Annotated in this window: 105 protein-coding genes, 1 tRNA gene and 3 pseudogenes (2 of these 109 cut by a window edge); 42 read left to right on the forward strand and 67 right to left on the reverse strand. The window is 61.7% G+C overall.

Annotated elements, in window-relative coordinates; all coding sequences use genetic code 11:
- On the reverse strand, positions 1 to 605 hold the 5' portion of the coding sequence (locus tag VDQ28_RS06000; RefSeq protein ID WP_323035065.1) for a hypothetical protein. 100 nt of this gene lie to the left of the window's left edge; the window shows 605 of its 705 coding nt (coding positions 1-605); the start codon lies at positions 603 to 605; its stop codon lies beyond the left edge, outside the window.
- Positions 577 to 870, reverse strand: coding sequence for a hypothetical protein (locus tag VDQ28_RS06005; RefSeq protein ID WP_323035066.1), 294 nt, complete (start codon positions 868 to 870; stop codon positions 577 to 579). Before VDQ28_RS06005 ends, VDQ28_RS06000 begins: the two co-directional genes overlap by 29 nt.
- A 249-nt stretch (positions 871 to 1119) precedes the next feature.
- Between VDQ28_RS06005 and VDQ28_RS06010 the strand changes: the two genes are divergently transcribed.
- The 3 genes from VDQ28_RS06010 (at position 1120) to VDQ28_RS06020 (ending at position 3808) form a co-directional block, all read left to right on the forward strand.
- Positions 1120 to 1740: a hypothetical protein gene (locus tag VDQ28_RS06010; RefSeq protein ID WP_323035067.1), complete on the forward strand. Its 621-nt coding sequence runs from the start codon at positions 1120 to 1122 to the stop codon at positions 1738 to 1740.
- A gap of 215 nt (positions 1741 to 1955) precedes the next feature.
- Positions 1956 to 2582 carry a ribonuclease HII gene (locus VDQ28_RS06015; RefSeq protein WP_323035068.1) on the forward strand — a complete coding sequence of 209 codons (627 nt, stop codon included), beginning with the start codon at positions 1956 to 1958 and terminating at the stop codon, positions 2580 to 2582.
- A 116-nt stretch (positions 2583 to 2698) separates the two neighbouring features.
- Positions 2699 to 3808 carry a site-specific DNA-methyltransferase gene (locus tag VDQ28_RS06020; protein WP_323035069.1) on the forward strand — a complete coding sequence of 370 codons (1110 nt, stop codon included), beginning with the start codon at positions 2699 to 2701 and terminating at the stop codon, positions 3806 to 3808.
- Between the two features lie 95 nt (positions 3809 to 3903).
- On the opposite strand, the gene VDQ28_RS06025 is transcribed toward VDQ28_RS06020, so the two are convergent.
- The 7 genes from VDQ28_RS06025 to VDQ28_RS06055 all read right to left on the reverse strand — a co-directional run bounded on the left by VDQ28_RS06025 (position 3904) and on the right by VDQ28_RS06055 (position 11684).
- Positions 3904 to 4605, reverse strand: a complete 702-nt coding sequence (locus VDQ28_RS06025; RefSeq protein WP_323035070.1) for an SDR family oxidoreductase — start codon at positions 4603 to 4605, stop codon at positions 3904 to 3906.
- Positions 4606 to 4692: 87 nt separating this feature from the next.
- The gene (locus VDQ28_RS06030; RefSeq protein WP_323035071.1) at positions 4693 to 4836 is read right to left on the reverse strand and encodes a hypothetical protein; all 144 of its coding nucleotides are present in this window, start codon (positions 4834 to 4836) and stop codon (positions 4693 to 4695) included.
- Between the two features lie 4 nt (positions 4837 to 4840).
- Positions 4841 to 5677 carry an NAD(P)-dependent oxidoreductase gene (locus VDQ28_RS06035; protein WP_323035072.1) on the reverse strand — a complete coding sequence of 279 codons (837 nt, stop codon included), beginning with the start codon at positions 5675 to 5677 and terminating at the stop codon, positions 4841 to 4843.
- A 34-nt stretch (positions 5678 to 5711) separates the two neighbouring features.
- Positions 5712 to 6911 (reverse strand): FAD-binding oxidoreductase, encoded by a 1200-nt coding sequence (locus VDQ28_RS06040; protein WP_323035073.1) that lies wholly within the window; start codon positions 6909 to 6911, stop codon positions 5712 to 5714.
- Positions 6911 to 8611 carry a hydantoinase B/oxoprolinase family protein gene (locus tag VDQ28_RS06045; protein WP_323035074.1) on the reverse strand — a complete coding sequence of 567 codons (1701 nt, stop codon included), beginning with the start codon at positions 8609 to 8611 and terminating at the stop codon, positions 6911 to 6913. The genes VDQ28_RS06040 and VDQ28_RS06045 overlap by 1 nt, the downstream gene beginning before the upstream one ends.
- On the reverse strand, positions 8604 to 10694 hold the full coding sequence (locus VDQ28_RS06050) for a hydantoinase/oxoprolinase family protein (protein ID WP_323035075.1): 2091 nt from the start codon (positions 10692 to 10694) through the stop codon (positions 8604 to 8606). Before VDQ28_RS06050 ends, VDQ28_RS06045 begins: the two co-directional genes overlap by 8 nt.
- Before the next feature lie 84 nt (positions 10695 to 10778).
- Positions 10779 to 11684 (reverse strand): LysR family transcriptional regulator, encoded by a 906-nt coding sequence (locus VDQ28_RS06055; protein WP_323035076.1) that lies wholly within the window; start codon positions 11682 to 11684, stop codon positions 10779 to 10781.
- Between the two features lie 148 nt (positions 11685 to 11832).
- Between VDQ28_RS06055 and hutI the strand changes: the two genes are divergently transcribed.
- Genes hutI through hutU form a run of 3 tightly spaced genes read left to right on the forward strand, consistent with a single transcriptional unit; the run spans position 11833 to position 15487 of the window.
- Positions 11833 to 13035 carry an imidazolonepropionase gene (gene hutI, locus VDQ28_RS06060; RefSeq protein WP_323035077.1) on the forward strand — a complete coding sequence of 401 codons (1203 nt, stop codon included), beginning with the start codon at positions 11833 to 11835 and terminating at the stop codon, positions 13033 to 13035.
- Complete coding sequence (hutG, locus tag VDQ28_RS06065) at positions 13032 to 13817, forward strand: N-formylglutamate deformylase (RefSeq protein WP_323035078.1); 786 nt, start codon at positions 13032 to 13034, stop codon at positions 13815 to 13817. The genes hutI and hutG overlap by 4 nt, the downstream gene beginning before the upstream one ends.
- Positions 13814 to 15487 carry a urocanate hydratase gene (hutU, locus tag VDQ28_RS06070; RefSeq protein WP_323035079.1) on the forward strand — a complete coding sequence of 558 codons (1674 nt, stop codon included), beginning with the start codon at positions 13814 to 13816 and terminating at the stop codon, positions 15485 to 15487. The genes hutG and hutU overlap by 4 nt, the downstream gene beginning before the upstream one ends.
- A gap of 141 nt (positions 15488 to 15628) precedes the next feature.
- Here hutU and VDQ28_RS06075 read toward each other — a convergent pair.
- The 3 genes from VDQ28_RS06075 to VDQ28_RS06085 all read right to left on the reverse strand — a co-directional run bounded on the left by VDQ28_RS06075 (position 15629) and on the right by VDQ28_RS06085 (position 17043).
- Positions 15629 to 15703: transfer RNA gene (locus VDQ28_RS06075), tRNA-Lys, on the reverse strand.
- A gap of 123 nt (positions 15704 to 15826) precedes the next feature.
- Positions 15827 to 16546, reverse strand: coding sequence for a response regulator (locus VDQ28_RS06080; RefSeq protein WP_323035080.1), 720 nt, complete (start codon positions 16544 to 16546; stop codon positions 15827 to 15829).
- The gene (locus VDQ28_RS06085) at positions 16543 to 17043 is read right to left on the reverse strand and encodes a MarR family winged helix-turn-helix transcriptional regulator (RefSeq protein WP_323035081.1); all 501 of its coding nucleotides are present in this window, start codon (positions 17041 to 17043) and stop codon (positions 16543 to 16545) included. The genes VDQ28_RS06080 and VDQ28_RS06085 overlap by 4 nt, the downstream gene beginning before the upstream one ends.
- 166 nt (positions 17044 to 17209) lie before the next feature.
- On the opposite strand from VDQ28_RS06085, the gene VDQ28_RS06090 reads away from it, so the two are divergent.
- Entirely contained in the window at positions 17210 to 18079 is an 870-nt protein-coding gene (locus VDQ28_RS06090) for a branched-chain amino acid aminotransferase (RefSeq protein WP_323035082.1), read from the forward strand.
- A 262-nt stretch (positions 18080 to 18341) separates the two neighbouring features.
- A complete protein-coding gene (locus tag VDQ28_RS06095; RefSeq protein ID WP_323035083.1) occupies positions 18342 to 19349 on the forward strand; it encodes a TAXI family TRAP transporter solute-binding subunit in 1008 nt (335 codons plus the stop codon).
- 333 nt (positions 19350 to 19682) lie between these two features.
- Here the strand turns inward: VDQ28_RS06095 and VDQ28_RS06100 are convergent, their stop codons facing one another.
- Both VDQ28_RS06100 and VDQ28_RS06105 read right to left on the reverse strand, forming a co-directional pair.
- Entirely contained in the window at positions 19683 to 20672 is a 990-nt protein-coding gene (locus tag VDQ28_RS06100) for an MDR family oxidoreductase (protein WP_323035084.1), read from the reverse strand.
- A gap of 121 nt (positions 20673 to 20793) precedes the next feature.
- Positions 20794 to 21999, reverse strand: a complete 1206-nt coding sequence (locus VDQ28_RS06105) for a TsoY family (seleno)protein (protein ID WP_323035085.1) — start codon at positions 21997 to 21999, stop codon at positions 20794 to 20796.
- Between the two features lie 206 nt (positions 22000 to 22205).
- On the opposite strand from VDQ28_RS06105, the gene smc reads away from it, so the two are divergent.
- Positions 22206 to 25655, forward strand: coding sequence for a chromosome segregation protein SMC (smc, locus tag VDQ28_RS06110; RefSeq protein ID WP_323035086.1), 3450 nt, complete (start codon positions 22206 to 22208; stop codon positions 25653 to 25655).
- Here smc and VDQ28_RS06115 read toward each other — a convergent pair.
- Entirely contained in the window at positions 25652 to 27232 is a 1581-nt protein-coding gene (locus tag VDQ28_RS06115) for a GMC family oxidoreductase (RefSeq protein ID WP_323035087.1), read from the reverse strand. The genes smc and VDQ28_RS06115 overlap by 4 nt on opposite strands.
- A gap of 200 nt (positions 27233 to 27432) precedes the next feature.
- On the opposite strand from VDQ28_RS06115, the gene VDQ28_RS06120 reads away from it, so the two are divergent.
- A complete protein-coding gene (locus VDQ28_RS06120; protein ID WP_323035088.1) occupies positions 27433 to 27741 on the forward strand; it encodes a hypothetical protein in 309 nt (102 codons plus the stop codon).
- Here VDQ28_RS06120 and VDQ28_RS06125 read toward each other — a convergent pair.
- On the reverse strand, positions 27738 to 28613 hold the full coding sequence (locus VDQ28_RS06125; RefSeq protein WP_323035089.1) for a DMT family transporter: 876 nt from the start codon (positions 28611 to 28613) through the stop codon (positions 27738 to 27740). The two genes, VDQ28_RS06120 and VDQ28_RS06125, sit on opposite strands and share 4 nt — an antisense overlap.
- Positions 28610 to 29275, reverse strand: a complete 666-nt coding sequence (mnmD, locus tag VDQ28_RS06130) for a tRNA (5-methylaminomethyl-2-thiouridine)(34)-methyltransferase MnmD (RefSeq protein ID WP_323035090.1) — start codon at positions 29273 to 29275, stop codon at positions 28610 to 28612. Before mnmD ends, VDQ28_RS06125 begins: the two co-directional genes overlap by 4 nt.
- Positions 29276 to 29331: 56 nt before the next feature.
- Here mnmD and VDQ28_RS06135 point away from each other — a divergent pair, with 56 nt between their 5' ends.
- Positions 29332 to 30411, forward strand: a complete 1080-nt coding sequence (locus tag VDQ28_RS06135; RefSeq protein ID WP_323035091.1) for an FAD-binding oxidoreductase — start codon at positions 29332 to 29334, stop codon at positions 30409 to 30411.
- Between the two features lie 33 nt (positions 30412 to 30444).
- Here the strand turns inward: VDQ28_RS06135 and VDQ28_RS06140 are convergent, their stop codons facing one another.
- The 5 genes from VDQ28_RS06140 to VDQ28_RS06160 form a co-directional block, all read right to left on the reverse strand.
- The gene (locus VDQ28_RS06140) at positions 30445 to 31002 is read right to left on the reverse strand and encodes a F0F1 ATP synthase subunit B (protein ID WP_323035092.1); all 558 of its coding nucleotides are present in this window, start codon (positions 31000 to 31002) and stop codon (positions 30445 to 30447) included.
- A complete protein-coding gene (locus VDQ28_RS06145) occupies positions 30999 to 31544 on the reverse strand; it encodes a F0F1 ATP synthase subunit B' (RefSeq protein ID WP_323035093.1) in 546 nt (181 codons plus the stop codon). Before VDQ28_RS06145 ends, VDQ28_RS06140 begins: the two co-directional genes overlap by 4 nt.
- An 80-nt stretch (positions 31545 to 31624) precedes the next feature.
- Positions 31625 to 31861 (reverse strand): F0F1 ATP synthase subunit C, encoded by a 237-nt coding sequence (locus tag VDQ28_RS06150; RefSeq protein ID WP_009157477.1) that lies wholly within the window; start codon positions 31859 to 31861, stop codon positions 31625 to 31627.
- A 46-nt stretch (positions 31862 to 31907) separates the two neighbouring features.
- On the reverse strand, positions 31908 to 32678 hold the full coding sequence (locus VDQ28_RS06155; RefSeq protein WP_323035094.1) for a F0F1 ATP synthase subunit A: 771 nt from the start codon (positions 32676 to 32678) through the stop codon (positions 31908 to 31910).
- Between the two features lie 2 nt (positions 32679 to 32680).
- Positions 32681 to 33016: an AtpZ/AtpI family protein gene (locus tag VDQ28_RS06160; RefSeq protein ID WP_323035095.1), complete on the reverse strand. Its 336-nt coding sequence runs from the start codon at positions 33014 to 33016 to the stop codon at positions 32681 to 32683.
- Between the two features lie 207 nt (positions 33017 to 33223).
- Here VDQ28_RS06160 and VDQ28_RS06165 point away from each other — a divergent pair, with 207 nt between their 5' ends.
- Positions 33224 to 33574 (forward strand): metalloregulator ArsR/SmtB family transcription factor, encoded by a 351-nt coding sequence (locus VDQ28_RS06165; protein ID WP_323035096.1) that lies wholly within the window; start codon positions 33224 to 33226, stop codon positions 33572 to 33574.
- Positions 33575 to 33628: 54 nt separating this feature from the next.
- Here the strand turns inward: VDQ28_RS06165 and VDQ28_RS06170 are convergent, their stop codons facing one another.
- Both VDQ28_RS06170 and VDQ28_RS06175 read right to left on the reverse strand, forming a co-directional pair.
- Positions 33629 to 35005, reverse strand: a complete 1377-nt coding sequence (locus VDQ28_RS06170) for a lytic murein transglycosylase (protein ID WP_323035097.1) — start codon at positions 35003 to 35005, stop codon at positions 33629 to 33631.
- A 73-nt stretch (positions 35006 to 35078) separates the two neighbouring features.
- Positions 35079 to 36167: an ABC transporter ATP-binding protein gene (locus VDQ28_RS06175; RefSeq protein ID WP_323035098.1), complete on the reverse strand. Its 1089-nt coding sequence runs from the start codon at positions 36165 to 36167 to the stop codon at positions 35079 to 35081.
- A gap of 219 nt (positions 36168 to 36386) precedes the next feature.
- Between VDQ28_RS06175 and deoC the strand changes: the two genes are divergently transcribed.
- The gene (deoC, locus tag VDQ28_RS06180; RefSeq protein WP_323035099.1) at positions 36387 to 37337 is read left to right on the forward strand and encodes a deoxyribose-phosphate aldolase; all 951 of its coding nucleotides are present in this window, start codon (positions 36387 to 36389) and stop codon (positions 37335 to 37337) included.
- A 7-nt stretch (positions 37338 to 37344) separates the two neighbouring features.
- Positions 37345 to 39651 carry an aldehyde dehydrogenase family protein gene (locus tag VDQ28_RS06185; protein WP_323035100.1) on the forward strand — a complete coding sequence of 769 codons (2307 nt, stop codon included), beginning with the start codon at positions 37345 to 37347 and terminating at the stop codon, positions 39649 to 39651.
- Between the two features lie 151 nt (positions 39652 to 39802).
- Here VDQ28_RS06185 and infB read toward each other — a convergent pair.
- The 5 genes and pseudogenes from infB to rimP form a co-directional block, all read right to left on the reverse strand.
- Positions 39803 to 41708: pseudogene (gene infB, locus VDQ28_RS06190) on the reverse strand (translation initiation factor IF-2); the annotation flags it as partial.
- Between the two features lie 209 nt (positions 41709 to 41917).
- Positions 41918 to 42317, reverse strand: a pseudogene (locus VDQ28_RS22565) (IF-2-associated domain-containing protein); the annotation flags it as partial.
- Positions 42318 to 42325: 8 nt separating this feature from the next.
- Complete coding sequence (locus VDQ28_RS06195) at positions 42326 to 42946, reverse strand: RNA-binding protein (protein WP_323035101.1); 621 nt, start codon at positions 42944 to 42946, stop codon at positions 42326 to 42328.
- Positions 42947 to 42956: 10 nt separating this feature from the next.
- A complete protein-coding gene (nusA, locus tag VDQ28_RS06200; RefSeq protein WP_323035102.1) occupies positions 42957 to 44573 on the reverse strand; it encodes a transcription termination factor NusA in 1617 nt (538 codons plus the stop codon).
- 3 nt (positions 44574 to 44576) lie between these two features.
- The gene (gene rimP / locus VDQ28_RS06205) at positions 44577 to 45179 is read right to left on the reverse strand and encodes a ribosome maturation factor RimP (protein ID WP_323035103.1); all 603 of its coding nucleotides are present in this window, start codon (positions 45177 to 45179) and stop codon (positions 44577 to 44579) included.
- A gap of 203 nt (positions 45180 to 45382) precedes the next feature.
- On the opposite strand from rimP, the gene VDQ28_RS06210 reads away from it, so the two are divergent.
- A complete protein-coding gene (locus VDQ28_RS06210) occupies positions 45383 to 46276 on the forward strand; it encodes an esterase-like activity of phytase family protein (protein WP_323035104.1) in 894 nt (297 codons plus the stop codon).
- Positions 46277 to 46283: 7 nt separating this feature from the next.
- Here VDQ28_RS06210 and pip read toward each other — a convergent pair whose 3' ends face one another.
- Entirely contained in the window at positions 46284 to 47273 is a 990-nt protein-coding gene (gene pip, locus VDQ28_RS06215) for a prolyl aminopeptidase (protein ID WP_323035105.1), read from the reverse strand.
- Between the two features lie 72 nt (positions 47274 to 47345).
- Between pip and ubiG the strand changes: the two genes are divergently transcribed.
- Positions 47346 to 48083, forward strand: coding sequence for a bifunctional 2-polyprenyl-6-hydroxyphenol methylase/3-demethylubiquinol 3-O-methyltransferase UbiG (gene ubiG, locus VDQ28_RS06220; protein WP_323035106.1), 738 nt, complete (start codon positions 47346 to 47348; stop codon positions 48081 to 48083).
- Here the strand turns inward: ubiG and VDQ28_RS06225 are convergent.
- The 4 genes from VDQ28_RS06225 to VDQ28_RS06240 all read right to left on the reverse strand — a co-directional run bounded on the left by VDQ28_RS06225 (position 48073) and on the right by VDQ28_RS06240 (position 50550).
- Positions 48073 to 48675: an HD family hydrolase gene (locus VDQ28_RS06225; RefSeq protein ID WP_323035107.1), complete on the reverse strand. Its 603-nt coding sequence runs from the start codon at positions 48673 to 48675 to the stop codon at positions 48073 to 48075. The genes ubiG and VDQ28_RS06225 overlap by 11 nt on opposite strands.
- Before the next feature lie 100 nt (positions 48676 to 48775).
- Positions 48776 to 49297, reverse strand: coding sequence for a hypothetical protein (locus tag VDQ28_RS06230; RefSeq protein WP_323035108.1), 522 nt, complete (start codon positions 49295 to 49297; stop codon positions 48776 to 48778).
- A 211-nt stretch (positions 49298 to 49508) separates the two neighbouring features.
- A complete protein-coding gene (secB, locus tag VDQ28_RS06235; protein ID WP_323035109.1) occupies positions 49509 to 50033 on the reverse strand; it encodes a protein-export chaperone SecB in 525 nt (174 codons plus the stop codon).
- 58 nt (positions 50034 to 50091) lie between these two features.
- Positions 50092 to 50550, reverse strand: a complete 459-nt coding sequence (locus VDQ28_RS06240; protein WP_323035110.1) for an FxsA family protein — start codon at positions 50548 to 50550, stop codon at positions 50092 to 50094.
- Between the two features lie 105 nt (positions 50551 to 50655).
- Between VDQ28_RS06240 and VDQ28_RS06245 the strand changes: the two genes are divergently transcribed.
- Positions 50656 to 51315 (forward strand): Tim44/TimA family putative adaptor protein, encoded by a 660-nt coding sequence (locus tag VDQ28_RS06245; RefSeq protein WP_323035111.1) that lies wholly within the window; start codon positions 50656 to 50658, stop codon positions 51313 to 51315.
- A 36-nt stretch (positions 51316 to 51351) separates the two neighbouring features.
- Positions 51352 to 51975, forward strand: a complete 624-nt coding sequence (locus VDQ28_RS06250; RefSeq protein ID WP_323035112.1) for a Smr/MutS family protein — start codon at positions 51352 to 51354, stop codon at positions 51973 to 51975.
- A 1-nt stretch (position 51976) separates the two neighbouring features.
- Here VDQ28_RS06250 and VDQ28_RS06255 read toward each other — a convergent pair whose 3' ends face one another.
- Positions 51977 to 53200 (reverse strand): alpha/beta hydrolase, encoded by a 1224-nt coding sequence (locus VDQ28_RS06255; RefSeq protein ID WP_323035113.1) that lies wholly within the window; start codon positions 53198 to 53200, stop codon positions 51977 to 51979.
- 52 nt (positions 53201 to 53252) lie between these two features.
- Here VDQ28_RS06255 and ilvA point away from each other — a divergent pair, with 52 nt between their 5' ends.
- Positions 53253 to 54500 carry a threonine ammonia-lyase IlvA gene (gene ilvA / locus VDQ28_RS06260; RefSeq protein ID WP_323035114.1) on the forward strand — a complete coding sequence of 416 codons (1248 nt, stop codon included), beginning with the start codon at positions 53253 to 53255 and terminating at the stop codon, positions 54498 to 54500.
- 11 nt (positions 54501 to 54511) lie between these two features.
- On the opposite strand, the gene VDQ28_RS06265 is transcribed toward ilvA, so the two are convergent.
- On the reverse strand, positions 54512 to 54838 hold the full coding sequence (locus VDQ28_RS06265; protein ID WP_323035115.1) for an Hpt domain-containing protein: 327 nt from the start codon (positions 54836 to 54838) through the stop codon (positions 54512 to 54514).
- A 189-nt stretch (positions 54839 to 55027) separates the two neighbouring features.
- On the opposite strand from VDQ28_RS06265, the gene VDQ28_RS06270 reads away from it, so the two are divergent.
- Positions 55028 to 56278 (forward strand): fused response regulator/phosphatase, encoded by a 1251-nt coding sequence (locus tag VDQ28_RS06270; protein ID WP_323035116.1) that lies wholly within the window; start codon positions 55028 to 55030, stop codon positions 56276 to 56278.
- Positions 56279 to 56357: 79 nt separating this feature from the next.
- On the opposite strand, the gene VDQ28_RS06275 is transcribed toward VDQ28_RS06270, so the two are convergent.
- The 7 genes from VDQ28_RS06275 to VDQ28_RS06305 form a co-directional block, all read right to left on the reverse strand.
- On the reverse strand, positions 56358 to 57134 hold the full coding sequence (locus VDQ28_RS06275) for an ion transporter (protein ID WP_323035117.1): 777 nt from the start codon (positions 57132 to 57134) through the stop codon (positions 56358 to 56360).
- A gap of 15 nt (positions 57135 to 57149) precedes the next feature.
- Entirely contained in the window at positions 57150 to 58367 is a 1218-nt protein-coding gene (locus tag VDQ28_RS06280; protein ID WP_323035118.1) for a class I SAM-dependent RNA methyltransferase, read from the reverse strand.
- A 103-nt stretch (positions 58368 to 58470) separates the two neighbouring features.
- The gene (locus VDQ28_RS06285) at positions 58471 to 60312 is read right to left on the reverse strand and encodes an ABC transporter ATP-binding protein (protein WP_323035119.1); all 1842 of its coding nucleotides are present in this window, start codon (positions 60310 to 60312) and stop codon (positions 58471 to 58473) included.
- Positions 60309 to 62153, reverse strand: coding sequence for an ABC transporter ATP-binding protein (locus tag VDQ28_RS06290; RefSeq protein ID WP_323035120.1), 1845 nt, complete (start codon positions 62151 to 62153; stop codon positions 60309 to 60311). The genes VDQ28_RS06285 and VDQ28_RS06290 overlap by 4 nt, the downstream gene beginning before the upstream one ends.
- Positions 62154 to 62200: 47 nt before the next feature.
- Positions 62201 to 63358 carry a CCA tRNA nucleotidyltransferase gene (locus VDQ28_RS06295; RefSeq protein WP_323035121.1) on the reverse strand — a complete coding sequence of 386 codons (1158 nt, stop codon included), beginning with the start codon at positions 63356 to 63358 and terminating at the stop codon, positions 62201 to 62203.
- Entirely contained in the window at positions 63355 to 63951 is a 597-nt protein-coding gene (locus VDQ28_RS06300; RefSeq protein WP_323035122.1) for a CoA pyrophosphatase, read from the reverse strand. The genes VDQ28_RS06295 and VDQ28_RS06300 overlap by 4 nt, the downstream gene beginning before the upstream one ends.
- Positions 63938 to 64930 carry an Hsp33 family molecular chaperone HslO gene (locus VDQ28_RS06305; protein ID WP_323035123.1) on the reverse strand — a complete coding sequence of 331 codons (993 nt, stop codon included), beginning with the start codon at positions 64928 to 64930 and terminating at the stop codon, positions 63938 to 63940. The genes VDQ28_RS06300 and VDQ28_RS06305 overlap by 14 nt, the downstream gene beginning before the upstream one ends.
- Before the next feature lie 105 nt (positions 64931 to 65035).
- Between VDQ28_RS06305 and VDQ28_RS06310 the strand changes: the two genes are divergently transcribed.
- Both VDQ28_RS06310 and VDQ28_RS06315 read left to right on the forward strand, forming a co-directional pair.
- Positions 65036 to 65482 (forward strand): NUDIX hydrolase, encoded by a 447-nt coding sequence (locus tag VDQ28_RS06310; protein WP_323035124.1) that lies wholly within the window; start codon positions 65036 to 65038, stop codon positions 65480 to 65482.
- Positions 65470 to 65967 (forward strand): L,D-transpeptidase family protein, encoded by a 498-nt coding sequence (locus tag VDQ28_RS06315; RefSeq protein WP_323035125.1) that lies wholly within the window; start codon positions 65470 to 65472, stop codon positions 65965 to 65967. Before VDQ28_RS06310 ends, VDQ28_RS06315 begins: the two co-directional genes overlap by 13 nt.
- Here the strand turns inward: VDQ28_RS06315 and VDQ28_RS06320 are convergent.
- A complete protein-coding gene (locus tag VDQ28_RS06320) occupies positions 65964 to 66491 on the reverse strand; it encodes a CAP domain-containing protein (protein ID WP_323035126.1) in 528 nt (175 codons plus the stop codon). The genes VDQ28_RS06315 and VDQ28_RS06320 overlap by 4 nt on opposite strands.
- A gap of 149 nt (positions 66492 to 66640) precedes the next feature.
- On the opposite strand from VDQ28_RS06320, the gene VDQ28_RS06325 reads away from it, so the two are divergent.
- Together VDQ28_RS06325 and VDQ28_RS06330 are read left to right on the forward strand one after the other, a co-directional pair.
- Positions 66641 to 67270 (forward strand): L,D-transpeptidase, encoded by a 630-nt coding sequence (locus VDQ28_RS06325; RefSeq protein WP_323035127.1) that lies wholly within the window; start codon positions 66641 to 66643, stop codon positions 67268 to 67270.
- Positions 67271 to 67422: 152 nt separating this feature from the next.
- On the forward strand, positions 67423 to 67599 hold the full coding sequence (locus tag VDQ28_RS06330) for a hypothetical protein (RefSeq protein WP_323035128.1): 177 nt from the start codon (positions 67423 to 67425) through the stop codon (positions 67597 to 67599).
- Positions 67600 to 67685: 86 nt separating this feature from the next.
- Here VDQ28_RS06330 and hemH read toward each other — a convergent pair whose 3' ends face one another.
- Together hemH and VDQ28_RS06340 are read right to left on the reverse strand one after the other, a co-directional pair.
- Positions 67686 to 68768: a ferrochelatase gene (gene hemH, locus VDQ28_RS06335; RefSeq protein WP_323035129.1), complete on the reverse strand. Its 1083-nt coding sequence runs from the start codon at positions 68766 to 68768 to the stop codon at positions 67686 to 67688.
- A gap of 51 nt (positions 68769 to 68819) precedes the next feature.
- Positions 68820 to 69668 (reverse strand): SAM-dependent methyltransferase, encoded by an 849-nt coding sequence (locus tag VDQ28_RS06340; RefSeq protein ID WP_323038073.1) that lies wholly within the window; start codon positions 69666 to 69668, stop codon positions 68820 to 68822.
- Positions 69669 to 69678: 10 nt separating this feature from the next.
- Between VDQ28_RS06340 and VDQ28_RS06345 the strand changes: the two genes are divergently transcribed.
- The 4 genes from VDQ28_RS06345 (at position 69679) to VDQ28_RS06360 (ending at position 72085) form a co-directional block, all read left to right on the forward strand.
- Positions 69679 to 70467, forward strand: a complete 789-nt coding sequence (locus VDQ28_RS06345; RefSeq protein WP_323035130.1) for a ComF family protein — start codon at positions 69679 to 69681, stop codon at positions 70465 to 70467.
- Between the two features lie 75 nt (positions 70468 to 70542).
- Positions 70543 to 70806 (forward strand): glutaredoxin 3, encoded by a 264-nt coding sequence (grxC, locus tag VDQ28_RS06350; protein ID WP_323035131.1) that lies wholly within the window; start codon positions 70543 to 70545, stop codon positions 70804 to 70806.
- Positions 70807 to 70808: 2 nt separating this feature from the next.
- Entirely contained in the window at positions 70809 to 71651 is an 843-nt protein-coding gene (locus VDQ28_RS06355; RefSeq protein ID WP_323038074.1) for a carbon-nitrogen hydrolase family protein, read from the forward strand.
- Positions 71652 to 71695: 44 nt separating this feature from the next.
- On the forward strand, positions 71696 to 72085 hold the full coding sequence (locus VDQ28_RS06360; RefSeq protein WP_323038075.1) for a MarR family winged helix-turn-helix transcriptional regulator: 390 nt from the start codon (positions 71696 to 71698) through the stop codon (positions 72083 to 72085).
- Here VDQ28_RS06360 and VDQ28_RS06365 read toward each other — a convergent pair.
- Both VDQ28_RS06365 and VDQ28_RS06370 read right to left on the reverse strand, forming a co-directional pair.
- A complete protein-coding gene (locus VDQ28_RS06365; RefSeq protein ID WP_323035132.1) occupies positions 72082 to 72639 on the reverse strand; it encodes an ActR/PrrA/RegA family redox response regulator transcription factor in 558 nt (185 codons plus the stop codon). The genes VDQ28_RS06360 and VDQ28_RS06365 overlap by 4 nt on opposite strands.
- Before the next feature lie 79 nt (positions 72640 to 72718).
- Entirely contained in the window at positions 72719 to 73342 is a 624-nt protein-coding gene (locus VDQ28_RS06370; RefSeq protein ID WP_323035133.1) for an SCO family protein, read from the reverse strand.
- Between the two features lie 97 nt (positions 73343 to 73439).
- On the opposite strand from VDQ28_RS06370, the gene regB reads away from it, so the two are divergent.
- Both regB and VDQ28_RS06380 read left to right on the forward strand, forming a co-directional pair.
- On the forward strand, positions 73440 to 74831 hold the full coding sequence (gene regB / locus VDQ28_RS06375; protein ID WP_323038076.1) for a sensor histidine kinase RegB: 1392 nt from the start codon (positions 73440 to 73442) through the stop codon (positions 74829 to 74831).
- Between the two features lie 74 nt (positions 74832 to 74905).
- Complete coding sequence (locus tag VDQ28_RS06380) at positions 74906 to 76498, forward strand: PAS-domain containing protein (RefSeq protein WP_323035134.1); 1593 nt, start codon at positions 74906 to 74908, stop codon at positions 76496 to 76498.
- A 29-nt stretch (positions 76499 to 76527) separates the two neighbouring features.
- Here VDQ28_RS06380 and trxA read toward each other — a convergent pair whose 3' ends face one another.
- The 4 genes from trxA to tsaE are packed head-to-tail and all read right to left on the reverse strand — an operon-like array spanning position 76528 to position 83611.
- Entirely contained in the window at positions 76528 to 76848 is a 321-nt protein-coding gene (gene trxA / locus VDQ28_RS06385; RefSeq protein ID WP_323035135.1) for a thioredoxin, read from the reverse strand.
- Positions 76849 to 76901: 53 nt separating this feature from the next.
- Positions 76902 to 80237 carry a double-strand break repair helicase AddA gene (addA, locus tag VDQ28_RS06390; protein WP_323035136.1) on the reverse strand — a complete coding sequence of 1112 codons (3336 nt, stop codon included), beginning with the start codon at positions 80235 to 80237 and terminating at the stop codon, positions 76902 to 76904.
- On the reverse strand, positions 80230 to 83154 hold the full coding sequence (gene addB, locus VDQ28_RS06395; protein WP_323035137.1) for a double-strand break repair protein AddB: 2925 nt from the start codon (positions 83152 to 83154) through the stop codon (positions 80230 to 80232). The genes addA and addB overlap by 8 nt, the downstream gene beginning before the upstream one ends.
- Positions 83147 to 83611: a tRNA (adenosine(37)-N6)-threonylcarbamoyltransferase complex ATPase subunit type 1 TsaE gene (gene tsaE / locus VDQ28_RS06400; RefSeq protein WP_323035138.1), complete on the reverse strand. Its 465-nt coding sequence runs from the start codon at positions 83609 to 83611 to the stop codon at positions 83147 to 83149. The genes addB and tsaE overlap by 8 nt, the downstream gene beginning before the upstream one ends.
- Before the next feature lie 101 nt (positions 83612 to 83712).
- On the opposite strand from tsaE, the gene hslV reads away from it, so the two are divergent.
- Positions 83713 to 84270 (forward strand): ATP-dependent protease subunit HslV, encoded by a 558-nt coding sequence (hslV, locus tag VDQ28_RS06405; RefSeq protein WP_323035139.1) that lies wholly within the window; start codon positions 83713 to 83715, stop codon positions 84268 to 84270.
- The gene (gene hslU / locus VDQ28_RS06410; RefSeq protein WP_323035140.1) at positions 84267 to 85565 is read left to right on the forward strand and encodes an ATP-dependent protease ATPase subunit HslU; all 1299 of its coding nucleotides are present in this window, start codon (positions 84267 to 84269) and stop codon (positions 85563 to 85565) included. The genes hslV and hslU overlap by 4 nt, the downstream gene beginning before the upstream one ends.
- Positions 85566 to 85638: 73 nt before the next feature.
- Here the strand turns inward: hslU and VDQ28_RS06415 are convergent, their stop codons facing one another.
- Together VDQ28_RS06415 and VDQ28_RS06420 are read right to left on the reverse strand one after the other, a co-directional pair.
- Complete coding sequence (locus tag VDQ28_RS06415) at positions 85639 to 86073, reverse strand: thioesterase family protein (RefSeq protein WP_323035141.1); 435 nt, start codon at positions 86071 to 86073, stop codon at positions 85639 to 85641.
- Complete coding sequence (locus VDQ28_RS06420; RefSeq protein ID WP_323035142.1) at positions 86066 to 86848, reverse strand: hypothetical protein; 783 nt, start codon at positions 86846 to 86848, stop codon at positions 86066 to 86068. The genes VDQ28_RS06415 and VDQ28_RS06420 overlap by 8 nt, the downstream gene beginning before the upstream one ends.
- Positions 86849 to 86982: 134 nt before the next feature.
- Here VDQ28_RS06420 and VDQ28_RS06425 point away from each other — a divergent pair, with 134 nt between their 5' ends.
- Positions 86983 to 88215: an argininosuccinate synthase gene (locus VDQ28_RS06425; protein WP_323035143.1), complete on the forward strand. Its 1233-nt coding sequence runs from the start codon at positions 86983 to 86985 to the stop codon at positions 88213 to 88215.
- A gap of 53 nt (positions 88216 to 88268) precedes the next feature.
- Here the strand turns inward: VDQ28_RS06425 and VDQ28_RS06430 are convergent, their stop codons facing one another.
- From VDQ28_RS06430 to VDQ28_RS06440, 3 genes are all read right to left on the reverse strand, one after another.
- Entirely contained in the window at positions 88269 to 88415 is a 147-nt protein-coding gene (locus VDQ28_RS06430; RefSeq protein WP_323035144.1) for a hypothetical protein, read from the reverse strand.
- 96 nt (positions 88416 to 88511) lie between these two features.
- Entirely contained in the window at positions 88512 to 89390 is an 879-nt protein-coding gene (locus VDQ28_RS06435; RefSeq protein WP_323035145.1) for a ribokinase, read from the reverse strand.
- Entirely contained in the window at positions 89387 to 89767 is a 381-nt protein-coding gene (locus VDQ28_RS06440; protein ID WP_323035146.1) for a phosphate acyltransferase, read from the reverse strand. The genes VDQ28_RS06435 and VDQ28_RS06440 overlap by 4 nt, the downstream gene beginning before the upstream one ends.
- Positions 89768 to 89917: 150 nt before the next feature.
- On the opposite strand from VDQ28_RS06440, the gene mutS reads away from it, so the two are divergent.
- Entirely contained in the window at positions 89918 to 92548 is a 2631-nt protein-coding gene (mutS, locus tag VDQ28_RS06445) for a DNA mismatch repair protein MutS (RefSeq protein ID WP_323038077.1), read from the forward strand.
- On the opposite strand, the gene VDQ28_RS06450 is transcribed toward mutS, so the two are convergent.
- Together VDQ28_RS06450 and hrcA are read right to left on the reverse strand one after the other, a co-directional pair.
- A complete protein-coding gene (locus tag VDQ28_RS06450) occupies positions 92545 to 93102 on the reverse strand; it encodes a nucleotide exchange factor GrpE (RefSeq protein WP_323035147.1) in 558 nt (185 codons plus the stop codon). The two genes, mutS and VDQ28_RS06450, sit on opposite strands and share 4 nt — an antisense overlap.
- A gap of 12 nt (positions 93103 to 93114) precedes the next feature.
- The gene (gene hrcA / locus VDQ28_RS06455) at positions 93115 to 94188 is read right to left on the reverse strand and encodes a heat-inducible transcriptional repressor HrcA (protein ID WP_323035148.1); all 1074 of its coding nucleotides are present in this window, start codon (positions 94186 to 94188) and stop codon (positions 93115 to 93117) included.
- Positions 94189 to 94279: 91 nt separating this feature from the next.
- Here hrcA and rph point away from each other — a divergent pair, with 91 nt between their 5' ends.
- The 3 genes from rph to hemW are packed head-to-tail and all read left to right on the forward strand — an operon-like array spanning position 94280 to position 96770.
- A complete protein-coding gene (rph, locus tag VDQ28_RS06460) occupies positions 94280 to 94990 on the forward strand; it encodes a ribonuclease PH (protein ID WP_323035149.1) in 711 nt (236 codons plus the stop codon).
- Positions 94987 to 95598: an RdgB/HAM1 family non-canonical purine NTP pyrophosphatase gene (gene rdgB, locus VDQ28_RS06465; RefSeq protein WP_323035150.1), complete on the forward strand. Its 612-nt coding sequence runs from the start codon at positions 94987 to 94989 to the stop codon at positions 95596 to 95598. Before rph ends, rdgB begins: the two co-directional genes overlap by 4 nt.
- Positions 95595 to 96770 (forward strand): radical SAM family heme chaperone HemW, encoded by a 1176-nt coding sequence (gene hemW / locus VDQ28_RS06470; protein ID WP_323035151.1) that lies wholly within the window; start codon positions 95595 to 95597, stop codon positions 96768 to 96770. The genes rdgB and hemW overlap by 4 nt, the downstream gene beginning before the upstream one ends.
- 5 nt (positions 96771 to 96775) lie before the next feature.
- On the opposite strand, the gene VDQ28_RS06475 is transcribed toward hemW, so the two are convergent.
- The 6 genes from VDQ28_RS06475 to rho are packed head-to-tail and all read right to left on the reverse strand — an operon-like array spanning position 96776 to position 103545.
- A complete protein-coding gene (locus tag VDQ28_RS06475; RefSeq protein WP_323035152.1) occupies positions 96776 to 97678 on the reverse strand; it encodes a ParB/RepB/Spo0J family partition protein in 903 nt (300 codons plus the stop codon).
- Positions 97671 to 98468, reverse strand: a complete 798-nt coding sequence (locus tag VDQ28_RS06480) for an AAA family ATPase (protein WP_323035153.1) — start codon at positions 98466 to 98468, stop codon at positions 97671 to 97673. The genes VDQ28_RS06475 and VDQ28_RS06480 overlap by 8 nt, the downstream gene beginning before the upstream one ends.
- Positions 98465 to 99106, reverse strand: coding sequence for a 16S rRNA (guanine(527)-N(7))-methyltransferase RsmG (gene rsmG / locus VDQ28_RS06485; protein ID WP_323035154.1), 642 nt, complete (start codon positions 99104 to 99106; stop codon positions 98465 to 98467). Before rsmG ends, VDQ28_RS06480 begins: the two co-directional genes overlap by 4 nt.
- Positions 99090 to 100961, reverse strand: a complete 1872-nt coding sequence (gene mnmG, locus VDQ28_RS06490) for a tRNA uridine-5-carboxymethylaminomethyl(34) synthesis enzyme MnmG (protein ID WP_323035155.1) — start codon at positions 100959 to 100961, stop codon at positions 99090 to 99092. Before mnmG ends, rsmG begins: the two co-directional genes overlap by 17 nt.
- Positions 100962 to 100973: 12 nt before the next feature.
- The gene (gene mnmE, locus VDQ28_RS06495) at positions 100974 to 102254 is read right to left on the reverse strand and encodes a tRNA uridine-5-carboxymethylaminomethyl(34) synthesis GTPase MnmE (RefSeq protein ID WP_323035156.1); all 1281 of its coding nucleotides are present in this window, start codon (positions 102252 to 102254) and stop codon (positions 100974 to 100976) included.
- A gap of 16 nt (positions 102255 to 102270) precedes the next feature.
- Positions 102271 to 103545, reverse strand: a complete 1275-nt coding sequence (gene rho, locus VDQ28_RS06500; RefSeq protein ID WP_323035157.1) for a transcription termination factor Rho — start codon at positions 103543 to 103545, stop codon at positions 102271 to 102273.
- 491 nt (positions 103546 to 104036) lie between these two features.
- On the opposite strand from rho, the gene VDQ28_RS06505 reads away from it, so the two are divergent.
- From VDQ28_RS06505 to VDQ28_RS06525, 5 genes are read left to right on the forward strand one after another with little or no spacing between them, the layout of a single operon-like run.
- Positions 104037 to 104633, forward strand: coding sequence for a nucleoside triphosphate pyrophosphatase (locus tag VDQ28_RS06505; RefSeq protein WP_323035158.1), 597 nt, complete (start codon positions 104037 to 104039; stop codon positions 104631 to 104633).
- A complete protein-coding gene (locus tag VDQ28_RS06510) occupies positions 104630 to 105454 on the forward strand; it encodes a shikimate dehydrogenase (protein ID WP_323035159.1) in 825 nt (274 codons plus the stop codon). Before VDQ28_RS06505 ends, VDQ28_RS06510 begins: the two co-directional genes overlap by 4 nt.
- Positions 105451 to 106047, forward strand: a complete 597-nt coding sequence (coaE, locus tag VDQ28_RS06515) for a dephospho-CoA kinase (protein ID WP_323035160.1) — start codon at positions 105451 to 105453, stop codon at positions 106045 to 106047. Before VDQ28_RS06510 ends, coaE begins: the two co-directional genes overlap by 4 nt.
- Entirely contained in the window at positions 106040 to 106732 is a 693-nt protein-coding gene (gene dnaQ, locus VDQ28_RS06520) for a DNA polymerase III subunit epsilon (protein WP_323035161.1), read from the forward strand. Before coaE ends, dnaQ begins: the two co-directional genes overlap by 8 nt.
- Positions 106725 to 107921 carry a TIGR03862 family flavoprotein gene (locus VDQ28_RS06525; RefSeq protein ID WP_323035162.1) on the forward strand — a complete coding sequence of 399 codons (1197 nt, stop codon included), beginning with the start codon at positions 106725 to 106727 and terminating at the stop codon, positions 107919 to 107921. The genes dnaQ and VDQ28_RS06525 overlap by 8 nt, the downstream gene beginning before the upstream one ends.
- On the opposite strand, the gene VDQ28_RS06530 is transcribed toward VDQ28_RS06525, so the two are convergent.
- Together VDQ28_RS06530 and VDQ28_RS06535 are read right to left on the reverse strand one after the other, a co-directional pair.
- Positions 107901 to 108569, reverse strand: coding sequence for a 4'-phosphopantetheinyl transferase family protein (locus VDQ28_RS06530; RefSeq protein WP_323035163.1), 669 nt, complete (start codon positions 108567 to 108569; stop codon positions 107901 to 107903). The two genes, VDQ28_RS06525 and VDQ28_RS06530, sit on opposite strands and share 21 nt — an antisense overlap.
- Positions 108566 to 112838, reverse strand: a pseudogene (locus VDQ28_RS06535) (MupA/Atu3671 family FMN-dependent luciferase-like monooxygenase); it runs 260 nt beyond the window's last position. The gene VDQ28_RS06530 and the pseudogene VDQ28_RS06535 overlap by 4 nt, the downstream one beginning before the upstream one ends.

A 112838-nucleotide genomic window follows, 5' to 3' on the forward strand; every position in this document is an offset into this window, starting at 1 on the left:
TCGCGCAACCGCTTGATGCGCGTGGCCCCCGCGGCCTCCTCGCAATCGGGTTCACGGCGTCCCGAAATCACCGATTCCAGCTGCGCCCCGGTCAGCATATCGCCATCCATGCGCGCCTCGGCCAGCACGGCCAGCGTTTCCACGGCGGCTTCGGTCAGGTTCAACTCCAGATCATTCAGGTAAACCTTGCGCTCGGCCCGGCTGATCACCAGCGATGACACCTGAATCCCGGCCTTTTGCACCACGGCCAACTTTCGGTTCAGCGCGATCAGGGCAATCACCAGCACCAGCGCCGTGATCAGCAACGCCGTGCCGAACACCATCAGCACGAAAATCACCATCCGGTAGCTGATCAGAACCTCGGAAAACGTCGTGCCGGATTGGCCCAGGATCTCCAGCAAGCGCAGCGCCGCCGCATCGGTCAGATCCGCGTTCTCGGTGAATATCTGCTGCACGCGCGCATTATAGGCGTTCGTGTCCGGCAGGTTGATGAACAGCAAGACGGCCGCCAACGCCAGAATTGCGACGATTGCGGCCAGGCCAAGCAGGATCGCGCGCGAGCCGCCGCGCGTGAGGTCAGAAGCGGAGATAATATTGTCCGGCATTATTGCGTCGTGCTCCCAGGCCTTCTGGTCCGAATGTGGACAAAACATTGGACAAGGTCCAGCCATTCTGTGCCAAACGGGGTTGCAAATAGCTGGCAGCCGCAGCGGCGTTGCACGATACCGAGTCCGGCAGTTGCACGACGCCATAGTGGAAGCGCACCGGATTGCTTTGCTGCGCGCGATAGTCCGCATAGCATTCCGCCGAGGCTGGCAGGGCCAAAACCAAAGAGGCCCCAAGCGCGCAGAGAATCGTTTTCAAGGTCATAGCTGTTCACCTTCTCAGGGCAAGGCCCATATCGTGTTCCTGTGTTGTCCCGACCATGACGAATGCCGCGATGCTATGCAATATCAGGCCCTTGAAACGGGGTCTTGGGCGGTTGGTTATCGGATAACCAAGCCTCGATATTGCGTGACGCGCAGCAGGGGCACAGGATCAACCGCAAGGCGACACGGGCCGATCCTGACGCTGCCTGCCCTGCGTTCCTTCAAGAAAGGTAATCAAATGACCCTCCACATGCCCCCTCCTGGTGCGCGGTTCCGCCGGACATCCCGTCGGTTGACCCTGCTTGTCGGTGCCGCTGCCATCGCTCTGGCTGGCCTTACCGCCAGCGCGCGCCCCGCCAAGGCCGATACCGAGGATATCCTGCGCTTCCTCGCGGGCGCGGTGATCATTGCCGCGATCATCAATGCCGTCGATGACCGCCATACGCCGCGCTATATCGACCGCTGGGTATTGCCCGACTCGTGCCTGGAAACCATGCGCGTGAACCATCGGCGTATTCAGATTTACAACGCCCGCTGTCTCAGCCGGGCGGGGTATTACAACCTGCCCAACCGCTGCGAGCGCACCTTTTGGGTCAACGGCCGCAACCGACGCGGATATGTTGCCGAATGCTTGTGGGATGCCGGGTATTACCGTGAAGGCGGCCGATATGCCCCGCCGTATTACGCACCTCCGCGCTATGTGCCCCCGTATTTTGACCCGCCCCGGCATTCTCCGCCGTACAACGGCTGGCGCAACCCGCCCGACGGCGGCTTTCCGAGCCCGCGTGACGACGGCGGTATTCGCCGGGATCTGCCGCCCGCGCGCCCCGGGTTGCCGCCGCGCTGGACGCAGCCCGGCCAGGATCGCTGATCCTGTTCCTGGTTCGGTGTCACAGCGCCACAAAACGATTTTCTAACGAATGCCTGTTACATGGATTGTGATGCGAGTGGTTTGAATGTCGGTGCTTGTTTTTCGCGTGATGCCGTACCAGTGGACGGAACCCGGCCCCCCAGCCGGGTACGGGGCAGGCCTTCGGGCCTGCCCTTCCGGCTTGCCGGTCGCGGTGCCGCATGATTGAAGGCGCTATGCCCAGCCCTCGCATCACCCCCGATTTCGATCTTGAGCGCGCCGCTCAAGCCCAAGGGTACACGCTGGTCGCCGGCGTCGATGAGGTTGGCCGCGGTCCCCTGTGCGGCCCGGTGACCGCCGCCGCCTGCATCCTGGACCCGGCGCGCATTCCGCCCGGCATCAACGACAGCAAGCGCCTGACCGAAGCGGATCGCCTCCGGCTGGCCGCAGAGATCAAAACCAGCGCAATCGCCTGGGCCGTCGCCCATGCCTCGGTCGCCGAAATCGACGCGATCAACATCCTGCAAGCCAGTCATCTCGCCATGAAGAGAGCCTTGCAAACCCTTGATCCTATGGCCGTTTTTACCCTTGTAGATGGCAACCGAATGCCCCGTGACATGGCCATGCCGGGGCAAACGGTGATCAAGGGAGACGCCAAATCCCTGTCGATTGCCGCCGCCTCGATCCTCGCCAAGGTCGAACGGGACCAAATCATGCGCGATTTGGCCATTTTGCACCCCGAATTCGGCTGGGAAACCAACATGGGCTACCCGACACCCCTGCATCTGGCAGCGCTAACGCAATTTGGACCCACCCCACATCATCGAACCAGCTTCGCCCCGGTGCGCAAGATGTTGTGTTAAGAAAATTAAATAACGGTCTGATTCAATTAGGAATTGACCTCTTGGCCTCTTTGACTCATCTTAGGCCATAACGGAGCGCCACCGACTTATAAAAACGGCGCCCGATTGAGGCAGACATGGCAACCAAGACTCGGGCTCCGGAAGCGCGTGCGCTTCCGCTGGACCAAATTCTTGCGGGCGATTGTATTGAGATCATGAACGGCTTGCCCGAGGGCAGCGTCGATCTGATCTTTGCAGACCCGCCCTATAACCTTCAGCTGAAGGGGTCCTTGCACCGTCCTGACAATTCTCAGGTCGATGCGGTGGATGATCACTGGGATCAATTCTCCAGCTTCGCGGCCTATGACAGCTTCACCCGCGATTGGCTGGCGGCTGCGCGCCGCATCCTCAAGCCGAACGGCGCGATCTGGGTGATCGGCAGCTATCACAACATCTTCCGCGTGGGGGCGTCGTTGCAGGATGCCGGCTACTGGATCCTGAATGACGTCATCTGGCGCAAATCCAACCCGATGCCGAATTTCCGCGGCATGCGCCTGACGAATGCGCATGAAACGATGATCTGGGCGTCGAAGTCCGAGGGCGCGAAATACACGTTCAATTACGAGGCGCTGAAGGCCCTGAACGAGGGGATTCAGATGCGCAGCGATTGGGTGCTGCCGATCTGCACCGGGCATGAGCGCCTGAAAGACGACAAAGGCGACAAGGCCCATCCGACGCAAAAGCCGGAATCCTTGCTGCATCGTGTCCTGGTTGGCTCGACCAACGAAGGCGACGTCGTGCTGGACCCGTTCTTTGGCACCGGCACCACCGGCGCTGTTGCCAAGATGCTGGGCCGCCACTTTATCGGCATCGAGCGCGAGGAGGCCTATCGCAAGGCCGCCACCGCCCGGCTTGCCAAGGTGCGCAGGCTGGATGCCTCGGCGCTGGAAACAACCACCTCGAAACGCGCCGAACCACGGGTGCCCTTTGGCCAGTTGGTCGAACGCGGCCTGCTGCGGCCCGGCGAGGTGCTGATCAACGCGCGCGGCCAGGCGGCCAAAGTGCGCGTCGACGGATCGCTCGTCTCCGAGAAACACCGAGGCTCGATCCATCAGGTCGGGGCCGCGCTGGAAGGCGCGCCCTCGTGCAACGGCTGGACCTATTGGCAATACAAACGCGAAGGCCAGTTGATCCCGATTGATATTCTACGTCAGCAAATCCGCTCGGACATGAGCAAGGAGCTCTGACAATCCTCCAGTTTACCGCCAGCGTCCGGGCTCCCAAGGCTTGGATGCAACTTTATACCCCGGCCTTGTGCCGGGGTCTTTTTTTTGCGCGGTGCTCAGACAGAGGCCGTCAAACCGCCATCCACCCGCAGGTTTTGCCCGGTCATATAGCTGCTTTCCTCCGAGATCAGGAAACGCACGACGCTCGACACCTCCGCGACCCGGGCATAGCGCCCGGTTGGGATCCGCGCGACTCGGTCGGGTTTCTCGGGCAGACTGTCGATGAATCCCGGCAGCACGTTGTTCATTCGCAGACCCGCCGCCGCGTGTTTGGTCGACCACAGCTTTGCATAGGTCGCCAGACTGGCGCGGAATACGGCCGAGGTGGGGAAATCGGGGTCAGGCTCGAACGCGGCAAAAGTCGAGATGTTGACGATCGAGCCGACACCCTGCGCGGCCATGATCGGCGTCACCAGTTTGGTCATGCGGATCACGTTGAGCAGGTAGTAATCCATGCCCAGGTGCCAATCGTCGTCGCTGATCGCGTCGATATCGCCCTTTGGCCCGTGCCCCGTGCAATTCACGACCCCGTCGATCCGGCCGAATTGGTCCATCGCCCGCGCCACGAACGCCGCCAGATCATCGGGGACGAGGTTCGAGCCGGTCATGCCCAGCCCCCCCAACTCACGGCCCAGCGCCTCGCCCCTGCCCGACGAGGACAGGACGCCGACGTCATAGCCGTGCCGGGCCAATTGGCGGGCGGCATCGGCCCCGATTCCGCTGCCTCCACCGACGATCAAGGCGACTGGTTTGTGCATGACTTCTCCTTTTCGCAACAGCTATCCATGGCGACAGAGGAACCCTGCCGCCTGAGGTCACCGCCGTCCACGACGCGCGCGGCTGGCTTACTTTTCGGCTTTCGCTTTTTCCGCCGCCGCCTTCATGCGGGCCAGCAGCTCGGCCTTGTCGGGCGTCTTGCCCTGCTTGTCGTACGGGTTGCGGGGTTCTTTGGTCTTGCGCTTGGGTGCGCCTGATTTGCCATAATCCATCGTGTCAGATCTCTTTCTTGTCGTTAACGATGTTCATCGTCGCCACACCACTATGCCCCAATGCGACCGAAGCAAAGGGGCCACCGTGGTGCATTTGCCCGGCATCCGTCGGGTCGGCGGGCGGCGCTTCGGCCAGAACCTTGGCCGCGAATTGCTCGGCGTTGTCCTTGGGCCGGTAGCCCAGATGCGAGGCCAGACGGTTATCCACCGGCACCCGGTCGTTGTTCGAGACACCGTAAACGATGGTAAACCCGGTGGTCGGCGTGTCAATCGCGCGCGTCACCATGTGGATCAGGTCATCATAGGACAGCCACGAACCCAGCGCGCGCGGATTGTTGACCTGCGCCGCCGACAGGATGCGCATACAGACCGACTCCAGCCCGCGCTTGTCCCAGTACAGCGATGCCAGATCCTCGGCAAAACACTTGGCGAGGCCGTAGAACGTATCCGGCCGGTGCGGCGCGTCGGTGCCGATGAAATCCTGCTTTTTATGCATCCCCACCGCGTGAATCGAGCTGGCATAGACCACCCGGCGCACCTTGTGCTGATAGGCGGCCTCCCAGACGTTATAGGCCCCGATGAAATTCGGCCCCAGCAGCGTCTCGAACGGGCGTTCGTCACCGATGGCCCCGAAATGCACCACCATATCCGCGCCCTCGATGACCGCAGACATGTCCTCCAGGCTTTCCAGATTGGCCTTTTGATAGCGCTCGCCGGGATAGAGTGTGCCGATATCGTCAAACAGGTCGGTCGAGACCAACTCGTCGCACATCTTGCTGAGTGGCTCGCGCAGATACGACCCCAAGCGCCCGGCAGCCCCGGTCAGAACAAGTTTCTTCATCGTGCAAATCCTTCAATCGTCGCGCTTTCGCGCTTCATATCACGGCTTTTTCAATCAATGGCTCCTTGCGCGCAACCCGGTCATAGCCAAACGGCGACAGGTCCAGCGTACGGAATGCGCCATAGGTCACCAGTTCCGAAATCCCGCGCCCCATGGCCGGCGACTGCTGCAACCCGTGGCCCGAGAAGCCGTTGAGGAACAGGAAGTTCTCAACCTGAGTGTGCGGCCCCAGAACGGCGTTCTGGTCCAGCGTGTTATAGGCATAATGACCGGCCCATTCGGTGACGATCTTGATCGACTCGAATTGCGGGATGCGGGTGGCGATGATCGGCCAGACGTGATCCTGCCACAGATCCGGGTCCATGCGGAAGTCGTCGTAATCAACGGCAGGGTCCGGGTCGCCCTTGGAGCCCGCCAGATAGGTTTTCGGCCCATCCTGACGCATGTGCACGCCGCTGGGGTCGATGGTCAGCGGCAGATCGCGGCTGAGGGGTTTCTCGGCGCTGAACACCCAAGTATAGCGTTTGCGTGGCTCCACCGGCAGGTCGATCCCCGCCATCCGGGCCGTGCGCGCGGCACGCGGGCCCGAGGCATTGATCACCGTGCCGCAGCCGATGACCGCGCCCGAGGCCAGGGTGACGCTCTCCACCCGCGTCCCCGACGCATTGCGCGTCATCGCCACAACCTCGTCCGCGATGTATTCGACGCCCCGCGCCCGCGCCGATCTGCGCCACCAGTCGAACACCGTGCCGCCGTCCCAATAGCCTTCGTCCTTGGTGTTGATGCTGCCCAACAGGATGTCATCGACCACAAAGAACGGGTATTCGGCGCGTATCTGATCGGCCGTCAACAGCCGCGTTTCCGCCCCCGCCGCCAGTTGCACCGTCTGATTCGCGCGCAGCGTGTCAGCAAAACCCGGAGTATCCGCCAGATACAGATAGCCGTAATTCTGGATCGTCAGCTCGGGCACACGCGGATCGCCGCCCATATACTGCCGCAGGTTCTTGACGAAATCGGCGGCAAATTGCGAAATCCGCACGTTCAGCGGGTTGGAAAACTGCTGGCGCATACAGGAATTGGTGTGCGCGGTAGAGCAGCTTTGATAGCTGGGGTCTTTCTCGACCACCAGAATGCGCCCGGTGAAATCCGGGTTATCGGTCAGGAACCACGCCGCCGAGGAGCCCATGATCGCCCCGCCGATGATCACCACGTCATAGGTTTCGTGTTGCGGCATCAGAACCCCTCACCCAAGGCTGCACGCGCCAGAACATCGTCAATCACGTCGGCCTCCAGCCCATATACATCCCGCGCAGTCTTGGCGGAAATATAGCCCAGCGCAAGATCGCGCCGCACTTGTCCCGGGTCACGATCCGGCGCCGCGCCGTAGCCCGCGCCACCCGGAAACGCCATCATCACCCGGCGGCCATGCGGCACGAATTGCTTGCCCTTGCCGCGCATCTTTGTGCCGTCATCCTGCGCGATGGTGGTCGGCGCGCCCGGCCCGCCGCCACGACGGCCCAGCGCCGGATGATCCACCCGGTCGAGCATCGCCTGAATGTCGAACTCGAACCCCTCGCGCGCGCCGACCTCCATATATTGCCCCAACCCGCCACGAAATTGCCCGGTGCCGCCTGAATCCGGCCGCAGCTCCTTGCGCCAGATGATCACCGGACCGACCTGTTCGGTGGCCTCGACCGGCATGGTCATCACGCCCGAGGGGAACGCCGTGGCGTTCATCCCGTCCAGCGTCGGCCGCGCCCCTGCGCCGCCCGAGTTGAAGGTCAGCACCTCGCTTCGGCCCACGCCCGCAGGCCCGTCAGACCGGGGCCGCAGCGACACCTGAAAATTGCACAGGCACCCTGCCCCCTCGGCGGGCACGGTGTTCGGCAACAACTGATCCAGCGCGTTATAGACCGTATCCGGCACCATATGGCCGATCACATGCCTCAGCGCCACGGGCGCGGGGTGGACGGCGTTGACGATGCTATCGACCGGGGCGACCACCTCGAACGGCGCGAGGCTGGCGGCGTTGTTGGGGATTTCCGGCGCAATCGCACATTTCAGCGCGTAGCAGGAATAGGCCTTGGTATAGACCAGCGGCACGTTGATGCCTTTCTTGTCCAGCCCGCTGGTGCCCTCCCAGTCACACAGCACGCGGTCACGCGCAATCGTTACCCGCACTTTCAGGTCGATCGGCTTGGAATAGCCATCAATCCGCATCGCGCCATCGGCCACACCGGGCGTCAGGGCGTTGATCCGCTCCAAGGTCGCCTTGCGCGAGTTGGTCAGGATGAAATCGGAAATCCCGCCCAGATCGGCCAGCGCAAATTCGCGCATCATGTCGATCAACCGACGGTGGCCAATCTCGTTGCAGGTGGCCAGCGCGTAGATATCGCCGATCAACTGATCCGGCTCGCGCACATTGCCGCGAATGATCGTGATCAGCGTGCGATCCACCGCGCCCTTGTCGGCCAGCCGCATGATCGGCAGATACAACCCCTCCTCATAGACCGAGTTCGCATCCGCCCCGAACCCACGCCCGCCGATATCGACGATATGCGCGGTGCAGGCAAAGAACCCGACCAGCGCGCCGTTGTGAAAACTGGGTGTCACCACGGTGATGTCGTGCAGATGCCCGGTGCCCTCCCAGGGGTCGTTGGTCAGATAGACATCACCCTCGGCCATCGTCTCGCGCCCAATGCGCCGGATGAAATGCGGCACGGCGTCGGCCATGGCGTTCACATGGCCGGGCGTTCCGGTCACCGCCTGCGCCAGCATCTGCCCCTGCGCGTTATAGACCCCCGCCGACAGATCGCCCGCCTCGCGCACCGAGGTCGAGAACGCGGTGCGCACCAAGGCCTGCGCCTGTTCCTCGACCACCGAGATCAGGCGGTTCCACATGACCTGATAGGCAACTTTGCTGACCTCAGCCATGGGCGGCCTCCTTGGTGCGAATATCCAGACACCCATCGGCCTGCGCGATCATCGAGCGACTGGTGGGAATGATGATGGTGGTTTCTTCCTCAGTGACAACAGCGGGGCCATCGACGGTCTGGCCGGTGGTCAACTGGCCGCGCTCGACCACTGTGGCCTCGGTTACATGGCCCAGCGCCGGGTCGAACAGGGTGCGCGTGCCGCTGCTGGGTGCGGAGCCACTTGGCACTGCAGGCGCAAGGCGCGCGACGGCATCGGTCAACGTAAAGGCGTTGACCGACCAGACGGTGATCTCCGCCTCCATCCCCTCGACGGATCGACCAAACAGCTTGACATAATCCGCCTCGAACAGGCGCAGGAACGTCTCGGCATCGGGGTTTGCCGCTTGCTCGGGCGTCAACGACACCGGGATTTCCCAGCCTTGCCCGGAATAGCGCATGTAGACCTTGTGCTCTGACAGGATCTCGGCCGTCGCATCGCAGGATTGCACGAAACTGCACGCCTCGGCCTCCATCTCCTTGAACAGCGCCGTGACCTTTGCCGGATCAAACGCGCCGATCTTCATAAAGACCGAGCGGTTGGCCTCAAAGCTGAACGGCGCGCGCAAAAACCCGATGGCCGAGCCGACGCCCGCCCCCTGCGGCACCAGACAGCGCGCGATGCCCAGCTTTTCGCACAGCCGCGCGGCGTGCAGGGGGGCCGCGCCGCCAAAGGCGATCATCGTGTAATCCGACAGATCCTCGCCATTCTCAACGGCATGAACCCGCGCGGCATTGGCCATATTCTCATCGACCACCTCGGCCAGCCCCCAGGCGGCCTCAACGGCGTCCATCTCCAGCCGGTCGCCCAGATGCACGCGCAGCGCCGTGCGCGAGGCGTCAGGATACAAAGGAATCGAGCCGCCCGCGAAATTGTCGGGGTCCAGCTTGCCCAGCACCAGATCGGCATCGGTCACCGCCGGACGTTCGCCACCGCGCCCATAGCACGCAGGCCCCGGCTCTGACCCGGCACTTTCCGGCCCGACGCGGATTTGCCCCAGCACATCGACATGCGCCAAAGACCCGCCGCCCGCGCCGATCTCGACCATGTCGATCACCGGAATCGAGATCGGCATGCCAGAGCCTTTCTTGAACCGATACGTCCGCGCCACCTCGAACACCCGCGCGGTTTTCGGTGTCTGGTTCTTGATCAGGCAAATCTTGGCCGTGGTGCCGCCCATATCGAAGGACAAAACCTTGTCCAACCCATGCCGCGCGGCAATATCGGCGGCGAACACCGCCCCGCCCGCCGGGCCGGATTCGACCAGCCGCACCGGAAATTCCGCCGCCGTCTCGATGTCGATGATCCCGCCGCCCGAATGCATCAGGAACACCGGGCAATCCGCGCCCTCGGCGGCCAGACGCCCCTTCAGCCGCCCCAGATAGGATTTCATCAGCGGCTTGATATAGGCGTTGGCGATGGTGGTGTTGAACCGCTCGTATTCGCGCATCTGCGGCGAGACTTGCGAGGACAGCGACACCATGACCCCCGGCAAACGCGCGGCCAGAACCTGCGCGATCAGCCGTTCATGCGCGTCATTCACATAGGAATGCAACAGGCCCACCGCGATACTCTCATAGCCTGCCGCGCCCAGCGTATCGGCCAGCGCCTCGACCTCGGCACGCTCCAGCGGCATCAAGACCTCGCCGCGTGCATCCATGCGCTCGGTCACCACATAGCGGCGGTTCCGGGCCAGCAGGGGTTCGGGCAGCGTCAGGTTCAGATCATATTGCTCGAACCGGCTTTCGGTGCGCATTTCGATGACATCGCGAAAACCCTTGGTGGTGATCAGCGCCGTCTTCGCCCCGCGCCGCTCGATCAGCGCATTGGTCGCCAGGGTCGTGCCGTGGATGATCTGCCCGATGGATGAGGCCGCAACCCCGGCCTTGGCGCAAACCCGGTGCATCCCCTCCAGGATCGCCTCCTCGGGCGCGCTGTAGGTGGTCAGAACCTTGGTCGAGTGCCGCGCAGTGCCAACCTCAAGGACCACATCGGTAAAGGTGCCGCCGATATCGACGCCCAATCTGATAGAATCACGCGCCATGAGCGGGCCTCCGTTGGTTCATTCCAGTGGCAAACCTAGCACTCGCCTACGATAAACAATAATCCTTTGATGTAATGATAAGGATCAGGATTTGTTATCCTTCGCCGGATAAAGCCGCTGCGCGATCTCCACCGCCGCCGTGACATAGGCCGGGGCCGGGTCCAGCACATACCGCGCGGCAAAGCGCAGATTGTCGGGGTGCCAGGCATAATTCAGCCGCTGCAAACGCCCGTCCGCCAAAGCCTCGGCGACCATATCCAGCGGCAGACAGGCAATGCCCAGCCCGTCGAGCGCCATCAACAGGCTGGTGCCGATATTCGACGCCGACACCAAGCGCACCTCTTGGCCGATCTCGCGGAAATGGGCCTCGAGCTGGCGCTGCGGCACCGTGCGGCGCGAGTGGGTCAAAATGGCATGGGGCGCGATATCCTGCGGCTGAACCCGGGCCGCAAACGGCCCCAGTCCGGGTGCCGCAACCCAGGCATAAGCCGATTGCCCCAGCGGCACGGTGCAGCGCGCCTCTTGCGCGAACGGGCCGCTTTGAAACACCAGATCCAGATCGCGGTCGAACAGCGCCTTGCTCAGCGTGGCGCTCAGATCCACCGTCAGATCAATGTCGATCGCCGGAAACCGCGCCCGCATATCCAGCAGGAAGGCCCGCAGCCATGTGTGCGCCACCATCTCGCTGACGCCCAGCCGCAGCACGCCCTTGAACAGCGTCTCATCGCCCACCACGGCCTGAAACGCCTCGGCCGCCGCCAGAATATCGCGCGCCGGGCGCAGCAGGTCCTGCCCCTTGGGCGTCAGGCGCACCGAGCCCGCGTCCCGCTCCATCAACCGCACGCCCAGCCGTTCCTCAAGCTGCGACATCCGGCTGGAGATGTTGGGCTGTGTCGTGTTCAGCCGCTCTGCCGCGCGCCGGAACGTGCCCAGATCAGCGACCGACACGAACGCCTCGATATGTTTCAGGGTAAAGGGAATCCGGGTCATGCCGCGCCTCAAAGCCTCTGGCTGGTCTTGCATCCCGGCTTTGCCAAGTCAAAGGCCAAGGCAATTTTCGGCACCAGGCGATATCCGCGTTGACATTAATATGTAAATACATATTGGATAGGGCGATACCTTCAGCCAAGGACCGACCATGCCCAGCACAACTGTCTTTTCCAACGCCACCGCCGCAACCATGACGCCCGAAACCGCGGATTACGGGCTGGTGCGCAACGCGGCGATTGTGGTTTCGGACGGGCGGATTGCCTGGGTTGGGGCGCAAGAGGCGCTGCCCGAACCCTATCGCGATGCGCCGACGCAAGATCTGGACGGGCGGCTGGTCACCCCGGCGCTGATCGACTGTCACACGCATATCGTGCATGGCGGCAACCGCGCGATGGAGTTCGAGATGCGGCTGCAAGGCGCCAGTTACGAGGAGGTCGCGCGCGCGGGCGGCGGTATTGTCTCGACCGTCTCGGCAACCCGCGAGGCCAGCTTTGACGAGTTGCTGGCCAAGGCCCTGACCCGCGCCGATGCCTTGATCGCGCAGGGTGTCAGCACCGTTGAAATCAAGTCCGGCTATGGTCTGAACCAAGAAACCGAACTCAAGATGCTGCGCGTCGCCCGCGCGATTGCGCAACACCGCCCGATTCGCGTGATGACCAGCTTTCTGGGCGCGCATGCCGTGCCCAAGGGCATGGATGCCGACGCCTATATCGACACGATCTGTATTCCGGCCCTGAACGCGGCCCACGCCGAGGGGCTGGTCGATGCGGTGGACGGGTTCTGCGAGGGCATCGCCTTTGACACGACGCAGATCAGCCGCGTGTTCGATCAGGCCCGCGCCCTGGGTCTGCCGCTCAAATTGCACGCCGAGCAACTCAGCAACATCGGTGGCACGGCCTTGGCCGCGCGCTATGGTGCGATGTCCGCCGATCACGTCGAATACGCGACCGAGGACGACGCCAGGGCGCTGGCCGCCTCGGGCACCGTTGCGGTGATTCTGCCGGGCGCGTTCTACACGATCCACGAGACCCAGGCCCCACCAATACAGGCGTTCCGCGATCATGGCGTGCCGATGGCCGTCGCGACCGACTGGAACCCCGGCACCTCGCCGCTGGGGTCGATTCTGCTGGCGATGAACATGGCCTGCACCCTGTTCCGCATGACCCCCGCCGAGGCTTTGGCCGGCACCACCCGCAACGCCGCCCGCGCGCTGGGCCTGACGGATACCGGCACCATCGCGCCGGGGATGCGCGCCGATCTGGCGATCTGGAATGTCGCGGAACCTGCGGAACTGTCCTACGGTATCGGCATCAACCCACTGCACAACCGCATCTTTGGAGGGGTTCAATGAGCCTTCTGGAAATATCCCGCGCCGACAGCCCTCTGGTTCTGGGTCTGCCGCACACTGGCACCGACATTCCGGCCGATTGCGCGGCGGGTCTCAATGACACGGGCCGCGCGATTGCCGATACCGACTGGCATATCCATGAGCTTTATGCGGGGCTGGTCGAGGCCACGACGGTGCGCACCCTGGTGCATCGTTATGTGATCGACGCCAACCGCGACCCGACCGGAGTCAGCCTCTATCCCGGCCAGAACACCACCGGGCTTTGCCCGCTGACCGATTTCGACGGGCAGCCGATTTACCACCCCGGACAGGAACCCGACGCCGCCGAGATCGAGCGCCGCCGCGCCACCTATCACGCGCCCTATCATGCCGCCCTGGTCGCGGAACTGGCCCGCGTCAAAGCCATCCACGGCTTCGCGATCCTCTATGATTGTCACTCGATCCGCTCACAGATCCCGTTCCTGTTCGACGGCACGCTGCCCGATTTCAACATCGGCACCAACAATGGCGAAACCTGTGATCCCGCCATCGAGCGCGCCACCTATGACATTTGCCAGGCCGCGTCCGGCTACACCTCGATCCTGAACGGTCGCTTCAAGGGCGGCTGGACCACGCGCCACTATGGCCAGCCCGGCCAAGGCGTGCACGCGATCCAGATGGAACTGGCGCAATCGACCTATATGCAGGAGAGCCCGGATTGGCCCTATGACTCCGCCAAGGCCCGCGCCCTGCGCCCGCATCTGAAAACCATCCTCAACACCCTGACCGCCTGGAGGCCCCAATGAGCGACCCGCGCAAGAACACCCGTGACATCTACCCCCCAACCGGGCCGAACCTGACGGCGAAAAGCTGGATGACCGAGGCCCCCCTCAGGATGCTGATGAACAACCTGCACCCGGATGTGGCCGAGAACCCGCATGAGCTGGTGGTCTACGGCGGTATCGGACGTGCGGCGCGCACCTGGCAGGATTTCGACAGCATCGTCGCCACGCTGACCGACCTCGAGGCCGACGAAACGCTGGTCGTGCAGTCGGGCAAGCCGATTGCCGTGGTCAAGACCCATACGGACGCGCCGCGCGTGCTGATCGCCAACTCGAACCTCGTGCCGCATTGGGCGACCTGGGATCATTTCAACGAACTCGATAAAAAGGGTCTGGCGATGTACGGCCAGATGACCGCCGGGTCGTGGATCTACATCGGCAGCCAGGGCATCGTGCAGGGCACCTACGAGACCTTTGTCGAGGCCGGGCGCCAGCACTACGGCGGCTCGCTCAAGGGCAAATGGATCCTCACCGGCGGTCTGGGTGGCATGGGCGGCGCGCAGCCTTTGGCGGCGGTGATGGCGGGCGCGTGCTGCCTTGCCGTCGAATGCAACCCCGACAGCATCGATTTCCGCCTGCGCACCCGCTATGTCGATGAAAAGACCGACAGCCTCGATGAAGCGCTGGCGATGATCGACCGCTGGACCAAGGCCGGCGAGGCGAAATCCGTGGGCCTGTTGGGCAACGCCGCCGATGTGTTCCCGGAGCTTTACCGCCGCGGTATTCGCCCCGATATCGTCACCGACCAGACCAGCGCCCACGACCCGCGCCACGGCTATCTGCCGCAGGGCTGGACGATGGCCGAATGGAAGGCCAAGCAGGACAGCGACCCCAAAGCCGTCGAGAAAGCCGCGCGCGCCAGCATGAAGGTGCAAGTGGCGGCGATGGTCGATTTCCACAACGCGGGCGTGCCGACCGTCGATTATGGCAACAACATCCGGCAGATGGCGCTGGAGGAAGGGCTGGAAAATGCCTTTGCCTTCCCCGGTTTCGTGCCCGCCTATATCCGCCCGCTGTTCTGCCGGGGGATCGGGCCGTTCCGCTGGGTGGCGCTGTCGGGCGACCCCGAGGATATCTATAAAACCGACCAGAAGATGAAAGAGCTGTTCCCCGAGAACAAGCATCTGCATCAATGGCTTGATATGGCCCGCGAACGGATCGCGTTTCAGGGCCTGCCCGCGCGGATCTGCTGGATCGGCCTCGGCGACCGGCATCGCGCCGGATTGGCGTTCAACGAGATGGTCGCCAATGGCGAGCTGAAAGCGCCGATCGTGATCGGCCGCGACCACCTCGACAGCGGCTCGGTCGCCTCGCCCAACCGCGAGACCGAAGCGATGAAGGATGGCTCGGACGCGGTGTCGGACTGGCCCTTGCTGAACGCTTTGGTCAACACGGCCTCGGGCGCGACCTGGGTCAGCATCCACCACGGCGGCGGCGTCGGCATGGGCTTCAGCCAGCATGCGGGCGTGGTGATCTGCGCCGATGGCACGCCCGAGGCCGCCAAGCGGCTGGAGCGCGTGTTGTGGAACGATCCGGCCAGCGGTGTCTGGCGTCATGCCGATGCAGGGTATGAGGACGCGGTTGCCTGTGCGCGCGAACACGGGCTGAAGCTGCCGCGCATTCTGGGCAACTAAGACCCACACCCAAAGATCGAATCAGGCGGCGCTTTGCCCAAGCGCCGCCTGCGTGCGTTTCGGACGGCCCGCAAAGGCCCATATCGTCAGCCGGAAAATGCGAAAAGGCTCAAGCATCGCTGCTTGAGCCTTTGAATTTATTGGTGAGCCGGATTGGGATCGAACCAATGGCCAGCTGATTAAAAGTCAGCTGCTCTACCGCTGAGCTACCGGCCCACACTGCGAGGCTAACTAGAAAGAACCGCCGCCCGGGTCAAGCCGAAACATGCGTTTTTCTGTCAGATATCTGTCCTTTACCGCACCAGCCACCTCGCATGGTCCTGTTTTTCGCTGTCCTGGTTATCCGGGCGTCAGCAGATAGCCCTCGCCGCGCACGGTCTGCAAAAAGCGTGGACGGCGCGGATCCGGCTCGATCTTGCGGCGCAAGCGGGTGATCTGCACGTCAATGGCCCGCTCTTGCGAAAGCTCGGCGGCCATATGCCCGCGATCACGGCCCAGATATTCCACCAGCGCCTCACGGCTGACAACCTCGCCCTGCCGCCCGGCCAGCACCCGCATCAACGCAGCCTCGGTCTGGGTCAGGCGCACCGGCTCGGTGCCGTCGCGCAGGTCGCCAGAGTCGACCTCGTAGCGCATCCGCCCCAGCATCAGGACCTGCGGCGCCAGCGACGCGGGCGCGGCCTTGGGCGCGCGCCGCAAGATGGCATTGATTCGCAGCACCAACTCACGCGGCTCGAAGGGTTTGGACAGGTAATCATCCGCGCCCGCCTCAAAACCCGCGATCCGGTCGCGCGCCTCGCCCCGCGCGGTCAGCAAGATCACCGGGGTGCCGATTTCGCCGCGCAACCAGTGCGTCAGGGCCACGCCATCCTCGCCCGGCATCATCACATCCAGCACGATCAGATCAAACGCCAACCCGGTCAGCAAGCGCCGCGCCTGCGCCGCATCGCGCGCGGCGGTCACCATGAACCCCTGTTTCATCAGATACCGCTTGAGCAGTTCCCGGATGCGTTCGTCATCATCGACAATCAGCAGATGTGCGGCGGACAGGTCGCTCATGGTCGGCCATCCTTGTGCGGGGTGCCCTGTGCGCGGACCGGTTCATCCATCATCGCCTCCAACACCTGCCGAAACCCAGCCACCGCTTGTGGCCCCGCCGCGCGATAGGCCGCGCGCATCCGTGCGCGCTGCGCCTCGGACAGCTGGCGCTCAAGCTCTGCGCCCGCTTCGGTCAGGTACAGGTGCCGCTCGCGTCGATCCTGCCGCCCGACCCGCGATTCCACCAACCCGTCGGCAATCAGCGTGCGCAGCACCCGGTTCAGCGATTGCTTGGTCACGCCGAGCACCGACAACAGGTTGTTCACCGTCGTGCCGCGGCTGCGATTGATGAAATGCAGCGCCCGATGATGCGCACGACCATAGGACAAATCCGCCAGAATCCGATCCGGATCGGCGGTGAACCCGCGATAGGCGAAGAACATCGCCTCGATCCCCTTGCGCAACTGCTCATCCGTCAGGAACAGCAGGTTCTCACCACTGGTATTGCCGTCAACCATCGCTTTGCCACCTTTGCACCGCCACCCGGTTCTGTGGGGTCATTTTATGTCAGAGTTATTGACATTCCAAGAATCTATTGCTAGCGACGAGCACAATTCGCGCAACTTTATGTCCGTATCGGACCTAACCAGCGCAACTTATGTAAAATCGCGATAGGAGGCAGCAATGGCCGGCGCATATGACGACAGAGACGGATTCATCTGGATGGATGGCAAACTGGTGCCGTGGCGCGACGCCACGGTCCACGTCCTGACCCATGCGCTGCATTATGCGTCCTCGGTGTTCGAGGGTGAGCGTTGCTACTCCGGCAAGATCTTCAAAAGCCGCGAACATTCGGCGCGGCTGATCGAATCCGGTCGCCTGCTGGATATGGTCGTGCCCTATACGGTCGATCAGATCGAAGAGGCCAAATACGCGATGCTCAAGGCCAATGGCTGGACCGACGCCTATGTGCGCGTTGTCGCCTGGCGTGGCGCGGGTGACGACATGGGGGTTTCCGCCCGCCGCAACCCGGTGCGCATGGCCGTCGCGGGCTGGGAATGGGGCGCCTATTACGGTGACGCCAAATGGCAGGGTGCCAAGCTGGACATCGCCAAATGGAAGCGCCCCTCGCCCGAAACCATCCCGACGGCCGCCAAAGCCGCCGGCCTGTACATGATCTGCACGATGTCCAAACACGCCGCCGAGGCCAAGGGCTGCTCGGATGCGCTGTTCATGGATTATCGCGGCTACGTCGCCGAGGCGACCGGTGCCAACGTGTTCTTCGTCAAGGATGGCGAGGTGCATACGCCGCTGGCCGATGCGTTCCTCAACGGATTGACCCGTCAAACCGTGATCCAGATGCTGAAGGACATGGGTGTCGTCGTGCATGAACGCCACATCATGCCCGACGAACTGCCCGGTTTCTCGGAATGCTGGCTGACCGGCACCGCCGCCGAGGTCACCCCCGTTGGCCAGATCGGCGAGCATCACTTCCAGGTCGGTGATCTGACGCGCAAAGTGTCGGACAGCTATGAAAAACTGGTGCGCAGTTAAGCGAGAAACCGGTGCGCGGTTGATCGGCAACGGTTGATCCCGCGGGATTGATCGCCGGGCCAGCGGTGGCAGCGGGTGCGTTTCGGTCAACTGCCACTGCGGGTTTCACGCGATTGTATTGCCACGATCCGCGCGGCGGCCTTTTCGTCGCCGCGCGTTCGGTCTATTGCTGGTCGAAATTCCTTGGGTCCGGGCCTTTCATTTCCCCGCGGCTGCCCTGCAGTTGCAGGCCAGTACCCTCAATTTCGATCGGAGAGACCCCATGTCATTTCAAGTTGCACAACGCATTCTGCTGGCAGTGGGTCTGGTGTGTGGCGCGACGGCCCCGGTCCTGGCGCAAGACGAAGAACCGCGCAATTATATCATGGCCACCGCGCAAGACGGTGGCACCTATTATCCGGTTGGCGTGGCGATGGCCGTGCTGTCAACGATCCATCTGCAACCGTCATTCGGGTTCGACATCGAGGCCGTCACCTCGGGCGGGTCGCTTGATAATCTGCGTCTGATGCGCGACGGCGACGCGCAGTTCGGGATGCTCGAAGTGTTGGCCGGAACCTGGGCACGCGATGGCACCGGGCCGCTTGCAGAAATCGGCCCGCAAGACAATCTGCGCGCCATCACGATGCTCTGGCCCGATGTCGAGCACTTCCTGATCAGCACGGCGCTGGCCGAAACCGGCACAATCGCCGATCTGGCCGGTTTGGCGGGGCGCGGGTTTGCGATGGGGCCGCTGGGCTCTGGCACCGAATATACCAACACGTTGCTGTTCGAGAATTTCGGCTTTGACTATGCCTCATGGGGTATCGTGCATCAAACCTATGAGCAATCCGCCCAGGCCCTGCTGGACGGAACCATTGCCGGGGTGAACATCGGCTCTGGCGTTGGCGTGAATACGGTGCATTCGGTGATGACCCAGATGGGCGACTTGCTGACCCTGCTGTCCGTCACCGACGAACAGGCCGCGGCGCTGGATGGCGGTCTGGGCATCCTGTCCACGACACTGATCCCGCCAGGAACCTATCCCGGCATCGAGGCTCCGCTGCAAACCGTGTCGCTGCCGAATTTCCTTTCGGTGAATGCCGATGTGCCCGCCGAAGATGTTTACGAATTCACCCGCGTCTTGTTCGAAAATCTCGAATACCTCTGCGGTGTGCATCAAGCCGCCTGCGCGCTATCCCTTGACGGCGCGCAAAACGGCTTGCCCGTAGACCTGCATCCGGGTGCCGCCCGGTATTTCCGCGAAATGGGCATGGAAGCCTCTGATCCGTAGCCACCGCAGCACCTGATGCTACAGGCACGTCAAAGAGGTGCATTGCACCCATGCTGCGCGTTCGGTTGTGCGCAGAGACGTCTGCCTTGATCTATCGACCGGGTCCGCAATCTCTGGCCTTGTTGATACAAGGGAATACCGATCAACGCCAAATTGGGCTTACGTCCTGCGGCGGGCGTGATTGCCGCACCTATCGAGACACATGCGCAAATGCGTTGCCGGCAAAGCGCCTTGCGCAGCGGGCAGGCAACACCCGCCCCCGACGTGGCCCGCAGCCTGAATTGAGCGCCCGACATCGCACGGTCTGGGGCTGCCAGGTTCATCCCCCGGCCATTACGCGTTCACGTCAACCACGACCCGGCCTTGCACCTGACCCTTGAGAATCGCGGCACCAAGTTGCGGCAGGTCCGCCAGCGTGGCGGGTTGCACCATTGCCTCCAGCGTCTTCATCGGCAGATCGCGCGAGATGCGCGACCATGCCCGCAACCGCGAATTATAAGGCCGCATCACGGAATCTATGCCCAGCAGATTGACGCCGCGCAGCAGGAACGGAATGACCGTGGCGGGCAATTGCGAGCCGCCCGCCAACCCCACCGACGATACCGACGCGCCGTATTTCATCTGCCCCAGCACCCGCGCCAACATCGCCCCGCCAACGGAATCGATGCACCCGGCCCAGGTCTCGGTCTCCAGCGGGCGCTTGACGGTTTCCGCCAGTTCCGCGCGCGCAATGATGCGGCGCGCGCCCAGCGATTTCAGGTAAGGCTCCAGCTCTGGCCGCCCGGTGACCGCCGCCACCTGATAGCCCAGCTTCGCCAGAATCGCCACCGCGACCGAGCCAACGCCGCCCGCAGCACCCGTGACCAGCACCTCGCCCGCGCCGGGCGCCAGGCCGTGATCCTCCAGCGCCATGACCGCCAGCATCGCCGTGAACCCCGCCGTGCCGACCGCCATCGCCTGCCGCGTGGTCAGCCCGTCCGGCAGAGGCACCAGCCAATCGGCATTCACCCGCGCCTTGGTCGCATAGCCGCCCCAATGCACCTCGCCGACGCGCCAGCCCGTCAGGACAACCTTGTCCCCGGCGCGATACCGCGGGTCATCCGAGGTCTCGACAGTGCCCGCGAAATCAATGCCCGGAACATGCGGATAGCTGCGCACCAACCCGCCGCCCGCGGTCATGCACAGCCCGTCCTTGTAGTTCAGCGTGGTATATTCGACTGCAACCGTCACATTCCCCTCGGGCAGACGGGCATCGTCAAGGGTCTGGACTGACGCCGAAACCTCACCGGACTCGGACTTTTCGACAACGAGGGCTTTGAACATGAGCGTTCCTCCTGTGATTCCCTCTGTCTAGCGCACCGGCCCCGCCTTGTGCAGCCCCCGGTCGCGCATGAAAAATGGGCGACCCCTTGGGGCCGCCCTGCACGCGTCACCTTGGAACCGGTTATTCCGCGGGCATCACCGCCGCCGGGTGGGTTGCACCAAAATGGCGGCGGTTGAGCACCAGAACCAGCGCAACCATGGCAAACTGCGAGACCATCGTCACCGCGATCAAGGCCCAGTACCCGGCGCTGAACTTGTCCACCAGATCGACCGCAACCAGACCTTTGTGGATGAAGAACTGCATCAAGACCGCGAAACCGACACCGGGGCAGACCAGCGCATAGCTCATCACCGAGGTTTCGCGACCCCAGATGAAACGCTTTGCGTAGTTGTGGCGGTTCAGGATCAGGACACCGAACATGCCAAACAACACCTGCACCGAGACCAGCTTCGCCAGCAGCATGAAGGTTTCACCGTCCGAAACATGCGCCTGAAAATGCTCTCCCAGACCGTGGTTCTGCCGCAGCAGCATGATGCCCAGAACGGTCATCACCGGCATCAGGATCATCAGCGTCGGCGCGGTTTCCGCGTTGGTGCCGTGATCCAGCATCGAGCGAACCCCAAGGATCAGCGCGATAGCGGCAAGGATTGATGCGGTGACAAAGAAGAACATGGAAAAGACGATCGAGAACCCGACCACGGTTGCGCTGGTGCTCATGCCTGCGGGTGCTGCAAGGCCAACCGCGACCATCGCAAAAGCAAACGCGGGCAGGATCTGGCCAAAGCTGTTGTTGGCCTTGTCGCTGAAGCCCCCCTCGACCTTGATGCGGGCGATGAACTGGCCAAAGAGGCGAAACGCCAGATAGCCAATGCCCAGAAAGGCAAGCACGGCCAGTGGGAACAGGTATTCCACAATGGTCCACAGGCCCGGCACAAACACCAGCCCGGCAATGAACAACCCGTTCACCGACATGGCCAACGCCAGCGGCATCGCCATCAACTGGCTTTGCGCGTTGGTCTTGCTGAACGTGGCAAAGGCCTCGGTGTGCTTCCACTGGTTGTACTGCGACAGGTTCCAGAACAGGGACTTGAGGTTCAGGAACACCATGCCGGCAATGCCGACCATCGCGCCAAGGATCATCACCTGCATCGCGAATGAGCCGGTTTGAAACGCGGCCATGATGTCTTCGAACACGGGCACCGACTTGCCGGGATGCGGCACCCAGAACATCAGCCACATGAAGAACGTCACCGACAGACCTCCGGCCCCAAGTGACGCAAGGAAATACATCGGGCTATAGGTATCGGCGGGGCGCGTGGGTGTCATGGCACTCTCCTTTGAATTCACGATTTGGAATATGTTTAGTATGCAAAAAACTGAATGTGAAGAGCCAAAATGTCGCAGGTCCATGACGCGTGCGGATCAATATGTTGTGGATAATTGGCAGAAACCCGCCAGATACGGCGGCCGAATGTTGACTCATAAGGATGGGGGCGGGACAGTGCGCCCCCATTACCCCAAAGGAATCACGCGTGCATTTCACCCGCCTCCGGCTGAACGGCTTCAAGAGCTTTGTGGACCCAACCGAGTTGGTGATCCGCGAGGGCTTGACCGGTGTCGTCGGGCCGAACGGCTGCGGCAAGTCCAACCTGCTGGAGGCCTTGCGATGGGTGATGGGCGAAAACCGCCCCACGGCGATGCGCGGCTCGGGCATGGAGGACGTGGTCTTTGCCGGCACCAGCAAGCGCGGCGCGCGGGCCTTTGCCGAGGTTGCGCTGAGCGTGGATAACACCGAACGCCTCGCCCCGCCCGGTTTCAACGACCAGGACGTGCTGGAGGTGTCGCGGCGGATCACGAGGGACGCGGGCTCGGCCTATAAGGTCAACGGCAAGGACGTACGCGCGCGCGATGTGCAGATGCTGTTCGCCGATGCCTCGACCGGGGCGCATTCGCCCGCCTTGGTGCGCCAGGGGCAGATCTCGGAGCTGATCAACGCCAAGCCCAAGGCGCGGCGGCGGATTCTCGAGGAAGCGGCGGGCATCTCCGGCCTTTACCAGCGCCGCCACGAGGCCGAATTGCGCCTGAACGCCACCGAAGCCAACCTGTCGCGCGTCGCCGATGTCGTCGAATCGCTGGCGCAGCAGATGACGGTTCTGGCCCGCCAGGCCCGCCAAGCCGCGCGCTATCGCGAGGTCGCGGTCGAATTGCGCCGCTTCGAGGGGATGCTGTTGTACCGCCGCTGGCGCGAGGCCTCGCAAGCGCGCGCCGCCGTGCAATCCGCGCTGACCGACGCGATCACCCAAGCCGCCGCCGCCGAACGCGGTGCCCGTGAAGCCCGCGCCAACCGCGAAAAATGTGAGGACGTCCTGCCGCCTCTGCGCGAAGAAGAGGCCATTGCCGGTGCCATCCTGCAACGCCTTCAGGTGCAGCGTGACACGCTGGTCGATCAGGAAGCCCGCGCGCGCGAAGCCGTGCAAACCCTCATGGCGCGGCTCGAACACCTGCGGCTTGATGCCCAGCGCGAGGCCGGATTGGCCGCCGATGCCGATGAGACCATCGAACGCCTGCGCTGGGAAGAGGAACAACTGGTCCGCGCCGGCGACGGCCACGAGGAAAAGCTGGCCGAGGCGGTGGAGATGGCCCGCGAGGCTTCGGATATGTTGGCCGATGCCGAGGCCCATCTGACCGAAGCCACCGAGGATGTCGCGCGCCTTTCAGCCCGTCACCAATCCTTGACGCGTCAGGCCCTTGAGGCCCGCGCCGAGGGCACCCGCGCTGCTGCCGGCGCCCAGCGCGCCGCGGATGAGGCCCGCCAAGCCGCCGAGGCACTGGACGCCGCCGAATACGCGATGACCGCCGCCGCCGAGGCCCGCGATGCGGCGCAAGACCTGCTGGACGCTGCCGAGGAAACCTTGCTTGACACTGACGCCGCCCGCGCCGAGGCGCAAGCGTCCGAGGTCGAAGCCCGCGCCGCCCGCGCCGGGGCCGAGGGCGAGGTCAGCGCGCTGTCCGCAGAACTCGGTGCGCTCGACCGCCTGATTGCCCGCGATTCCGATGCCGCCGGGGCGATCCTCGACCAGATCAGCGTCGATCCCGGTTATGAGCACGCGCTGGGCGCGGCCCTCGCCGACGATCTGCGCGCGCCCATCGCCGACGGCGGCTCTGGCTGGTACGCGCTGCCCGCCTATGATCACGCCGCGCCTTTGCCCGCCGGGGCCACGCCCCTGTCAACCCATGTGCGCGCGCCGGATCACCTGTCGCGGCGCTTGGCGCAGGTCGGCTTGGTCGAGGCCAGCCTCGCCGCCGCGCTCCATGCCCGCCTGCTGCCCGGTCAGCGCTTGGTCACGCAAAAGGGCGATCTGTGGCGCTGGGACGGGTTGATGCAGCGCGCCGAGGATGCGCCCAACGCCGCCGCCATTCGCCTGACGCAGATCAACCGCCAAGCCGCCCTGCGCGCCGAACTCGACGAGGCCGAGGCCCGACAAGAGGCCGCGCAGGACACCCATCAGGCGCGGCAATCGCGGCTGGCAGACCTGACCGAGGCTGACCGCATGGCGCGCGAGGCCCGGCGCTCTGCCGAAACACGCCTGACCGAAGCCACCCGCGCCGCCAGCCGCGCCGAGGCCGACGTCAGCCTGACGCAATCAAAGCGCGAAACCGCCGAACTGGCGCTGGAGCGGATGCAAGCCGAGGCCGAAGCCGCCGGGGCACGCCTCGCCGAAACCGAAGACGCCTTGGCGGAACTCGATGATCTGGAGGCTGGCCGCGCCCGCCTTGAAACCATCCGCACGCAGGTCGAGGCCGCGCGCATGGCGATGATGTCGCGCCGCGCCGCGCAGGATGAATTGCGCCGCGACGGCACCGCACGCCGCACCCGCACGCAAGAAGTCGCGCGCGAAGTGCAAAGCTGGGTCGCCCGCAAGGAAACCGCCGCCGAGCGCATCGCCAGTCTGGAAAGCCGCGCCGAGGAAGCCGCCGAACTTCTGGACGAGGCCAACGCCGCGCCCGAAGAAATCCAGGCGCGCCGCGAGGAACTCAGCGACGCGATCACCGCCGCCGAAACCCGCCGCACCGCCGCCATCGAGGCCATGTTGGCCGGCGAAAGCGCCCTGCGCGCCGCGCAGGAAGCCGAGCGTGCCTCGGAACGCGCCGCCGGCGAATCCCGCGAGGCCCGCGCCCGCGCCGAGGCCCGTGTCGATGCCGCGGGCGAGGCTGTGACGCTAGCCGCCAATCGCATCGCCGATGACCTTGATACAACGCCGCAAGGCTTGTTGAACCAGCTCGACATCGCCTCGGATGACATGCCCGACACCGCGCATCTGGACACCGAGATCGCCCGTCTGAAACGCGCCCGCGATGCCTTGGGCGCGGTGAACCTGCGCGCCGAGGAAGACGCCAAGGCGGTCACGCAAGAGCACGACACGCTGGTCGCCGAGCAATCCGACCTCGAGGCCGCGATTCACAAGCTGCGCGGCGGCATTGCGGCGCTGAACCGCGAAGGTCGCGAACGCCTGTTGGCCGCCTTCGAGGAGGTCAACGCGAGTTTCGCCAACCTCTTTACCCACCTGTTTGGCGGCGGTGAGGCGCGTTTGGTCTTGGTCGAATCCGATGATCCGCTGGAGGCTGGCCTTGAGATTCTGTGCCAGCCGCCGGGCAAGAAATTGTCGTCCCTCAGCCTGCTGTCGGGCGGCGAGCAGACCTTGACCGCGCTGGCACTGATCTTCGCCGTGTTCCTCGCCAACCCCGCGCCGATCTGCGTGCTCGACGAGGTCGACGCGCCGCTGGATGACGCCAACGTCATGCGCTTCTGTGATCTGCTGGACGAGATGACGCGGCGCACCGAAACCCGGTTCCTGATCATCACCCATAACGCGCTGTCGATGGCGCGCATGGACCGTCTCTATGGCGTGACGATGGCAGAACAAGGCGTCAGCCAGTTGGTCAGCGTGGACCTGAAACGCGCGGAATCGCTGGTCGCCTAAGCATGCAGAATCATCGCCGCCGCCTTTTCGGCAATCATCAAGGTCGGTGAATTGGTGTTCCCGCTGACGATGTTGGGCATGATCGAGGCATCCACCACCCGCAGCCCGGTCACACCATTGACCCGCAGGTCCGGCCCCACCACGGCGCGCGGATCAACCCCCATGCGGCAGGTGCCAACCGGATGGAAGATCGTCGTGCCAATGTCCCCCGCCGCTTTCAACAGGGCCTCATCGCTCTGCGCCTCGGCGCCGGGCATGAATTCCTCGGGCCGATAGCGCGCCATCGCCGGGGCGGCCAGGATCTTGCGCGTCAGTTTCAGCGAGCGCACCGCCACCCGCCGATCCGCCTCGGCCGACAGGTAGTTCGGCGCGATCTCTGGCGGCTCCATCGGGTCGGCGGATTTGATATGGATCGTGCCCCGGCTTTCGGGCCGCAGGTTGCACACGCTGGTGGTGATCGCCGGGAACGGGTGCAGGCTTTCGCCGAACGCGCCCAGCGACAAGGGCTGCACATGATATTCCAGATCGGCGCGCGCTACATCCGGGCCAGAGCGCGCAAAGGCCCCCAACTGGCTGGGCGACATCGACATCGGCCCGCTGCGCATCAGCGCATATTGCAGCCCGATCTTCGCCTGCCCAAACCACGAATTCGCCATGGTGTTCAGCGTCTTGGCCCCCGTCACCCGATGCACCATCCGCAGTTGCAAATGGTCTTGCAGGTTCTCGCCCACGTCGCTGTCATGGCGCACCGCCACCCCGCGCGCGCGCAGCACAGCCCCCGGTCCGATGCCGGACAGTTGCAGCAATTGCGTCGAGCCGATCGAGCCCGCCGACAGGATCACCTCGGCATTGCAGCGCGCCTCGGCCGGGTGTCCGTCGCGCAGATAGCGCACGCCAACGCACCGCTCGCCGTCAAAAATCAACCCCTGCGCCTGCGCGCTGGTGTGAATGTCCAGATTGCGCCCCCGCGCCGGTCGCAAAAACGCCTTGGCGGTATTCCACCGCCAGCCCTTGCGCTGGTTGACCTTGAAATAGCCAACGCCCTCATTGTCGCCGGTGTTGAAATCCGTCACCGCACGGATGCCGGTTTCCTGTGCCGCCTTGGCCCAGTCATCCAGAATATCCCACCGCAGCCGCTGATTCTCGACCCGCCATTCGCCGCCGGTGCCGTGCATCTCGCCGGGGTCGCCCGCCGCGTAATCCTCGTGCTGCTTGAAATGCGGCAGTACATCGTCCCAGCCCCAGCCGGTATTGCCCATCTGCCGCCACTGGTCGTAATCCATCGCCTGCCCGCGCAGATACAACATGCCGTTGATCGAACTGCACCCGCCCAGGATTTTTCCGCGTGGATACAACAGACTGCGCCCGTTCAGACCCTTCTCGGCGGCGGTTTTCAGCATCCAGTCGGTGCGCGGATTGCCGATGCTGTACAGATAGCCGACCGGGATATGCACCCAGATGTAATTGTCGCGCCCGCCCGCTTCGAGCAGCAGGACCTTGGCCTTGGCGCTCAGGCGGTTGGCCAGCAACGCCCCGGCACTGCCCGCGCCGACGATGATATAGTCGTAATCCGCCATACGCCCCTCCGATGCCCTATCTTTAGCATCGACCGATTCGGATGCAATGGGACACAAAGCGCAGGTTTAGGGGCGGGCGAGGTCGCGACTGCTATCCCTAGCGATTGTTGAATATGATGTTTTTTGCTATCCCTTGAGCAGGCTTAACCTTACCATAACGATGATCCGCCAAGGGTCGCATGAACCAGATCGAGGCAGTTATGAACCGTACCCTGATTTCCGCAGCATTTCTCGTTGCACTCTTGGCCCCTGCAGCGGCCGTGGCCGGACCCATCGAATCCGCCTGCAACCGTTCGGATCGCCAGCAATCCTCGCGCGCTTTGTGCCGTTGCATCGACTCGGTCGCGGACAACACGCTGACCCGCTCAGAGCAACGCCGCGCCGCGCGCTTTTTCACCGACCCGGATGAAGCGCAGCGCGTGCGCATGTCGCCAACCCGCGGCGACAATGAATTCTGGGCGCGCTACCGTGCCTTCGGCACCGAGGCGCAGCGCGTCTGCTCGAATTAACCCTGCTCGGCGACCCGTGCGCGCCAGAGGGTGAACAACCCGGCACAAACCACGATCACCGCCCCAACCGCCACGTTGGGGCGCAAGACTTCGTTGAACACCACCATGCCCAAGGCGCTGGCAAACACCAGTTGCAGATAGGCAAAGGGCTGGATTGCGCTGGCCTCGGCGACTTCATAGGCGCGGATCAGCAGATAGTGGCTGCTGGCCGAGGTCACGCAGAGCAGGGCCATCCAGGCCCAATCGCCGCCAGTCATCGGCTCCCAATACCAGAACCCGACAGCGGTCATCACCACCGCGCCCGACACCCCGGTCCAGAAAAAACTGACCGCGCTGCTGTCATAGCGTGAGACCCAGCGGTTCAGCAGGCCGTAGAGCGCGAACAGGAAGGCCGCCAGCAACGGGATCAGCGCCTCGATCTGGAACACGCCGAAACCCGGCTGCAGGATGATCAGCACACCGACAAAGCCGATGCCAATCGCCACCCAACGCCGCCAGCCGACCTTCTCGCCCAACACCGGGCCGGACAGCGCCGCGATCAACAAGGGATAAACCGCGAAAACGGCATGCGCCTCGACCAGACCCAGCACGACAAAGGCCGTGACCGCCACCAGAATTTCCACGGTCAACAACACGCCGCGAAAGATTTGCATCGCCGTGACCGATGAGCGCGCGGCGTTGCGCAAGCCGCCCGATTTGCGCGCCGCAAAGCTGATCACGAAGGCGGCAAAGAACCAGTAGCGGATCATGATGATCATGAAGACGTTGTATTCGCCCGCCAAATGGCGCGAGATTCCGTCTTGCATCGCAAAAATGAACGACACGGCGACCATCAACCAGATGCCCAGATTGGTATTCTGTTGCGAACTCATGCGGGCATCCTTGCGATGGTCATGTGTTTCTTGCGGCCAAAGCCCGGCCCACGGGTCACGGCAAATCCGGCTTCGGCCAAGGCGCGACGCACATGTCCCGCCGCGGTATAGGTGGCGAGGGTACCGCCCGGCGCGGTGTGGCGGGCAACCTCGGCCATCAGCACCTCGCCCCACAACTCGGGGTTCCGCGCCGGGGCGAAACCGTCGAGGAACCACGCGTCGGCGTGCCCAACCCACGCCGCCACGGTGTCGCGCGCGTCGCCGATATGGACCTCGACCGCAATAGCGTTGAGGGTGAACCGACGCACCGGACCGCGCGCCTCGCCCCAGCATCGCACGAGCGCCGCCGTATGCGGCAGATCAAACGGCGCCAGCGCGCGCGCCATATCTTCGGCGCGCATCGGAAACGCCTCGAAGGACGTGTAACGGATCGGCCTGTCGCAGATCTGCGCCACAGCCAGCAGGTTCAGCCCGGTGCCAAACCCCAGCTCCGCCACCTGAAACCCCGGAACGAACCGCTCAGGCAGCCCGTTTCCCGCCAGAAACACATGCTGCGTCTCGGCCAGACCGCCGGTGAAATAGGGGTCATCGAACGCCGTCGCGACCGGCGTGTCGGTTTCGGTCCACGTCAGGGCGGGCCATGTCGGTGTGGGGTGGCTCATAATGCTGAACAGGTTTAGGAATGTGGCGACCTTCGCGCGACACAACAGGAATGGCAATGGCACAAATCACCGTTATGGGCGCTGGCATCTTTGGTCTCAGTGCCGCGTGGATCATGGCGCGGCGCGGGGCCTCGGTGACGGTGATCGAGCGCGACCGCGTGGGCGCAGGGTCGTCTGGCGGGATTGTCGGCGCCCTGGCCCCGCATGTGCCGGAACTGTGGAACACCAAGAAAGCGTTTCAGCTGCAAAGCCTGCTGATAGCGCAGGGCTTTTGGGCCGATGTTGCGGCCTCAGGGGGTGTGGACCCCGGCTATGCCCGCACGGGCCGCCTGCAACCCATCGCCGACGAGGACGCGCTGCAACGCGCGCAGGAGCGCGTGCAGGGCGCGCGCGAACTCTGGCAGGGTCAGGCCGAATGGCGGGTCATTCGCGCCGCCGACGCCCCCGGCTTCACCGTCAACAGCCCGTCCGGCTGGGCGATCTTTGACACGCTGACCGCCCGCCTGTCACCGCGTGCGGCCTCGGCCTCGTTGGTGGCAGGGCTGCGCCGCATGGGCGTTGACATCGTGACGGGGGACACGCCGCCCGAGAACTCGACCGTGCTCTGGGCGACCGGCGCGGCCGGGATCGACGCCCTGACCGCGGATCTGGGCCAACCGATGGGCAACGCCGTCAAAGGGCAATCCGCGCTGTTCAAAGCCGATTTCCGCGACGCGCCGCAGCTGTTCGCCGACTGGATCCACGTCGTGCCCCACGCCGATGGCACCGTTGCGGTTGGCTCGACGTCAGAACGCCATTTCGACGACCCGACCAGCACCGACGCGCTGCTCGAAACCCTGATCGCCCAAGCCCGCACAACCTGCCCCGAACTGACCCACGCACCCCTGCTGGAACGCTGGGCCGGGCTTCGTCCGCGCAGCCAGACACGCTCGCCGATGCTGGGCGCCTGGCCCGGTCGCCCCGGTCATTATGTGTTGAACGGCGGCTTCAAGATCGGCTTCGGCATGGCTCCGATTCTGGCGCAACTGGCCGCCGACCTCCTGCTGGACGGCAACGACGCGGTGCCGGACGGGTTCCGCGTCGAGGACAATATCCAAGACAAGAAAGCCGCACAGAAAAAGGCCCCGACCGGTTAGGGTCAGGGCCAATTATTCTTGATACTGCACCGCTTAGTGCATCCGCGCGTCAACCGTGGCGATGGAGTCTTCGATCAATTTCCCCGCGGCGTCAGCCCCAAGGTTCTTGGCGATCAGGTCCCCCGCAGCCGCAATAGCAACCGCAATGGCACTGTCACGCACCTCGCGGATTGCACCGGCTTCGGCCGAGGCGATTTGATCCTCGGCACCGCGCAAACGGCGCGCAATCGAGGCTTCCAGATCAACCCGCGCCTGCTTTGCAGCCAGCTCGGCATCCGCCTTGGCCTTGGCGACGATGCGCTCGGCCTGCTCTTTGACTTCGGCCTTCTTGCGCTCGAACGAGGCCCGCAGTTCTTGTGCGTCTTCACGCAGCTTGCGGGCTTCTTCCAGATCGGCGCGGATCGTCTCGGCGCGCTTGTCCAGCAAGCCACCCAACAGACCGGGCACCTTGAAATAGAACAACACGCCCACGAACAATACGAACGCGATCAGCACAACGAAGTTGGTGTTGCGCAGCGAGAAGAACGGTCCGCTGGCCGCCATGGCCGGCGATGCGGCGACGGCAGCGATCAGGGTCAACAGACGGATCATGCAACACCCCCTTTGAGACGGGCATTCACCGCAGCCGTGACCGAACGCGCATCGGCGGTCACGCCGAACGAGCCCAGCAACTCCTTGGTGGTGTCCTTGGCGACCGTGGTGACTGCCTCCGCGGCAGAGGCGCGAATTTCTTCGATCCGGGCCGCCGATTCTGCGGTACGGGCCGCGATTTCAGCGTCGGCTTTGGCAATGGCGATATCCAGATCTTTCTGGATCTCGGCCTTCGCCTCGTTGACCACCTTGGCGGCCGCCGCGCGCGCGTCATCGAGGGCCTTGTGATAGGCAGCCTCGGCTTCGGCGGCTTGCTGTTTGAACGTTTCCGCCGCGGCAATATCGTTGGTGATCGTCCCGGTGCGCTCGGCCAAAACCGATCCGATCCGAGGCAACGCCACGCGCGAAAGAATAAGATAGAGCACGACAATCGCGACCACGAGCCAGAAGATCTGGTTCCCGAAGGTCGAAATATCGAGCTGAGGCATTCCGCCTGAGCTGGCCGCCTCGGCGGCGTGCCCTGCGGTTGTTTCTGCAGACATGGTACGTCCTCCTGATCGGCCGAATCCGCCGGGAATGTGTTTCCACACACCCGGCCGTAAGGATCACGGATGTGTCAGGATCAGACGGCGAACATCAGCAGCAGCGCCACGAGGAACGAGAAGATCCCCAGCGCTTCGGCGAACGCGATGCCGATGAACAGCGTTGCGGTCTGGCCAGCAGCAGCCGACGGGTTGCGCAGCGCGCCCGACAGGAAGTTGCCAGCAACGTTGCCCACACCAACTGCTGCTCCACCCATGCCCATGCAGGCCAGGCCAGCGCCGATGTATGCACCCATTTGAACGATATCGCCTTCCATAGCAGTGTCTCCTTACGGTTGGAATTGGCTTTGATTTGAAGTCTGATCAGTGTGCAGGATGCAGCGCATCTTTCAGATACACACAGGTCAGGATGGTGAAAACGTAGGCTTGGATAAACGCTACGAGTATTTCGAGGCCGTACATCGCGGTGATCGCGACGATCGACAGCGGCGTCACGGCGATGCCGATCCCCGAGATCAGGATCAGCGGCGCAAAGGCGGCAAACACCTTGATCACGGCGTGGCCGGCCATCATGTTGCCTGCCAGACGAATGGAGTGGCTGACCGGGCGCACAAAGTAGCTGATGATCTCGATCAGCGCCAGGATCGGACGCAGGGCCAGAGGCGCCGATGACACCCAGAACAAACCCAGGAAGCCGATGCCATGGATCGCGAAACCGACGATTGTCACGGTCAGGAACACGGCCATTGCCAGCACGGCAGTGACGGCGATGTGCGAGGTCGGCGTGAACGCCATGGGCAGCAGACCCAGGAAGTTCGAGAAGACGATGAACAGGAACAGCGTGAAGATATAGGGGAAGAACTTCAATGCGTCCTTGCCCGCCACGTCTTCGACCATCTTGTGCACGAAGCCATAGGCCAATTCAGCGATCGACTGGATGCGGGTCGGGATGATCGCCCGGCCACGAGTGCCCATGACAAACAACAAGGCCGCCGCCAGAACCGACAACGCCATCCACAGGGTCGCGTTCGACACCGTGTAGAAGTGCAACGTGTCGCCGCCAAACAGCGGCTGCACGATGAACTGATCCATCGGGTGGAATGTTAGACCTTCGCCATGCTCTTCCGCTGCCACGTCTAGTCCCCTTCATCCTCAGCGGGCTTGCCCGCTTCAATCATGCTTCGACGCTGGACATCGGCAGCGGTGCGCATCATCACGCGCATCCCGGCCGCCAGGCCCAGCAAGACAAACAGCACCAGGAAAATCGGCATGGTCCCAAACAGGGTATCCAATCCGTATCCGATGCCAAAACCGATCAGAAGACCGGCCACAAGCTCTGTCACCATGCGCCACGCGTGCTGCGCCATCTCATGGCCGTCTGCCGCCTTGGGTTCGGGCGTATGCGCCTTTTTCAGCCGCGCGAGCCTCTCGTCGAGCGCGCGGAGACGCTCCAGATCGTTCGGGTCACGCATGTCTGAAAGCCCTCGGGACAGTCGTCGGCAAACTAGGGTCCGGCACCCGCAGAGTCAAGCGTGATTAAACACGCCTAACCAATTGACAACGCTCAATTTAATTTCCGGACCTCACACAAATGCGAGCCACTTGTCCGCTGTTTCGCGGCACCCGCACATTCAACCAATCGGTTGATTGTTGCGCCAACCCCCGGCACAGTGCGTCGCATGAACACCGCCGCGGAAACCCAACTCGACATCATCTTCATGGCGCTGGCCGATCCCACGCGCCGCGCGATCCTGTCGATGCTGCTCGAAGACGACATGGCCGTCAGCGACGTCGCCGAACCCTTCTCGATGTCGCTCGCCGCGATCTCCAAACACCTCGGCCTGCTCGCCACCGCCGGACTGATCAGCCAGGAAAAGCGCGGCCGGGTGAAATGGTGCAAACTGGAACCCGACGCGCTGCGCACGGCGTCCGTGTGGATGCAAGCCTTTGGCCAGTTCGAACCCGTCAACCTCGACGCGTTCGAGCGCTTCCTTGCCGCCGAACTTGGCGAACCCCGCGACGACCCCTGACATCATCTTGCCAAAAATACTCATCTTTTTTACCTGCGGGTCGCCGCCCCCGGATCAACGCCGCATCCGCGAGAGCAACGCCATCGACACATAGCCGTCCGGCGGCAAACCATTCGCCGATTGCCAATCGCGCACCGCCTCCAGCGTCCCCGACCCCACGCGCCCGTCAATCGTGCCCGCGTAATGCCCCGAGCGCTGCAAATGCCGTTGCAATTCTTCGCGCTCGCTGCGGCTCAGCGGGCGGTCGTCGCGCGGCCAAGCGCCGACAAAGTCACCGCCACCCCGAAACCGGTCGGCCAGATGCCCGATGGCAATCGCATAGGCGTCGGCGTTGTTGTACCGCTTGATCACCCGGAAATTCTGAAACGCCAGAAAGGCCGGTCCGCGGGATCCGGCGGGAAACATCAACGTCGCCTCGCCCGTCCGCGGCAAACTCGCACCGCGCTGCGCCCGGACCCCCAGCGCCGTCCACTCGCACACACTGCGCCGCGTATTCGCCAGCCGCGGGTTCAGCCCGCTCGGGATCTGCACCTCGACGCCCCAGGGCTGACCGCGTGTCCATCCGTGGCGCTGCAAATACGCCGCGGTTGACGCAAGCGAATCCGTCGGATCATCCGACCAGATGTCCCGATGTCCATCCCCGCGGAAATCCACCGCATAGGACAGATAGCTGGTCGGAATGAACTGCGTGTGACCCATCGCACCCGCCCAACTGCCGACCAGATGCCGCTCGTCGACATCCCCCGCTTGCAGGATGCGCAACGCGCCGATCAACTGATCCTCGTAGAAATCCGCGCGGCGGCTGCTGATCGCCAAGGTCGTCAGCGCCGGGATGATCCGGGTTCTGCCGCGCAGGCTGCCATAGGCGCTTTCCATGCCCCAGACCGCCACCACGATCTCGCGCTCGACGCCATAGCGGGCCTCGATCTCGTCCAGCACGCGCCGATGTTGGCGCAGCATGGCCTGACCGTTGCGGATCCGCGACTCCGAGACCGCGCTATCGAGATAGGCCCAGATCGGGCGGCTGAACTCGGGTTGATTCGACTCGCGGTTCAGAATGTCCTGATCCAATTCGATCCCGGCAAAGGCCCGGTCAAAGACGCGGACCTGAATGCCCTGCGCCAGGGCCCGGTTGCGGAACCCTCTGAGCCATTGCGCCAGGCTGGCGTTGCGCGGTTGCGCCAGCCCCGCCGGTCGTGCCGCCGGGATCAGCGAGCGCGCTGGTGCTTCCGCCAAAAGCGCCGCCTGTGAGGGTGATGTCCGGTCCGGCGTTGGCGCTTGCACCGTCGCGGGGCTTGGGTCTGGGGCACGCTGTTCCAAGCGTGATGTCGGGCGTGGTGCCGGAAACCGCGACTGATCAATTGATCCAGCGGCCTCCATCGCCATCAAGGACGCGGCAACAAACCCGAATGTTCCGGTTCGCAAATGCATGAATGTGCCTGCTAGGTTTCTTGTTTTGAGGCAATTCTAGCGCAAGTTGACAAATCGCGAAAGTCATTCGCCGTCAGGTGAGCGGAACCACGCAATCGCAGATCCGCAACCGGACCCGAGAGCCGATCGGATGCTGCGCACCGGGGCCGGAAATGACGATCATGCTTTTCTCGCCGTCCTGCACCCAATAGATCTGGTCGTGCCCACGGAATTCGCGCCCGACGACCGTGGCGCTGCTGCTCGGGTCGGCCTCCAGCATGATCTGTTCAGGCCGCACCGACAGCGACACCGCCCCATTCGCGGCGCGGGTCAGCGGCAGGCTGCCGAACGCGGTTTGCACGGACATGCCATCGGCGGTGCCCTTGAGGATGTTCGAGCGGCCGATGAAATTGGCGACAAACACGCTCACGGGGTTGCTGTAGATCTCATCCGGCGTGCCGACCTGCACAACGCGGCCATTGTCCATCACGGCAATGCGGTCGGCCAGCGCCAGGGCTTCCTCTTGGTCATGCGTCACCAGAATCCCGGCCGACCCCGTGGCTTTCAGAAGTTTGCGCACCTCTTGGCGGGTTTCCACGCGCATCTTGGCATCAAGGTTCGAGAATGGCTCATCCAACAGGATCAGTTTCGGCGCAACCGCAAGCGCCCGCGCCAGGGCCACTCGCTGCTGCTGCCCACCCGACAGTTGATGCGGACGGCGTTTGCCCAGCTCGGCGAGGCCAACCAGCGTCAACATTTCCGCGGCGCGCGCCTTGGCCTCGGCGCGCGACAGTTTGCGCAAGCCAAATTTGACGTTGTCCAGAACGCTTAGATGCGGAAACAGCGCGTAATCCTGAAACACAAAGCCAATGCCGCGCGCTTCTGGTGTCAAATGGGTGATGTCGCGGTTTTCAAACAGCACCCGGCCTTCGTCCGGCTGCTCGAACCCGCCGATCATCCGCAGAGTCGTCGTCTTGCCGCAGCCCGACGGCCCCAACAGTGCCAGCAATTCCCCCTCGCCAACCACCAGATTGACGCGCTCCACCGCCGCCCCCTCGGCGTGGGCGTAGGTCTTGCGCAGGCGCTCGACCTCCAGCAAAGGCTTGGCAGGGCGCTGGTGAAACCCCAGAGGCGATGCCTCGGCGGGCATCCGAAAATTCAGCGTATTGGGCATTTCAATCATCACTATCTCCGGCGCGGTCGCGCAGGGCGCTTTGGGCTGAACCGCGTGGAAGGCCAATTCCTACCGTTGTACTTGGTTATGATTGACGGTCGCAGAAGTCAAATTGCTTTGCATCCCGTTTGGCGCCGCCCTCTTTGACCAACTGGTCAAAGCGGGGGATTGCACCACACAAAACCGCAGCGCATACTTGAGCATCCCTGACGCCCGGAACCCTACACCATGATCCACGACCGAAATCCCGGAATGCCGTTGACGACGGATTGGTTTGACCGCGTGCTGGTCAACCGCCCCGCCGCCGAGCGTCGGGCCGCCACGCTGACCACACGGCGCAGCGTGAAAAAAGAGCATCAGGCCGCCTGGCTGGTCAAGGCGATCACCTGCACCGACCTGACCACCCTGGCCGGCGACGACACCGACCACCGCGTTGAACGTCTCTGCGCCAAGGCCCGCCGCCCGCTGGCCGACCACATCGTCAAGGGCCTCGGCCTGCCCGATATGCCCACCACCGGCGCGGTTTGCGTCTATCCGACCATGGTCGCCCCCGCCAAACGCGCGCTGTCGAACTCCGGCATTCCGGTTGCGTCGGTGGCCACCGGCTTTCCGGCGGGCCTGACGCCGCTGAACCTGCGCCTCGCCGAAATCCGCTATGCCGTGGACCAGGGCGCCGACGAGATCGACATCGTCATCACCCGCGAGCATGTCTTCAAGGGCAACTGGACCGCGCTTTACGACGAAATCGCCGCCATGCGCGAAGCCTCGGGTGCCGCCCACATGAAAGCCATCCTCGCCACCGGCGAATTGACCACCCTGTCCAACGTCTACGCCGCCTCGATGGTCGCCATGCAGGCCGGGTCCGATTTCATCAAGACCTCGACCGGCAAGGAACCCGTCAACGCCACGCTGCCCGTCTCCCTCACCATGGTCCGGGCGCTGCGCGATTACGGCGCGCGCACCGGTGTCAAGGTCGGCTTCAAGCCGGCGGGCGGCATCAAGACCGCCAAGGACGCCATCGCCTGGCAGATCCTGATGAAAGAGGAACTGGGCCGCCGCTGGCTGGAACCGGATCTGTTCCGCTTTGGCGCCTCGTCGATGCTGGCCGATATCGAGCGCCAGTTGGAACACTATGTCACAGGGCGTTACGCCGCCTCGCACCGCCACGCCATTGCTTGAGGTTCCCATGCCCACCGTCACCGAGGCCCTGACTCTCATGGATTACGGTCCTGCCCCCGAATCAACCGATCACGCGCTGGCCTGGCTCAAGGGCCGCGCACTCGGCCATTTCATCAACGGCGCATTCACCAAGCCCGCAGAAACCTTCGCCACCATCTCGCCCGCCACCGGCCAAGAATTGGCGCAGGTCGCGCAGGGCACCGACGCAGACGTCGAGGCCGCCGTCAAGGCCGCCCGCAAAGCGGCCCCGGCTTGGGCCAAACTGTCCGGCAACCAACGCGCGCGCTATCTTTATGCGCTGGCCCGCCTGATGCAAAAACGCGAGCGCCTGTTCGCCGTCTTGGAATCCCTCGACAACGGCAAACCGATCCGCGAATCGCGCGATATCGACGTGCCGCTGGCCGTGCGCCACTTCTATCACCACGCGGGCTGGGCCGAACTCTTGGCCGATGAATTCCCCGGCCACCGCCCGCACGGCGTCTGCGGCCAGATCATCCCGTGGAACTTTCCGCTGTTGATGCTGTCGTGGAAAATCGCCCCCGCCTTGGCCGCTGGCAACACCGTGGTCTTGAAACCCGCCGAACAGACGCCGCTGACCGCGCTCCTGTTCGCGGAGCTCTGCATCGAGGCCGGCCTGCCCAAAGGCGTCGTCAACATCGTCACCGGCGACGGGCGCACCGGCGCGGCGCTGGTCGCCTCGGACGTCGACAAGATCGCCTTCACCGGCTCCACCGATATTGGCCGCACGATCCGCAAAGCCACGGCGGGCACCAGCAAGGCGCTAACGCTGGAACTGGGCGGCAAATCGCCGTTCATCGTCTTTGCCGAGGCTGATCTCGACGCCGCCGTCGAAGGGGTCGTCGATGCCATCTGGTTCAACCAAGGCGAGGTCTGCTGCGCCGGGTCGCGCATTCTGGTGCAGGAATCCGTCGCGGAACACTTCACGAACCGTCTGAAAACGCGCATGAAAACCCTGCGCGTCGGGGATCCCTTGGATAAATCCACCGACATTGGTGCGATTGTCGATAACACCCAATTGCAGCGCATTCGCAGCCTCGTCGATCAGGCCGTGGCGCAGGGCGCTGTCCTGCATCAAACCCATGCGCCCAACGGCCCCGGCAGCTTTTGCGCGCCCGGTCTGTTGACCGATCTGGGCGCCGCCAATATCGCCATGACCGAGGAAATCTTCGGCCCCATCGTCACGCTGATGACCTTCCGCACGCCCTCCGAGGCGATCGAGCTGGCCAACAACACCCGTTACGGCCTTGCCGCGTCGATCTGGTCCGAGAATATCACCACCGCGCTCGATATCGCCGCCTCGGTCAAGGCGGGCGTGGTCTGGATCAACGGCACCAACATTTTTGACGCCAACGCGCCGTTTGGCGGCATGCGTGAGTCGGGCTTTGGCCGCGAAGGTGCGCGCGAGGGGATGCTGGCCTATCTCACCCGCGATGAGGTCAAGGGCGCGGATCGCAAACCCGTCGCGCCCCCCTCGGCCCTGCCCGGCGAGGCCACCGGCGACGCCATCGACCGCACGCGCAAGCTTTATATCGGCGGCGCGCAAAAACGTGCGGATAGCGGCTATTCCTATGCCGTGGCGGGCGCGCAGGTGCCTTTGGGCAACCGCAAGGACATTCGCAACGCCGTCGAGGCCGCTGACAAGGCGGGCAAATGGTCCGCCGTGACCGGCCACAACCGCGCGCAGGTTCTGTATTTCCTCGCCGAAAACCTGAACGCCCGCGCCGCCACTTTTGCGGCTTTGGTGGGCGACAAGGAAACCCAGGCCGCCATTGCCCGCGCGTTTTACTGGGCCGCTTGGGCCGACAAATATGACGGGCGCGTGCATGCGACCCAAGGCGCGCATGTCACCTTGGCGATGAAGGAACCCTTTGGCGTGATGGGCGTGATCTGCCCCGAGGAAGCGCCGTTGTTGGGCTTTGTCAGCACGATTCTGCCCGCCATCGCCATGGGCAACCGCGTGGTGGCCGTGCCGTCGCAAGCCAACCCGATCCCGGCGCTGGACCTCGCGCAGGTGCTTGATACCTCGGATATGCCGGGCGGCGTGGTCAATATCGTCACCGGGCCGCGCGCCGATCTGGCCGATACGCTGGCCAAACATGACGGCGTGGCCGCGCTCTGGGCCTTTGCCGACCCGGCGATATGTCAGAATGCGCGGGCGCAATCTGCGGGCAACCTGAAACCCGTCTGGGCCGAATCCGCGATGCGTGACTGGTCGGGTGCTGCGGGCCAATCGCGCGAGTTCCTGCGCCACGCGGTTCAGGTGAAAACCATCTGGGTGCCCTACGGAGCCTAGCCTTTGATCTCTTGAAACAGCAAAACGCCCGGCTTTTCAGCCGGGCGTTTTTGTCTGTCAGTCGCGGATCGTGGTAAACAGATCCCTAAGCTTGCAAGTTAAGCCCTTGATTTCTCAAGTCTCGCGCTTTGTCCCACGGGGGGACAGCCGCTCAAGAAAGCGTCCGCTCAACCGTTTCCCGCTCAAAGATCTCGATCACGTCACCCTTGCGGATATCGTTGTAATTCTCGAACGCCATCCCGCATTCCTGACCCGAGATGACTTCCTTCACCTCGTCCTTGAAGCGTTTCAGCGTCTTCAGCGTCCCCTCGTGAATCACCACGTTATCGCGCAGCAAACGAACCCCAGCCGACCGACGAGCAACCCCTTCGGTAACCAGACAGCCCGCAACCTTGCCGACATTCGACACGTTGAACACGTCGCGGATTTCCGCGTAGCCGATGAAGTTCTCACGCACCTCATCCGACAACAGACCCGAGGCCGCCGATTTGATGTCGTCGATCAGATCGTAGATGATCGAGTAATACCGGATCTCGACGCTCTTTTGCTGCGCCGACTGCCGCGCGGTCGCATTCGCCCGGACGTTGAAACCGATGATTGGCGCGCCCGATGCCTCGGCCAGACCAACATCCGAATCCGTGATCGCGCCGACCCCGTAATGCAAGACCCGCACGCGAACCTCGTCGTTGCCGACCTTTTCCAGCGCCTGTACGATCGCCTCGGCAGAACCCTGCACGTCGGCTTTCACCAGCACCGGCAGTTCCGCGACGGTCTGGTCAGCCTTGGCCTTGGCCATCAACTGTTCCAGGGTTGTCGCAGCACCCACGGCCGCGCGTTTGTCTTTCGCCGCTTGCTCACGATAGGCCGCGATCTCCCGCGCCTGCGCTTCGGTATCGACGACGTTCAGCGTATCGCCAGCCTCCGGCGTGCCGTTCAGACCCAGCACCTCGACCGGAACCGATGGCCCCGCTTCGTCCACACGGTCGCCTTGGTCGTTGATCAGCGCGCGCACCTTGCCCCACTGCTCGCCGACGACAAAGATGTCGCCTTTGCGCAGGGTGCCGTGCTGCACCAGAACCGTTGCGACGGGGCCGCGGCCCACGTCCAGTTTGGCCTCGATGACCGCACCTTGTGCCGAGCGATTCGGGTTGGCCACCAGTTCGAGAATCTCCGCCTGCAGCGCAACGGCTTCGAGCAACGAATCGAGACCTTTACCCGTCAGCGCCGAAACCTCGACGTCCTGCACATCGCCGCCCATCGCCTCGACAACGACCTCGTGCTGCAGCAACTGCGTGCGTACCCGGTTCGGGTCCGCGCGGCTTGTCGCATTTGTTGATCGCGACGATCATCGGCACACCGGCTGCTTTGGCGTGATTGATCGCCTCGACGGTCTGCGGCATCACCGAGTCATCGGCGGCGACCACAAGGATCACAACGTCGGTGACCTGTGCCCCGCGCGAACGCATCGACGTGAAGGCGGCGTGGCCCGGCGTGTCAAGGAAGCACAGCACCGCACCAGATTCGGTGGTGACTTGATACGCCCCGATATGCTGCGTGATCCCGCCCGCTTCGCCCGACACCACATGGGTCTTGCGAATGGCGTCCAGCAGCGAGGTCTTGCCGTGGTCGACGTGGCCCATGATCGTCACGATCGGTGGGCGCGGCTTGAGATCCTCGGCCTTGTCCTCGACGCTGTCGATGCTCTGTTCGACGTCAGCGTCGGACACGCGCACGATGCGGTGGCCGAATTCCTCGATCACCAGTTCGGCAGTATCGGCATCAATCGCCTCATTCATCGAGACCATCATGCCCATTTTCATCAGCGTCTTGACGATGTCAGCCGCACGTTCCGCCATACGATTGGCCAATTCCTGGACAATGATGGTTTCCGGCACCCGCACATCGCGCACTTGCTTTTCGGCTTTTTGGCCGAGGCCCAACGCCTTGGCGCGGGCTTTTTCCTGCTTGCGCTTCATCGCCGCAACCGAGCGATGGCGTCCGCCCTCACCCTCGAGTGCGGAGTTCAGCGTCAGCTTGCCCGAACGACGGCTTGTATCGCCGGCGCGCGCCTTGCCGCGTGTGCCACGATCATCGCGCTCACGGTCGGTCTTGCGCGGCGTTGGCGTCGCACCACCCCGAACCGGACCGCGATCCTGGCTGCGATCGGCGGGCTTTTCGGCGGCAGGCGCTTGCGCGACAGCCTCGGCTGCCTTTTCCGCTTGCTCGGCTTGCTTGGCATCCGCAGCGATGCGGGCCTCTTCTTCTTCTTTGGCCTTGCGCGCTTCTTCGCGCTCACGCTCTTCGCGCTCTTTGTCCTCGATATCCTGCCGACGGCGCTCGCGCTCTTCTTCGCGGGCCTTCTCCTCGGCCTCACGCGCCAGCGCGTCATCCGCCTCGCGGGCTTTCGCCGCGCGAACCGCTGTCAGGCGACGCTCGAGTTCTGCTTCGGAAATACCGGCCGGGCGGCGGCCCGAAGCCCCACCCTGCGCGTTCTTTTTCGCCGCGTTATCCACGGAAGGAGCCGCAGCACCCGGCTTGGGCACGACGACGCGCTTGCGCTTGGTTTCTACAACCACCGCCTTGGTACGACCATGGCTGAAGCTTTGCTTCACCTGACCAGGGGTCCCGCGCAGTCCAAGGGGTTTTTTGCCGTCAGTATCGCTCATGCGTCTCGTCAATCCTCTCCGGCGGTCACACCGCCGTCACGCTCGCGCAATCGTGCGAGCTTCGCCGCTTCCTCTACTACACGCTTCGAGAGACCACCAGCGGCAAGCGCCGCATGTATCACATGTTCCCGACCGAATGCCAAACCGATTTCACCAGCGCTTAAACAGCCGATATAGGTTTTATCGCCTTCGGGCGCGCGTAGTTTTGTTTTGCCCCGTTCAGACCCATCATGAGCCTGAATCAGCACTTTAGCATCGCCTTTTTGCAGCCAGTCGCGGGTCTTTTCATAGCCCGCTACGGCTTTGCCGGCTTTACGCGCCAGCGAAAGCGAATCGATAACCCGGCGGGTGATCAGATCATGGACCTGGTCCGCCAATCCCTCGGGCGGCGTGACTTGCGTCTTGGCCGCCCGCGAGAACAGGCGGCGCTTGACCGCCTGCTCAATGGCCGAACGATCGGCCGATACATACATCCCGCGCCCCGGCAGCTTGCCGGCAACATCGGGCACAACCACCGCATCCGGCCCGACCACAAACCGGATCAGACCGCCGCGCGGCTTGCTCTCGCCGGTGACGATGCACCGTCTTTCGGGCTCGTCACGGTCCTTGGTGCGGCCACCGCGCGTCATGCGCTACGCCTCAGGCCTGGTCCTCGTCGCTCTCGTCAGCGTCGAGGTCCTCTTCGTCGCCCTCCAGTTCCGCGGGATCGACCCAGCCAAGCTGGATGCGCGCGGTCATGATCAGGTGCTGCGCTTCTTCAAGGCTCATGTCCAGATGCTCGAGCAAGCCTTGATCCTTGATGCGCTGCCCGTCAACACTGGTCCAGCCACCGGCCAATTCCCAGTCTGCACAGGTCGCGAAATCTTCCAGCGTTTTCACACCATCCTTGGCCAGCGCCTCGATCATCTGCGGGGTCAACCCCTCGTAGGTGATCAGGCTGTCATCCGCGCCCAGCGCACGCGCAGCCTCGATGGCGGCGGTGTTCTTGGCTTCGATCTTGTCGCGGGCACGCGCCTGCAATTCGGTCGCGGTGTCGTCGTCAAAGCCGTCGATCGACAGCAATTCGTCAACCTCGACATAGGCAACCTCTTCGAGGGTCGCAAAGCCTTCGGCAACCAGCAACTGCGCCATCATCTCGTCGATGTCCAGAGCGTCCATGAACAGCGCGGTCCGTTCGGCAAACTCTGCCTGACGACGCGCGGATTTATCGGATTCGGTCATGATGTCGATGTCGAGACCGGTCAACTGGCTGGCCAGACGCACGTTCTGACCCCGGCGACCAATCGCCAGCGACAGTTGCTCATCAGGCACCACAACCTCGATGCGGGCCGCGTCCTCGTCGATCACGACCTTGCTGACTTCGGCAGGCTGCAACGCGTTGACCAGGAAAGTCGCCTGATCTTCGTTCCACGGAATGATGTCGATCTTCTCGCCCTGCAACTCGTTCACCACGGCTTGCACACGGCTGCCGCGCATACCGACGCAAGCGCCGACCGGATCAATCGAGTTGTCATAGCTGATGACGGCGATCTTGGCGCGCGAACCGGGGTCACGGGCGACGGCCTTGATCTCGATGATGCCGTCATAGATTTCCGGCACTTCCATCTTGAACAGCGCGGCCATGAACTCGGGCGCGGTGCGCGACAGGAACACCTGCGGGCCACGGGCCTCACGCCGAACGTCCTTGATGAAGCAGCGAATGCGGTCGTTCGGGCGATAGGTCTCGCGGCCGATCTTCTCGTTGCGGCGCAGGATGCCTTCGCCACGACCGATATCGACGATGATATTGCCGTATTCCTCGCGCTTGACGACACCGTTGATGATGGTCTGCGCGCGGTCCTTGAATTCCTCGTACTGACGATCCCGCTCGGCCTCACGGACCTTTTGCAAGATCACCTGCTTGGCGGATTGCGCGGCGATGCGGCCCAGCTCGACCGGCGGCACTTCTTCGATGATCTCATCCCCGACGACGGCCCCGGGCTTGTAAGCCTGCGCCTGCTCGACGGTTAGTTCCGCATGATAGTTTTCCAGCAGATCGTCCTCGACCACGGTGCGCACGCGGGTAAAGGTCGCGCGGCCGATTTTGCGGTCGATGTGAACACGAATGTCCATGTCAGCGCCATACCGCGACTTGGCGGCGCGGGCGAGACTGTCCTCCATCGCCTGAACAACCAGTTCAGGGTCGATCAGTTTCTCACGCGCGACCGCTTCGGCGGTTTGCAACAGTTCGAGTTGATTGGCACTGGTGATGGCCATGTATCACTCCTCCTCGGAAGCGGTATCGGTTTCGATGTCGTCAAATTCGGCTTCGTTGATCACCCCGGCGCTTTTGCGGGCGCGCAGGGTTTCGGCAATCAGGTCGTCGGTCAGAACCAGCTTCGCGTCGGAAAGCCAGTCAAACTGCAATCCGATGATCACCGGCTCGCCCTGATCCTCGATCTCGATCAGAATCTCGTTATCCTCGACGCCTTGCAGAATGCCCTTGAAGCGGCGGCGCCCGTCGATCAACTCAACGGTTTCGATCCGCGCCTCGTAGCCGGAATAGGTCTCGAAATCCTTGAGCCGGGTCAGTGGGCGGTCGATGCCGGGGCTGGAGACCTCAAGCACATAGGCATCCTCAAGCGGATCATCAACGTCGAGAACCGCAGACACCATCGTGGTGATCTCGCCCAGATCGTCGATCTCGATGCCACCTTCGGCGCGGTCCGCCATGATTTGCAGGATGCGGGTCTTGCCCGACATCAGACGCAGACGCACCAGTTCAAAGCCCCCAACCTCGATGGCGGGGCGGACAATCTCGGCAAGACGGCGATCAATCGACGTCCGGGCGACGAGATCATTGGTGTCGCTGTGCTCGCTCATGGTGCGAACCTCCAGAAATGAAAAAACGGGCCAAGCGGCCCGTGAAAAATCTCGGTGGCGCTTCCGGGTTTGGACCCCGCAGCAGCCGCTGTTGAGGGCGATATACGCCCATGTCCGGTAAACTTCAAGGGATAACTCGGGAACCGCTGTTTTCTATCCGTGGCGCGGCGCATAGGAGGGAAAGGCCCAGCCTCAGGAGTCCCATGACCCAGCCTCTCTCACGTCGTCTGTTCCTGTCGCTCGCCGGGGCGGCCGTAGTGTTGCGCGCACACCCCGCCGAAGCGATTGCGACGCGGCCCGATACGGTGGTGATCTGGCAGGGCGAGGGCGCGCATTTCGGCGGTTTCTCGGCGCTGGAGCTGAGTTCCGATCGCACGCGCATGTTGACAATCAGCGACCGGGGCTTTGCCGTGCGGGCGCGGCTTCATCGCGATGCCAGTGGGCGGTTGACCAGCATTGAGCCGATTGAGCAATTCGCCCTGCGCGACCGTGACGGCACTGCGCTGACGGGGGGGCGCGCCGATGTCGAGGGCATGGACCAGCGCCCCGACGGCAGCCTGTTCTTGTCCTTCGAAGGCGGGCGGCGCACGCGGGTCATGCGCCAGCCAAGCGACCGCGCACCCGCCGAGCCCCTGCCGCGGCACCCCGATTGGGCCAACTTGCGCGGCAACGGTGGGCTCGAGGCTTTGGCGGTTGACGCAACGGGGGCCGTGTTCACGATCCCGGAAAGCCCGGTTGATGGTCGGTTTCCGATCTATCGGTTTGACGGGCGCGCCTGGTCGGTGGTCGCGCAACTGCGGGCACAGGGCGGATTCGCGCCGGTCGGTGCGGATTTCGGGCCGGACGGAAACCTGTACCTGTTGGAACGCAATTTCCGACTCGCGTTCTTTGCCACCCGAATTAGCCGCTTGCGTCCGCAAGGTCTGGGAGTGCGCGAGGTTCTGGTGGAGACCGGCTACGGCGTTCTGGACAATCATGAGGGCATCAGCATCACCCGCGACGCAGCCGGCCAGCTCTGGGCAACGACGATTTCCGACGACAACCAGAACCGGTTTCAGCGCACCGAACTGGCCGAATTCGCCCTGCCCGACGCGTGATCAGTGGCTAGTCGGCGTCGAGCAGGAACTTCTCATCCCGCAGACCATCCATGACCCGCACCAATTCGGACGTGATCCCCGGCTCGGACAACGCATGTCCGGCCATCGGCACCAACCGAAACGTGCTGCCCGCCCATTTTCGGTGCAGATTCCAGGCGGTCGTCGGCGGGCAAATCATGTCGAATTGCCCCTGCACAATGGCCCCGCGCACATCCTTGATGCGCCACAGATCCTGCATCAGCTGACCGTCGCGCGCAAAAAAGCAATTGTTGGTGAAATAATGATTCTCAAGCCGGGAAAAGGCGCGTGCATAATCCACCGGGGTCTCGAAATAGGCGCGGGTTTCCACCGTGGCCAAGGCGTTCTCCCAATCCGCCCAGAGCCGGGAAAAGCGGGCCTCCAGCGAAAAATCTGCGCTGAACAACCGTCGATGATAGGCGGCGATCAGATCATGGCGTTCGTCCTCGGGAATGAGATCCACGAAACGCGCCCAGTGTTCCGGAAAGAACCGCCCCGCCCCGCCGCCATAGAACCAGTCCAATTCGTCCTGCGTGCCCAGAAACACCCCGCGCAGCACCAGATACGCCGCGCGATCCGGGTGCGCCTGCGCATAGGCCAGCGCCAGTGTCGCGCCCCAACTGCCACCGAAACAAAGCCAACGCCGGATGCCCAGCACGCTGCGAATCGCCTCGATATCGGCAATCAGGTGTTGCGTTGTGTTGGCCTCGACGCTGGCATGCGGCCTTGAACGCCCACAGCCGCGCTGATCGAACAGGATCACACGGTAATACGACGGATCAAAAAACCGCCGCATCATCGGGCTGGACCCGCCACCCGGCCCGCCATGCAAGACGATAACCGGCACCCCGGCAGGGTTGCCGCATTGCTCCATATAGACCGTGTGGCCATTGCCCACGTCCAGCATCCGCCGATCAAAAGGCTCGATCGGGGGGTACAGATAATACGATGCGCGCTTTTGTTCGTGGGACTTGTCCATAACTCGGTCTATATACCTCCCGTGAACCCTATTCCACGGGAAGCCGGGACAAAACGCAAGCCGGAGCGCAGGATGAGTACGACAACAATTGACCCCGCCGAAGTCGCCAAGTTCGAGGCGATGGCCGCCGAATGGTGGAATCCGCACGGCAAGTTCAAACCGCTGCACATGCTCAACCCCTGCCGGCTGGACTATATCACCAGCCAGATCGCCGCCGAATTCGGGCGCGACCTGACGAAACCGCGGCCGTTTGACGGGCTGCGCCTGCTGGATATCGGCTGCGGGGGCGGGCTGTTGGCGGAACCGATGGCGCGATTGGGGGCCGAGGTTGTCGGCGCGGATGCGGCGGCCGGGAATATCCCGGTGGCGCAACTGCATGCCGAGCAATCCGGGCTGAAGATCGACTATCGCCACACCACCGCCGAGGATCTGGCCACGGCGGGTGAGCAATTCGATGTGGTGCTGAATATGGAAGTGGTCGAGCATGTCGCCGATCCGCTGGCCTATCTGACGGCGTGTCACGACTTGTTGAAGCCGGGCGGGTTGATGGTCTGCTCGACGATCAACCGGAACCCGAAAAGCTATGCCGTGGCGATTGTCGGCGCCGAAGTTGTCATGCGTTGGCTGCCGCGCGGTACGCATGAATGGCGCAAATTCATCACGCCGGATGAGTTGTATGATCTGCTGCGAACGGCCGGGCTGGATCCGGTGGATCGCAAGGGCATGGTGTTCAATCCGGTGTTCTGGAGCTGGTCGCTGTCCGAGCGTGACCTGTCGGTGAATTACGTCACCACATCAATCAGGCGCTGACGGCGTCGATTTCCGCGGTCAATTGAGTATGCCGGGCGATGAACTCGGCGCGGACCTCGGCGGGCATCCGGGGCGAGATGCGCAATGCCTTGGCTTCGACAGACGGTTTGCCGAAGTATTTATCGGCCTCGGCGGGCGTGAACCCGGCGATCTGCGTGGCCTCCAACCACGCGCTGACCGTATCGGCCCGCTTGATGAGCGTCTTGATCGCCTTTGGCAAAACCGCCGGAAGCCCGAACCGGATGTGGATCGCCGCCGTCAGCCGTTGGTCCAGTGCGCCGTAATCCGGCCCGACGGCGGCTTTGACCGGCGAAATCATGTCGCCGATCACATATTCGGGCGCATCATGCAGCAGGGCGGCCAATCGCCATTTCGGCCCGATGGAGGGCTCCAATCGGCCCACCAACCCCTCGACCAGCAGCGAATGCTCGGCGACGGAATAGGGCCAGTCGCCGGTCGTTTGCCCATTCCAACGGGCGACAAACGCCAGCCCATGCGCAATATCCTCCAATTCGATATCAACCGGAGTCGGATCGAGCAGATCGAGGCGACGCCCTGAAAGCATCCGTTGCCAAGCGCGCGCCTGTTTCATGGGGATATCCACCGTTGAGAAGACCGGAGCAGTCGATACCCAATCCTCTTGCCCCGGTAAAGCCATTGATCGCGGGGCCAACACCAGGAGCGCCAACGGATCAGCCCAGGACAGGCAGGACCAGCAGGACAAAGACCGCCATCAAGACGCCACCCACGACAACCACCGCGCCGCGGGACAGGATGTTTCTGCGCCGGGAGATTTGGGGCGCGGCGTCGGGCGCATCAATCACAGGCTCTGGCGTTGGGTCGCTGTCATCCATCCAGGCTTGGGCGGAAAGGATGGAATAGCGCGCCTCCTCAACTGTCTGGGTTGCATCGTCGTCCAGGGCGCCGCGATAGCCGGAACCATAGGGGGTTCGCACGGCTTTGTTGGTCCCCAAATCGCGAACAACATGCATCAAGCCATCAATATTGATGGCAGAAACGGTGCCATCCTTAGCCCGCGCCACGGCGTCTTCGACCTGCGTTATGGCGGCGGCGTTCTCCGGTTCCGGGGTCTGGAGTGTGTCCGCCGTCGCACTGCTCTTGCGTCGCCGCGAGGTGCGCAGATTCGGCCATTTCCCCATGAGTGTTGCCCGCCGCGCAGGTGGTTTTGGCACAGAATTCGGATTGCGCAGCAACCCGACCCTTGCCTGCCGCTCAAGCCGTTGACGGCGGCGCGTTGCCGCACAGTCCGAGCGATCAATGGCAACACTATCAGACACGTTCACAACCCACTCTCGCCTGAAATCAAGCCTCAGACTGCCAGAAAGGTGTTAACAACTTCTTCGCATCGCCAAAATAGCAAACGGCCGGACCAAAGGCCCGGCCATTGCACCTGTTTCTGATCGCTCAGGACGCGGGCGCAGCCCCTTTTTCCGCTTGCTGCTGGCGCATGGCCAATTGCTGACGATACATCGCCATGAAATCAATCATGTCGAGGTTCAGCGGCGGGAATCCACCATCGCGGGTCATGTCGCTGATGATCCGGCGCGCGAAGGGGAAAACAATTCGCGGGCACTCAATCAACAGGAACGGATGCATCTGATCCTGTGGCACCCCGTCGATCATGAAGATCGCGCCGTATTCCAACTCTGCCAGATACAGCGTCGCGCCGGTCTCTTTGTTCTTGGATTCGACGCGGTATTTGCTGATCACTTCATAGTGATTCTCCGCGCCTTCCTTCTTTTTCGCATCAAGGCTCACCTGAACCTGAATGTCGGGCTGGGTGGTTGGCAGCTTGCCATCGCCCCGCACGACTGCGTTCTCAAATGACAGATCGCGCACGAACTGCGCCAATACCTGAAACTTCACCTGCGGCGCTTCGCTGGGTTGCGCACCGTTCTTCGGCGCGGCCCCGTTGCCATTCTCGGCCATGGAATTCTCCTGATTGTCTTGTGTCCTGGTGCGGTTCTAACAGGTGCGTCCAACCGCCTCAATGCCCACGAGAATCGTCGATGCGATGATCAGGGTCGGCGGGGTCACGGCGCGGCTCACGCACCTCGAACTCGCCCTCGATAATGTCGTCGCGCTGATAAACCTGCCCCGTCGCCACCGTCGCCCGCACGCTGATGCCCCGGATCAAGGCGCGTTGCAGCGGCGGAATCAACAACAGCAGACCAATCGTATCGGTCAGAAATCCCGGCAGGATCAGCAGCAAACCCGCGACGACCCGAAACGCGCCCTGTGCCAGGAACGTGCCCGCATCCACCCTCATCCCGCCTTGCATCATGGCGACCGCGCGCGCCTTCTGGCCGCGCAAAATCGTGATCCCCAGCAGGGCACCCAGGATAATAATCGCCAGCGTCGTGACGACGCCCAATTGCGAACCGATCAAAATAAACAGCGCAATTTCGATCAACGGAAGGGCGACAAAGAGCAGCAGAACGGGCAAGGGCGAGATTCCTCGGTGGTGATGTGGTAGACTTGCGGGCTTGTGCACCCTACATAAGCATCGAACGCTTGAAACCAAGCCTGAGATTTCCCCTCGAGGACACTTATGGACTCCGCCGTGATACAATTACTCGTTTTGGCCGGCATTGCGGTCTTTCTGATCCTGAAGCTGCGCAATGCGCTGGGCACGCGGGATGGCTATGAACGCCCGCCCGTGCCGTCGTCTGGTTCCGGCCCGACCCCGCGACAGGGGTTTGAGGTGATTCAAGGGGGCGAAGACCATGATATCACCGATCATGTGCCCGCAAACTCTGAGTCGGCCAAGGCCCTGGCAGAGATGAAGCGCATTGAACCCAACTTCAATGTCAGTGAGTTTCTGGGCGGCGCGCGCGGTGCTTATGAAATGATCCTGATGGGGTTCGAAAACGGCGAGCTTGACGATCTGGTGCCGTTCCTGTCGCGCGATGTCTTTGAAAGCTTCGATGAAGTCGTGCAGCTGCGCGAGCGTGAAGGTCTGAGCGTCGAGGCGAATTTTGTCGGGTTGCGCGAATTGTCGCTGACCGAGGCGACGCTTGACCCAAATACCCGCGAGGCCCAAATCACGATTCGCTTTGTCGGTGAGCTGACCTCGGTGATCCGCGACCGCGCGGGCGCGATTGTCGAAGGCGACGCCAATACGATCAAGCAGCAGCGCGATATCTGGACATTCGCCCGCGTGATGGGGTCCGACAACCCCAACTGGCGCTTGGTCGGAACCGAAGACTAACCGTGTTGAGCCGGGGATGAGGCAAGGAGATCACGAATGCCTCGTCGCCGGCTGACAGAAGAGGAACGCGAGCTTTGGCTTCGCGTCGCGCGCACTGCAACACGGCTGCAGCCCTCGCCGGACCCACGGGCCGATACCCGCACCAGCCCGGTTCCCGATCCGCAGGCCAAAGCCCCGACACCTGCCGCGAGACCCGTGGCGCCCTTGCCGCAGAGCTTTGTCAGGCCCAGCGCGACAAAACCCATTGCACCGCGTATCCGCGTCGACCTTGCAAAACCCGTCGGCGAGCATCTGGCGCAACAGCCAGTGCGCATGGATCGTGGGCTGCACAAGACCATGATGCGCGGCAAGCTGGAACCCGAGGCCCGGATCGATCTGCACGGCATGACCGTCGCGCAAGCACACAGCGCCTTGCAAGGATTCATCCTGTCGGCCCACGCGCGCGGAGTGCGGTTGGTCCTGGTGATCACCGGAAAAGGCCGCACCAAGGGCCGTGATCATGTCGCACCCATGCCCTCGCGTGCCGGGGTCCTGAAACACGAAGTGCCGCAGTGGTTGCGAATGGCGCCGCTGTCCGCCGTGGTCATGGAATTGCGCGAATCGCACCGCAGCCACGGCGGTACGGGCGCGTATTATGTATATCTGCGCAAGCGACGCTGATTTATTCGGTCGTGGTCGCAGCGCTGGCCGAGCCGGGGCGCAACCACCACGGAATGACGCGACGCGCGCCCGAGTCCGTCAAAGGCTGCAAGATGATCTGCGTGCTGTTTTGCAACGTCAAAATCGTCGCGGGCAGCAGGGGCAAGGACCCGGACGCCTCATCGGACAGAGCGGTATTCACCGACTGCATCTGATCCAGCAAACCAATCAACGCCGGCGATGATCCCACCGTGAAATGCCCGCCACCCCTGCTGAACGCGCTGACGTCCAGCAAGGTGACATTCAGCCCCTCGACCGGCGTCGCATCGGGGATATTCCCCAACCGGGCTGTCTCTCCGGTCAACCGCGCCGACAAGGTCAGAACCCGGTCCCGTTGCGAGGTGATGATCACGAATGGTTCGGGCAGAGTGCCAATCGCCTCGACCTGCTGGCGGAACAATTGCACGTCCACATCGGGCGAAATCAGGAAAACGCCACCGATTGACGCCATCGTCGGATCATGGGTCAGGGCCATCTGCCGCAGCGCCTCCATCACCAGATGCGAGCCCATCGAATGCGCCATCACAATGATCCGGCGCGGACCGGCTGCGCGAACTTGCTGCAACATCTGAATCAAGCCGTCGCGCGCAAACAACGCGCTGTCGCGATCATGCGCATAGGCCAAGGGTGCGCCCAAGGAGGGCCACGAATAATGCATCAAGACGCCCGGTATGCGCAGGTCATTGGCGAATTGTGCGGTTCGGTAAACGCCCTCGATGAAGGCAGTGTTGAAGCCATGCACAAAGATCACCGCCTCGCGTTCGGCGGCGGGCAGTTGCGCAAGATTGGCCCGTACGGCGCCTTGAAACTGCAACTCGCTCAGAACTTCGGCACTGGCCAGCATGAAATGCTCTTCGGGCAGCGCGGGGCTGTGCTCTCGCGGGCGTGGAACCTCGCCCAATTCGCGATTTGGCGGGATCGAAACGGTGTAGCGGCCATAGGACACGTCGAAGGAACGCTCCCAGCCCGGCACGGGTTGATTCGGGTCAGGCGAGCGCGTCGTTGCCACCAACACAGGGCGCAAAATGGCACCCGGAGCCGGTGGACCCTGCACGAAATCCACTTGCTCACGCACGGCGCAGGCCGTCAGAATCGTCAAGAAGAAGAACAATGCGAGGCGCATGACGGTTTCCAGTCGGCAATTTCCATCGTAATACACCAGCATTGCCGCCAACGTCAGGGGCATGATCATCACATGCGCGACTTTTCCCCGACCTCACGCCGCGCCAAGGGGCTTCATGCAAGACATCATTCAATCTGCCCGAACCGCCACGCTGGAACTGCGCGCGCTCTTTGAGCCGACGCCCTTGCAGCGCAATGAGCACCTCTCTGCACGCTATGACGCCGACATCTGGCTCAAGCGCGAAGATCTGTCACCGGTGCGTTCCTACAAGATTCGCGGCGCGTTCAATGCCATGCGCAAAGTGCTTCTTGAGAAGCCGGACCAAGAGACCTTTGTCTGTGCCAGTGCCGGCAATCACGCCCAGGGTGTTGCGTTCGCCTGTCGCCATTTCGGGCGGCGCGGCGTCATCTTCATGCCGGTCACGACGCCACGACAAAAGATCGACAAAACGCAGATGTTCGGCGGCGAATCGATCGAAATCCGCCTGGTTGGTGACTATTTCGATCATTCCTTGGCCGCCGCGCAGGCGTTTTGTGACAAGGTCGGCGGTCACTTCTTGTCGCCTTTCGACGATGACGACGTGATCGAAGGACAATCGAGTGTCGCCGTCGAGATCCTGGACCAACTGGGAAAAGCGCCCGATATGATTGTCCTGCCGGTCGGCGGCGGTGGCCTGGCGGCCGGCGTTTGTGCGTATTTCGCGCAGCTCGGTGCGCACACGGAATTCCGGTTCGTCGAACCGGTCGGCGGGCCCAGCCTGACAGCCGCACTGACCGCCGGTGAGCCGGTGACCTTGTCGCGCGTCGACAGCTTTGTCGACGGGGCGGCCGTGGCGCGAATCGGTGCGCGCCCGTTTCAGGCGCTCGCGGATATCGATGTGAACGCCGTGTATTTGGCCCCCGAAGACCGTATCTGCGTGACGATCCTCGAGATGTTGAACGTCGAAGGCATTGTCCTCGAACCTGCGGGCGCGCTGTCCATCGACGTGCTTGTCGATCTCGCCGATGACATTCGCGGCAAAACCGTTGTCTGCCTGACCTCAGGCGGCAATTTCGATTTCGAGCGCCTGCCGGAAGTCAAGGAACGTGCCCTGCGGTTTTCCGGGCAAAAGAAATACTTCATCCTGCGCTTGCCGCAACGTCCCGGTGCCTTGCGTGATTTTCTGGAGCTGCTGGGTCCTGACGATGACATCGCGCGCTTCGAGTATCTGAAAAAATCGGCCCGGAATTTCGGTTCGGTCCTGATTGGCATCGAAACCCTGTCGTCAGCCAATTTTGACGCACTTTTCAAGCGTATGCGCGAGGCGGGGTTCAACTATCGCGATATCACCGGTGATGAAGCCCTGGAGAGCTTTCTGGTATAACCTGCGCGCACTTACGCCGCACGTTGCTGCAACCCCGCCTGAAACTCCTGCAGCGAGGTTTTATAGCATGTGGCAACAGCCGCCAGATCGATCGCCTCGATCTGGCCTTTCTCCGCTTGGAGTTCGCCATCACTGCACAGCGCTGCAAATTGCGTAAAGCCCAGGTTCAACGCAGCCCCTTTGAGGAAGTGCAATCCCGCCGCCAAGCTGTCTGGCGACGCGCAAGTCCCAAGCTTGGCGACACCTTCTTCCACTTCTTCCAGAAAAACCGTAACGACCTCATCGAACCCGTCGGCCATATCGTCTTTCAGCTCTTCCACATGCGACCAGTCGATCATCCTTGCCTCCGATGGCTTGTCTCTCCATGATCCTACGCAACCCTTAAGCGAATGTTATCTTGAAAAACTGAATGAAAACAATTCGCGATTTTATGTTTTCTTAAGGCGCAGCAGCGAAACACTGGAAAGGTGTTCAATTAAAGGTGCTGCGTGCCGTTTCCCGTGTCCCCCTCTGTTCCTGAATTGCCAATGATTGATCCGACCACGATTGATCAGGCGATTCGTCACGTTTTGGTTGTCGATGATTCCCGCGCGCAGCGTATGCTTGTCACTGCAGGGCTGCGAAGCTGGGGATTCACCGTGCATCAGGCAGCGTCCGGCGCCGAGGCGCTGGACCTGTGCAGCAAGATCGAGATCGATTTGATCCTGTCGGACTGGATGATGCCCGGCATGACCGGGATTGAGTTTTGTCGGCTTTTGCGACAGCAGCACACGGATCGCTACGTCTATTTCATTTTGCTGACCTCCAAATCAGACAAAGCCGCCGTTGCCGAAGGGTTGGAGGTTGGGGCCGATGATTTCCTGGCCAAACCGGTCGATAGCGGCGAATTGCGCGCCCGGATCAAGGCCGGTGAACGGGTCCTGGCAATGGAGCGGATGCTGCGCGGCAACAACGCGTTGCTCACCGAAACCTTCGTCAAACTCCGTCAGCTTTATGACTCGCTCGACCGCGATCTGGTGGATGCCCGAAAACTTCAACAATCGCTGATCCGTGAGCGGCATCACCGGTATCCGGAAGGGGCGATCAGCTTGATCCTGCATCCATCGGGTCATGTTGGTGGCGATATGGTCGGTTTCTTCGAGATCACGCCGGATCTGACCGGGTTTTATGCCTTCGACGTCAGTGGCCATGGGGTAACCTCGGCGCTGATGACGGCGCGTCTGTCCGGGCTTTTGTCGGGGTCATCGTCTGATCAGAATATCGCGATTGCGCGTGGGCCTGATGGGCAAACGGGCCGCCCCCCGGCAGAGGTCGCCGCAACCATGAACCGGGTGATGTTGTCCGAAATCCAGACGGATCGCTATGTCACACTCGCCTATGCCGAATTGAACCGCGCAACAGGACATGTCCGCATGGTTCAGGCCGGGCATCCGCACCCGGTCGTTCAATACGCCGATGGCAGCAGCAAATTGCTGGGCGAAGGGGGGCTTCCCGTCGGGCTGTTCGATGGCGCCGAGTACACGGAATTTCAAACCTGTCTGAAACCGGGCGAGCGCCTGTTGCTGGTGTCTGACGGCGTCACCGAATGTCCGGACCCTGCGGGCGAAGAACTGGGGCATGAAGGGCTGGAGCGCATGCTGCAACACCTGTCACCGTTGCGCGGAAATTCGCTCCTGGATGCTTTGATGTGGGAGCTCGCACGATGGCATGCCTCCGAGGAGTTTCCAGATGATATCAGCTGCGCGCTTTTTGAATATGACGGCCCACGCGCATCGTGACACACCCCGCATCGCAGCCAGGGTCAGGCGCATGGTCGCAATCGCGCTTTCGGGTATTGCGGGAACCAGAGCATCGGCCCTAGTCCCGCTTTGCTGCAAGCTTTTCCTCGATGGCCCGCAGCCGCGCGATGACTTCGTCACGGTAGACATCCGTGCGCGCATCCGATTCCTGCCCATGGGCTTCTTGCATCGAATTCACAATCAAACCGACCAACAGGTTCACCACGGCAAAGGTTGTCACCATGATGAACGGGATGAAGAACAACCACGCGCTGGGAAATTCCGCCATCACCGGGCGTACGATCCCCATCGACCAGCTCTCCAGCGTCATGATCTGAAACAAGGTATAGGCCGACGCACCCAGACTGCCGAACCATTCGGGGAAAGCCTCGGCAAAGAGCTTGGTCGCCATGACCGCGCCGATATAGAAAATCATCGCCATCAGCAAAAACACCGAGCCCATGCCCGGCACGGCACGCACGAACCCCTCGACCACACGCCGGAGCGCCGGCGCAACCGAGACCACCCGCAGCAACCGGAGGATCCGCAGCGCACGCAAGACACCAAAGCTATGCGCCCCGGGGACCAAGGCGATGCCGACAATCGTCAGGTCGAAAAGGTTCCAGCCGGATCTGAAAAACCCACCGCGTTGCGCATAGATTTTCAGGGAAAGCTCCAGGACGAACACCGCAAGGCAGGCGGTATCGAGCGCGATGATCACCGCGCCAGCCGTTGCCATCACGCCTGGCGATGTCTCGAGACCCAGGATCAGCGCGTTGAACACGATGACGCCCAGAATGCCATATCGGACACTGGGCAAAGCCAGGAAATTTGTTACTCGGTCGCGCAGTGTCATATTGGCCCTCGATTTTCAGCCGATATGGGCGTGCGTAAACCTCGCGGCAAGCTCTACATGCGCGGACCAGCGAAATTGATCGACAACTTGCACCCAATCCAGACGATAACCGGCCTGCACCAACGCCCGCGCATCGCGTGCAAACGTCACGGGGTTGCAAGAGACGGCGGCAATCACGGGCACTTTGGCGCGGATGATCTCGGCGATCTGCGCCTCGGCTCCGGCGCGTGGCGGGTCGATCACGACGGCGTCGAATTTCGCCAGCTCGTCCGGCAGCAAGGGGCGACGAAACAGGTCGCGGATTTCCGTGGTCACGCGTTTGAGCCCCGGCGCCATTCGCCAGCCAAGATCAAGCGAGTCCAGCATAGCGCCCAGGCCCTCAACGGCGAGAACCTCGGCGGTTTCGGCCAAGGGCAAGGAAAACGTCCCGCAGCCCGCGAATAAATCGACGACATGGCGCGCGTCACCAACCGCCTCTTTGACGGCCGCCTGCAACGCGGCCTCGCCTTGTGGCGTCGCTTGCAAAAACGCGCCGGCGGGTGGCGAAACCAGCGCGCGACCCATGCGAAGTGTCGGGGGTTCTTGCTGCAACAAGACCTCGCCGTCCCACGCCAATCGCGCCAAACCGTGCCGCCCCGCGATCTGCGGCAACGCCATGCGCAAAGCCGTATCCAGCGGTTTGCCGCCGGTCACCGAAACCTCGACCCCTTGGGTGAAGGCGGTGATGGTCAGCTTCATCTCGCCGTTGCGTGAGCCCCCCTCGATCACCATGTCCTCGAGCGCCGGGATCACCGCCAACAACGCCGGGTCCAGCACTTGGCAGGCGGGAATTGCCGTGACCGTGTCCGAGGCGCGGGCGTGGAATCCGACCAACGCCCCGGATTTCAACCGCCGCCCCGCCAAGGTCGCGCGACGGCGACTGTTGGGCGGCGAGGTCAGGATCGGACGCAGCGGAGCCTCCAACCCTTGTGCAGACAGGGCTTGGCGCACCACATCTTGTTTCCAATCGGCCACAAAACCATCAGAGGCGTGCAGCAACGCACAGCCACCGCAGGCTTTGTAATGCCGACACGGCGCGCTGACCCGGTGCACCGAGGGTGTCAAGATTTTCGGCTGAGGGATGCGCCCCGCGTTGATAGCGCCGTCGATTTCCTCGCCGGGCAGCGTCCGCGGCACCGTGATCCCGTCGACGACCCCTTCGGCGCGCAGGGTCAGGCGCTCAATGATCATCATGGCCGCGCAACCGCTGGTGAAAAGGCATAGCCTTCGGGCGACAGGATCGTCGCCTCGCGCAAGCCGTGGGGTTTGTCGGCGGCCTCTATCGTTTCCAGATCCATCACGCGTTTTGGTCCTCGTCTTCGTCAACACCCAGAAACCCGCCGGATTGCCGTGACCAGAACCGCGCATAGCGACCATTCAGCGCCAGCAGGTCTTCGTGCGAGCCTTCTTCGACGATGTGACCCGCGTCAAGCACGATGATCCGGTCCATGCGGGCAATGGTGGACAGGCGGTGCGCAATCGCCAGCACGGTTTTGCCGGCCATAACGCGCTCCAACGCCTTTTGAACCTGCGCTTCAACCTCGGAATCAAGCGCCGAGGTTGCCTCATCCAACACCAGAATCGGCGCATCCTTCAGAAAGGCGCGCGCCAGCGCAACCCTTTGACGTTGCCCGCCCGACAGCCGAACACCGCGTTCGCCCAGATGTGCATCATAGCCCGTGCGGCCCATGGTATCGCGCAATCCAAGCAGGAAATCATGCGCCTCGGCCGCCTTTGCCGCGGCAAAAAGCGCGTCGTCGCTGGCGTCGGGGCGGCCATAGCGAATGTTGTCGCGTGCCGAGCGATTGAACATCGCGGTGTCTTGCGTGACCATACCGATTTGCCGCCTCAGGCTTTCCTGGGTCACAGTTCGCACATCAATGCCGTCGATCAGAACCGCGCCTTTTTCGGTGTCATAGAGCCGCAACAGCAACGCAACCAGTGTGGTTTTCCCGGCCCCCGACGCGCCGACAATGCCGATGCGCTCGCCCGCTTTGATCGTCAAATTGAGATGCTCGACACCGCCGGCCTGCCGCCCATAGGCGAAATCGACGTTGTCGAACGTGATCTCACCACGCACCGGGGGCAGTTCGGTCGCCGTGTCGCTGTCGGTCAGCGCGTGCGCAACGGTCAGCGTGCGCATACCATCCTCAACCTCGCCGACATTGGCATAGATCGCCATCAGCGTGAAACTGACCCAGCCAGTCATTTGCGCCAACCGGATCGACACCGTGCCCGCCGCGACAATCGCCCCGGTCGAGGCCTCGCCCAAGGTCCAAAGCCACAATGTGCCGCCGACCAGAGCCACCGGCAGGATCCCCGCGATCAACACCAAGACCGCACGGAACGTCGCCGAGACACGCCCGAAGGACAGCACTTTCTCGCGAAAGGTTTTCATCGCTTCCAGAGCGTTCCGGTCTTCGTGCCGCGCGTGGGCAAACAGCTTGACCGTGCGGATGTTGGTGATCGTATCCACCACCTGCCCCGTCACCATCGTCCGTGCCCCGGCCCGCGCGCCCGAGCGTTTGCGGATATGCGGCATGAACAGCTTGATCACGAGCAGATAAAACACCGCCCAGGCAAACAGGACGGCACCGAGCCGCCAGTCGATCAACCCCACCAAAGTTGCCGATCCGATCAGGGTGGACAGCGCGAAGGCCACGGTGTTGATCGACTCGCTGACCACCTCGGTCAGGGCGCGTGCCGTCTGGATCTGCTTTTGCGCGATACGGCCCGCGAAATCATTGTCGAAAAACCGGATATCATGGCCCATTGTCCAGCGGTTCAGGCGCGACAGGACCAAGGGGTCTACGTTTGGCGCAACGGTCAAAAAGTTCGAGGCCGAACCAAGGCCAAAGGCAAACGGCCGAACCACCATGAAAAAGCCCGCGAACAGCAGGAGCATGAGCCAGTTCTGCGCAAAAAATGTCTCTGTATTCCCCGAAACCGCGGCGTCGATGACAAGGCCCATGATCAGCGCCGACAACACCTCGGTCGCGCCGGCAAAGGCGGAAATGATGGTCGCAATCGTGATCCCCGGCCATGCCCCCGACAGCGCCCAGCGCAGAAATGCGCCCAGCGTGCGCGGTGGCGGCCCGTCGGCGGCCATGAACGGGTTGATCAGCGTCGAAAGCCTCATTCTGCGACCTCATCCGTGCCAATGAAACCGCCCGATTGCCGCGCCCAGAACCGCGCATAGAGGCCATTCAGCGCCAGCAAATCGGCATGCGTGCCCTGCTCGACAATCCGCCCATCATCGAGCACCACGATCCGGTCCATGCGCGCGATGGTGGACAGACGGTGCGCGATGGCGATCACGGTCTTGCCCTCCATCACGCCATACAGCGTGTCCTGGATCTGGGCCTCTACCTCGGAATCCAGCGCGCTGGTTGCCTCGTCGAGCACCAGAATCGGCGCGTCTTTCAGGATCACGCGGGCAATCGCGATGCGTTGCCGCTGGCCACCCGACAGCTTGACGCCCCGCTCACCGACGCGCGCGTCATAGCCAGTGTTCCCCTCGGCATCCGACAGGCTCAGGATGAACTCATGCGCCTCGGCCCGTTTGGCGGCGTCGATCATCTCGGCCTCGGTCGCGTCGGCGCGGCCATAGAGGATATTTTCGCGCACCGAGCGATGCAGCAGCGCGGTGTCCTGTTGCACCATGCCGATCTGCGCGCGCAGACTGTCTTGCGCGACCTGCGTGATGTCCTGCCCGTCGATCTGGATGCGCCCGCCCTCGGGGTCATAAAACCGCAAAAGCAGCTTGACGAGGGTCGATTTCCCGGCCCCCGAACGCCCGATCACACCGATTTTTTCGCCCGGCGCAATGCTCATCGTCACCGATTGCAACCCGCCCGAACCACGCCCGTAATGATGGCTCAGGTCGATCAGATCGACGCGGCCGTCGCGAAAGTCCAAAGGTTTGGCACTTGGCGCATCAACCAGTGTGATCGGTTGGGCGATGGTTTCCATCCCCTCGGCCACGACGCCAAGGTTGCGAAAGAACGAGCTGACCGCCCACATGAACCAGCCGGTCATTGCGTTCAGCCGCAACACGATCGACGAGGCCGCAACCACGATACCCAGCGTCGCGTTGCCCATGGACCACAGGTAGATCGCCCAACCCACGACCGCGACGATTAGGAATCCGTTCAGAAACACCAGCGTCAGATCCATCGTCGTGAACAGTCGCATTTCGCGCTGAAATGTCACCCGCGCATGTTCAATCGTCTCGCGGGCATAGTCGTTTTCCAGATCGTCCTGCGCAAACAGTTTGACCGAATGAATGTTGGTATAGGCATCCACCACGCGGCCCGTCACGGCGCTGCGGGCATCCGAGGCCGCCTTCGAGGCCGTGCCCATGTGCCGGATCGTCCAGCGCACGAGTTGACCATAAAGCACAAGCCAGATCAGAAGTGGCAGCACCAAACGCGGGTCAGCGCCGAACAACAGCACCCCGGCGCCGATGGCATAGGCGGTGGCATAGCTGAGCGCGTCGAACACCTGATAGATCGCCTCGCCCGCCGCAGGTGGGGTCTGCATGATCCGGTTGGCGATGCGCCCGGCGAAGTCATTCTCGAACCAGCCCACCGACTGCCGCAACACATGGCGATGCGCGCGCCAGCGGATCAGAGTGCCAAAATTGGGCAGGATGGTGTTGTTGATCAGCGCCGTACTGACGCCCTGCAAGACGGGTCGGATGGCCAGCAAGAAAATCGCGGCCAGCGCCATTTCCAGCCCGTAGAGCGACCAAAACGCGGCCATGTCTGTGTTTTCCAGCACATCCACAAGGCGGCCCAGATACCAGATCAGGCCGATCTCGACGAAAGCCGTGATGATCGAGAATACGCCGGTGATGACCAGGACCTTGCGGAACGGTTGCAGGTATCCTTTCAGGAACGGCCACAGCCGTTGCGGCGGCACGTCATGCTCGGCGTAACTGGCGTAGGGATTCACCAGGTTTTCGAAATATCTATACACGCGACCAATCCTCAACCTGTGCAAGCAAACTAGGTCGCTTCACCCGATTAGGCCAGACCCAGCACCACAAGAAGTGCGTTGCGATCCGGGGCGAAATCTTGGGCCAGCCAATGCGCCTCGGCCCGTTTCAAGGCCGCACCAAGGTCGGCACCTGACAGATGTGGCATCAGGTCCTTGGCCTTGAGCGGAAATATGGCTTTGGCGCCGCGGTGAATGTCATCGCGCCAACCGGCCGCGGGTGGTGCCTCGAACAAGGCGGCGCGGGCCAGAACAGCATCAGCCGCCCGGAGTTCGCCCAACAGATAGCCAAGCGCTGCCGGGGCGCTGACCTCGCCCAAAACGTCTCTAACGTTGCAAAAATGCGCTGATTCCGCCTTGGACATACGCAGGATTTCGGTGGGATCTGCGCCGCCCAGAACCAGCAACCGCCGCAACCAACCGCCTGGCTTGCCCTCTTCCAGATGCACCAGAACCGCGAGGGCGGCGGCTTGGGCACCGGGCAGGATATGCGCCATCACCCCGGCCTGAACCATCGCGGCGACGGCGGGCGCAGGGTCGGTTGCCGCCAGGAGTTTGCGCAGTTCCGCCGTGATACGTTCTTGCGAAAGCGTCTCTAACATGGCGGAATGTTCGGCGCAGGCGGCCAAGGCGTCGGCATCCAACCCCTGCTCGGGGTCGCCATATTGCGCGTGAAACCGAAAGAACCGCAGGATGCGCAGGGAATCCTCGGCGATCCGATCATGGGCATCTCCGACAAATCGGACGCGCCGCGCTTTCAGGTCATCCAGACCGCCGAGCGGATCGACCAGAGAGCCATCGGCCTGCACATAGAGCGCGTTCATGGTGAAATCACGGCGCGCGGCGTCCTGCTTCAGCGACGCGCCAAACGAGACGCGTGCATGACGTCCAAAAGTCTCGTCATCACGACGAAAGCTGGTGACCTCGAACCCTTCACCGCCTGAAACAACTGTGACCGTGCCATGCGCGATGCCAGTCGGCACGGCACGCAAACCCGCGTTTTCGGCAAGTTTAGTGACTGTTTCAGGCAAGGCATCGGTCGCGATATCGACATCCGCGACCGGCACACCCAGCAGCGCGTTGCGCACACAACCGCCAACCGCCAGCGCGTGATACCCGGCCTCGGACAACAGGTGCAGAACCGCCTGCGTGTTCGGATTGTCCAGCCAGGCGCCGCCGATCTTCATTCAACCCGCACCGCCAAGGCGTGCAGCATTCGCGCGGTTGCGCCCCAGATGTAATACGGGCCCCAAGGGACGGTGTAAAAGGACCGCCAGGTGCCAAGCCAAAGCCGCTGCTGAACCGAGTAATTCTCGGGCCGCAGCAGGTGATCGAGCGGCACAAAGAAGGCCTCATCGACTTCGCCGGTTTCGACAATCGGTGAAAACCGCGCGGAGATATGCCCAAGGATCGGAGTCACGGCGAATCCGGTGACGGTTTCGTGGATCGGCATGGCGCCCAAAACCGTGACCAACGCCGGGTCCAGCCCCACTTCCTCTTGCGCCTCACGCAAGGCGGCGCCCGTCACGTCGGTGTCAGTCTCCTCGACCTTGCCGCCGGGAAAGGCGATCTGGCCCGGATGGTGTTTCAGACCAGACGCCCGTTTGGTCAGCAAAACCGACAGGCCCTGCGGCCGTTCGATCAGGGGCACCAAGACCCCGGCCGCCCGCAGGGGGCGTTTCTCGTGCCGATACTCCGGGTTCAGGTCAAAGTCGCTCGACTCTGACCCGGATTGGGCCAGCGCGCGCCGAATACGATCTAATGGATCAGTCGTCCCCATCCGATTTTGCCTCGAAACCCACACTGTCTGCGGCCAAAACATAGTGTGCACCGCAGAATTGGCAATCGGCGGTGACAACCCCTTCGGGTGTCGTCATGTGGCCGATGTCTTTCGCCGAATAGATCGACAGGCTTTGGCGCACCTTGTCCTCGGAGCAGGTGCAGCCGAATTCCAGCGGCTGCGATTCGAAAACGCGCGGCTGTTCCTCGCTGAACAATCGCACCAGAAGGTCGGTCGGCTGAACGACCGGTCCGATCAATTCAAGTTGTTCGACCGTATCCAGCAATATATTGACCCGGTTCCAGTTTTCCGCAGCGTCGCCATCGACCAGATCGCCGGCCGCCAGCAGACCATCCTCACCGGAACCGCCATCTTTGGCGTGCGGCGAGGCTTTGGGCATGTGCTGCAACATCACGCCACCCGCGCGCCATTTTTCCGACTGGCCGGGCAAGGTGGAGCGCCCGGCAGCAATGGCAAAGCGCGTTGGCAGTTGCTCGGATTGCGCAAAATACGTCTCGGCACAGGCGGACAGTGAGCCGCCAGAGATCGGCGTAATGCCCTGATACGGCGTCATATCGGCGCCTTGGTCGATGATGATCGCGAAATACCCCTGGCCAATCTGGCTGAAGGGGTCCGAGGCGGGGTCCAGCCGTTCGGCATCAAAACTCGCATAAGCGCGGATGCGGGCGGGTTCACCCTCGGCTGCGGGGGCGAAATAGTCGGTCGCAATCAGCCGCGCCGGGCCAGAGCCGCGCACCTGCAAGGACAACCGCCAGCGCAGTTTCAGCGTCTGGCCGATCATCGCGGTCAGCAAAACGGCCTCGGCAACCAAGGCTTCGATTTGCGCTGGATAGTTGTGCTGGCCCAGCACAGTCTCCAACACACCGTCGATTCGGGCGAGGCGACCACGGATATCCGCGTGGTCCAATTGAAAGGGCAGGACGGTATCGTCCCAGGCGATTTGCGCACCGAGGGTCATGGTAACCTTCACATCAAGGGCTTGGCTTTGAGGTCCTCATATAGGAATGCAATCCTCCGGGCCAAGGGGCAAAGCTGATTCGGGCCCGAATCGAAAGGAACTGCGATGATCCCGCGCTATGGCTCACCACCCAAATCAGGCCGCCACTATCGCCGGCGGCCTGGGGTTTACGCGATTCTGTGGCGCCACGGACGGGTATTGCTGACCCATCAGACCGACCCGAGGCCCGAGCTTCAATTGCCGGGCGGCGGCATTGATCCGGGCGAATCACCCCTGCAAGCCCTGCACCGCGAGGTGATGGAGGAAACCGGTTGGCGCATTGCAAAGCCGCGCCGGCTGGGGGCTTTTCGCCGGTTTACCTACATGCCGGAATATAACCTCTGGGCGGAAAAGCTTTGTTCGGTGTATATGGCGCTACCGGTGCGGCGTGTCGCGGCACCAACCGAACCCGGCCATTCTGCGCAGTGGCTGAAGCCTGAAGCCGCTGCTGACCTGTTGGGAAACCCCGGTGATGCTGCCTTTTTACGAGGAGTTATCCGATGGTTGCGCTAGTCACGCGCCGGGTTGCAGTCCTGATGTTGCTGGCCGCATGTAGCCGTGCGCCGCGTTTTCTGGACTATAACGGCCCCGAGATCACCGAGATTCGTGTTTACAAGGGCGCGCGCCGGATGGAGCTGTGGCATCACGACCAGATGCTGCACGAGTATGTGATTGGCCTGGGGCAAAACCCCGTCGGCCACAAGGTGTATGAAGGCGATAGCCGCACGCCTGAGGGGCGCTATGTCATTGATCGGCGCAATCCGCAGAGCACGTATCATCTGTCGCTGGGGATCTCGTATCCCAACGCAGAAGACACCGCGCGCGCCGAGGCTTTGGGCCTGAGCCCGGGCGGTGACATCTTCATCCATGGTCAAGGGCGCGGCAATCGTTGGCGGTCCGGCGACTGGAGCGTTGGCTGCATCACCGTCACCGACCGCGAGATCGAAGATATTTATTCAATGATCAATATCGGCACAGAAATCGTTCTGTACCCTTAGACCTGCGCCGAAACTCCGGTGGTCAAGACCCACCACAATCTGCCGGTGGGTTCCTGAAACCAGGAAAAGCCGATTTCGCGGGCGCGTGGATCGAGGATGATCGCCCGCGTATCGCGGCGATCCAGCCAGGCCGTCAGCGTTTCCAGCTCGGTTTCATAGGTCTCTGACAGCGTTTCACCCAGAAAAGACCCGCGATAACCCACGCGATTCACCCGGTCGATGGGCGAGGATCCGTCCGATCCAAAATGCCACTGCCGCCCCTGAATCGACATGTCACGGGCATGGGTCGCGGCGGCCGAGGTCAGTTCGATGCTCAATTCCACAGGTGCCAGACCGGTTTGCGCGCGCACCGTGTTGATCGCATCGCGCATCCGCGCCTGAATCCGGGGAACATCCTGCTCGGAGATCCGGTAGACCACCGGAACCGGCCGACCATTCGCCCCCAAGCGCATCGCGGTTCCGGGTGCCGAGCAAGCTGTTACCGCTGCAAGCGCGATCAATGCGGGATAAACGGGACTGGGCATGGCATTCCTGTCAATGGGGTGCTTCAATCCCTTAGACAAAATGTTGAGAAAGTTCAATTGCAACTCCGCACCCTCACATGAGCTTGCGTTGCGATTGCGACAGATTTGTCGTATAAAAAGAAAAAAATCGAGCGACCGAGGCAAAAACAATGTCGAACAACAAATTTCTGCGCCCTGATCGGCGTGGCTTTCTGGTCGGTTCTGCCGCGCTGGGTGGCCTGCTTGCGGCTCCTGCGGTTCTGGCCCAGACGGCCCGGCCCGTTGATCCGTCGATGACCAACAGCACCGAGATTGAAACCGATGTGCGCGACACCACGCCACGCAACATCTCGAGCTTTCGCACATTGCAATGGCGCGATTACTTTTCGCATCTGCGGCGCGGCGCGATTCTGGCGGATACCGATAGCCGGGCGGTGCATTACTGGTCCGAGGATGAAAGCATCTATCGCCTGTACCCCTCATCAGTTCCGATGAGCGACGAATTGACACGCCGCGGCAGCACCACCGTCACCCGCATGGTGGAAGGTCCGGAATGGCGCCCGACCCCGTCGATGCGCGAAAGAAACCCGGAATGGCCGGCCTATGTCGGTCCTGGCCCGGAAAATCCGCTGGGCAGCCACGCTTTGTACCTGGGATGGCAATATTATCGCATCCACGGCACGCACGACACGCGCAAAATCGGACGTCGCTCATCCAATGGATGCATTGGGCTCTACAACGAGCACATTGCCGAGCTTTATGGTTTCGCACAAATCGGCATGCAGGTGTTGCTAATTTGACGACATTGCGGCCAAGTCGCGGAAAAGCCAAAACTCACCCGTTGCATTTCACACCGCAAACTGGTTTGAGAGGGCTACGAGGTATCGTCTTGGGTGCGCATTCTGCCCGTTATAAGAATTTGTAGAAGTGCGCAAATACTGGAGGTTGACAAATGAAGAAACTCGCTCTCGCTGCTCTGATCGCAGTCACCGGCACCGCAGCTTTGGCTTCGGGCTACGTCGAACCATACGTCGAGCCTGAAGTCATCGTGGCTCACTCGTCGTCATCGGTTGGTGGCATCGTTGTTCCACTGCTTCTGCTGATCCTGGTTGCCGCACTGGCTTCCTAATCTGCATTCGCTGCCGATTAAGCAAAGGGGTCAGACGTCAAGTCTGACCCCTTTCGCTATTCCGGGTCCAAATTTGACCCGGCACCTTACCCCAGCCAGCCGCGCAGGTTGTCCTGGACGATGGCGGCAAGCGCATCCATATGCGCGGCGTCGTCATTGAGGCAGGGGATATAGGTAAATGATTCGCCGCCGGCGTGCTCGAACGCCTCGCGAATCTCGCCTTCGATTTCTTCCAGCGTTTCAATGCAATCCGCCGCAAACGCCGGTGCAATCACGGCGATTCGCTTGACGCCGGATTTCGCCAACGCCGCCACATGCTCGACCGTGTAGGGCCGCAACCACTCCTCGCGGCCGAAAACCGATTGAAACGTGGTATCAATCATTGAGTCGCGCCAGCCCAACCGCTCGCGCAGCAACCGCGTCGTTTTCTGGCACTGGCAATGATACGGATCGCCCTCGAGCAAATACCGTTTGGGCATTCCGTGATACGAGGCCACCAGAACTTCGGGTTTTTGTGCCATCGGGTTCCAGACGCGCTCCACCGATTGCGCCAAAGCCTCGATATACCGGGGGTCGTCAAAATAAGCGGGCACGGTGCGCGCCGCGGGTTGCCATTTTTCCTGCATCAAGGCGCGGAAGAACTGGTCGTTGGCGGTCGCGGTCGTTGCCCCCGCATTCTGCGGATAGAGCGGAAAGAACAGGATTTTTTCGCAACCCGCGTCCACCATGCGCCGCACCACCGATTTCGTCGACGGGTTGCCGTAGCGCATGCAGAACTCCACCATCACCGAATCACCAAATTGCGCCTGCATCCGCTCTGACAGCGCCGCGCGTTGGTCCTTGGTGATCGTCATCAACGGGCTTTCGCCCTTGTCGTGGTTCCAGATGGATTTGTAATTCGCGCCCGAGGTGAAAGGCCGCTTGGTCAGGATAATCAATTGCAGCAGCGGCTGCCATTTCCACGAGGCGATATCGATGACCCGCTTGTCCGACAAAAACTCGTTCAGATAGCGCCGCATCGACCAATAGTCGTAATGGTCCGGCGTCCCCAGATTGGCAATCAGCACCCCGACCTTGGCAGGCGCAATCGCCGGATGATCCGCGGGCGCATGCGCAAGACGGCCTTTCCCGGGCTGATCCTTGTGAATGGGGCATTGAGCGTCGGTCATGGGCTTCCTTTCGGTGGCGTCGCCCCTCACCTAGCGGGCCTGCGGGCAAGGTCAATCCTTGGCGGGGCGAGGTGCGGCAAAGGGCGCCGGTTCCAATGGCGTTTCAACCGCGCCCAACGCATCCGCCAAGCGTTGCGCCGCTGATCCGGGCCGCAGCGGTTTCTGTTGCGTGTCAGATGGCGCCCAGCCGGTCAGAAAGATCGTCTCGACGGTGGCCTGCAGGCGCCCGGCCTCATCGGCAAAGGTCTCACGATAAAGCGCCTCGGCCCGCGCCAGCACCGCACGCGACAAACCACCCTTGTGACGGCTGGCCAGCGCATTCGATTCGCCCATCGCGCGCAGATCGGACACCAGATGCTGAAAATCACGATAGAGAATCGTCCGTGTGAACCCGTCCGCGACCGGCAAGGCAAGCCCGGCACGCTGCAACAACCCGCCAAGATCGCGGATTTCGCCCATCGGTACGATTCGCGGGGCCAAACCGCCGGTCACATCCGATTCCGCCTGCGCCAGAACCGCGCGCAACTCGCTCAGGCTTTGGCCGCCAAACATCACGCCCATGAACAGCCCGTCGGGCCGTAGTGCGCGGCGGCATTGGATGATCTGCCCCAACGGGTCATCGGCCCAATGCAGCGCCAGCGCGTGAATCACCAGATCATGCGCGCCAACTTCAAGGTCCAGCACCCCGTCATCAGGCACCAACCGAGCACTCGGCAGCCTATTCTGCCAAATTTGAGGGAAAGGCGTCACGATTGCCGGAGAAATAAACGTTCTGTTAACCTCCTCCAGTCTTTCCTGAACCTCATCAGCGGCGTCCTCATGCAGGAACAACGCCGGGTTACGCAGCGCACGGGCGCGGAATCGTTGCAACGCGTCGCGGTCGGTCAAAGCAGGGGGTATCGGGTTTTTCATGGGGTCTGTGTTTCGCCTGACGGCCGCTGAAGTCAAGAGCACGCGCGCCGGATCTTTGCTGATCGCGGGGGCGCGTGGGCTGCTCGACACGCTCTATCCGCCCCATTGCCTGGCCTGTGACGTCGCCGTGCAAGACCCCGGCACGCTTTGCGCCGCCTGTTGGAGCGATACGCCCTTTGTCAGCGGGTTGGCCTGCGACAAATGCGGCATCCCCTTGCTGGGCAACGCCGACGAGGGGGAGGCACTCTGCGATGATTGCCTGACAGTCGCGCGCCCTTGGGCGCACGGTCGTGCCGCATTGGTTTACGGCGACGTCGCGCGGCGGATGGTGCTGGCGTTGAAATATGGCGACCGCCACGACATCGCCACCCCCGCCGGGCGCTGGATGGCGCGCCGCCTGTCGCCACTGATCCGGCCCGATACCGTGGTTGTTCCGGTCCCCCTGCATCGCTGGCGCTTGTTCAAGCGGCGCTACAATCAATCAGCGTTGCTGGCGGCCGCCCTCGCGCGTGACATCAACCGCCCGCACTGCCCGGATTTGCTGCTGCGTACCCGCCGGACCACCACGCAAGACGGCAGAACCCGCGCCGGGCGGTTCGAGAACCTGCAAGGCGCAATCGCTGCCCACCCCAAGCGCGCCCACCAGATCGAGGGGCGGCATGTGGTGTTGGTTGACGATGTGATGACCTCGGGCGCGACCCTCGCCGCCGCGACCGAAGCGTGCTTTGGGGCCGGTGCCGATACGGTCGATGTGGTGGTGATGGCGCGGGTAGGCCGCGAGGAATAATCTTTCCTTTATGGAAAATGGTTCACAAGTACATCGCGGACCACTACATCCTTTCAGGACGCGAAAGGATGCACCATGGCCAAGATCGAAATCTATTCCTCGCCCTTCTGCGGGTATTGCCACCGGGCGAAGCGCTTGCTGTCCACAAAGGGCGCAAGTTTCACCGAAATCGACGTGATCGCCGATCCGACGCGCAAGGCCGAGATGGTCAAACGCGCAAACGGTGGCCGCACCGTGCCGCAAATCTTTATCAACGGTGTCCATGTGGGCGGGTCGGATGATCTGCACGCGCTGGATCGTCAAGGCAAGCTGGACGCAATGCTGGCCGCGAGCGCGTGACCATGCGCGCGGGCCTGTTGCAGCTTTGCGTCGGGGATTTGCCCGATGAAAACGTAGCCCTCGTGCGGGACGCGCTGCAACGGGCTGTCGCGGGCGGGGCCGGGTTTGTGGTGACGCCCGAGGCCACCAATTGCATTTCGGCCAGTCGATCGCATCAACACGACGTGCTGCGCGTCGAGGCCGCAGACCCGGTCCTGGCCATGCTGCGCGAAGAAGCCGCGCGCGCCGGCATTTGGGTCTTGGTGGGCTCGATCATCGTCAAGACCGACGACCCGGATGGCCGCTTTGCCAACCGCTCGCTGCTGATCACGCCCACCGGCGACATCGCCGCACGGTATGACAAGATTCACCTGTTCGATGTGCAGGTCTCGGAAACCGAAACCTACCGCGAGTCCTCGGCCATTCGTCCCGGTGCGCGGGCCGTCGTGGCGCAGACCCCCTTTGCAACTCTGGGCATGACGATCTGCTATGATGTTCGCTTTCCGCATCTGTTTCGCGATCTGGCCAAGGCGGGCGCGCAGGTCTTGTGCGTTCCCGCCGCCTTCAGCCCGGTGACCGGCAAGGCGCATTGGGAAACCTTGCTGCGCGCGCGGGCCATCGAGACAGGCTGCTACGTCTTGGCGCCGGCGCAGACCGGCAATCACCCCAACACCACCGGCCGCGATCGCGCGACCTGGGGTCATGCGCTGATCATCGCGCCCTGGGGCGAGGTTCTGGCCGATGCGGGCACCGAGCCGGGTGTGATTTTTGCCGATCTTGCTATGGACACCGTCCGCGATGCCCGCCGCCGCATTCCGGCGCTGACCCACGACCGCGCCTATGAGCCACCCGGAGGCCCCGCGTGAAAACAACCGATGATCTTGCCATTTCGCTCTTGGCAGAGCTGTTCATGGCCGATCAGTTGGCGCGCGCGCGTGTGATCAAGAAACTGCCAAAGGGGCTGGAGCTGTCACAATTCAGCGTGCTCAACCATCTGGCGCGCACCACCGACGAACGCACGCCCGCGCAATTGGCCAAAGCTTTTCACGTCACGCGCGGCGCTATGACCAACACGCTGCAAAAGCTTGAAACCGCGGGGTATGTCCATATTCGCCCTGACTGGAACGACGCGCGGCAGAAGTTTGTCGGAATCAGCCCCTCGGGACGACGGGCGCGCGACGAGGCGATTCAGGCGATTTCGCCAGTTATTTCAGCGGTCGGAGAATCCCTTGGCGAAGCGCAGATCCGCGCGGTTCTGCCGATCCTGCGCGATCTGAGGGCCTTGCTTGAAGGGGATTAACGCGGGCTGCGTTTGGCGAGAATGCGCTGCAAGGTTCTGCGATGCATCGACAACCGCCGCGCGGTTTCGCTGACATTGCGGTCACATTGTTCATACACGCGCTGAATATGCTCCCACCGCACACGGTCCGCGGACATCGGGTTTTCGGGCGGCTCTGGCAGTACAGCCCCCTCGCGTTGCATCAAGGCGTTGACCACCTCATCGGCATCGGCAGGTTTCGAGAGGTAATCGGTCGCGCCAATTTTCACCGCCGCAACTGCCGTCGCAATCGCGCCGTAGCCGGTCAGCACGACGATTCGCGCGTCGGGCCGCTTGGTGCGCAAGGCCTCGACCACATCGAGCCCGTTACCATCGTTCAGGCGCAGATCAATCACCGCATAAGCCGGGGGCCGAGAGGTCGCCAGCGCCTTGCCGGCCGCAACGGAATTGGCGGTTTCAACCACAAATCCGCGACGCTCCATGGCGCGCGCCAGGCGTTTGAGAAAGACCTCGTCGTCATCCACCAGAAGAAGCGACGGATCATCGCCCAAGTCCAGCGCGCTATCATCAGCCATGCAGAGCCCCTCTCATTGCTCAGAATGATGTAGGCGCTGCGCGGATGAAGGTCAAATCCTGTGGTTGTATAAGATGTGTTTATTGTGCGCGTTCAAGAAAACACTGCGCGGCGCGGGCCACGTCCTCGGCGGGGGTGTCGTGGCGGAACACTTCGACAGTGCCGTGGCCGGGAAGGACGAAATAACTGAACGTCGAATGATCAACGAGGTAAAATTCGTCCTCGGCGTCATGCCGCGCAAAAAAGGTGCGGTACGCTTGCGAGGCGGCGCGAACCTGCGCATCGCTGCCTGTCAGGCCAATCATGCGGTCGTGGAAAATGCTGGCGAACTCGCCAACCACTTCGGGTGTGTCGCGGGCCGGGTCAACGGTGATGAACACCGGCTGCACGATATGGCCCTCGGCCTCCAGCAACTCGGTCGCAAGCGCATTGCGCGCACTGTCCAGCGGGCACACATCCGGGCAGAATGTATAGCCGAAATACAGGATCGACGGCATGGTGATGACATCGGCGTCAGTCACGGTTTCACCCAGTGAATTCACCAGTTCGAACGGCCCACCAATGGAGCCAAGCCCCCCTTGAACCGCCGTGGTGCGGCAGGGGCCAAATGGGTCATCGTCGCGCGGCGCAAAGGCCAGCCAGCCCAAAACACCCAATAGCGCTGCGATAAACACCGCTGCTCCGGCTGAATACGCTTTGATCATGGCACCCTCGTTGAAAACCTGTTCATGGTTGCGCTTGATGCCCCAGAGTGCTGCACTTAACAATGCCAAACCCGTGACCGCGACAACAGGCCGCTTGATGGATATGCAAACCACTGGACTGATGAACCGAGATGTCCAGGGGCATTGGATCCGGCTGCAAACCCTGACCCGTGTGCGCTGGTTGGCAGCCAGTGGTCAGGTGATCGCCCTTCTTGTCGCCGCCTATGGGTTGCGGCTGGAGTTTCCGCTGGTGCTTTGCCTCGGGGTGGTTGGCGTCTCGGTGATGACCAATATCCTGAGCAGCTATATCTATCCGCGCAGCAAGCGCCTGTCCGAACTCGAGGCCATGCTGACCTTGGCCTTTGACATGGCGCAACTGACGTTGTTGCTGTTCTTGACGGGCGGCTTGATCAATCCCTTCGCGCTGATGCTGATCGCACCCGTCACCATCGCCGCCACCGCCCTGCAACTGCGAAGCACGTTGATCTTGGGCGCGCTGGCGATCGGGCTTGCGACATTTCTGGCGTTTGCCTTTGAGCCGATCCATATGCGGGACGGCACCATCCTTGCCCTGCCTGAGCTTTTCCGCTTCGGCTTCTGGGCTGCGCTGGTCATCGGTATCGCGTTTATCGGCCTCTATTCCCGTTCGATTGCCGCCGAAAAACTGGCGCTGACCGAGGCGCTTCTGGCGATGCGCATTGCTCTGGCGCGCGAGCAAAAGTTGACCGACCTCGGCGGGGTCATTGCCGCCGCCGCGCATGAATTGGGCACCCCATTGGCGACCATCAAATTGGCATCGGCCGAGCTCATCGACGCCTTGCACGATGAACCGGACCTGGCTGATGACGCACGCTTGATCCGCGAACAGGCGGACCGTTGTCGCGCAATCCTGCACTCGATGGGCGAGGCGGGTAAAGACGACATGCATCTGCGCCACGCCCCGCTGGAAACGATCCTGACTGACGCCGCCTCACCCCATCTCAATCGCGGCAAGACAATCCTCTTCAGCGCCACGGCCAACACCGATTCGGGACGCATGCCCGAAATTCTGCGTATGCCCGAAATCATCCACGGACTTCGCAATCTGATCCAGAACGCGGTCGACTTTGCGCAGGATCACGTCTGGGTCGAGGCGACATGGACCGACACAAGCATCTCGGTGCGCGTGACCGATGATGGGCCGGGCTATCCGGTCTATCTGCTCAGCCGTATCGGCGAGCCCTATCTGCGGGATCGCCGGGGCGAAAAACGGTCCGAATACGAGGGGATGGGCCTGGGGCTTTTCATCGCGAAAACACTGCTGGAACGCACCGGCGCGGTGGTGCGATTCGACAATTGCACCGACCGGAACCGACCGCAGGGATTTCCCGGAACCCGCTGTGGCGCAATGGCCGAGGTCAATTGGCCTCGCGATGCGATCCAGGCGGATCCGCGCGGCCCCTTGGGTGAAAACCCCCACATCAAGCAGTCACAAGACGCCCGTCGGTAACACACTTTAACGCGACCTTAACCAATCTTGATCATTCTTAAGCAAGCTGATCGCTTCGCTGGCAGGATGTATTGATGCAACAGAATCTATATTTCGCACTATTACTTGTCGCAACCTCCGCGCTCACGATGTTCGCGGTGCTGCTCATCATGGGGGCTTTTCGCAAAACGCCATCCCGTGCCACAGCCCCGGGGCAAGGGGGTGGCGATCCGGTTTTCTTGTTCGAGGGCACAACGCTGATTGACGCGAACGAACGTGGGGTTGCCCTGCTTGCAACGCTTGGCAAGCAGGGAAATACCAGCTCTCAAGACGTATGGCAGCGATTGACCCAGTTCCTGTCGCGCGACTTCCCTGACCTCGAGGCGGTCTTGCAGGACGTGCCAGAGCGCGAACGCAGGTCGGTTCCGTCGCGGAATGCGTCTGCCAAACTCGAAATCATCGCCGAACGATCAAACGGCACGCTGCGCCTGACGTTGGTCGATACGCTGGCCGAGAACGGTGTGGTGACGATGGATCGGCTTAGCTATCGCGCAACTCAGGATGAATTGGCCCTGCTGCGCCGCCTGATTGACACGGCCCCCTTCATGCTCTGGCGCGAAGGGTCTCAGGGGCAGATCACCTGGGCGAATGGCGCGTATCTGCGCAGCCTCGCCGACGACGCGGAATTGACAACCTGGCCCCTGCCCGCGCTGTTTCCGCTGGGCGATGCAAATGCGACGCACCGGCTCAGTCTGACGGAATCCACGGGCAAGAAGCGGTCAAACTGGTTCGACGTCAGCCGGGTGCCCGACGAAGAAGGGCATCTGGCGTTCGCGCTGCCCGCCGATGAAGCGCATCAGGCCGATCGCGCAAAGCACGACTTTATCCAAACGCTCACCAAGACATTTGCGACGCTTCCCATCGGGTTGGCGGTGTTTGATCGCGCGCGTCGCCTGCAGATGTTCAACCCGGCCCTCACCGATCTGACCGGCCTCGAGACCGAGTTCCTCTTGTCGCGCCCTGGTCTCGAGGGGTTCCTGAACCGGATGCGTGACAAGCGGGTTCTGCCCGAGCCGCGCGATTATCGCAGCTGGGCACGCCGTTTGCTGGATATCGAAACCACCGCCCCGACCGGTGGATTCGAGGAAACATGGACTCTGCCTACCGGCCAAACATTCCGGGTCAGCACCAATCCGCATCCAGATGGGGCACTGGCGTTTCTGATCGAGGATATAACGTCGGAAACCCATATGACCCGCCACGTCCGCGCCGAGATGGAAACCAGCCAATCCGTGTTGAACCAGATCGATTCGGCCATCGCGGTCTTTGCGGCGAACGGCCAGTTGGTTCTGACCAACACCGCCTTTTCAAAACTCTGGACCTTGGAGGGCGAAGACGCCCTGACCGCTGTAACCCTGCCCGAAGCTTTGGAAAATTGGCGCGAAGCCAGCAACAACCCGCAACTTTGGACGCGCATCGCCTCGCTTACACGCCCCAACAGCGACGAACCGGTGCCGGTCACTGGCATCATGGCCCTGCCCGACGGCGAGCGCCTGAGCGTCGAGGCGCGCCGCACAGAGACCGGCGCGCTGATGATTTCCTTCATTCAGCACGACCTACAAAAAACTGCCCCGGAGGCGGACCCCAGGGCAGTTCAACGCGCGCAAATTCTTCGCGCAAGCGCTTGAGCAGGCCGGACTTTGGCCGGCCAAAGCCGTCAGAGGGCTGAGTCAATCCATGATGCCAGCGCGGCCTTTGGCGCAGCACCGACCTTGTTGGCAATGATCTTGCCTTCCTTGACCATGAACAGCGCCGGGATTCCGCGAATCCCCATCGCCGCCGTGACCTCAGGGTTTTCGTCCACATTGACCTTGGCGATCTTCACGCGGCCGGCATATTCCTCGGACAATTCCTCAAGGGCTGGGCCGATCTGCTTGCAAGGGCCGCACCACTCTGCCCAGAAATCAATGACGACGGGCAGGTCGCTATCGCGGACCTCTGCGTCGAAATTCGCATCGGTGACGGCTACTGTGGGCATGGCTTTCTCCTGAATCGGGCCGCATGGGCCAAGGATCGTTGTCTGCTTCCTACCTAAGAAGCGGGCTCTGCCGGGTCAAGGGCGGCGCGGGCAAGTGCGGCGTTTACGATCGGCGCATCCAACATCATCAAACGAGCCTGTGACGTCCAGAGCAGTGCGGTTTCGATCCGTCGTCCGGGGTAAATCGCAGCCAGCAGGTGCGCATAGGCACCCATCTGCCGCAAAATCCCCTCGGGTACACTGGCAGCATCGCGCGGCACCACGCGATTCGACTTGAAATCAATCGCCAGCACGCGCGTGTCATCAATCAAGAGCCGGTCAATCACGCCCCAAAGCCCCTGCTGATTCCAGGTTCCCGCCACCGCGACTTCGATCAACGCCGTGCGGTCGAACACCTGCGCCAGTTCCGGATTGGCCAGCACAGACAGCGCCTCGGCCAAGCAAGCCGCACCATCGTCGGGGTCGCCAGATCTGGCCAAAAGCGCCAAGCCTTCCGCCGCACGCTGATGGTCTGGAACGGTCGGCAAAACCTCCAACAGCCGGTGAATCAACGACCCGCGCGCCAATGCCGTGTCTGTATCATCACCCGCGCCCGCAAGCGCCTTGGCCCCACCCAGCGCTGTCGGAGACACGGTTTTCTGCTTTGCCGGTGCCGCTGGAATATCGGCCAACGTCAGGGTTTGCGCCTGCGCGGCGTCAGATGCAGGCGTTTCGCCCAGCGCCCTTGGCCAAACGCCATGTTCATGCCGAGCCCCCTCGCCCAGCGCGGTTTCCAGCGGTATGGTGGCCAGACTTTCCATGCCCAAAGCAACCTTGGCGTACCAACTTGACTCTGCCGCCGGGTCGCCCGCGCAGGCCACGATCAGCCAGCTTTCGGCCCGCGTCAACGCAACGTACAGCAACCGATCGTTTTCCTCCTCGCGCAAAGCGGCGGCGGCGGCATCTGCGGCCAGTTGCGCCTCGGTTGCGTTGGCTTTGATCGTCCTGAGAATGGGCACACCGTCAATCTGCGCAATCGCCGGCGAGGTTGGCGGTTTTCGCGCGGCGGTGTCGGGCAGGATCACAATCGGTGCCTCCAACCCCTTGGCCCCGTGAACCGTCATCACCCGAACCCGCCGTCCGGCCGATTCGGTTTGGCGTTTCACCTCGGCATCGCTGGCCTCAAGCCACCCCAGAAACCCGTCAAGCGACGGGATGTGCCCCTGCTCATAACTCAGCGCGAGATCGACAAACGCCTCCAACGCTTCATCCACCTCGGCCCCGAATCGCGCGCGAATGCGGTGGCGGCGGTCGTGTTTCGTCAAGATCCGCTCGATCAACTCGAAGGGCCGCAGGAAATCGACCTGCCGACGCAAGTCATCGAGAACGGCGCGCGCCTCAACCGCTTGGGCGTCATGGCGCAGCGCTTCCCACAGATATTGGTCACCCCGACCCTGCGCCAAACGGTACAAACGATCCTCGCTCCACCCGAACACAGGCGACCGCAGCGCCACCGCCAAGGACAGGTCATCCTCGGGCAGTGCCAGGAATTTCAGCAGGGCGATCAGGTCCTGAACCGCCAGTTCTTCGCTCAACAGCAAGCGGTCGGCCCCGGCGATCTCCAGCCCGAGCGCTTTGCACGACCGGATCAGCGCGTTGAACAAAACGCGCCGCCGCCGCACGAGGATCAGGAAATCACCCTCATGCACCGGGCGCGGCCCTGCCTCCGTGTCGATCTGTTCGCCGCGGTCGATCATCGCGCGGATTTCCTGCGCGATGGTGTGCGCCAAGATAATCTCTGGGTGCGACTTTGACGGGCGGTCAAGCGGCTCGAACCACGGTTGATCATCGTCTTTCTCTGGCGCCTCAATCGCGGGCCAAAGATCAACGCGCCCCGGTTTATGCAGATGAAACGCCACATGCTCGGACGCGCCACCGAGGCCCGAGTCGCCATGCTCGGGCGCGAAACAATGATCCACCAGGCGCAAGATCGCGTCGGACGAGCGGAACGAATGCTTCAAATCCGACCGCACCAACGCCTGCCCGGCATCCGCAAGACGCTGGTGAAATGCGTCATGCGTGGCCTCGAAACCGCGCAAATCGGCCCCTTGAAACGAATAGATGGACTGCTTGCGATCCCCGACGACAAAGATTGTCCGATCCTCGTGCCGTGCCCCCTGACCCGCCGCGAATTCTTGCGTCAGCAGGTCAATCACGCGCCATTGTTCGGGGCTGGTGTCTTGCGCCTCGTCCACCAGAATGTGATCGATCCCGCCATCCAGCTTGAACAGAACCCATTGCGCGACCGAGGAAACCCCCAGCAAACGCCGTGTCAGCCGGATCAGATCGTCAAAATCAAGCCAGCCACGCGCGGTTTTGGCGGCATCGAAGCTGGGCAGCCACAGCCGTGCGAATCGATGCAGCGTTTCCGTGGCGCGCAAGGCGTCCAGCGCTTGCCGACGCAGGCGCACATCTTCGATCCGCAGCGCCAGAGCATCCAGCGCCTCGCTGTCGTCGACGCCCACTTTGGCCTGCGTCGGACCGGTCATCACCTTGCCGACTTTGGCCGCGAATGGTGTTTTTGCACCAGCGCTGAACAGCAGCTTGCCCTCAAGCGTCGCAATCGCATCGAGGTTCAGCGCATCAATCCCCGCCAGCACTTTTGCCAGCTTGATGTCATTTGTGCTGCCCGCCCGCAGAAACGGCAGCAACCGTGACAGCAGATCAAGCTCATCACCATCGAAGGCGTCGGCCAGCAAGGTGGCTTCGGTATAGCCGGGCGGCAGGTCAAACAGCGCGCGAAGGTCGGGCATGTCGCCCTCGAAACCGTCTCTATGCTTGCCCAAATCCTGCAAAACCCGGCCAAACGCATCTTCGTTGAGCCGTGTCAGCAGATCCGACAACACGCCCGCATCCGGTCCCTGCGCCAACCGATCCAGCAACTCCACCCGCAGTTGCTGCAAGCTGCGCTCCTCGGCCTCGGAGAAATCGGGCGAGACTGCAGCCTCAAGCGGAAAGCGCCGCAGGACGGCGCTGCAAAACGCGTGAATCGTCTGGATCTTCAGCCCGCCGGGCGTCTCGATTGCCCGTGCGAACAACCGCCGGGCACGCAGCAGGATGTCGGGCTTGGCGTCAACATCTTCGCCAAGATCGCGCAGGGCGTCGATCAACTCGGGATCAGGAAGCATCGCCCACTGACCCAAGCGCCGAAACAGCCGGTTCTGCATCTCGCTGGCCGCGGCCTTGGTATAGGTCAGGCACAAAATCCGCTGCGGCGGCGTTTCATGCAGCAACAGGCGCGCCACGCGATCCGTCAGAACCTTGGTTTTGCCCGACCCGGCATTGGCCGAAAGCCACGTCGATTGGCCGGGATGCGCGGCATCAATCTGCCGTTGTGACGCCTCATGCATCGTGATCCCCCACGGGTATGGTTTCTGACGCATCCGACGGTTGCCATTCGCCGCGTCTGGCAAGCGGGTGGTAATCGTCGATCCGGTCCTCGGTCGCGACGGCGCGCATTGCGGTGTAGCCCTGCGCCGCAGAGCCGTATTCGCGCAGCAGTGCCGCCAGATCTTTGCGATGCGCGGCAAGATCTTCGGGGCCTATCGGCGCTGCGACTTGTTTGAACGCAGCCCCAAGCCCAACATATTCCGCGCGACTCACGCAAACCGGCCCAAGATCTTCAAAGGCGCCATCCTCGGCCATGATCGCCAGCAAGACGAGTTGCTTGTTGAAATGCGCCTGCTGCTTCTTGGTGGGCAGTTGGCCGGTTTTATAGTCATAAATCTGCACCTGCCCGTCGGGCGTTCGGTCAATGCGGTCGGGTTTGCCCGTCAGAACGAAGGGCGGATCGGTCAACACCAAGCGCGCCTTTTTCTCGGACACGGCCAATTCCGCGTCGATCTCGGCGTTCCAGGCGACAAACTGCGCCGCCGTTTGTTGCAGACGTGCGAGCCAATGCAACCGAACCGCCTGCCACGGGCATTCTTCGGCCAAAACAGTCTCTGCAATTGCCAAAAACGCTTGAACATTGCCCGAAGTCCCTGGGGGGTGCTGTTGCACATATTCATCCAGAACCCTGTGAATCACGGTGCCTTTGACCCTCGCATCAGGCTCTGGCGCAAGCGGATCGAGGCGGCGGAGCTTCAGCACATACTCGGCGTAAATCGCATAGGGGTCGCGCACCAGCTTTTCGATCCGCGTCACCGACAGTTCCTTGGGACGCGCGGAGACCGGCGGCGCGGGTGCGGGGCGCGGGTTTCGGACCTTTGCCGCTTCCGGGACGCCCGCAAGGTCGGCATCAAAAAGCTGCGCCATCTCAATCCACCGCTGCCCGCGCGCGCGCATCGCTTTCAAGACGTCCGGGCCGTTTTGCGCCGGCAACCCACCAATCAAGTTGGTCAGCCGGTTAAGCCAACGTGAGGGCACGGTCTCGGCCTCGGCATTCCGTTTTGCGCGTGACAACACAACCTCGGCCCCGGCGATTGCCAGTTGAAAATCATGCGCCGACAGGCCGATTTGGCGTTCGGGCAATAACAACCCGGCGTCATGCCGCATTTGTCGGTTGAACCAGGGATCGGGCTGCGGCGAGGCGGGCCAGGTCCCCTCGACCAAGCCGCCCAGAATGATCAGATCGGCCCCCTGCGCGCGCGCCTCCAATGTGCCCCAGATCATGATATTGGCCCGGGTCTCGATGGTTTCGCGCACTTCTTTGCCGACGAAAACAGTGTCTAACAAAGCCGAAAACTCGCGGCTTTGCATCTCTCCACCATAGGCTGCGTGCTCGCGCAATTCATCGAACACGGTCCGCGCCTTGTCGCCTGCATCCGCTTTCCACAACTCGCCTGTGTTAGCGCCTCCAGCACCCATCGCCATGTGCTCGGCAAAGCGAAGCTGCGTCGCGATCCAGTCGGCAAGGGGTCTGACGGGTGGCCCATCCAGCAGCGACAACCCCTGGTTCAGCCATTCAACCCAGGGGCCACGATCCTCTTTGCGGGCGGCCCAAATCGCTAAGGTCTCGGCATCCGGATACGGTATCGCGCGCCGACGAACATGCAGCTCCAAGTCGCGCAAATGGCGCAAATGCGGTCCGCGATCCGAGGCGCTATGGGTGATCGGGTGCTTGAGCAACGCCACCAGCGCCTCGGACGACACAGTGCCGTTCAGCAATTCGGCACAAAGCCGCAGATAACGCCCCGGCGCAGACAGCGCCAGAGGACGCCCAGCGGAGTCATCTGGGTGTATGTTCCATCCATCCAGCGCCGCTGTCACCCGCCGCGCCAAGACCCGATCCGGCGTTATCAGAGCCGCTTTCTTGCCATCAACCGCCGCCTGTCGCAGACACAGCGCAATCGACAGCGCCTCTTGCCGCGGGCCGCTGGCCTCGATGAGGGTGATGGCATCCGTCGCCTGAGTGAGGTCGCCCAACGCTGGCCCATCGCGCAACCACTGGTCCGTAACAGGCGCGGGGCGCAGGGCCAGGGACACCAGCGCATTGCGCGACGGATTCGGTGGCGGCTGGTTGGTCCAGCGACGGACATCCGCCGCCGCCATGTTCAGCGCCTCGGTCAGGCGGGCATAGCGAAATTGCGGGTGATCCTCGTTGTGGAGCGGATCGTCGAACCCGTGCCAGACCGAGGACGGCATCACCGCATCGAACCCCGGCAAAACCAAAGCGCCCTGCGGCAGCCGTGCAACCGCTTGCATCAGCAAGGATGAAGGGCCGCGCGAACCGGTTGACCCCGCAACAAGGATCGGGTGCTGCGGCGGAGTCGTGCCCCAGATCGCGATCTTTTCCTCGATCGCACGCCGCAGCCGACCCTGTCCGCCGGAAACCGGGCCATAAAACTCGGTGATCAGGCGGATGAAGCGAAGCGAGCGGGTCCAATGGTCGGAATGGTTGCTCACGTCCAGCTGATCGAGAACATCCAGCGCAACGCCTTCGCCCTGCATTTCGTCGAGCAGGCGAAACAGGCTATCGGACAGCGAGAACGCGGCGGTCGTCGGGCCGAGGTCGGGCTCTTGATGCAACAACGCGCGGATCGCCTGCGCCAAGGCCAGCCGGCTGCGCAGCGGGTTTTCGGGGGCGTGGTCGTTCGCGAGATCCTCGATCAGACGAATCCGCGGCAGAAAACCCGGCCCGTCGGCAATCAGCGCATCACGCAAACGGGCTTGCATGCGTGCTGTGTTCACGATCACCTCAACCCGAGCGATGGCCTCGGGCGGTTGGCCCTGCAATCGCGCCCTCAACCCCTGCGCCAGCGCCAAGGGGAAATCCATGCCGGGTGCGATGCCAAACACACGCGGTTCTGTCTGTGCCTCAAACATCGGTATGTTCCTTCAATCGCGCGACCCAATCGGAATTATCTGACAGGAACTGAACCTCGCGCCCGTCACCAACAGGCGAAAACCGCAGTGTCAGAGCCTTTTTCGGCCGATCTGAACCCAGTTTTTCCGGCCACTCGACCAGACACAGCGCGGTATCAAAAGCCTCGGTCAACCCCAGTTCCAACGCCTCGTCAGGGTGGCTCAGGCGATAAAGATCAGCGTGCCAAATCTCGAAATCCGGCGCGTCATAGGTCTGTACCAGAGTAAACGTCGGCGAGGGGACATCCTCATCAACCAGCGCCTGAATGAGACCGCGCGCGAAGTGGGTCTTGCCCGCACCAATCTCGCCTTCGAGCAGCAACACGTCGCCCGCGCCCAATTTGGGCACCAGCGATTGCGCAAGGCGGAGGGTCGCGTCAGGGTCAGGCAAAACCAAGGAGGGGTGAACTGTTTTCATGCCCGCAGACTAGCCGCGCCCCGCGCAACCCGCCAGAGGGGGTTCTTGTGATACCGGGTTCGCGCCGCCATATAGGGGCAAGGAAACGAAAGAGGTTCGCAATGGCGGAACAGAAATTCCCCGGTTGGCATGGCACAACCATCGTGGCTGTGCGCCGTGGCGGTGAGGTGGTGGTTGCGGGCGACGGGCAGGTCAGTCTTGGGCAAACCGTGATCAAGGGCTCGGCCCGCAAGGTGCGACGCATCGGTGCGCCGGGGCGTGAGATTGTCGCGGGGTTCGCTGGGTCTACCGCCGACGCCTTCACCCTGCTGGAACGGCTTGAAAAGAAGCTCGAAGCCTCGCCGGGGCAATTGCAGCGGGCCTGTGTGGACCTGGCGAAAGACTGGCGCATGGACAAATACCTGCGCAACCTCGAGGCGATGCTGATCGTCACCGATGGCGCGGACCTGCTGGTGATCACCGGCGCGGGCGATGTTCTGGAGCCCGAACATGACATCGCCGCGATTGGCTCTGGCGGGAACTTTGCCCTGGCTGCGGCGCGCGGCTTGATGGAAACCGACATGCCCGCCGAAGACGTGGCCCGCAAAGCGATGGCGATTGCCGCGTCGATCTGCGTCTACACGAACGGAAACCTGACAGTGGAGACGATCCGCAAATGACCGCCCTGACCCCTCGCGAAATTGTGTCCGAACTGGATCGCTTCATCATCGGCCAATCGGACGCCAAGCGCGCCGTGGCCGTGGCTTTGCGCAACCGTTGGCGGCGCAAGCAACTGGACCCGGCGATGCAAGAAGAGGTTTACCCCAAGAATATCCTGATGATCGGGCCGACCGGCGTGGGCAAAACCGAGATCAGCCGCCGCTTGGCAAAGCTGGCGCGCGCGCCGTTCCTCAAGGTCGAGGCGACCAAGTTCACCGAGGTCGGCTATGTCGGCCGCGATGTGGAGCAAATCATCCGCGATCTGGTGGATGTGGCGATGACCCAGACGCGCGACGAGATGCGCGATCAGGTGCGCGCCCGCGCCCAGTCCAATGCCGAGGACCGGGTGCTCGACGCCATCGCCGGCAAGGACGCACGCAGCGGAACGCGCGATCTGTTCCGCACGAAACTGCGGGCGGGCGAGTTGGACGACACGGTGATCGAGCTTGAGGTGATGGACGCCGCCCCCTCGATGCCGATGATGGAAATCCCCGGCATGCAGGCGCAGGGTCTGAATCTGGGCGATCTGTTCGGCAAGGCCTTTGGCCAACGGACGACGAAGAAACGCCTGACGGTCAGCGAAAGCCACGAATTGCTGGTCTCGGAAGAGGCCGACAAACTGCTGGATGAAGAGGCAGTCAAAACCGCGGCGTTGGAGGCCGTCGAGCAGAACGGCATCGTCTTCCTAGATGAGATCGACAAGGTTTGCGCGCGCGCCGAAACCCGTGGCGCGGATGTCAGCCGCGAGGGCGTGCAGCGCGATTTGCTGCCGCTGATCGAGGGCACGACCGTCAGCACGAAACACGGCCCGGTGAAAACCGATCATATCCTGTTCATCGCCTCGGGCGCGTTTCATGTGGCGAAACCGTCGGACCTGCTGCCCGAATTGCAGGGCCGCCTGCCGATCCGCGTGGAACTCAGGGCGCTGACCGAGGATGACTTTGTGCGCATCCTCACGGAGACCGACAACGCGCTGACCCGGCAATATTCGGCGCTGATGGGCACTGAAGACGTCGACGTCAGTTTTACCGAGGACGGCATCAGGGCGCTGGCCGCCATCGCCGCCGAGGTCAATCGCGCGGTCGAGAATATCGGCGCGCGTCGGTTGTATACGGTGCTGGAGCGGGTGTTCGAGGAACTGTCCTTTGCCGCGCCGGACCGGGCCGGGCAAGCGGTGGTTGTCGATGCCGCCTATGTGGAGAACAGCATCGGCGATCTGGCACGCTCGGCGGATCTGAGCCGTTACGTTTTGTGACACGGGAAAAGGGGCGATGCCCCCTCTTCAGCTTCGCTGAATTCACCCCCTGAGTATTTTCGGCAAGATGAAATCAGGGCTGGATCAAGTGCCGTTGTAACCGCTCGCGCACGGGGTTGGGCATTGGGGCGGACGCGCGGGTGTTCGGGTCAAAAAAGACTTCGGTCAGATTGTAGGTGGCGTGCCGCACGCCCGTTTCGGCGTGGATCATCCGCATGTGGAATGTGGCACTACGGTTGCCGATCCGGCTGACGGCACCGTCGATGATGAAGCCGTCACCCGCTTTGAGTTCCTTGATGAAGTTGGTTTCCGCCTTTGCCGAGACGATATGCACGCCAAATTCACCCATAAGCCAGTTGATGGGGATTTCCATCGCGGTATAAAGAAAGAACGACGCGTCATCAAAGAAAGGCGCATAATGGCGCACGTTCATGTGGCCGAAAATATCGTGGTGCCAGGGATGCACCACGCCTCGCAAGAGCTCCGGACGTTTGGCGCTGTCAGGCATTGAGTTCACGCTTTTGCACATAGTGCCCGTAGATCGTGGTCAATATGCTGGCACCAACGAGGATCGACAGCCACTGCGCCAACGCGGCCCAGATCACCGCAATGATCAGTGCATTCCCAGCCAGCAACCCTGCTGGCATGTAGATCAGCCACCCGGCCAGTACCGAAACCAGCGTCAACACGACGAATGACAGGCCGCTGGTGCTTGTCGATTGCCAGGCTTCCTTGACGGTCATGCGCTTGCCGACGGCGGCCGAGGGCAGCATGGGCGAGATCCGATACGCGATATAGGCGGCGGGCAGATACATGATCGCGAAGCCGATGAGGCCGGGAAGCAAACCTGGCGAGCCCATGTCGCCCGCGACGAAAGGCAACACGACCAGACCCGCAAGAAACATCATCGGGATGACTGCCACGATCACGATCAACGCCAGCACAAATCCGGCTTTGAAATACGACCAGATCGCGGCGCCGTTCCAGACCGGCAAGAACGCACCCGGTTGTTCCTCGAGCAGGATAAACCGGTGCCAGGCCACGGCGATCCACAGGCCAAAAATGATCTGCAGGACCGAAAGCAGGAACATCAGCCCCGAAAACTGCGGCATCTCGCCGGGAGCGCCGCCGCTCATACCCATGCCGGATGAGAAATACGCCTCGCCAGCCATCAGGCCGATGACCAGGTGGATGGCCAAGAGCGCGCCTGAAACGCGCAGTGCCACGTTCAAGTTACCCAGCACCATCCGCACGGCGTGAATAAAGATTCGCACACCTTCCATAACTCTCTCCTCTTCGTTTGGACATTCTAAGGGGTGCTTGGCCCACAGAGTCAACCGTTGCCGCCACGGGGTGTTGCGCGCAGCGCGCAAAGGCGTTAGCCAATGCGCGTTTCATTCCCATGGGAGATTTCCGCATGTCCGCGCCCAAAAAAGTCGTGCTGGCCTATTCTGGCGGGCTCGATACCTCGATCATCCTGAAATGGCTGCAAACCGAATACGGTTGTGAAGTCATTACCTATACCGCCGACCTCGGTCAGGGCGAGGAGCTGGAGCCGGCCCGTCGCAAAGCAGAGTTGATGGGTATCAAGCCCGAGAACATTCATATTCTGGATGCGCGCGAGGAGTTCGTGCGCGATTTCGTCTTCCCGATGTTCCGCGCCAACGCGCTGTACGAGGGGCTGTATCTGCTGGGCACGTCGATTGCGCGGCCGCTGATCTCCAAGCATCTGGTGCAGATTGCCCATGAGCATGGTGCGGATGCGGTGGCGCATGGTGCGACCGGGAAAGGCAACGATCAGGTTCGGTTCGAACTGGCGTGTTATGCGCTCGACCCGTCGATCCGCGTGATCGCGCCCTGGCGTGAGTGGAATTTGAGCAGCCGCACCACGCTGCTGGAATTTGCCGAAAAGCACCAGATCCCGATCGCCAAAGACAAGCGCGGCGAAGCGCCTTTCTCGGTTGATGCGAATCTGCTGCACACGTCGTCCGAGGGCAAAGTGTTGGAGAATCCGGGCGAAGAAGCGCCAGAATATGTGTATCAGCGGACGGTGTCCCCTGAGGATGCACCGGATACGCCAGAGATGGTCGAAATTGAATTCGAGCGCGGCGATGCCGTGGCAATCAATGGCGAACGGATGACCCCGGCGGGCGTCCTGACCAAGCTGAACGAGCTTGGCGGCAAACATGGCGTCGGGCGGCTGGATATGGTGGAAAACCGTTTCGTCGGCATGAAGTCGCGCGGCGTCTATGAAACTCCGGGAGGTACGGTGTTGCTGGAGGCCCATCGCGGCATCGAGCAGATCACGCTGGATTCAGGGTCTGGCCATCTGAAGGACTCGATCATGCCGCGTTATGCGGAGCTGATCTATAACGGGTTCTGGTTCAGCCCGGAACGCGAGATGATGCAGGCGTTGATCGACAAGAGCCAGGAGCATGTTACCGGAACCGTTCGCGTGAAGCTGTACAAGGGCTCGGTTCGCACGGTTGCGCGCTGGTCTGAGCATTCGCTGTATTCCGAGGCGCATGTCACGTTTGAGGATGACGCCGGTGCCTATGATCAAAAGGATGCGGCCGGGTTTATCCGCCTGAACGCCCTGCGCCTGAAGCTGATCGCGACGCGCAACGCGCGTATCGCCGACAAGGGCTGATCGCAAATCGAGGCGGGCTGCCTTTGGTAGCCCGCCTTGCGCTAGCTTGGCCGTCAGATCAGGACAAGCGCGAAAATTCCCAGCCACATCACAGAGCCAAGTACAACCGCCAGCGCCAACCCGGCACCGGCAGGCAGTTGGACTTGCGGATGATCGGCGTCGGCCAAGCTGTGTCCGGCTGTTTCGACCTGCGTGTTCATGGCGTCCCCTTCAAGCTTTACGCGAGTGTCGCGTCAAATTATGAAAGAACCCCTAATCTGGACGAAATCGTGGCGGGCTTTGGGCGTTTCCGTGTGCTAGCTGTTTTCGACCAGGAATGCCGCGACCTGCGTGCGGGTCGGAATGGCGCCGGCGGCACCCAGTTTGGTGACCTGCAATGCGGCGGCGGCGGCGGCATAGCGCATGGCCTGTTGCCGCGTTTGTCCCTGATCCAGCGCCGCGGCAAGAGATCCCGCAAAACAATCACCTGCCCCCGTGGTATCGACCGGATCGACGCGGAAAGACGGCACGAAAAGCGGCTCTGACCCAGCTGAAATCCATTCCGCGCCTTGTGAGCCACGCGTGACGATCACCGCCTCGACCGGAAGATCGGTCAGCGCGGTTCCGGTGGCAGCCTGCAAAGCCTCGGCCTCACCGGCATTCACCAAAAGATGCGTCACAAAGGGCAGCACGGCTTGCAACGGCGCCAGCACAAACGGCGCGGCGGAATAGAAGACTGACAGGTTCTTTGAGCGAGCGGATTGCGCTGCCTCAACCTGATGCGAGGTCTCGTTTTGCAGTAACAGACAATCACCCGGCTTGGCGGCGGACAGCGCGACGTTGATGGCAGGCACGGATTGTTGCTGGTTGGCCCCGGAAAAGATGATGATCTGGTTTTCGGCGGCATCATCGACGGCAATGATCGCGTGGCCTGTGCTAGCGTCAACCCGCGTAATCGCATCGAGCGCAATGCCGTGGCGTGTCAATTCGGCCTCGATCCAGCGATCACCCTGGCCAATCGCACCAATATGAACCACCGACGACCCGGCGCGCAGTGCGGCAATGGACTGGTTGACGCCCTTGCCGCCAAGCCCCCGCGTAAAGCTGGCGGCTGCCAGTGTTTCCCCCGCTTGCGGCAGGTGCGGCAAACGGTAGACATTGTCGATGTTGATCGATCCGACGCAATAAATCGTCATTGCTTTTTGGCCCCTCTGCGGCGGGCCGCTATGGCCGCCCTGTTCAATATGTCATCCGCGATCGCCCCGGTCGACAAAAACTGAAGTGTCCCGGGCGTGCCCGTCAAAATGGGGCCAATTGCCCTGGCGCCAGAGCCTTTGCGCAGCCATTTCACAGAGAACGAGGCCAACGCGCCATGGTTGACCATGACGGAATCGATATGGCCCGAATTTTCGGCAATCGCCTCGACCGGACCTGAAACGCCGGGAGACCAGGGACGTGACGGATCACGCCGCGCAGCCATTGGCGTTGAAGGCTCGGCGGCATACCCCTCGGGGGATGGCTCAAAATGACAGGCCAGCGCCTCTTCCGGGATGATGCGGGATTTGCGCAACATGCATGTCCTCCTGTTGAGCCTTCCTTAGCGCGCTCCATTGCGCCAAACAACATAGGCGTTGTGGCCTTTTCGCCGACCCGCCAGTTTTGTAGGGTCGCGGCGCTGAACTGGGAGAATACCGTGAGTGAATCCGCGCGCGCCGTTACGCCAATGATGGCGCAATATCTGGAAATCAAAGCCCGGCACGCAGATGCGCTGCTGTTCTATCGCATGGGTGATTTCTATGAGATGTTCTTTGACGACGCGGTTGCGGCCGCGGCGGCGCTGGACATCGCGCTGACGAAACGCGGCACCCATGACAGCGAGCCAATTCCGATGTGTGGCGTGCCGGTTCATGCCGCCGAAGGCTATCTGCTGACGCTGATCCGCAAAGGGTTCCGGGTGGCGATTGCCGAGCAGTTGGAAGACCCGGCTGAAGCCAAAAAACGCGGGTATAAATCGGTTGTGAAGCGCGATGTGGTGAGACTGGTCACGCCGGGCACGTTGACCGAAGAATCCTTGCTGGAACCACGGCGGCACAATTTTCTGGTGGCCTGGAGCGATGTACGCGGTGATGCCGCGCTGGCCTGGGTCGATATTTCAACCGGAGAGTTGCGGGTCTCGCTGTGCCCGCGCGTGCGGTTGGCGCCGGAATTGGCGCGGCTGGGAGCGCGGGAGCTGGTTGTGCCCGAGGATCTGGCAGAAGACCTGCGCGATCTGGCGGGCGAGATGCGCTTTGCCCTTGCCGCACGAAGCCGCGCCAGTTTCGACAGCGCAAGTGGCAACAAACGGCTCTGTGCGGCATTCGGCGTCTCGACGCTGGACGGGTTCGGGAGCTTTTCGCGGGCTGAAATCTCGGCGCTTGGTGCTCTGGTCGAGTATCTTGATGCGACGCAAAAGGGAAATCTGCCGCTGATGCGCCCGCCGGTTCAGGAAAGCGCCGGAGCGGCCATGCATATCGACGCCGCGACCCGCCGCAATCTGGAACTGACGCAAGCGTTGAGTGGCGGTCGCGAAGGGTCCTTGCTGTCGGTGATTGATCGTACAGTCACGGCGGGCGGTGCGCGGCTGTTGGAGCGACGTATCTCCAGCCCGTCGTGCGATTTACCGGTGATTCAGATGCGGCTGGCGGGGGTTCAGGCGCTCCATGACGATGATCGGCTGCGCGGCGACTTGCGCGACGCTCTGAAACGGGTGCCGGATATCGACCGCGCCCTGTCGCGGCTTGGTCTGGACCGGGGTGGGCCGCGCGATCTGGCGATGATCCGCACGGGCCTGTTGCAGGCGGGCGACGTGGCGGCCTTGCTGGCGGGAAAAGGCATTCCTCCGGTTCTGGAAACGGCCGCAATGGCGCTTGTCGGGCATGAAGATCTTGCGGCGCTGTTGGAGGCGCAACTGGTGGCCGAGCCGCCGCTGCTGGCACGCGATGGCGGGTTCGTGGCAGCGGGTATCGACGAAGACCTCGATGCCGCGCGCGAATTGCGGGATGAGGGGCGCGGCGTTATCGGCCGTATGCAGGCCGACTATGCGCGCGAAACCGGGATTTCGGCGCTGAAGATCAAGCACAACAATGTGCTGGGATATTTCATTGAAACCACGGCGACTCATGCGGAAAAGATGCTCTCGGCACCGCTGAACGAGCGGTTCATGCATCGGCAGACGACGGCCAATCAGGTGCGGTTTACCACGGTTGACCTGTCGGAGATGGAAACACGCATTTTGAACGCTGGTGCGCGCGCTTTGGAGATCGAAAAACGCATCTTTGACGCGTTGCGCGCTGCGGTTCTGGCCCATGCTGGGCCGATCCAACTGGCATCCGCGGCACTGGCGGAAATTGACGTGACGGCTGGGTTTGCCGATCTCGCGCGGCGGCTGGACTGGTGCAAGCCGGTGGTCAATGACAGCCGTGACTTTGATATCGTGGGCGGACGGCACCCGGTGGTTGAAGCCGCCCTGGCGAAAACCGGGCAGCCCTTTGTGGCCAATGATCTGGCGCTGATGCCGCAGGGCAGCAATGCGGCGATCTGGCTGGTGACAGGTCCGAATATGGCGGGTAAATCGACGTTCCTGCGGCAGAATGCGCTGATTGCTATTCTGGCGCAGGCGGGTGGTTTTGTGCCGGCCAAAGCGGCGACCTTGGGCATGGTAGACCAAGTGTTCAGCCGCGTGGGTGCCTCGGATGATCTGGCGCGTGGTCGGTCGACCTTTATGGTCGAGATGGTCGAAACGGCGGCGATCTTGAATCAGGCGGGCAAGCGGGCGTTCGTGATCCTCGATGAAATCGGACGCGGAACGGCGACTTATGACGGGCTGTCAATCGCCTGGGCCGTGTTGGAACATTTGCACGAGGTGAACGGCAGCCGGGCGCTGTTTGCCACGCATTATCACGAGATGACAGCGTTGGCCGACCGCCTTGAGGGCGTTGATAACGCGACCGTGGCCGTGCGGGAATGGGAGGGTGATGTCGTGTTCATGCACGAGGTCCGCAAAGGCGCTGCCGACCGGTCCTATGGCGTGCAGGTTGCACGGCTGGCGGGTCTGCCCGATGCGGTGATCATGCGGGCGCGGGAGGTTCTGGATATGCTGGAGCGTGGCGATCAAGGGCAGCGCGGCGCCAAGACGCTGATTGACGACCTGCCGCTCTTTGCCTTGCAGGTCCAGAGCGCGCCAGCCGCGAAGGCTGCGAAGCCTTCGGTGATTGAGGCGCGCTTGTCAGGGATTCACCCGGACGCCTTGACGCCCCGAGAAGCGCTCGCGCTGCTGTATGAGCTGCGCGAGCTTTTACCCGAGGCGAAAGCTTAGCTGGCGGGCGTTGACGACACCCCGACCTGCGCCGGACGCAAAAGATGGTCGTGCAGACGGAACCCCTCGGCCAGAACCTGAATGATCTGACCTGCAGGGTAATCCGGGACCGGAGCCTCGAACATGGCTTCGTGCAGATGCGGATCAAAGACATCGCCTGGTTTTGGCGATACGACTTCGACACCATGGCGCGCGAAAATGTTGGTGAGTTCGCGCAGCGTCAGCTCAAGCCCGTCAACGAGGCCTTTTGCACGCCCCCGCGTTTCCTCATCAACCAATGTCAGAGCCCGGTTGAGATTGTCATAAACCGGGAGCAGATCGCGGGCGAGCTTGGTGCCGCCATAGATTGCAGCCTCCCGCCGATCTTTCTCGCCGCGTTTGCGGCTGTTTTCGAGATCAGCCAAGGCGCGCATCAGGCGATCCCGCATTTCGGTGCGCTCCACTTCGAACGCCGCCTCTGCTTCGGCAAGAAGCATTGCGGCATCGAGCGGCTCCTGTGTTTCGATTGTGTCGTTGGCATCAAGTTCTGCCTGGTTTTCTTGTGGCTCTGCCATGTCTTCCTCGTCTTACTCGGACCCCAGCTCGGTCAGCATTCTGCCAACCAACTGCGCTGTATAATCGACTATCGGAACAATGCGACCGTAATTGAGCCTGGTCGGGCCAATAACACCCACCGCACCGATGATCTTGCTTTCGGAGTTCATATAGGGAGAAACGACCAGAGTGGAACCCGATAGTGAAAAAAGCTTGTTTTCTGCCCCGATGAAAATGCGCACCCCCTCGCCGCGCTCCGTCAAATCAAGCACTTCGGCGATATCTCGCTTGCGTTCAAGGTCATCAAAGAGTTCGCGGATCTTGATAAGGCTGTCTGCGTCGGCCTGTTCCAGGAGATTGGCGCGACCCCGAACGATCAAACGTTCGGTTTGCTCACCCTCATCCTCCCAAATGGCCATGCCCCGTTCGACAAGATCGCCGGCAATCGAATCAATTTCCTGCCGACGCTTTGCGATTTCCTTTCTGAGTCGTGTCCGCAATTCGGAGAGAGTCAGACCGCTGGCAAAGGCATTGATGAAATTGACCGCTTCGCGCAAGGACGATGGCAGCAGGCCGTGCGGCGGGCGAAAAATGCGATTCTCGACCTGACCGTCTGCAAACACCAAGACGACGAGCGCGCGGTCAGGGGCGATCGGGACAAATTCTATGTGTCGGATCGGGGCTTCGTGTTTTGGCGTCAGCACCAGACTGGCGCCTTTTGTGATCAAGGACAGGGCATTGCCGACGTTGTCCAACATCGATGCCACCCCATGCTCGTTGCTCATGCGCGTGGCTTCGAGTTTCTCGCGATCATTGGCCGTCACCGGATCGATCTCTAGCAGCGCATCGACGAACAACCGCAAGCCGGTTTGCGTCGGAACGCGCCCGGCCGAGGTATGAGGGCTCTGCAGCAGCCCCATGAATTCGAGATCTTGCATGACGTTTCGAATCGTCGCGGCAGACACGTTTTCGCTGAAATCGCGGGTCAAACTGCGCGAGCCAACGGGTGCTCCGGTTTGCAAATAGGATTCAACAACACGTCGAAACACTTCGCGCGTTCTGTCATTCAGATCTCTCATGATCGGATTATGTGCGGCAGTGGACATTGGCGACCGTGTGTGATTCGGATTTCTGATCCGGTTGCAACAAAGCGCTGAGCGCGTGTATCTGGACATATAAACAGAAAAGGATCCAGACATGCGCCCCTCTGGTAGACACTTAGACGAAATGCGGTCGGTTTCAATTGAAACCGGCGTTATGAAGCACGCGGAAGGCTCTTGCCTGATCAAAGTCGGGAGCACGCAGGTCTTGTGCTCGGCCTCGGTAGAGGACCGGACGCCGCCGTTTTTGCGCAACACCGGACTTGGTTGGGTTACCGCAGAATACGGCATGTTGCCGCGCGCGACCAATACCCGCAACCGTCGCGAGGCGGCCCTGGGCAAACAGGGCGGAAGAACTGTTGAAATACAAAGGCTTATAGGTCGATCACTTCGGGCTGGCGTTGATCGCTCGGCCTTGGGTGAGCGGCAGATCACGATTGACTGCGACGTCCTTCAGGCGGACGGCGGAACACGCTGCGCGGCGATCACCGGTGGTTGGATTGCGCTGCGGCTGGCTGTGAACACCTTGATGAAGGCCGGCCTGATCACGTCGGATCCGATTATTGGCCATGTTTGTGCAATCTCCTGTGGGATCTACGCAGGCCAGCCGGTACTCGATCTCGATTATAGTGAAGACAGTGCAGCCGGGGTCGATGGCAATTTTGTCATGCTTGGTGATACCAAGATGATTGAATTGCAGATGTCGGGTGAATCGACGGTCTTTGGGCGCGGTGAGTTGAATTCGATGCTGGATCTCGCGGAAAAAGGGGTGCGTGAGCTTATCGCCGCACAGAAGGCGGCCTTATGAGTCGGAAATTTTCGGATACGTCTTTGCTTTTTGCGACGCATAACCACGGTAAGCTGGTTGAAATGCGTGACTTGTTGCGGGATCGCGGGATCGACGTTGTTTCCGCCGCAGAGAAGAGCTTGCCAGAACCGCAAGAAACGGAGTCAAGTTTCGTTGGGAATGCGCGGATCAAGGCTCATGCGGCAGCGAAGGCGACGGGATTGGTCGCCTTGGCTGATGATAGTGGCTTGTGTGTAGACGCGCTGCATGGCGCGCCGGGGGTGTACACCGCAGATTGGGCCGAGGGGCCAGACGGGCGCGATTTTGATCGCGCCATGACCAGAACCCATGGCGAATTGATTGAAGCCGGGGCGAAAGAACCATGGTCAGCTGAATTTGTCAGCGTCCTTGTGCTGGCTTGGCCAGACGGCCACGACGAGGTTTTTGAAGGAAATGTTACCGGTCGTCTTGTGTGGCCAACAAGGGGTCAGCATGGCCATGGTTATGACCCAATGTTCGTTCCTGATGGGGCGTCAATTACATTTGCCGAGATGTCCGGAGTGGAAAAGAACAAGATCAGTCACCGATCTCGTGCCCTGTCGGCGCTGATTGATGCGTGTTTCACGTGAAACATCGAAATCAACAAGCTACAGAAGATTGGCAGAGCGGCGGCTTTGGGTTGTATGTCCATTGGCCGTTTTGCGCGTCAAAATGTCCATATTGCGATTTCAACAGCCATGTTTCCAATAGCATTCGCCATTCAGCATGGCGCGATGCCTATGTGATGGAGATCCGGCGCCTGGCTGCAATGACGCAAGGGCGAATCCTGGATTCGATTTTTTTTGGCGGCGGGACGCCTTCGACAATGGAGCCCGAAACAACTGCTGCGATAATTGATGAAGCAAGGCGGGCTTGGCCAACGAGAAACAATCTGGAGGTAACGCTAGAGGCAAATCCGACGTCGGTTGATCTAGCAAAGTTCCAGGCCTTCTCAGAGGCAGGGGTCAATCGGCTGTCATTGGGAATACAGGCGTTAAACGATATAGACTTGCGGATGCTCGGAAGGCGCCACTCGACGGCCGACGCTATTCGGGCTTGGGAAGTGGCAAAGACAGTCTTTGAGCGATCCAGTTTTGATCTCATTTATGCACGGCAGCATCAAACCTTGGATCAGTGGAAAACCGAGCTCAGACAAGCTCTGTCGCTCGATCCGACGCATTTGTCGCTCTATCAATTAACCATCGAAGAAGGTACCGCATTTGGAGACAGGTATCGCTTGGGCAAATTACCCGGATTGCCGGGAGGCGACGCCGGTGCGGACTTGTATGAGGCTACACAAGAGTTATGCGCGGAATTTGCTTTGAACGCCTACGAAATCTCAAATCATGCAAAAGCATCTGAGGAATCACGCCACAATCTGATTTATTGGCGGTACGGAGATTACATAGGGGTGGGTCCCGGTGCACACGGCAGGCTAACGGTGAACCAAGAAAAGCTGGCTTTCGAAGCTGCCAAGGCACCGCAAACGTGGCTAAACTCGGTCTTGGAAGGGTCGTTATCGCATGAGAGCCGTGAGGTCCTTAGCGGTCGGGACCAGGCCACTGAGTATTTGATGATGAGTCTGCGTCTACGTGAGGGCGCAAACATAGCAAGATGGATGCGTTTGGGTGGGTATGACGTCGAACCCGCGGCAATGACAGAGCTTACAGAGCAGGGTTTCCTCTGGCGCGTCGAAAATCGCATCGGTACGACAGAAAGCGGTCGGCAGATTCTAAATGCCCTGCTGGCAGCACTATTGTAATCGCCCTATCGCACCGACGACAGAAGTTGGCAAAGTTGATCGAGCTGGTCCAAGGTATCGTACCGTATCGTCATTTGGCCTTCACCCCCTGCACGATGATCAATCACAACGCTCATACCAAGATTGGCGGACAAATCCTCTTGTAGCGCACGCGTGTCGGCATCTTTCTCGCGATTGTCGGCATTTCCTCTGCGTTTGGTATGCGAAACCTTGCGCGCCAAATCTTCGGTTTCTCGCACCGAAAGTCCTTTGCCGATGACGCGAAGGGCCAGCTCAGTTGGATTCTCGGCAGTAACAAGCGCTCGTGCATGGCCCGCTGACAGGGTTCCAGCAATCACCATATTCCGAACATCATCTGGAAGATTCAAGAGCCGTAAGAGGTTAGCGATGTGGCTTCGGCTCTTCCCCAGGGCCTCAGCAACCATTTCCTGTGTGTGACCAAATCGATCGATCAGTTGACGATAACCTGTGGCCTCCTCGATTGCATTCAACCCCTCCCGCTGGATGTTCTCAACAATAGCCACCTCGAGCATTTCCTGATCTGAGAAAGCGCGAACGATTGCTGGAACAGTTGTCAGTTGCGCCAATTGCGCAGCGCGCCAACGACGTTCTCCTGCAACAATCTCGAATGACCCATTGTGATCAGCAGAGGGCCGAACGACCATCGGTTGCAGAATACCCTTTTCGCGGATTGATTCTGAAAGTTCTCTTAGAGAAGAGTCATCAAAGCTACGCCTCGGCTGCCCTGGGTTCGGGACAATTGATTCTACAGGAAGATACTGGAGATCAGAACGAGTTTGCTCGCGCCTCTCCACTGACTCATTGTTTGGCGCGTCAATTCCAATATCAGCCATCAAAGCCGATAAGCCTCGTCCCAAGCCCCGGCGTTCAGATTTTCGATCAGCCATGCGCAAGCTCCTCCGGAAGGTCATGATTGTTTGCGAGAAACTCTCGCGAAAACGCCCTATATGCGACGGAACCCTTGGAGGCTGAATCATACGCTAGTGCAGGAATTGCGTAGGATGGAGCTTCGCTAAGTCTTACATTTCGGGGAATAACGGTTTGGTATACGAGGCCACCAAGCGTGTCGCGCGCGTCTTTCTCGACTTGTTGCGATAGGTTGTTTCGTTGATCGTGCATCGTCAACAAAACGCCCTCGACTCTCAGAGAGGAATTTGCCGTTTCGCGGATTTCGCGGATCGTCAGCATCAGTTGAGATAGGCCCTCAAGCGCAAAAAACTCGCTTTGGAGCGGAATCAACACCGAATGAGCAGCGACCAGTGCGTTAACAGTTAGCAGATTTAAGGAGGGTGGGCAGTCAATTAGCACATAGTCAAAGAGAAACTGCTTCAAGCTAGCGCTTTCGAGGGAATCCTTGAGTAGAAAGCTACGCTTGTTCACGTTGTGTAGTTGAATGTCGGACGATGACAGTTCCGTTGTCGACGGCATTATATGCACGCGCTCCGTTGCCGTCTTCACGACGACACTTGCTGGGTCTGCTTCCCCCAGAAGCAAATCGTAGATAGTTGTGGAGCGCTGATCGAGACCAACACCAAAGCCTGTAGAAGCGTTCCCTTGAGGGTCCATATCGATCACGAGAACCTTGCGACCAACCTCTGCAAGACCGGCCGCCAAGTTTATGGCCGTCGTCGTTTTGGCGACACCGCCTTTTTGGTTTGCTATCGCAACGATCTTCATTCGATCACGCCCTTCGGCTTTATGTTTGTAACCCTCAAAATCCTGGAAGCAGTGTCGACGACGCTTTCTAGGGCCTCTGCGTTGAAGTGCCATGAACGTCTCGCCTGTTCAACCTCTGCCTCGAAGTTTCGACCTTTGTGCAACAACGCAGTACCATTTGAAGAAACATGGCGAAAAACGAGCGGCAACAACAGCTCCAGCGGCGCCAATGCGCGTGCAGAAACGACATTTGCGTCGCACCGTTCAGCTTCGTCAATACGTGCACGAACGACAGAAACATTGAGCGAATATTTCTGGGACTTCAATTTCAGAAACGCGGCCTTCCTTGCATCTGATTCGATCAAGGTGACGCTGGTCTCCGGCGAGATCTCTCGCAATAGAATCGCGACCACCAAGCCAGGAAGCCCGCCTCCGGACCCAAGGTCGCACCATTTTGGTCCTGGTCCCGGCGATAAGTTGACGAGCTGGGCCGAATCCAAAACATGCCTGTTCCAAACGTCGACAAGGGAATTGGGAGCAACAAGATTTATCGACTTTGACCAGGTAGCCAAATCCTCAGCAAACGACCGAAGGTCATCGATTGTTTCACGTGAAACTCTGAGGCATTCTAATCCCTGTCTTTCATCCAATTGACGCATTTCCGCCTCGATTCTGATTTCGTAGCCTTGAAAGAAGAAGAATCATCCCGGTGGGTGTCATTCCTTCAATCCTTCCGGCTTGTTCCAAAGTCTGTGGGCGGATTCGGTTAAGTTTGTCCCTGAGTTCATTTGAGAGCGACGGAAGTCGCGAATAGTCAAAAGAAGTCGGAATGATGAGTTGTTTCTCTTTAGCCAAAGCGGCGGTTTCGCGCAAATGGCGGTCTACATAGGGCTTATAGAACGCTTCCTTCCTCAATTGTTCGAGATCAACTTTCTCTATGTGAGAACTTAAACCAAGATGATCTGCAACGCTTTCAGGTTTAGTATCTACCAACCCGAGCGCTTGATACAGGTTTCGTTTCGACCCGTCTTTCGTTCGCGGCAATCCGATTTTTTCCGACACTGCATCGGTTACGATTTCGCCCTCGAGAACGCCGCGGAGCGCAGAAAGCCGGCGCTTCTTATTCTCATATTGAGATCTTCGGGCATCGGATATAAAGGCCTGCGCTATTGCAACTGGCGTGAGTCGTTCGTCGGCGTTATCGGCCCTCAAAGAAAGCCTATATTCGGCTCTCGACGTGAACATTCGATAGGGTTCTGACACGCCTTTGGTAATCAGGTCATCGATCATCACGCCGATATAGCTCTGCGATCTGTCGAACTTGATATCGTCCAAATCGTTGGCTTTTGCCGCGGCATTCAAACCCGCAACGAGGCCCTGAGCAGCCGCTTCCTCGTATCCAGTCGTTCCATTGATCTGACCCGCGAAGAATAGGCCTTCCAATCCCCGAACCGAAAGATCGCGATTGAGTACTCTTGGGTCTATATAATCGTACTCGATGGCATATCCGAAGTGCTTGATTACAACATTTTTCAAGCCTGGAATGGTTCTCAGGAATTGGTCCTGAATATCGCGCGGCAGTGACGTCGAAATGCCGTTGGGGTAAACAGTATCATCGTCAATCCCCTCCGGTTCGAGGAATATGTTGTGTGACTCCTTGTCCTCAAACCGCGTAATCTTGTCTTCAACCGAAGGGCAATACCTAGGTCCAACACCAACGATATTCCCCGCACGCATCGCCGATAGATGCAGGTTCTCGCGAATGATGTCATGTGTTTCCGCAACTGTATTAGTGACGCCGCAGGCGATCTGCGGCGCGATCGGCTTGGTATTCAAAAAGGACAACATTGATGGTTTGACGTCCGCAAATTGCGCGCCGATCAAATCCCAATCTATCGACTTTCCGCTCAAACGAGCAGGGGTTCCGGTTTTTAGCCGCCCCAACCCCAAATCAAAGGAGCCAATTCTTTCAGCGAGTTTAGTCGATGCTTTGGAACCTCGTCGACCCGCCTCAATACGCTCATCGCCTATGTGGATTACGCCGCGCAAGAACGTACCTGTCGTCAGGATTGTTGCAAAAGACCGCACCTCCGAGGCGTCCGCGAGAATGACACCTGTTATGGTTTCGTTCGAAACAATCAGATCAACGACCTCGCCTTCGATTACCGTGAGGTTTTCTTGCCGCTCAACGTATTGCGTCGAAAACTGCGCATAGCGCTTGCGGTCCGTCTGTGTTCTGGGGCCCTGAACGGCAGCACCGCGTGATGCGTTCAGAAGCCTGAACTGAATTCCCGCATAGTCACCAGCAAGTGCCATCATACCATCTAATGCGTCAATTTCCCGCACCAGATGCCCCTTCCCGATGCCCCCTATCGCCGGGTTACAAGACATCACACCGATATCGTTTCTGCTGAACGTTATCAGTGCCGTTTTCGCACCTCGCCGCGCAGCCGCTAAAGCTGCTTCGACCCCCGCGTGACCGGCTCCGACGACAATGACATCAAAATGTTTCACGTAAAACGCTCTCTACTTCCCGATACAAAAAGACGAGAAAATCCGGCCCAAGACATCTTCGACATCCACCCGGCCCACAATCCCGTCCAAACAGCGCAGCGCAGCGCGCAGATCTTCACTCGCCAGTTCCCATGAATTTGCCGTCGGAGTCAAACTCCGCTGCGAGTCCACCAAGAACTTCAGAGCCCTCGAAAGCTTATCAAAATGACGTTCGCGAATAAAGATGGAGGATCCCTTCACACGCTCACCCAACCTCACTTCAATTTCCGCCAACAGACGGGGTATCCCCTCACCCGTTATCGCCGAAATCCCTGGCAAGCCCCAAACATCTGACTTGGACAAGAGTACTATATCGTCGGGACTACAGCCCTGCGGTTCGTCTTGCGGGGATGACTTCAGGAAAATGCGCAAATCCGCACCGCGCGCGCGCGCGGTCCCTCGTTCTATACCGACACGTTCGATCTCATCCTGCGTCTCTCGCAACCCTGCCGTGTCGATCAATGTGACCGCCATCCCGGCAATATCCATCCGGACCTCGATCACATCCCTCGTCGTCCCGGCCCGCTCCGAAGTAATTGCCGCGTCCCGGCCGGCAAGCGCGTTAAGCAATGTTGATTTTCCGGCGTTCACGCGCCCAACAATCGCAACCTCAAATCCATCTCGAACGGATTCGGAAGCACGGCGACCATCGATCTGCTCACGCAAACTGGTGGAAACACGCGCAAGCGGGGCTTCCACATACGCCAGTAATTCACCGGGAATTTCCTCGTCCGAGAAATCCATCGCCGCCTCAATCATCGCCAAGGCCTGCAACAAATCCTCGCGCCATTGGTCAACGATGCGCCCTGCGCTTCCGTCAAGCACCCGCATCGCCTGCTTTCTCTGTCCGTCCGTTTCCGCGTCAATCAGATCCGCCAAGCCTTCGACTTCCGTCAAATCCATCCGCCCGTTCAGGAACGCACGTCGCGTAAACTCACCAGGTTCCGCGGTCCTTACTCCGTCAATTGCCAGACAAGCCCCGAGCATCGAGGCAACCACGGCTACGCTGCCATGTATTTGAAACTCGCAGGTTTTTTCGCCAGTAAAACTGCGGCCGTCCTCGAACACCAGAACCAAGGCTTGATCAATCATATCACCATGCGCATCGCGCAAGGTCATCAACTGCGCCTGCCGAGGTTCCGGGACCCGCCCAGCGAGGGCATGACAAACGTGCCACGCCAGATCACCCGATACCCGGATGATTGCAACACCCGCCCGCCCCCGCGCAGTGGCAAGGGCAACAATCGTCTCCATCCCGGTTGCCTCCGCGTCAGGAGTTCATGGAATCAAAGAACTCGCTGTTGGTCTTGGTCTGCTTCAGCTTTGAAATCAGGAATTCAATGGCATCCGTGGTGCCCATCGGATTCAAAATCCGCCGCAGAACAAAGGTTTTTTGCAGGTTGTTCTTGTCCACCAACAGCTCTTCTTTCCGGGTGCCGGACTTCAGGATGTCCATCGCCGGGAAGACGCGCTTATCTGCAACCTTGCGATCCAGAACGATCTCGCTGTTGCCGGTGCCCTTGAACTCTTCAAAAATTACCTCGTCCATCCGGCTGCCCGTATCGATCAGCGCCGTTGCAATAATGGTCAACGAGCCGCCCTCTTCGATGTTTCGTGCCGCGCCAAAAAACCGCTTTGGACGCTGTAGCGCATTGGCATCGACACCACCGGTCAAGACTTTCCCCGACGACGGCACAACCGTGTTGAACGCGCGGCCCAGGCGGGTGATCGAATCCAACAGGATCACAACATCCCGCTTGTGCTCCACCAACCGCTTCGCCTTTTCGATCACCATCTCGGCAACCGCAACGTGCCGCGACGCGGGTTCATCAAAGGTCGATGACACAACCTCACCTTTCACCGACCGCTTCATGTCGGTGACTTCTTCGGGCCGTTCATCAATCAGCAAAACGATCAAGTAGCAGTCCGGATGATTGCGCGAGATGGAATGCGCGATGTTTTGCATCAACACCGTCTTACCAGTCCGCGGCGGCGCAACAATCAACGCCCGTTGCCCTTTACCAAGCGGCGCAACGATGTCGATAATCCGCGACGAACGATCCTTGACCGTTGGATCTTCGATTTCCATGTTGAAGCGCTCATTCGGATAGAGCGGCGTCAAGTTGTCAAAATGCACCTTGTGCCGCGCTTGCTCCGGATCGTCGAAGTTGATCAGAGTCACCTTCGTCAGCGCAAAGTACTTTTCATTGTCACCGGGCGCCTGGATCACACCCTCGATCGTGTCCCCGGTCCGCAGCGAAAACTGCCGGATCATCTCGGGCGACACATAAATATCATCGGGGCCAGACAGATAGTTCGCCTCGGTCGAGCGCAAAAACCCGAACCCGTCCTGCAAAACCTCCAAAACCCCGTCACCACCGACTTCCCAGCCTTCTTCTGCGCGTTCTTTCAGGATCGAGAACATCATCTCGCCCTTGCGCATCGACGGAGCGTTGTCGATATCCAATTCTTCCGCCATCGCCAGCAACGCAGCTGGCGTCTTGGCCTTCAGCTCGGACAGGTTCAATTGGGTCTCAGCCGTCATAATCACTCCTCTGCACCCATCAGGTGCACGGCAATTTGGTCATTCATCGGGAAATACGAGCACCGGACGGCCCCGCTTTGATCGTTCTCTAAGTCGATCTTTCGCGTAAGTCAATCAGTCCAGAAACGCGCTGGCCCCGGTCGCTCGATCTTCTTTCTAATAAATAAAAGAAGAAAGTATATAGGATGATGATGAAGTAGGGGTCGTGGATAACTGCAATTCTTGCCTTGTCCCCCATTTCATCCCCAACCCGACGGATGCGAAAGGCAGCGCATTTATGATCATTAACACATTGTAAATTATAGATATAATTCCAATAATGATCACACGAATTCGCAACAATCCCGATTATCCACAGCCCACCATTTTGCTTTATCCTCTGTGGACAACTGACCCTGCATCTCTTGACAACATGTGCATACAACAGCGATCCCCGAATAGTCCGGGTTGTCCACCAGCCTGACCCCCTAAAGACACACAGGCTTATCCACATGACAATCCTCACCTTGGCGTCCAGTTCATCAATCCGCGCGAAACTTTTGCGCAACGCTGGCCTAGATTTCGAGGTCAAACCTGCGCGCATCGACGAAGCCTCCATCACTGAGTCGCTCCGATCCGAAGGTGCCACCCCCCATGATATCGCCGATGCGCTCGCCGAGCATAAAGCCCTGCGCACCGCCAACCGCGACCCCACCGCCCTGGTCCTGGGCTGCGATCAACTCCTCGAATGCGAGGGGCAACTTTATCAAAAACCCGAAACCCCCGAGGATGCACTTCGGCAACTTTCTGAACTTCGGGGCAAAACCCACCGCCTGCACACGGCTGCTGTTCTTTTTGCGCAGCGGCAGCCCGTCTGGCGCCACGTTTCGACCCCGCGCCTGACGATGCGCACATGTTCCGATGGTTTTCTTGAACGCTATGTGGCTGACAACTGGGATAATATCCGCCATTGTGTCGGGTGCTATCAGATCGAAGGCCCCGGCATCCGCTTGTTTTCCAGGATCGAAGGCGATCTCTTCGCCATCCAGGGACTACCGCTGCTCGAACTCTTGTCCATCTTGATCCAACGCAAGGACATCCCCGGATGACACCGCCACTTCGCCTCGCTGCCGTCATCGGTGACCCCATCGCGCACAGCCGCTCGCCAAAGCTGCATGGTCATTGGCTGCAACGCTACGAAATCCCCGGCCACTATGTGCCGTTGCACATCACGGCCCAGGATTTCCCCGAAGCTCTGCACCTACTGCCCCGCATGGGGTTTGTCGGCGCGAATGTCACCATTCCCCACAAACTCAACGCCCTCGCCCTGGCCGACCACGCGACTCCCCTCGCCCGTCGTATCGGTGCCGCAAACACCCTCACCTTCACCAACCAAGGCATCGAGGCTGACAACACCGACGCCTTTGGTTTTGCCCAGAACATTGCCAATGCCGTCCCCGGCTGGTCACCCCGCCGCGTCTCGGTGATCGGCGCTGGCGGCGCCAATCGGGCGGTCCTCGCCGCCCTCCTGGATCTCGGCACCACAGAAATCCGCCTGACCAACCGCTCCCCCCAACGCGCCCTCGATCTTGCCGCCGAATTTGGTGCACCGATCAGCGTTGTTTCGTGGTCCGAACGCTCCGACATGCTGGACGGCTGCGATACGCTGATCAACGGCACCTCGCTGGGCATGACCGGCAACCCCGCGCTCGATATCGACCTCAGCCGCCTTCCCACCGATGCCGTGGTCAATGACCTCGTCTATGCCCCACTTGAAACGCCGCTCCTCGCGCAGGCCCGCGCCCGTGGCAACACCTGCGTCGATGGCCTTGGTATGCTCTTGTTTCAGGCCGCACCTGGGTTCGAGCGTTGGTTTGGCCGCAAACCCACCGTCGATGCCACCCTTCGCCAAGCGGTGCTGGGCACATGAGCTTCATCCTTGGCCTCACCGGCTCGATCGGCATGGGCAAATCCACCACCACGGGCTTCTTTCGCGACGCGGGCATCCCGGTCTGGGACGCTGACGCCGCCGTCCACGCGATGTATGCCAAAGGCGGCGCTGCCGTTGCTCCCCTCGCAGCAACCCATCCTGATGCCATTCAGGACGGTGCCGTCAACCGCGCCGCGCTGCGTGACTGGATCGCCCAAGTCCCGACAGCCCTGACGCAAATCGAGGCCATCGTTCACCCGCTCGTTGCCCAGGACCGCGCCGCTTTCATCGCGCAACACGCGGATGCCCCGCTGATCGTCCTCGACATCCCGCTCCTGTTCGAGGGCGGTGGCGAAAAAGCCCTCGACGCCACACTCGTCGTTTCTGCCCCTGCAGATGTACAGCGTGCCCGCGTACTCGCCCGCCCCGGCATGACCGAGGCGCATTTTCAGACCATCCTCTCCAAACAAATGCCGGACGCTGAAAAACGCGCCCGCGCCACCTATGTGATCGAGACGACAAGCCTTGAACAAACCCGCGCCGATGTGCTCGACTTGATCAATCGCCTGACCGGAGGCCAATCAGATGCGTGAAATCGTCCTCGATACCGAAACCACGGGCTTTGAACCCTCCCAGGGCGACCGCCTTGTCGAGATTGGCGCGATAGAGCTCCTCAACCAGATGCCGACAGGGCGCACCTATCACCAGTACATCAACCCCGAACGCTCCATGCCCGCCGATGCGTTTGCGGTTCACGGGTTGGGCGATGAGTTCCTGCGCAAGCAGCCGCGTTTCGCCGAGGTTGTCGATGCGTTTCTGGCCTTTATCGAGGGCGGCCGTCTGGTCATTCACAACGCTGCCTTTGACATGAAATTCCTCAATGCCGAACTGGCGCTGATCAACCGCCCGCCCCTACCGACCGAAACCGTGATCGACACGCTGACAATTGCCCGCCAAAAATTCCCCGGCTCTCCGGCCACGCTTGATGCCCTGTGCCGCCGGTTCGACATCAGCGGTTTCAACCGCGAACTGCACGGCGCATTGCTCGACAGCCAGATCCTGGCCGAGGTTTATCTCGAACTCATGGGCGGGCGGCAACCGGATCTGGTGCTGTCTCCGCAATCCTCGCGCAAAGGCTCTGTCACAGGCGATGGCTCATGGCGTCCGCGCCCCCGCCCGACACCCTTGCCCGCACGCCTGACCGCAGAAGAAGCCCAGGCCCACGCGGAATTCGTCGCGAAAATGGGCGACGCCGCGATCTGGCGCACCTATGACTGACGCCCCCTTCGCGCTGGTCATCGGCGCCGGGCCTGCGGGGCTGATGGCCGCCGATGCCCTGCTGAGCGCGGGCCTGCCTGTGATGCTGATCGAGGCAAAACCCTCACCGGCCCGCAAACTGCTGATGGCGGGAAAATCGGGCCTCAACATCACCAAGGACGAAGACCTCGACACCTTTCTCGCGCAATACACCGATGCGGCCGAGTGGCTCAAACCCATGCTCTCCGCTTTTGGCCCCGCGCAGGTCAAAGATTGGGCGCAGCACCACGGCCAGCAGATATTCACCGGTTCCTCGGGCCGTATCTTTCCCAAGACGATGAAGGCCTCGCCCCTGTTGCGCGCCTGGCTCACAGACCTCAAACAGCGGGGCCTCGACCTGCGCACCCGTTGGCGCTGGGTGGGTGTTGGTGGCAGTAATTTCCAATTCGACACCCCAGACGGCCGCCAAACCCTGACCCCAAAAACCACGGTTCTGGCCCTTGGCGGCGCAAGCTGGTCGCGGCTGGGCTCGGATGGCGCTTGGGCGCAAATCCTGACCAAATACGGCGTGCCCCTCGCGCCTTTCCAACCCGCCAACATGGGGTTCAGCGTCGCGTGGTCGCCCCACATGACCCCGCATTTCGGCTCACCGCTCAAATCCATCACCTTGATCGCGGGCAATCAAGCCCATCGCGGCGAGGCGATCCTGTCGCAACGTGGGCTCGAGGGGGGCGGTGTCTACGCCATCAGCCGCACGCTCCGAGAGGGCGCACCGCTCACCCTGGATTTGTTTCCAGACCTTGACGCCAACACAATTGCGACCCGCCTGTCAAACCGCCCAAAAGGCGAGACCACGACCAACACGTTGAAAAAAGGGCTGAAATTGTCCGGTGCCCGGCTGGCCCTGGTGCTTGAATGTGCGCGCCCCTTGCCCTGTGACCCGCAAGCCCGCGGCGCCCTGCTCAAAGCCCTGCCGATTCCCATTTCCGGCCCGCGCCCGATGGACGAGGCCATTTCGACCGCCGGCGGCGTTACCCGCGATGCGGTCACCGACACCCTGATGCTGCGGGCACTGCCCGGTGTGTTTGTGGCCGGTGAAATGCTTGATTGGGAAGCCCCGACCGGCGGCTATCTTCTCACGGCCTGCCTTGCGACCGGTCTTTGGGCAGGCCAGGCCGCCGCCGCTTGGTTACATCAACACACCACTTAGCACAAACCCATCCCGTCGCGAAAACCGCCCCCACAGCCGATCGCCCTTGTCAAAGGGCGCCGCCGTCGCCTGAAATGTCGCGGTGAACGCGCCACTTTTCACATCCAGCGCAGTCTCGAACATCTCGAAGCCAAATAGCTGGCCCGAGCGTGGGTATTGCGCCTTATAGGCACATTCCTTGACACAAAAGATCACCCGCGCCCAATGCGCAGGGTCCGGCTGCAACCTGATCCAATCTCGTTCGGCTGGCGTCAAAACCGTCTCGAACACCGCCATTGGCAGCGGCTCATCAACTTCCAGATCAATCCCGATCAGCCGATCAGACCCTGATACAACCGCCAGCGCCCAACCACCCGCATGGGTGATCGACCCTGAAATACCTGCGGGCCAAATCGGCGCGCGATCCGTCGCCATCGGAACCGCAAGATCCGCCGCCATCGCGATCCGCGCCGCCTGTCGCCCCGCCGCAAACTCGCGCTGCCGGGATGGAACGGCTTTTTCCACACGCGCCGCCTCGAGCGCGTGCAAACCGGACATCTCAGCCGCCCGGATTTCAACACAGCCAAGGCGCGCCTGATCGCCAAAAACAGCCGCCGCCAACGCCAAAGGCGACGGGCGGCGGCGCTCTTGTGTCAGGCCAGCAGTCACCCCGATCGGCTCATCCGTTCGGCCCGCATCGCGCGACGGCGCGACATGGCATCCAGCCGTCCCCGCGCGGCCTCGGCCTCAACCGCAGGCGTGACGGGGGAGGCCGCGCGCACAACCGGCTTTAGCTTGCTGTCGATATGCGCCGCCAAAGCCTGCAAAACCGGGAAGCGGAACACATCCGTGATCGACAAACCGGGCAGCGCCAGAGCCTCGCGGATTTCCCGATGCGCCTGAACCGCCAGCAACGAGTGACCACCCAGTTGGAAGAAGTTATCCCCCGGTTTGACCTCGGCCAGACCCAGGACCCCGCGCCAGATCGCTGCGATCTTCGCCAGCGTATCCCCGCCATTCGCCACAACCGGAGCCTGAATGACCGCCAGGCCGTACGACACCCGGCGCGGGCAGCGCCTTGCGGTCGATCTTCTTGTTTGGCGTCAGCGGAAAACGCTCCAGCTTGACGATCTGCGACGGCACCAAATGCGCAGGCATCTGCGCCGCCAAAGTGGCGCGCAACGCCCCGGTGTCCGCTTGGCCTAGAACATAGGCAACCAGCCGCACGTCTCCCGGCACATCTTCGCGCGCGATCACCACGCTTTGCGCGACACCCGGCAACCCATCCAGCACGGTTTCGATCTCGCCCAACTCAATACGGAACCCACGGATTTTCACCTGATGATCCGCGCGGCCCAGGAAATCAACGCCGCCATCCGCCCGCAGCCTGACCAGATCGCCGGTGCGATACAGACGGTTACCGCCGATGGTCACAAACCGCTCGGCCGTCAGGTTTTCGCGCTGCCAATAGCCACGCGTCACCCCGTCGCCACCGATCCACAACTCGCCTTCAACGCCAATCGGCACCGGCTGTTGTGCGTCGTCCAGAACGTGCAACGTGGTGTTGGCAATCGGTGTGCCGATCCCGACAACCCCGTCTCCACCCGACGACATCGCGGTCGTGGACCAAATCGTCGTTTCCGTCGGCCCATACATATTCTGCACCGGGGACCCCGTGATCTGCGCCAAATCAGCCGCCAAGGCCCCGGACAGAGCCTCGCCACCGATCATCAGGTTTGTCACCCGACCCAGCGCCATCCGCGCCTCGTCATTGGCGACCAACATTTGCGCCATCGACGGTGTGCATTGCAGATGCGTGACACCGTGGCGGATGATCTGCGCGGACAGCGAGAAGTCATCTTCGGCCAGCTGCGCCGGTGCATTCGAGCGGCGCAGAACCTCGGCCAGCGGGAACAACCCCTCCAACACCTGGCTGACCGGGATGCCATAATCGATCAGGCAGCCAATTTCATCGACGCCAATCGCCTTGAGCTGCTCAGTGCGGCGCAAGCAATCCTCAACGGTGCCGAACATGCCGGAATCCTCAAAGTAGCGGTTGAACGCATACTCCAGAATGCCGTCCACTTCGTCTTGGCTCAGGCTGGCAAGGTCGATATCCATCGGGTTCGACACGCCCTTGGGCTTTTTGAACGCCGGGAACGCCCAGGCGTATTGCTTGACCAATCCCGCCGCCGCCAAAAGGTAATTCTTCATCGGCTCACGCGCCGTTTCGCGCGCCAGGTCACGGGTGCGCGCCACATAGGTGTGCAACATCAGCGTGACGGTGAAATCCTTGGGGTCGTGGCCCGCCTTGCGCAGCGCGTCGTGGTAAATCTTGATCTTGCCCGCGACCTCCTCGATCGACTGGCCTAGCAGGTGGGTCAGCACATTCGCGCCAATCTCACCGGCCTCGCGCCAGGTATCGGGGTTGCCGGCAATGGTCAGCCACAAAGGCAGTTCCTTGGACACCGGGCGGGGCAGCGATTGAACGCTGCGTGTCTCGCCGTTGTGGTCAAACTCAACCGACTCACCGCGCCACAACTTGCGCACCTTCTCGATCGTGTCGAACATCGCCGCCTTGTTGTTGGGCACCGAGTTTTCAGGCCGCAGCACAAAATCCACCGGATGCCAGCCGCTTGCAATGCCCAGCCCGGCGCGCCCGTTGGTCAGGTTGTCGATCACCGCCCATTCCTCGGCAATTCGCAGCGGATGGTGCAGCGGCGCGACAACCGAGCCTGACCGCACATCAATGTTCTTGGTGACCGCCGCAACGGCAGCGCCCGTCACCGAGGGGTTCGGGAAAGGCCCGCCAAAGGCGTGGAAGTGGCGCTCTGGCGTCCAGACCGCGCGGAACCCGTGGGTATCGGCGAATTTTGCGCCCTCCAGCAGCAGTTCATACTTTTTCGGGCCCGCGCCGTCGTCATTGCCCCAATAGAACAGGCTGAAATCCATGTGTTTGTTGGAAATCGGCATCGACCCGCCCGAGACCATCATGCGGTCCTCATCCGAGGTCAGCACCAGTTTGAAGCCGCGCGACAGCGTCCAGAACAGTTCCAACACCGAAATATCAAACGACAACGAGGTCACTGCCAGCCAGACGCCCGCAGGATCATGCGCGAGACGATCATCCATCCCGGCAAAGAAGTTGGCCACATTGCGATGCTCGACCATCACACCCTTGGGCAGTCCCGTCGAGCCCGAGGTATAGATCAGATACGCTAGGTTTTCCGGCGCGGCCCCAGTTTCCGGGTTGCTGTCCGGCGCAGAGGCAAGTCGCGTATCGGTGTCCAGCACCAGCAACGCGCTGTCATGCTCTGGCAATGCGTCAATCAATGTCGATTGCGTCACAATTACCGGGGCGTCGCTGTCGGTCAGGAAATGGTGCAAACGGTCGGCGGGATAGGCCGGGTCCATCGGCACATAGGCACCGCCCGCCTTCAGGATGCCCAGCGCCCCGATCAGCAGCTCCGGCGCGCGCCTTGTACACAGCGCGACCGGCACATCCGGCCCCACACCCATGGTTTGCAACACATGCGCGACCTTGTTGGCCCGCGCGTTCAGCTGCGCATAGCTCAGGCTTTTGCCCTCGAACACCAGCGCGGTTTTTTCTGGCGTGCGCGCGACCTGCGCCTCGAACAATTCCGAGATCGTCGCGTGGTCAAACTCGCGGTGCGTCGCGTTCAAGTGCGCCAGGATCGCCCGTTCCGGCGCGCTGATCCGGTCCAGGTCCGCCAACGGCGCGTCAAGATCGGCATCCGCCAGCAGTGCAATCCGCGCGGCCATCATGTCCAGCGTGGCCTCATCCATGCGGGCGAGATCCGCCGACAAGGTCAGACCTTCGGTGCCCGACACCACACACAGGGCGGTGCCCTCGATCCGCTCACCGGTTTCCGACAGGCCCAGGGCGGGTGTCGCCAGCGGCATCAACGCCGGGTCGCGACCGATCAGATCGCGCGCGTAGGATGGATATTTTTGCGCTAATGCTGCGGTCTTCTGCGCGGCGGCCTCCAAAGCGCCCAAGCTTTCGCCGGCCAGGATCATCGGCACCCAAGGCGCGATATACCCCGGTGCCGCGGTATGCGTCGTTTTTGTTTCAGCGCCCGCATAAGCCCAACCACCCGGCGCATAGACCGCCAGAATCGCCGCCGCACGATGGGGTGACACAGAGGCCAAGGCGCGCTGGACAAACCCTGTACCGCCCGCTTTGGTGCCCGCCAGTTCCGTTGCCGAAAACCCGGTCAAAACCGCGCGCCAATGCGCCTCGCCGCCTGCGATGCGCACCATCGCCGCGGTCAGGGATGCCGCCTCGCCAAATGCCAGAACCTCGCCGATTTTGGCAATGTCAGAGCCGCTTTTGGGCATCCCGCCAAGGCAGGTCAGCCCCGACAGCCGTACGGCACCATCGGCACAAGCTATAACCAGATCATCGCCCGACTTCAGGACGGTTCCCGCAACGCCAGAGCCATCAACCGCCTCGGCCTGTCCGACCGCAAACACGCCGCCGCGCATTCGATCTTCGGCAGCGCCAAAGGGTTCCAATAACCGGAATGATCCAGCGCCCGCACCAGGCGCACGAGCTCTGCTGCCGGGCGCGTAAAATCGAGGCGCGCCGCAGCAGCGGGTCGGTCGTCTTTCAAACACACGGTCCGCTGCGACAAATCCTGTACGCGACGGTTTGGCGCGCCCGATTCCAGCGCCGAGACGACTGCCGGAAAACTGTCAACCGCAGCCCCATAACAACGCGCGTTCAGCGAAAATGCGGTGTCGTCGTCGGAAATTTCAAAGTGGACCTGTTCAAGAATATCGCCCTCGTCGATGCCGCCCTCGATCATGTGCCAGGTGACGCCGTGCTCGGTCTCGCCGTTCAGGCGGGCCCAGACCGGGGCATTCAATCCGGCATAGCGCGGCAAGGGGCCGTCGTGAAAATTCACCGCCCCT

It is taken from the genome of Pararhodobacter sp., assembly GCF_034676545.1.
GTDB lineage: Bacteria > Pseudomonadota > Alphaproteobacteria > Rhodobacterales > Rhodobacteraceae > Pararhodobacter.

Bases quoted from the DNA above. Each gene is read 5' to 3' on its own strand.
- VDQ28_RS06080 (WP_323035080.1), bottom strand. From the start codon at position 16,546: ATGAGCGACCTGTCCGCCGCACATCTGCTGATTGTCGATGATGACGAA.
- VDQ28_RS06345 (WP_323035130.1), top strand. From the start codon at position 69,679: ATGGGGTCTGTGTTTCGCCTGACGGCCGCTGAAGTCAAGAGCACGCGC.
- rdgB (WP_323035150.1), top strand. From the start codon at position 94,987: ATGAGTCGGAAATTTTCGGATACGTCTTTGCTTTTTGCGACGCATAAC.
- VDQ28_RS06115 (WP_323035087.1), bottom strand. From the start codon at position 27,232: ATGGCGGATTACGACTATATCATCGTCGGCGCGGGCAGTGCCGGGGCG.
- VDQ28_RS06250 (WP_323035112.1), top strand. From the start codon at position 51,352: ATGCCTCGTCGCCGGCTGACAGAAGAGGAACGCGAGCTTTGGCTTCGC.
- VDQ28_RS06365 (WP_323035132.1), bottom strand. From the start codon at position 72,639: ATGGCTGATGATAGCGCGCTGGACTTGGGCGATGATCCGTCGCTTCTT.
- grxC (WP_323035131.1), top strand. From the start codon at position 70,543: ATGGCCAAGATCGAAATCTATTCCTCGCCCTTCTGCGGGTATTGCCAC.
- VDQ28_RS06195 (WP_323035101.1), bottom strand. From the start codon at position 42,946: ATGACGCGCGGTGGCCGCACCAAGGACCGTGACGAGCCCGAAAGACGG.
- VDQ28_RS06275 (WP_323035117.1), bottom strand. From the start codon at position 57,134: ATGACACTGCGCGACCGAGTAACAAATTTCCTGGCTTTGCCCAGTGTC.
- mutS (WP_323038077.1), top strand. From the start codon at position 89,918: ATGATGGCGCAATATCTGGAAATCAAAGCCCGGCACGCAGATGCGCTG.
- VDQ28_RS06300 (WP_323035122.1), bottom strand. From the start codon at position 63,951: ATGGGGACGACTGATCCATTAGATCGTATTCGGCGCGCGCTGGCCCAA.
- VDQ28_RS06305 (WP_323035123.1), bottom strand. From the start codon at position 64,930: ATGACCCTCGGTGCGCAAATCGCCTGGGACGATACCGTCCTGCCCTTT.
- pip (WP_323035105.1), bottom strand. From the start codon at position 47,273: ATGGACAAGTCCCACGAACAAAAGCGCGCATCGTATTATCTGTACCCC.
- VDQ28_RS06355 (WP_323038074.1), top strand. From the start codon at position 70,809: ATGCGCGCGGGCCTGTTGCAGCTTTGCGTCGGGGATTTGCCCGATGAA.
- VDQ28_RS06420 (WP_323035142.1), bottom strand. From the start codon at position 86,848: ATGGAAGGTGTGCGAATCTTTATTCACGCCGTGCGGATGGTGCTGGGT.
- hutI (WP_323035077.1), top strand. From the start codon at position 11,833: ATGCCCAGCACAACTGTCTTTTCCAACGCCACCGCCGCAACCATGACG.
- VDQ28_RS06135 (WP_323035091.1), top strand. From the start codon at position 29,332: ATGGCACAAATCACCGTTATGGGCGCTGGCATCTTTGGTCTCAGTGCC.
- VDQ28_RS06045 (WP_323035074.1), bottom strand. From the start codon at position 8,611: ATGGCTGAGGTCAGCAAAGTTGCCTATCAGGTCATGTGGAACCGCCTG.
- dnaQ (WP_323035161.1), top strand. From the start codon at position 106,040: ATGCGTGAAATCGTCCTCGATACCGAAACCACGGGCTTTGAACCCTCC.
- VDQ28_RS06145 (WP_323035093.1), bottom strand. From the start codon at position 31,544: ATGTCTGCAGAAACAACCGCAGGGCACGCCGCCGAGGCGGCCAGCTCA.
- VDQ28_RS06295 (WP_323035121.1), bottom strand. From the start codon at position 63,358: ATGAAGATCGGCGGCGCCTGGCTGGACAATCCGAACACGCAGGCGGTT.
- hslV (WP_323035139.1), top strand. From the start codon at position 83,713: ATGGCGGAACAGAAATTCCCCGGTTGGCATGGCACAACCATCGTGGCT.
- VDQ28_RS06165 (WP_323035096.1), top strand. From the start codon at position 33,224: ATGAACACCGCCGCGGAAACCCAACTCGACATCATCTTCATGGCGCTG.
- nusA (WP_323035102.1), bottom strand. From the start codon at position 44,573: ATGGCCATCACCAGTGCCAATCAACTCGAACTGTTGCAAACCGCCGAA.
- hrcA (WP_323035148.1), bottom strand. From the start codon at position 94,188: ATGTCCACTGCCGCACATAATCCGATCATGAGAGATCTGAATGACAGA.
- VDQ28_RS06050 (WP_323035075.1), bottom strand. From the start codon at position 10,694: ATGGCGCGTGATTCTATCAGATTGGGCGTCGATATCGGCGGCACCTTT.
- VDQ28_RS06310 (WP_323035124.1), top strand. From the start codon at position 65,036: ATGATCCCGCGCTATGGCTCACCACCCAAATCAGGCCGCCACTATCGC.
- VDQ28_RS06015 (WP_323035068.1), top strand. From the start codon at position 1,956: ATGCCCAGCCCTCGCATCACCCCCGATTTCGATCTTGAGCGCGCCGCT.
- VDQ28_RS06425 (WP_323035143.1), top strand. From the start codon at position 86,983: ATGTCCGCGCCCAAAAAAGTCGTGCTGGCCTATTCTGGCGGGCTCGAT.
- VDQ28_RS06225 (WP_323035107.1), bottom strand. From the start codon at position 48,675: ATGAAACAGGCGCGCGCTTGGCAACGGATGCTTTCAGGGCGTCGCCTC.
- VDQ28_RS06320 (WP_323035126.1), bottom strand. From the start codon at position 66,491: ATGCCCAGTCCCGTTTATCCCGCATTGATCGCGCTTGCAGCGGTAACA.
- rph (WP_323035149.1), top strand. From the start codon at position 94,280: ATGCGCCCCTCTGGTAGACACTTAGACGAAATGCGGTCGGTTTCAATT.
- addB (WP_323035137.1), bottom strand. From the start codon at position 83,154: ATGTTTGAGGCACAGACAGAACCGCGTGTGTTTGGCATCGCACCCGGC.
- hutG (WP_323035078.1), top strand. From the start codon at position 13,032: ATGAGCCTTCTGGAAATATCCCGCGCCGACAGCCCTCTGGTTCTGGGT.
- VDQ28_RS06100 (WP_323035084.1), bottom strand. From the start codon at position 20,672: ATGTTCAAAGCCCTCGTTGTCGAAAAGTCCGAGTCCGGTGAGGTTTCG.
- hutU (WP_323035079.1), top strand. From the start codon at position 13,814: ATGAGCGACCCGCGCAAGAACACCCGTGACATCTACCCCCCAACCGGG.
- VDQ28_RS06185 (WP_323035100.1), top strand. From the start codon at position 37,345: ATGCCCACCGTCACCGAGGCCCTGACTCTCATGGATTACGGTCCTGCC.
- VDQ28_RS06370 (WP_323035133.1), bottom strand. From the start codon at position 73,342: ATGATCAAAGCGTATTCAGCCGGAGCAGCGGTGTTTATCGCAGCGCTA.
- ubiG (WP_323035106.1), top strand. From the start codon at position 47,346: ATGAGTACGACAACAATTGACCCCGCCGAAGTCGCCAAGTTCGAGGCG.
- VDQ28_RS06475 (WP_323035152.1), bottom strand. From the start codon at position 97,678: ATGGCTGATCGAAAATCTGAACGCCGGGGCTTGGGACGAGGCTTATCG.
- VDQ28_RS06035 (WP_323035072.1), bottom strand. From the start codon at position 5,677: ATGAAGAAACTTGTTCTGACCGGGGCTGCCGGGCGCTTGGGGTCGTAT.
- rho (WP_323035157.1), bottom strand. From the start codon at position 103,545: ATGACGGCTGAGACCCAATTGAACCTGTCCGAGCTGAAGGCCAAGACG.
- VDQ28_RS06120 (WP_323035088.1), top strand. From the start codon at position 27,433: ATGAACCGTACCCTGATTTCCGCAGCATTTCTCGTTGCACTCTTGGCC.
- VDQ28_RS06150 (WP_009157477.1), bottom strand. From the start codon at position 31,861: ATGGAAGGCGATATCGTTCAAATGGGTGCATACATCGGCGCTGGCCTG.
- coaE (WP_323035160.1), top strand. From the start codon at position 105,451: ATGAGCTTCATCCTTGGCCTCACCGGCTCGATCGGCATGGGCAAATCC.
- trxA (WP_323035135.1), bottom strand. From the start codon at position 76,848: ATGCCCACAGTAGCCGTCACCGATGCGAATTTCGACGCAGAGGTCCGC.
- VDQ28_RS06505 (WP_323035158.1), top strand. From the start codon at position 104,037: ATGACAATCCTCACCTTGGCGTCCAGTTCATCAATCCGCGCGAAACTT.
- VDQ28_RS06040 (WP_323035073.1), bottom strand. From the start codon at position 6,911: ATGCCGCAACACGAAACCTATGACGTGGTGATCATCGGCGGGGCGATC.
- VDQ28_RS06105 (WP_323035085.1), bottom strand. From the start codon at position 21,999: ATGACACCCACGCGCCCCGCCGATACCTATAGCCCGATGTATTTCCTT.
- VDQ28_RS06285 (WP_323035119.1), bottom strand. From the start codon at position 60,312: ATGAGGCTTTCGACGCTGATCAACCCGTTCATGGCCGCCGACGGGCCG.
- VDQ28_RS06255 (WP_323035113.1), bottom strand. From the start codon at position 53,200: ATGCCCCTGACGTTGGCGGCAATGCTGGTGTATTACGATGGAAATTGC.
- VDQ28_RS06090 (WP_323035082.1), top strand. From the start codon at position 17,210: ATGGCCGGCGCATATGACGACAGAGACGGATTCATCTGGATGGATGGC.
- VDQ28_RS06440 (WP_323035146.1), bottom strand. From the start codon at position 89,767: ATGTTGCGCAAATCCCGCATCATCCCGGAAGAGGCGCTGGCCTGTCAT.
- VDQ28_RS06265 (WP_323035115.1), bottom strand. From the start codon at position 54,838: ATGATCGACTGGTCGCATGTGGAAGAGCTGAAAGACGATATGGCCGAC.
- VDQ28_RS06005 (WP_323035066.1), bottom strand. From the start codon at position 870: ATGACCTTGAAAACGATTCTCTGCGCGCTTGGGGCCTCTTTGGTTTTG.
- VDQ28_RS06055 (WP_323035076.1), bottom strand. From the start codon at position 11,684: ATGACCCGGATTCCCTTTACCCTGAAACATATCGAGGCGTTCGTGTCG.
- VDQ28_RS06140 (WP_323035092.1), bottom strand. From the start codon at position 31,002: ATGATCCGTCTGTTGACCCTGATCGCTGCCGTCGCCGCATCGCCGGCC.
- VDQ28_RS06315 (WP_323035125.1), top strand. From the start codon at position 65,470: ATGGTTGCGCTAGTCACGCGCCGGGTTGCAGTCCTGATGTTGCTGGCC.
- VDQ28_RS06175 (WP_323035098.1), bottom strand. From the start codon at position 36,167: ATGATTGAAATGCCCAATACGCTGAATTTTCGGATGCCCGCCGAGGCA.
- addA (WP_323035136.1), bottom strand. From the start codon at position 80,237: ATGCATGAGGCGTCACAACGGCAGATTGATGCCGCGCATCCCGGCCAA.
- mnmE (WP_323035156.1), bottom strand. From the start codon at position 102,254: ATGGAGACGATTGTTGCCCTTGCCACTGCGCGGGGGCGGGCGGGTGTT.
- VDQ28_RS06025 (WP_323035070.1), bottom strand. From the start codon at position 4,605: ATGCACAAACCAGTCGCCTTGATCGTCGGTGGAGGCAGCGGAATCGGG.
- regB (WP_323038076.1), top strand. From the start codon at position 73,440: ATGGATATGCAAACCACTGGACTGATGAACCGAGATGTCCAGGGGCAT.
- VDQ28_RS06010 (WP_323035067.1), top strand. From the start codon at position 1,120: ATGCCCCCTCCTGGTGCGCGGTTCCGCCGGACATCCCGTCGGTTGACC.
- VDQ28_RS06450 (WP_323035147.1), bottom strand. From the start codon at position 93,102: ATGGCAGAGCCACAAGAAAACCAGGCAGAACTTGATGCCAACGACACA.
- VDQ28_RS06325 (WP_323035127.1), top strand. From the start codon at position 66,641: ATGTCGAACAACAAATTTCTGCGCCCTGATCGGCGTGGCTTTCTGGTC.
- VDQ28_RS06270 (WP_323035116.1), top strand. From the start codon at position 55,028: ATGATTGATCCGACCACGATTGATCAGGCGATTCGTCACGTTTTGGTT.
- VDQ28_RS06330 (WP_323035128.1), top strand. From the start codon at position 67,423: ATGAAGAAACTCGCTCTCGCTGCTCTGATCGCAGTCACCGGCACCGCA.
- deoC (WP_323035099.1), top strand. From the start codon at position 36,387: ATGATCCACGACCGAAATCCCGGAATGCCGTTGACGACGGATTGGTTT.
- hemH (WP_323035129.1), bottom strand. From the start codon at position 68,768: ATGACCGACGCTCAATGCCCCATTCACAAGGATCAGCCCGGGAAAGGC.
- VDQ28_RS06160 (WP_323035095.1), bottom strand. From the start codon at position 33,016: ATGCGTGACCCGAACGATCTGGAGCGTCTCCGCGCGCTCGACGAGAGG.
- tsaE (WP_323035138.1), bottom strand. From the start codon at position 83,611: ATGAAAACAGTTCACCCCTCCTTGGTTTTGCCTGACCCTGACGCGACC.
- VDQ28_RS06210 (WP_323035104.1), top strand. From the start codon at position 45,383: ATGACCCAGCCTCTCTCACGTCGTCTGTTCCTGTCGCTCGCCGGGGCG.
- VDQ28_RS06430 (WP_323035144.1), bottom strand. From the start codon at position 88,415: ATGAACACGCAGGTCGAAACAGCCGGACACAGCTTGGCCGACGCCGAT.
- VDQ28_RS06020 (WP_323035069.1), top strand. From the start codon at position 2,699: ATGGCAACCAAGACTCGGGCTCCGGAAGCGCGTGCGCTTCCGCTGGAC.
- rsmG (WP_323035154.1), bottom strand. From the start codon at position 99,106: ATGCGTCAATTGGATGAAAGACAGGGATTAGAATGCCTCAGAGTTTCA.
- VDQ28_RS06510 (WP_323035159.1), top strand. From the start codon at position 104,630: ATGACACCGCCACTTCGCCTCGCTGCCGTCATCGGTGACCCCATCGCG.
- VDQ28_RS06170 (WP_323035097.1), bottom strand. From the start codon at position 35,005: ATGCATTTGCGAACCGGAACATTCGGGTTTGTTGCCGCGTCCTTGATG.
- VDQ28_RS06415 (WP_323035141.1), bottom strand. From the start codon at position 86,073: ATGCCTGACAGCGCCAAACGTCCGGAGCTCTTGCGAGGCGTGGTGCAT.
- ilvA (WP_323035114.1), top strand. From the start codon at position 53,253: ATGCAAGACATCATTCAATCTGCCCGAACCGCCACGCTGGAACTGCGC.
- VDQ28_RS06435 (WP_323035145.1), bottom strand. From the start codon at position 89,390: ATGACGATTTATTGCGTCGGATCGATCAACATCGACAATGTCTACCGT.
- secB (WP_323035109.1), bottom strand. From the start codon at position 50,033: ATGGCCGAGAATGGCAACGGGGCCGCGCCGAAGAACGGTGCGCAACCC.
- VDQ28_RS06125 (WP_323035089.1), bottom strand. From the start codon at position 28,613: ATGAGTTCGCAACAGAATACCAATCTGGGCATCTGGTTGATGGTCGCC.
- VDQ28_RS06525 (WP_323035162.1), top strand. From the start codon at position 106,725: ATGACTGACGCCCCCTTCGCGCTGGTCATCGGCGCCGGGCCTGCGGGG.
- VDQ28_RS06280 (WP_323035118.1), bottom strand. From the start codon at position 58,367: ATGATGATCATTGAGCGCCTGACCCTGCGCGCCGAAGGGGTCGTCGAC.
- hslU (WP_323035140.1), top strand. From the start codon at position 84,267: ATGACCGCCCTGACCCCTCGCGAAATTGTGTCCGAACTGGATCGCTTC.
- VDQ28_RS06480 (WP_323035153.1), bottom strand. From the start codon at position 98,468: ATGAAGATCGTTGCGATAGCAAACCAAAAAGGCGGTGTCGCCAAAACG.
- VDQ28_RS06380 (WP_323035134.1), top strand. From the start codon at position 74,906: ATGCAACAGAATCTATATTTCGCACTATTACTTGTCGCAACCTCCGCG.
- VDQ28_RS06030 (WP_323035071.1), bottom strand. From the start codon at position 4,836: ATGGATTATGGCAAATCAGGCGCACCCAAGCGCAAGACCAAAGAACCC.
- VDQ28_RS06085 (WP_323035081.1), bottom strand. From the start codon at position 17,043: ATGGTTGACGGCAATACCAGTGGTGAGAACCTGCTGTTCCTGACGGAT.
- VDQ28_RS06095 (WP_323035083.1), top strand. From the start codon at position 18,342: ATGTCATTTCAAGTTGCACAACGCATTCTGCTGGCAGTGGGTCTGGTG.
- VDQ28_RS06360 (WP_323038075.1), top strand. From the start codon at position 71,696: ATGGCCGATCAGTTGGCGCGCGCGCGTGTGATCAAGAAACTGCCAAAG.
- mnmD (WP_323035090.1), bottom strand. From the start codon at position 29,275: ATGAGCCACCCCACACCGACATGGCCCGCCCTGACGTGGACCGAAACC.
- VDQ28_RS06245 (WP_323035111.1), top strand. From the start codon at position 50,656: ATGGACTCCGCCGTGATACAATTACTCGTTTTGGCCGGCATTGCGGTC.
- rimP (WP_323035103.1), bottom strand. From the start codon at position 45,179: ATGAGCGAGCACAGCGACACCAATGATCTCGTCGCCCGGACGTCGATT.